This window comes from Syntrophales bacterium (assembly GCA_026417625.1).
Classification (GTDB): Bacteria; Desulfobacterota; Syntrophia; order Syntrophales; family UBA8958; genus JAOACW01.
Map to the genome: position 1 here is coordinate 57,672 of JAOACW010000001.1, position 115,343 is coordinate 173,014.

The 115,343-nt window shown below is 44.4% G+C and carries 117 protein-coding genes, 3 tRNA genes and 1 other RNA gene (2 of these 121 cut by a window edge); 53 read left to right on the forward strand and 68 right to left on the reverse strand.

What is annotated here, in order from left to right:
* Positions 1-334, forward strand: the 3' portion of a protein-coding gene (locus N2317_00315; GenBank protein ID MCX7815941.1) for a hypothetical protein. It extends 206 nt beyond the left edge of the window; only the last 334 of its 540 coding nucleotides appear in the window; the start codon falls outside the window, past its left edge; its stop codon occupies positions 332-334.
* Positions 335-628: 294 nt separating this feature from the next.
* Here the strand turns inward: N2317_00315 and N2317_00320 are convergent, their stop codons facing one another.
* The 3 genes from N2317_00320 to N2317_00330 form a co-directional block, all read right to left on the reverse strand.
* Positions 629-1,642: an MBL fold metallo-hydrolase gene (locus N2317_00320; GenBank protein MCX7815942.1), complete on the reverse strand. Its 1,014-nt coding sequence runs from the start codon at positions 1,640-1,642 to the stop codon at positions 629-631.
* A complete protein-coding gene (locus N2317_00325; GenBank protein MCX7815943.1) occupies positions 1,609-2,457 on the reverse strand; it encodes a hypothetical protein in 849 nt (282 codons plus the stop codon). The genes N2317_00320 and N2317_00325 overlap by 34 nt, the downstream gene beginning before the upstream one ends.
* 69 nt (positions 2,458-2,526) lie before the next feature.
* Positions 2,527-2,790 carry a hypothetical protein gene (locus tag N2317_00330; GenBank protein ID MCX7815944.1) on the reverse strand — a complete coding sequence of 88 codons (264 nt, stop codon included), beginning with the start codon at positions 2,788-2,790 and terminating at the stop codon, positions 2,527-2,529.
* An 86-nt stretch (positions 2,791-2,876) separates the two neighbouring features.
* Between N2317_00330 and N2317_00335 the strand changes: the two genes are divergently transcribed.
* Positions 2,877-3,563, forward strand: coding sequence for a dienelactone hydrolase family protein (locus N2317_00335; GenBank protein ID MCX7815945.1), 687 nt, complete (start codon positions 2,877-2,879; stop codon positions 3,561-3,563).
* Here the strand turns inward: N2317_00335 and glnA are convergent.
* From glnA to N2317_00360, 5 genes are all read right to left on the reverse strand, one after another.
* Positions 3,558-4,889, reverse strand: coding sequence for a type I glutamate--ammonia ligase (glnA, locus tag N2317_00340; protein MCX7815946.1), 1,332 nt, complete (start codon positions 4,887-4,889; stop codon positions 3,558-3,560). The two genes, N2317_00335 and glnA, sit on opposite strands and share 6 nt — an antisense overlap.
* Before the next feature lie 36 nt (positions 4,890-4,925).
* Positions 4,926-6,248 (reverse strand): hypothetical protein, encoded by a 1,323-nt coding sequence (locus tag N2317_00345; GenBank protein ID MCX7815947.1) that lies wholly within the window; start codon positions 6,246-6,248, stop codon positions 4,926-4,928.
* Between the two features lie 694 nt (positions 6,249-6,942).
* The gene (locus N2317_00350; protein MCX7815948.1) at positions 6,943-8,532 is read right to left on the reverse strand and encodes a glutamate synthase-related protein; all 1,590 of its coding nucleotides are present in this window, start codon (positions 8,530-8,532) and stop codon (positions 6,943-6,945) included.
* 73 nt (positions 8,533-8,605) lie between these two features.
* Positions 8,606-9,580 (reverse strand): NrpR regulatory domain-containing protein, encoded by a 975-nt coding sequence (locus N2317_00355; GenBank protein MCX7815949.1) that lies wholly within the window; start codon positions 9,578-9,580, stop codon positions 8,606-8,608.
* 117 nt (positions 9,581-9,697) lie between these two features.
* On the reverse strand, positions 9,698-10,264 hold the full coding sequence (locus N2317_00360; GenBank protein MCX7815950.1) for a molybdenum cofactor guanylyltransferase: 567 nt from the start codon (positions 10,262-10,264) through the stop codon (positions 9,698-9,700).
* 91 nt (positions 10,265-10,355) lie between these two features.
* On the opposite strand from N2317_00360, the gene N2317_00365 reads away from it, so the two are divergent.
* Genes N2317_00365 through N2317_00375 form a run of 3 tightly spaced genes read left to right on the forward strand, consistent with a single transcriptional unit; the run spans position 10,356 to position 12,561 of the window.
* On the forward strand, positions 10,356-11,651 hold the full coding sequence (locus N2317_00365; protein MCX7815951.1) for a phenylacetate--CoA ligase: 1,296 nt from the start codon (positions 10,356-10,358) through the stop codon (positions 11,649-11,651).
* A gap of 23 nt (positions 11,652-11,674) precedes the next feature.
* Positions 11,675-12,127 carry an ACT domain-containing protein gene (locus N2317_00370; protein MCX7815952.1) on the forward strand — a complete coding sequence of 151 codons (453 nt, stop codon included), beginning with the start codon at positions 11,675-11,677 and terminating at the stop codon, positions 12,125-12,127.
* A gap of 17 nt (positions 12,128-12,144) precedes the next feature.
* Positions 12,145-12,561, forward strand: coding sequence for a hypothetical protein (locus N2317_00375; GenBank protein ID MCX7815953.1), 417 nt, complete (start codon positions 12,145-12,147; stop codon positions 12,559-12,561).
* 3 nt (positions 12,562-12,564) lie between these two features.
* On the opposite strand, the gene N2317_00380 is transcribed toward N2317_00375, so the two are convergent.
* Positions 12,565-13,080 (reverse strand): cob(I)yrinic acid a,c-diamide adenosyltransferase, encoded by a 516-nt coding sequence (locus N2317_00380; protein ID MCX7815954.1) that lies wholly within the window; start codon positions 13,078-13,080, stop codon positions 12,565-12,567.
* Between the two features lie 69 nt (positions 13,081-13,149).
* Complete coding sequence (locus N2317_00385) at positions 13,150-14,040, reverse strand: PfkB family carbohydrate kinase (GenBank protein MCX7815955.1); 891 nt, start codon at positions 14,038-14,040, stop codon at positions 13,150-13,152.
* A gap of 80 nt (positions 14,041-14,120) precedes the next feature.
* Here N2317_00385 and sixA point away from each other — a divergent pair, with 80 nt between their 5' ends.
* On the forward strand, positions 14,121-14,582 hold the full coding sequence (sixA, locus tag N2317_00390; protein ID MCX7815956.1) for a phosphohistidine phosphatase SixA: 462 nt from the start codon (positions 14,121-14,123) through the stop codon (positions 14,580-14,582).
* A gap of 17 nt (positions 14,583-14,599) precedes the next feature.
* Positions 14,600-14,782, forward strand: coding sequence for a transcriptional regulator (locus N2317_00395; GenBank protein ID MCX7815957.1), 183 nt, complete (start codon positions 14,600-14,602; stop codon positions 14,780-14,782).
* An 11-nt stretch (positions 14,783-14,793) separates the two neighbouring features.
* Here N2317_00395 and N2317_00400 read toward each other — a convergent pair whose 3' ends face one another.
* From N2317_00400 to N2317_00430, 7 genes are all read right to left on the reverse strand, one after another.
* A complete protein-coding gene (locus N2317_00400) occupies positions 14,794-15,180 on the reverse strand; it encodes a DUF1284 domain-containing protein (protein ID MCX7815958.1) in 387 nt (128 codons plus the stop codon).
* A gap of 29 nt (positions 15,181-15,209) precedes the next feature.
* Positions 15,210-17,471, reverse strand: a complete 2,262-nt coding sequence (locus N2317_00405; protein ID MCX7815959.1) for a caspase family protein — start codon at positions 17,469-17,471, stop codon at positions 15,210-15,212.
* 216 nt (positions 17,472-17,687) lie between these two features.
* Positions 17,688-18,698, reverse strand: coding sequence for a radical SAM protein (locus N2317_00410; protein MCX7815960.1), 1,011 nt, complete (start codon positions 18,696-18,698; stop codon positions 17,688-17,690).
* Positions 18,699-18,707: 9 nt separating this feature from the next.
* Positions 18,708-19,511 carry a PTS sugar transporter subunit IIA gene (locus N2317_00415; GenBank protein MCX7815961.1) on the reverse strand — a complete coding sequence of 268 codons (804 nt, stop codon included), beginning with the start codon at positions 19,509-19,511 and terminating at the stop codon, positions 18,708-18,710.
* Between the two features lie 3 nt (positions 19,512-19,514).
* Positions 19,515-22,169 (reverse strand): magnesium-translocating P-type ATPase, encoded by a 2,655-nt coding sequence (gene mgtA / locus N2317_00420; protein MCX7815962.1) that lies wholly within the window; start codon positions 22,167-22,169, stop codon positions 19,515-19,517.
* 421 nt (positions 22,170-22,590) lie between these two features.
* A complete protein-coding gene (locus tag N2317_00425; protein MCX7815963.1) occupies positions 22,591-23,937 on the reverse strand; it encodes a nicotinate phosphoribosyltransferase in 1,347 nt (448 codons plus the stop codon).
* A gap of 1 nt (position 23,938) precedes the next feature.
* Positions 23,939-24,556 (reverse strand): nicotinamidase, encoded by a 618-nt coding sequence (locus N2317_00430; protein MCX7815964.1) that lies wholly within the window; start codon positions 24,554-24,556, stop codon positions 23,939-23,941.
* Positions 24,557-24,714: 158 nt separating this feature from the next.
* Here N2317_00430 and N2317_00435 point away from each other — a divergent pair, with 158 nt between their 5' ends.
* The gene (locus N2317_00435) at positions 24,715-25,818 is read left to right on the forward strand and encodes a DUF362 domain-containing protein (GenBank protein ID MCX7815965.1); all 1,104 of its coding nucleotides are present in this window, start codon (positions 24,715-24,717) and stop codon (positions 25,816-25,818) included.
* A gap of 260 nt (positions 25,819-26,078) precedes the next feature.
* Positions 26,079-26,672: a DUF4398 domain-containing protein gene (locus N2317_00440; protein ID MCX7815966.1), complete on the forward strand. Its 594-nt coding sequence runs from the start codon at positions 26,079-26,081 to the stop codon at positions 26,670-26,672.
* Positions 26,673-26,718: 46 nt separating this feature from the next.
* Here N2317_00440 and N2317_00445 read toward each other — a convergent pair whose 3' ends face one another.
* Together N2317_00445 and N2317_00450 are read right to left on the reverse strand one after the other, a co-directional pair.
* Positions 26,719-27,657 (reverse strand): tetratricopeptide repeat protein, encoded by a 939-nt coding sequence (locus N2317_00445; GenBank protein MCX7815967.1) that lies wholly within the window; start codon positions 27,655-27,657, stop codon positions 26,719-26,721.
* Between the two features lie 39 nt (positions 27,658-27,696).
* On the reverse strand, positions 27,697-28,011 hold the full coding sequence (locus N2317_00450; GenBank protein MCX7815968.1) for an IscA/HesB family protein: 315 nt from the start codon (positions 28,009-28,011) through the stop codon (positions 27,697-27,699).
* A 106-nt stretch (positions 28,012-28,117) separates the two neighbouring features.
* Here N2317_00450 and N2317_00455 point away from each other — a divergent pair, with 106 nt between their 5' ends.
* The 3 genes from N2317_00455 to N2317_00465 all read left to right on the forward strand — a co-directional run bounded on the left by N2317_00455 (position 28,118) and on the right by N2317_00465 (position 33,785).
* A complete protein-coding gene (locus N2317_00455; protein MCX7815969.1) occupies positions 28,118-30,481 on the forward strand; it encodes a DEAD/DEAH box helicase in 2,364 nt (787 codons plus the stop codon).
* Positions 30,482-30,567: 86 nt separating this feature from the next.
* Positions 30,568-31,815, forward strand: coding sequence for a ribonuclease H-like domain-containing protein (locus N2317_00460; GenBank protein ID MCX7815970.1), 1,248 nt, complete (start codon positions 30,568-30,570; stop codon positions 31,813-31,815).
* Positions 31,812-33,785, forward strand: coding sequence for an ABC-F family ATP-binding cassette domain-containing protein (locus N2317_00465; GenBank protein ID MCX7815971.1), 1,974 nt, complete (start codon positions 31,812-31,814; stop codon positions 33,783-33,785). Before N2317_00460 ends, N2317_00465 begins: the two co-directional genes overlap by 4 nt.
* Before the next feature lie 36 nt (positions 33,786-33,821).
* Here N2317_00465 and N2317_00470 read toward each other — a convergent pair whose 3' ends face one another.
* Positions 33,822-34,340, reverse strand: a complete 519-nt coding sequence (locus tag N2317_00470) for a ferritin family protein (protein MCX7815972.1) — start codon at positions 34,338-34,340, stop codon at positions 33,822-33,824.
* 150 nt (positions 34,341-34,490) lie between these two features.
* Here N2317_00470 and mnmG point away from each other — a divergent pair, with 150 nt between their 5' ends.
* From mnmG to N2317_00485, 3 genes are all read left to right on the forward strand, one after another.
* Positions 34,491-36,437, forward strand: a complete 1,947-nt coding sequence (gene mnmG / locus N2317_00475; protein MCX7815973.1) for a tRNA uridine-5-carboxymethylaminomethyl(34) synthesis enzyme MnmG — start codon at positions 34,491-34,493, stop codon at positions 36,435-36,437.
* Entirely contained in the window at positions 36,394-37,188 is a 795-nt protein-coding gene (locus N2317_00480; protein ID MCX7815974.1) for a class I SAM-dependent methyltransferase, read from the forward strand. The genes mnmG and N2317_00480 overlap by 44 nt, the downstream gene beginning before the upstream one ends.
* A gap of 130 nt (positions 37,189-37,318) precedes the next feature.
* Positions 37,319-38,713, forward strand: a complete 1,395-nt coding sequence (locus tag N2317_00485) for an MFS transporter (GenBank protein ID MCX7815975.1) — start codon at positions 37,319-37,321, stop codon at positions 38,711-38,713.
* Positions 38,714-38,722: 9 nt separating this feature from the next.
* Here the strand turns inward: N2317_00485 and N2317_00490 are convergent, their stop codons facing one another.
* A complete protein-coding gene (locus tag N2317_00490) occupies positions 38,723-39,034 on the reverse strand; it encodes a hypothetical protein (GenBank protein ID MCX7815976.1) in 312 nt (103 codons plus the stop codon).
* A 147-nt stretch (positions 39,035-39,181) separates the two neighbouring features.
* Here N2317_00490 and N2317_00495 point away from each other — a divergent pair, with 147 nt between their 5' ends.
* The 3 genes from N2317_00495 to N2317_00505 are packed head-to-tail and all read left to right on the forward strand — an operon-like array spanning position 39,182 to position 42,846.
* Entirely contained in the window at positions 39,182-40,015 is an 834-nt protein-coding gene (locus tag N2317_00495) for a DUF268 domain-containing protein (GenBank protein MCX7815977.1), read from the forward strand.
* Positions 40,012-42,045 carry a diguanylate cyclase gene (locus N2317_00500; protein MCX7815978.1) on the forward strand — a complete coding sequence of 678 codons (2,034 nt, stop codon included), beginning with the start codon at positions 40,012-40,014 and terminating at the stop codon, positions 42,043-42,045. Before N2317_00495 ends, N2317_00500 begins: the two co-directional genes overlap by 4 nt.
* Positions 42,046-42,087: 42 nt before the next feature.
* Positions 42,088-42,846: a PHP domain-containing protein gene (locus N2317_00505; GenBank protein ID MCX7815979.1), complete on the forward strand. Its 759-nt coding sequence runs from the start codon at positions 42,088-42,090 to the stop codon at positions 42,844-42,846.
* Positions 42,847-42,923: 77 nt separating this feature from the next.
* Here N2317_00505 and N2317_00510 read toward each other — a convergent pair whose 3' ends face one another.
* The 3 genes from N2317_00510 to N2317_00520 all read right to left on the reverse strand — a co-directional run bounded on the left by N2317_00510 (position 42,924) and on the right by N2317_00520 (position 49,051).
* On the reverse strand, positions 42,924-45,596 hold the full coding sequence (locus N2317_00510; protein MCX7815980.1) for an AAA family ATPase: 2,673 nt from the start codon (positions 45,594-45,596) through the stop codon (positions 42,924-42,926).
* A 3-nt stretch (positions 45,597-45,599) separates the two neighbouring features.
* Entirely contained in the window at positions 45,600-46,676 is a 1,077-nt protein-coding gene (locus tag N2317_00515; GenBank protein MCX7815981.1) for a metallophosphoesterase family protein, read from the reverse strand.
* A gap of 260 nt (positions 46,677-46,936) precedes the next feature.
* Positions 46,937-49,051, reverse strand: a complete 2,115-nt coding sequence (locus N2317_00520; GenBank protein ID MCX7815982.1) for a fused MFS/spermidine synthase — start codon at positions 49,049-49,051, stop codon at positions 46,937-46,939.
* 270 nt (positions 49,052-49,321) lie between these two features.
* Between N2317_00520 and N2317_00525 the strand changes: the two genes are divergently transcribed.
* Positions 49,322-50,140 carry an adenine nucleotide alpha hydrolase family protein gene (locus tag N2317_00525; protein MCX7815983.1) on the forward strand — a complete coding sequence of 273 codons (819 nt, stop codon included), beginning with the start codon at positions 49,322-49,324 and terminating at the stop codon, positions 50,138-50,140.
* Between the two features lie 256 nt (positions 50,141-50,396).
* On the opposite strand, the gene N2317_00530 is transcribed toward N2317_00525, so the two are convergent.
* Together N2317_00530 and N2317_00535 are read right to left on the reverse strand one after the other, a co-directional pair.
* Positions 50,397-51,131, reverse strand: coding sequence for a sulfite exporter TauE/SafE family protein (locus tag N2317_00530; protein MCX7815984.1), 735 nt, complete (start codon positions 51,129-51,131; stop codon positions 50,397-50,399).
* Between the two features lie 162 nt (positions 51,132-51,293).
* The gene (locus tag N2317_00535; GenBank protein MCX7815985.1) at positions 51,294-52,355 is read right to left on the reverse strand and encodes a permease; all 1,062 of its coding nucleotides are present in this window, start codon (positions 52,353-52,355) and stop codon (positions 51,294-51,296) included.
* A 740-nt stretch (positions 52,356-53,095) separates the two neighbouring features.
* On the opposite strand from N2317_00535, the gene N2317_00540 reads away from it, so the two are divergent.
* Genes N2317_00540 through N2317_00550 form a run of 3 tightly spaced genes read left to right on the forward strand, consistent with a single transcriptional unit; the run spans position 53,096 to position 55,097 of the window.
* Positions 53,096-53,407: a response regulator gene (locus N2317_00540; protein ID MCX7815986.1), complete on the forward strand. Its 312-nt coding sequence runs from the start codon at positions 53,096-53,098 to the stop codon at positions 53,405-53,407.
* A 22-nt stretch (positions 53,408-53,429) separates the two neighbouring features.
* Positions 53,430-54,179 carry an Hpt domain-containing protein gene (locus tag N2317_00545; protein MCX7815987.1) on the forward strand — a complete coding sequence of 250 codons (750 nt, stop codon included), beginning with the start codon at positions 53,430-53,432 and terminating at the stop codon, positions 54,177-54,179.
* Positions 54,180-54,182: 3 nt separating this feature from the next.
* Positions 54,183-55,097, forward strand: a complete 915-nt coding sequence (locus N2317_00550; GenBank protein ID MCX7815988.1) for a PleD family two-component system response regulator — start codon at positions 54,183-54,185, stop codon at positions 55,095-55,097.
* Positions 55,098-55,304: 207 nt separating this feature from the next.
* On the opposite strand, the gene N2317_00555 is transcribed toward N2317_00550, so the two are convergent.
* The 18 genes from N2317_00555 to tadA form a co-directional block, all read right to left on the reverse strand.
* A tRNA-Asn gene (locus N2317_00555) sits at positions 55,305-55,380 on the reverse strand.
* A 60-nt stretch (positions 55,381-55,440) separates the two neighbouring features.
* A complete protein-coding gene (locus N2317_00560) occupies positions 55,441-56,157 on the reverse strand; it encodes a 2Fe-2S iron-sulfur cluster-binding protein (GenBank protein MCX7815989.1) in 717 nt (238 codons plus the stop codon).
* Positions 56,158-56,168: 11 nt separating this feature from the next.
* Positions 56,169-58,079 carry a 4Fe-4S binding protein gene (locus N2317_00565; GenBank protein ID MCX7815990.1) on the reverse strand — a complete coding sequence of 637 codons (1,911 nt, stop codon included), beginning with the start codon at positions 58,077-58,079 and terminating at the stop codon, positions 56,169-56,171.
* Positions 58,079-58,570: an NADH-quinone oxidoreductase subunit NuoE gene (gene nuoE, locus N2317_00570; protein ID MCX7815991.1), complete on the reverse strand. Its 492-nt coding sequence runs from the start codon at positions 58,568-58,570 to the stop codon at positions 58,079-58,081. The genes N2317_00565 and nuoE overlap by 1 nt, the downstream gene beginning before the upstream one ends.
* 14 nt (positions 58,571-58,584) lie before the next feature.
* Positions 58,585-59,532 carry a pyruvate synthase subunit PorB gene (gene porB, locus N2317_00575; protein MCX7815992.1) on the reverse strand — a complete coding sequence of 316 codons (948 nt, stop codon included), beginning with the start codon at positions 59,530-59,532 and terminating at the stop codon, positions 58,585-58,587.
* Entirely contained in the window at positions 59,529-60,689 is a 1,161-nt protein-coding gene (gene porA, locus N2317_00580; protein ID MCX7815993.1) for a pyruvate ferredoxin oxidoreductase, read from the reverse strand. The genes porB and porA overlap by 4 nt, the downstream gene beginning before the upstream one ends.
* Position 60,690: 1 nt before the next feature.
* On the reverse strand, positions 60,691-60,984 hold the full coding sequence (locus tag N2317_00585) for a 4Fe-4S binding protein (protein MCX7815994.1): 294 nt from the start codon (positions 60,982-60,984) through the stop codon (positions 60,691-60,693).
* A 9-nt stretch (positions 60,985-60,993) separates the two neighbouring features.
* On the reverse strand, positions 60,994-61,542 hold the full coding sequence (locus tag N2317_00590; protein ID MCX7815995.1) for a 2-oxoacid:acceptor oxidoreductase family protein: 549 nt from the start codon (positions 61,540-61,542) through the stop codon (positions 60,994-60,996).
* Positions 61,543-61,609: 67 nt separating this feature from the next.
* Entirely contained in the window at positions 61,610-62,257 is a 648-nt protein-coding gene (locus N2317_00595) for a GDSL-type esterase/lipase family protein (protein ID MCX7815996.1), read from the reverse strand.
* Positions 62,254-62,814: a FumA C-terminus/TtdB family hydratase beta subunit gene (locus tag N2317_00600; GenBank protein MCX7815997.1), complete on the reverse strand. Its 561-nt coding sequence runs from the start codon at positions 62,812-62,814 to the stop codon at positions 62,254-62,256. The genes N2317_00595 and N2317_00600 overlap by 4 nt, the downstream gene beginning before the upstream one ends.
* Entirely contained in the window at positions 62,811-63,665 is an 855-nt protein-coding gene (locus N2317_00605; protein ID MCX7815998.1) for a fumarate hydratase, read from the reverse strand. The genes N2317_00600 and N2317_00605 overlap by 4 nt, the downstream gene beginning before the upstream one ends.
* Positions 63,662-64,279 carry a recombination mediator RecR gene (recR, locus tag N2317_00610; GenBank protein ID MCX7815999.1) on the reverse strand — a complete coding sequence of 206 codons (618 nt, stop codon included), beginning with the start codon at positions 64,277-64,279 and terminating at the stop codon, positions 63,662-63,664. The genes N2317_00605 and recR overlap by 4 nt, the downstream gene beginning before the upstream one ends.
* Positions 64,280-64,298: 19 nt before the next feature.
* Positions 64,299-64,613, reverse strand: coding sequence for a YbaB/EbfC family nucleoid-associated protein (locus N2317_00615; GenBank protein ID MCX7816000.1), 315 nt, complete (start codon positions 64,611-64,613; stop codon positions 64,299-64,301).
* Complete coding sequence (dnaX, locus tag N2317_00620; protein ID MCX7816001.1) at positions 64,614-66,284, reverse strand: DNA polymerase III subunit gamma/tau; 1,671 nt, start codon at positions 66,282-66,284, stop codon at positions 64,614-64,616.
* Positions 66,285-66,307: 23 nt separating this feature from the next.
* Positions 66,308-66,406: signal recognition particle sRNA small type (gene ffs / locus N2317_00625), an RNA gene on the reverse strand.
* A 16-nt stretch (positions 66,407-66,422) separates the two neighbouring features.
* Positions 66,423-66,515: transfer RNA gene (locus N2317_00630), tRNA-Ser, on the reverse strand.
* 15 nt (positions 66,516-66,530) lie between these two features.
* Positions 66,531-66,624, reverse strand: a tRNA-Ser gene (locus N2317_00635).
* Between the two features lie 12 nt (positions 66,625-66,636).
* The gene (tadA, locus tag N2317_00640; GenBank protein ID MCX7816002.1) at positions 66,637-67,086 is read right to left on the reverse strand and encodes a tRNA adenosine(34) deaminase TadA; all 450 of its coding nucleotides are present in this window, start codon (positions 67,084-67,086) and stop codon (positions 66,637-66,639) included.
* Positions 67,087-67,197: 111 nt separating this feature from the next.
* On the opposite strand from tadA, the gene N2317_00645 reads away from it, so the two are divergent.
* Genes N2317_00645 through N2317_00660 form a run of 4 tightly spaced genes read left to right on the forward strand, consistent with a single transcriptional unit; the run spans position 67,198 to position 69,958 of the window.
* The gene (locus tag N2317_00645) at positions 67,198-67,986 is read left to right on the forward strand and encodes an NAD-dependent deacylase (protein ID MCX7816003.1); all 789 of its coding nucleotides are present in this window, start codon (positions 67,198-67,200) and stop codon (positions 67,984-67,986) included.
* Entirely contained in the window at positions 67,977-68,762 is a 786-nt protein-coding gene (locus N2317_00650) for an NRDE family protein (GenBank protein MCX7816004.1), read from the forward strand. Before N2317_00645 ends, N2317_00650 begins: the two co-directional genes overlap by 10 nt.
* Complete coding sequence (locus N2317_00655; GenBank protein MCX7816005.1) at positions 68,740-69,168, forward strand: NUDIX hydrolase; 429 nt, start codon at positions 68,740-68,742, stop codon at positions 69,166-69,168. Before N2317_00650 ends, N2317_00655 begins: the two co-directional genes overlap by 23 nt.
* Before the next feature lie 43 nt (positions 69,169-69,211).
* Complete coding sequence (locus tag N2317_00660; GenBank protein MCX7816006.1) at positions 69,212-69,958, forward strand: histone deacetylase family protein; 747 nt, start codon at positions 69,212-69,214, stop codon at positions 69,956-69,958.
* A gap of 45 nt (positions 69,959-70,003) precedes the next feature.
* On the opposite strand, the gene N2317_00665 is transcribed toward N2317_00660, so the two are convergent.
* A complete protein-coding gene (locus tag N2317_00665) occupies positions 70,004-71,938 on the reverse strand; it encodes an FAD-dependent oxidoreductase (protein ID MCX7816007.1) in 1,935 nt (644 codons plus the stop codon).
* Positions 71,939-72,304: 366 nt separating this feature from the next.
* Here N2317_00665 and ilvB point away from each other — a divergent pair, with 366 nt between their 5' ends.
* The 8 genes from ilvB to N2317_00705 all read left to right on the forward strand — a co-directional run bounded on the left by ilvB (position 72,305) and on the right by N2317_00705 (position 79,353).
* Entirely contained in the window at positions 72,305-74,002 is a 1,698-nt protein-coding gene (gene ilvB / locus N2317_00670; protein ID MCX7816008.1) for a biosynthetic-type acetolactate synthase large subunit, read from the forward strand.
* A 33-nt stretch (positions 74,003-74,035) separates the two neighbouring features.
* Entirely contained in the window at positions 74,036-74,521 is a 486-nt protein-coding gene (gene ilvN / locus N2317_00675) for an acetolactate synthase small subunit (GenBank protein ID MCX7816009.1), read from the forward strand.
* Positions 74,522-74,542: 21 nt separating this feature from the next.
* Complete coding sequence (ilvC, locus tag N2317_00680; GenBank protein ID MCX7816010.1) at positions 74,543-75,592, forward strand: ketol-acid reductoisomerase; 1,050 nt, start codon at positions 74,543-74,545, stop codon at positions 75,590-75,592.
* A gap of 15 nt (positions 75,593-75,607) precedes the next feature.
* Positions 75,608-77,269, forward strand: coding sequence for a dihydroxy-acid dehydratase (gene ilvD, locus N2317_00685; GenBank protein ID MCX7816011.1), 1,662 nt, complete (start codon positions 75,608-75,610; stop codon positions 77,267-77,269).
* A 12-nt stretch (positions 77,270-77,281) separates the two neighbouring features.
* On the forward strand, positions 77,282-77,662 hold the full coding sequence (locus N2317_00690) for a hypothetical protein (protein MCX7816012.1): 381 nt from the start codon (positions 77,282-77,284) through the stop codon (positions 77,660-77,662).
* A 92-nt stretch (positions 77,663-77,754) separates the two neighbouring features.
* Positions 77,755-78,237: an aminoacyl-tRNA deacylase gene (locus N2317_00695; GenBank protein ID MCX7816013.1), complete on the forward strand. Its 483-nt coding sequence runs from the start codon at positions 77,755-77,757 to the stop codon at positions 78,235-78,237.
* A gap of 8 nt (positions 78,238-78,245) precedes the next feature.
* Entirely contained in the window at positions 78,246-78,806 is a 561-nt protein-coding gene (locus tag N2317_00700) for a thioredoxin domain-containing protein (GenBank protein ID MCX7816014.1), read from the forward strand.
* A 10-nt stretch (positions 78,807-78,816) separates the two neighbouring features.
* Positions 78,817-79,353 (forward strand): NUDIX hydrolase, encoded by a 537-nt coding sequence (locus N2317_00705; GenBank protein ID MCX7816015.1) that lies wholly within the window; start codon positions 78,817-78,819, stop codon positions 79,351-79,353.
* Here N2317_00705 and N2317_00710 read toward each other — a convergent pair.
* The 12 genes from N2317_00710 to mutM form a co-directional block, all read right to left on the reverse strand.
* Positions 79,350-79,817 carry a hypothetical protein gene (locus N2317_00710; GenBank protein ID MCX7816016.1) on the reverse strand — a complete coding sequence of 156 codons (468 nt, stop codon included), beginning with the start codon at positions 79,815-79,817 and terminating at the stop codon, positions 79,350-79,352. The two genes, N2317_00705 and N2317_00710, sit on opposite strands and share 4 nt — an antisense overlap.
* Entirely contained in the window at positions 79,814-81,115 is a 1,302-nt protein-coding gene (locus tag N2317_00715; protein MCX7816017.1) for a diguanylate cyclase, read from the reverse strand. Before N2317_00715 ends, N2317_00710 begins: the two co-directional genes overlap by 4 nt.
* Positions 81,116-81,655: 540 nt before the next feature.
* Positions 81,656-83,047: a class II fructose-bisphosphate aldolase gene (locus tag N2317_00720; protein ID MCX7816018.1), complete on the reverse strand. Its 1,392-nt coding sequence runs from the start codon at positions 83,045-83,047 to the stop codon at positions 81,656-81,658.
* 9 nt (positions 83,048-83,056) lie between these two features.
* Complete coding sequence (locus tag N2317_00725) at positions 83,057-83,998, reverse strand: fructose-1,6-bisphosphatase (protein ID MCX7816019.1); 942 nt, start codon at positions 83,996-83,998, stop codon at positions 83,057-83,059.
* An 82-nt stretch (positions 83,999-84,080) separates the two neighbouring features.
* Positions 84,081-84,905: an energy-coupling factor transporter transmembrane protein EcfT gene (locus N2317_00730; GenBank protein ID MCX7816020.1), complete on the reverse strand. Its 825-nt coding sequence runs from the start codon at positions 84,903-84,905 to the stop codon at positions 84,081-84,083.
* A 14-nt stretch (positions 84,906-84,919) separates the two neighbouring features.
* On the reverse strand, positions 84,920-85,747 hold the full coding sequence (locus N2317_00735) for an ATP-binding cassette domain-containing protein (protein ID MCX7816021.1): 828 nt from the start codon (positions 85,745-85,747) through the stop codon (positions 84,920-84,922).
* Positions 85,744-86,265 carry a biotin transporter BioY gene (locus tag N2317_00740; GenBank protein ID MCX7816022.1) on the reverse strand — a complete coding sequence of 174 codons (522 nt, stop codon included), beginning with the start codon at positions 86,263-86,265 and terminating at the stop codon, positions 85,744-85,746. Before N2317_00740 ends, N2317_00735 begins: the two co-directional genes overlap by 4 nt.
* Positions 86,266-86,288: 23 nt before the next feature.
* The gene (locus tag N2317_00745; protein MCX7816023.1) at positions 86,289-87,275 is read right to left on the reverse strand and encodes a biotin--[acetyl-CoA-carboxylase] ligase; all 987 of its coding nucleotides are present in this window, start codon (positions 87,273-87,275) and stop codon (positions 86,289-86,291) included.
* A gap of 94 nt (positions 87,276-87,369) precedes the next feature.
* Positions 87,370-88,539 (reverse strand): LL-diaminopimelate aminotransferase, encoded by a 1,170-nt coding sequence (locus tag N2317_00750; protein MCX7816024.1) that lies wholly within the window; start codon positions 88,537-88,539, stop codon positions 87,370-87,372.
* A gap of 57 nt (positions 88,540-88,596) precedes the next feature.
* Positions 88,597-89,439 carry a diaminopimelate epimerase gene (gene dapF / locus N2317_00755; protein MCX7816025.1) on the reverse strand — a complete coding sequence of 281 codons (843 nt, stop codon included), beginning with the start codon at positions 89,437-89,439 and terminating at the stop codon, positions 88,597-88,599.
* A 15-nt stretch (positions 89,440-89,454) separates the two neighbouring features.
* A complete protein-coding gene (locus N2317_00760; protein MCX7816026.1) occupies positions 89,455-90,054 on the reverse strand; it encodes a hypothetical protein in 600 nt (199 codons plus the stop codon).
* Positions 90,051-90,830: a DNA-formamidopyrimidine glycosylase gene (mutM, locus tag N2317_00765; GenBank protein ID MCX7816027.1), complete on the reverse strand. Its 780-nt coding sequence runs from the start codon at positions 90,828-90,830 to the stop codon at positions 90,051-90,053. The genes N2317_00760 and mutM overlap by 4 nt, the downstream gene beginning before the upstream one ends.
* A gap of 127 nt (positions 90,831-90,957) precedes the next feature.
* Between mutM and N2317_00770 the strand changes: the two genes are divergently transcribed.
* Positions 90,958-93,156, forward strand: a complete 2,199-nt coding sequence (locus N2317_00770) for an acetate--CoA ligase family protein (protein MCX7816028.1) — start codon at positions 90,958-90,960, stop codon at positions 93,154-93,156.
* Between the two features lie 4 nt (positions 93,157-93,160).
* On the opposite strand, the gene N2317_00775 is transcribed toward N2317_00770, so the two are convergent.
* The gene (locus N2317_00775; protein ID MCX7816029.1) at positions 93,161-93,844 is read right to left on the reverse strand and encodes a lysophospholipid acyltransferase family protein; all 684 of its coding nucleotides are present in this window, start codon (positions 93,842-93,844) and stop codon (positions 93,161-93,163) included.
* Between the two features lie 62 nt (positions 93,845-93,906).
* Positions 93,907-94,263, reverse strand: a complete 357-nt coding sequence (locus N2317_00780; protein ID MCX7816030.1) for a molybdenum cofactor biosynthesis protein MoaE — start codon at positions 94,261-94,263, stop codon at positions 93,907-93,909.
* A 73-nt stretch (positions 94,264-94,336) separates the two neighbouring features.
* Here N2317_00780 and N2317_00785 point away from each other — a divergent pair, with 73 nt between their 5' ends.
* The gene (locus N2317_00785; GenBank protein MCX7816031.1) at positions 94,337-94,822 is read left to right on the forward strand and encodes a DUF721 domain-containing protein; all 486 of its coding nucleotides are present in this window, start codon (positions 94,337-94,339) and stop codon (positions 94,820-94,822) included.
* Here the strand turns inward: N2317_00785 and N2317_00790 are convergent.
* Positions 94,797-95,570: a methyltransferase gene (locus N2317_00790; protein MCX7816032.1), complete on the reverse strand. Its 774-nt coding sequence runs from the start codon at positions 95,568-95,570 to the stop codon at positions 94,797-94,799. The genes N2317_00785 and N2317_00790 overlap by 26 nt on opposite strands.
* Positions 95,571-95,594: 24 nt before the next feature.
* Positions 95,595-96,830, reverse strand: coding sequence for a DUF1015 family protein (locus N2317_00795; protein ID MCX7816033.1), 1,236 nt, complete (start codon positions 96,828-96,830; stop codon positions 95,595-95,597).
* A 120-nt stretch (positions 96,831-96,950) separates the two neighbouring features.
* Between N2317_00795 and N2317_00800 the strand changes: the two genes are divergently transcribed.
* The 4 genes from N2317_00800 to N2317_00815 all read left to right on the forward strand — a co-directional run bounded on the left by N2317_00800 (position 96,951) and on the right by N2317_00815 (position 100,094).
* Positions 96,951-97,424, forward strand: a complete 474-nt coding sequence (locus N2317_00800; protein ID MCX7816034.1) for a lysophospholipase — start codon at positions 96,951-96,953, stop codon at positions 97,422-97,424.
* A gap of 89 nt (positions 97,425-97,513) precedes the next feature.
* Positions 97,514-98,446: a hypothetical protein gene (locus N2317_00805; GenBank protein MCX7816035.1), complete on the forward strand. Its 933-nt coding sequence runs from the start codon at positions 97,514-97,516 to the stop codon at positions 98,444-98,446.
* A 5-nt stretch (positions 98,447-98,451) separates the two neighbouring features.
* The gene (phaC, locus tag N2317_00810; GenBank protein ID MCX7816036.1) at positions 98,452-99,636 is read left to right on the forward strand and encodes a class III poly(R)-hydroxyalkanoic acid synthase subunit PhaC; all 1,185 of its coding nucleotides are present in this window, start codon (positions 98,452-98,454) and stop codon (positions 99,634-99,636) included.
* Between the two features lie 26 nt (positions 99,637-99,662).
* Positions 99,663-100,094 (forward strand): MaoC family dehydratase, encoded by a 432-nt coding sequence (locus tag N2317_00815; protein ID MCX7816037.1) that lies wholly within the window; start codon positions 99,663-99,665, stop codon positions 100,092-100,094.
* On the opposite strand, the gene N2317_00820 is transcribed toward N2317_00815, so the two are convergent.
* From N2317_00820 to N2317_00830, 3 genes are all read right to left on the reverse strand, one after another.
* On the reverse strand, positions 100,091-100,597 hold the full coding sequence (locus N2317_00820) for a hypothetical protein (GenBank protein ID MCX7816038.1): 507 nt from the start codon (positions 100,595-100,597) through the stop codon (positions 100,091-100,093). The genes N2317_00815 and N2317_00820 overlap by 4 nt on opposite strands.
* Before the next feature lie 92 nt (positions 100,598-100,689).
* On the reverse strand, positions 100,690-100,965 hold the full coding sequence (locus N2317_00825; protein MCX7816039.1) for a hypothetical protein: 276 nt from the start codon (positions 100,963-100,965) through the stop codon (positions 100,690-100,692).
* 35 nt (positions 100,966-101,000) lie between these two features.
* Positions 101,001-101,291 carry a hypothetical protein gene (locus tag N2317_00830; GenBank protein ID MCX7816040.1) on the reverse strand — a complete coding sequence of 97 codons (291 nt, stop codon included), beginning with the start codon at positions 101,289-101,291 and terminating at the stop codon, positions 101,001-101,003.
* A 207-nt stretch (positions 101,292-101,498) separates the two neighbouring features.
* Between N2317_00830 and N2317_00835 the strand changes: the two genes are divergently transcribed.
* Together N2317_00835 and N2317_00840 are read left to right on the forward strand one after the other, a co-directional pair.
* The gene (locus N2317_00835) at positions 101,499-101,942 is read left to right on the forward strand and encodes a hypothetical protein (protein MCX7816041.1); all 444 of its coding nucleotides are present in this window, start codon (positions 101,499-101,501) and stop codon (positions 101,940-101,942) included.
* Positions 101,943-102,041: 99 nt separating this feature from the next.
* Complete coding sequence (locus N2317_00840) at positions 102,042-102,461, forward strand: 4Fe-4S binding protein (GenBank protein ID MCX7816042.1); 420 nt, start codon at positions 102,042-102,044, stop codon at positions 102,459-102,461.
* Positions 102,462-102,483: 22 nt separating this feature from the next.
* Here N2317_00840 and N2317_00845 read toward each other — a convergent pair whose 3' ends face one another.
* Complete coding sequence (locus N2317_00845; protein MCX7816043.1) at positions 102,484-102,807, reverse strand: hypothetical protein; 324 nt, start codon at positions 102,805-102,807, stop codon at positions 102,484-102,486.
* A gap of 102 nt (positions 102,808-102,909) precedes the next feature.
* On the opposite strand from N2317_00845, the gene mtaB reads away from it, so the two are divergent.
* The 11 genes from mtaB (at position 102,910) to N2317_00900 (ending at position 113,412) form a co-directional block, all read left to right on the forward strand.
* On the forward strand, positions 102,910-104,271 hold the full coding sequence (gene mtaB, locus N2317_00850; GenBank protein ID MCX7816044.1) for a tRNA (N(6)-L-threonylcarbamoyladenosine(37)-C(2))-methylthiotransferase MtaB: 1,362 nt from the start codon (positions 102,910-102,912) through the stop codon (positions 104,269-104,271).
* Entirely contained in the window at positions 104,264-104,977 is a 714-nt protein-coding gene (rnc, locus tag N2317_00855; protein MCX7816045.1) for a ribonuclease III, read from the forward strand. The genes mtaB and rnc overlap by 8 nt, the downstream gene beginning before the upstream one ends.
* Position 104,978: 1 nt before the next feature.
* Complete coding sequence (locus N2317_00860; protein ID MCX7816046.1) at positions 104,979-106,007, forward strand: radical SAM protein; 1,029 nt, start codon at positions 104,979-104,981, stop codon at positions 106,005-106,007.
* Positions 106,000-106,887 carry a GTPase Era gene (gene era, locus N2317_00865; GenBank protein MCX7816047.1) on the forward strand — a complete coding sequence of 296 codons (888 nt, stop codon included), beginning with the start codon at positions 106,000-106,002 and terminating at the stop codon, positions 106,885-106,887. Before N2317_00860 ends, era begins: the two co-directional genes overlap by 8 nt.
* 31 nt (positions 106,888-106,918) lie before the next feature.
* A complete protein-coding gene (gene der / locus N2317_00870; protein MCX7816048.1) occupies positions 106,919-108,253 on the forward strand; it encodes a ribosome biogenesis GTPase Der in 1,335 nt (444 codons plus the stop codon).
* A 103-nt stretch (positions 108,254-108,356) separates the two neighbouring features.
* Positions 108,357-109,490 carry a branched-chain amino acid ABC transporter substrate-binding protein gene (locus N2317_00875; GenBank protein ID MCX7816049.1) on the forward strand — a complete coding sequence of 378 codons (1,134 nt, stop codon included), beginning with the start codon at positions 108,357-108,359 and terminating at the stop codon, positions 109,488-109,490.
* A gap of 28 nt (positions 109,491-109,518) precedes the next feature.
* A complete protein-coding gene (locus tag N2317_00880; protein MCX7816050.1) occupies positions 109,519-110,421 on the forward strand; it encodes a branched-chain amino acid ABC transporter permease LivH in 903 nt (300 codons plus the stop codon).
* 6 nt (positions 110,422-110,427) lie between these two features.
* Positions 110,428-111,636: a branched-chain amino acid ABC transporter permease gene (locus tag N2317_00885; protein ID MCX7816051.1), complete on the forward strand. Its 1,209-nt coding sequence runs from the start codon at positions 110,428-110,430 to the stop codon at positions 111,634-111,636.
* 20 nt (positions 111,637-111,656) lie between these two features.
* On the forward strand, positions 111,657-112,439 hold the full coding sequence (locus N2317_00890) for an ABC transporter ATP-binding protein (protein ID MCX7816052.1): 783 nt from the start codon (positions 111,657-111,659) through the stop codon (positions 112,437-112,439).
* Between the two features lie 3 nt (positions 112,440-112,442).
* Complete coding sequence (locus tag N2317_00895; GenBank protein MCX7816053.1) at positions 112,443-113,147, forward strand: ABC transporter ATP-binding protein; 705 nt, start codon at positions 112,443-112,445, stop codon at positions 113,145-113,147.
* A 19-nt stretch (positions 113,148-113,166) separates the two neighbouring features.
* Positions 113,167-113,412 (forward strand): hypothetical protein, encoded by a 246-nt coding sequence (locus N2317_00900; GenBank protein MCX7816054.1) that lies wholly within the window; start codon positions 113,167-113,169, stop codon positions 113,410-113,412.
* On the opposite strand, the gene N2317_00905 is transcribed toward N2317_00900, so the two are convergent.
* The 3 genes in view from N2317_00905 to N2317_00915 are tightly spaced (at most 9 nt apart) and all read right to left on the reverse strand, a layout consistent with a single transcriptional unit that may run on beyond the window.
* Positions 113,399-114,028, reverse strand: coding sequence for a histidine phosphatase family protein (locus N2317_00905; GenBank protein ID MCX7816055.1), 630 nt, complete (start codon positions 114,026-114,028; stop codon positions 113,399-113,401). The two genes, N2317_00900 and N2317_00905, sit on opposite strands and share 14 nt — an antisense overlap.
* Before the next feature lie 9 nt (positions 114,029-114,037).
* Positions 114,038-114,709 (reverse strand): nitroreductase, encoded by a 672-nt coding sequence (locus tag N2317_00910; GenBank protein MCX7816056.1) that lies wholly within the window; start codon positions 114,707-114,709, stop codon positions 114,038-114,040.
* On the reverse strand, positions 114,706-115,343 hold the 3' portion of the coding sequence (locus N2317_00915) for a hypothetical protein (GenBank protein MCX7816057.1). The gene runs 1,075 nt beyond the window's last position; the window shows 638 of its 1,713 coding nt (coding positions 1,076-1,713); its start codon lies beyond the right edge, outside the window; it ends in the stop codon at positions 114,706-114,708. Before N2317_00915 ends, N2317_00910 begins: the two co-directional genes overlap by 4 nt.

The window sequence follows — 115,343 nt, forward strand, 5'->3', positions numbered from 1 at the left end:
CAATCCAAAGCTCGTGGATCAGCTCAAAAAAATTGTTGATCATTACGAGAATGCACGAAAGATATGGTTCATAAAGACACTAAAAACAGAGGATTTTGGCACAGCTTTCGGCCACCTCCTCTCACTCCAGAATGGTCCAGAAGGAACGTTGGGACGGCAACTCCTCAATCTTTACCCAGAGGCGAATCGCTCCGTTGAGAAAGGCGGTGCTCTAACCATGGGGGCCTTTGGCAGTAAGGGATCAAACGAGATCCTCGTGGATAACCTCATAAACATCATCTGGAAAAGAGCCTCAGAGGATCTGCAACATGTTGTAGAAATGGTTGTTCATTAACGATGAGTTATGTGTAACATAGTGAAACTGAGATCTCTCCTCAGCGAGATAGAAAACTTAAAACACGAAAACTATTTAAGCCCCACTTTTAAAGAATGGCACCACAGATGTGAGAATTGCATCCTCGAACTTTTTGGACCAAACTCCACACATTTGGAACATTTCCGAGCAATCCTGTTTACTCCCCTATTTTTGAGCTGTTGCAGTGGAGACAGCCAGTTTGACGAGGCGTTTCATAATGGACTGGAAGAGGCCCGCAGACTTATCCTTCTCTGCCTGAAGGATAGTGAGACTTCATGCCTCGGATGAGAAACTTCTTGTGGCCTCCTCGATTAGCAAATGCTCAGACCCCTTGTACTTTGGTGAAAAATGAAAGGGAACTATCCTTTTTGCACCGGCAAGTCGAGCGATCTCGCCCGCCTGATGAGCCGTTAAATGATACGTGGCCTGAGCTCTGTGAACATCTTCCTGAAGAAAAGTGGTTTCAATAAAAAGTACATCTGCATCTTTTGCGAGATGCACTATCCTTTCCACGTTCTCTTTCGAAAAGAGTACATCAGTTACATAAGCTACTCTTCTTCCAGGGGTAATCTTTACAGCCTTTGATCTTAACTCTCCCAGTGGTACAAAAATTTCCTTTACCTCATCTTTCTCCTTCCACCACGCCCTGATTAAAAGATCATCAGGCGAGTCCCTGAAAATGTGTTCCTTTAACGTGTTAAGCCACGGTCCCACGGAAAAACCCATATCTTGAATGACGTTTTTCTTTATGTTTACGTGTTTCTTCTCCTCAAAACAAAAGGCAAGAGAGGGTATCTTATGGTCAAGAAAAGCACAATGTACGCTGAACAGATCCTCATCTATGAGTATTCCCGACGTGTATCTCTTTGACTCCCCTTCACGCCGAAACTTAGTCTTACATTCAAAATGGCCCTCCTCCACTAAACCATCAGGATGGACCTCTACCACTTTCAGAACAAAGTTATTCTCATACTCCTCAACAAGGTTCCAGGAATACGCACCCAACCGGTTCTCTACCTGTTTCAAAAAACCAGATGGACCAAACAAGATTATATTTCGGTCTCTTCCTAAACAAATGCGCACAAGATGATCAAATCCAATGAAATGGTCCATGTGAGTATGTGATACGAAAACAGCGTCAATTTTCAAAACCTTCCGAGCAGGTAGATTGTGGATGTCACCAAGATCAAAAAGAAACGCCCTCCTCTGGTGTTTAAACTCCAGATACATAGCTGGGTCACCAAACGGATCATTTACGAGGAAAGCGTTGAACAATCCTCCCCCCATAGTAAATCTGCTATAGAATGAGACACTTCCGCAATTTTGGACTTGAACTTAAACAAATCCTCCTCGCTCCTTACAACTTCAACATTGAAGAAAAACTCAAAAACAGGAGCAGTAAAAACCTCACTGATGCACTTCAACACTGTTTCATAGTATTTTCCATTATATTCGGCAATACTTGTTTGCACGGGCTCATGAGATCTAAAATCGTCAATAACCAAAATCCGTTCCAGTTCCCAACATGGTAAAAGAGCTCTGCATGTTCTCCAGTACCTGACATCCATTTTCTGAAATCCTATATCGGCGGAATTTGCAACCACAAACCTACACCCTAAGTCCTCCTGCCACTTACCCAAAGGGACACATCTTATATTTGCCCTCTGAAAATGTTGCACGATCAATTCAGTAGCCTCAGCGTAATGATCGGTGGCCACAATTGTAAAGATCGATTCATCTTCATTCAACTTTCGAAGCAACGGATACCACTCTTCTTCGATGGTTAAGCTCTCCATATAACCTCTAACAAAACGTTCCACAGCGCTACGGACCCTTTCTTCACTTACATCTACCGGTTCTTCAGCACAAAGAGAAAGCACCTGTGCAACCATACTTGTCTCGTAACCGATACCGGATGTCACTGCCTCATGCCATGTTGGAACAACGATTTTATCCCAGAAGATAACATCATTACTCACACCAAATTCCGTTAAGCCTGCGCGTTTGAGTTCTTCATTCAACCGCGCTGAATGAGAAAAAAGCACTGCCTTAACACTCAGCGTGCCCGAAAAGTCAAAAATAACAAGGGTACGAATATTCATTAAAAAAAATTATGATAAAAACCCTATTCCTATCAAGGCGTTTTTTCAGGCAAAATATTTTGACAGAAATCAATCGACCTGGTTTATACTGGCAGCTATGGAAAACAAATCGGACACTCTAATCATATGCATCATTTCTTTCATCTTACTAAACATAGCAGATCTCATTACGACCATTAGAGCAACGAAACACGGAGCCCGCGAAGCCAATCCCGTGGTTCGATACCTCTTAAAACACCGCCTTTTTACATTAACAAAACTCACCGTAACGATCATCATCACTTTCGTTCTATTCAGTCTTCCAGAAAATTGTGCCTTGATCATAGCCTTCATTTGCTGCTCGCTTTACCTGTTTGCTTTGATAAATAATGTGCATGTCCTAAGGATTTTGAAAACAAAAAAGGGAGAGATGTACAGCGATGAAAAGCAAAATCTTTAAATTATCCATTGGAAAAGGCGGATATGTCTCTGCCCATCTTCTGGCACCAAACAATATAGAAGCCCGTAATGGTTTAGTTCTTGCGCACGGGTTGGGAAACAACCTTAACCACCCTCTTCTGGAATCGTTCGCAACGGGACTTACAAAAAAAGGCATGATAACCTTGCGTTTTAACTTTCCTTACAGGGAGAGGGGCAAGGATCTACCAGATCCCCAAGAAACTCTTGTAGAAACGTTGTGCCTCGCTTTTGAGTGGTTGAAAGATGAAACACGTTTAGAAACTGAGAATATCTTTCTGGCAGGAAAGTCACTGGGTGGAAGGATCGCCTCACTTGCCGTGGCGGAGAAACTCATAGTTCCTGCGGGAATTATTTTCCTGGGATACCCACTACACCCACCAATAGTAAAATTCCCCCTTCGAAGCTCTCACCTTCACACTATAGAAACTCCTATGCTCTTCTTCGCCGGAACCCGGGATTCTCTCTGCGACCTGAAACTACTGGAAAGTGAGCTAAAGAAAATTAAAGCCCCCTGGAAGCTAGAAATAATCGAAGGTGGAGACCATTCATTCATTCCTCCTGCAGAAGACAAACGTACCGAGCTAGAAATATACCAGGAAATAATCTCCAGAGCATGGAGTTGGATCGAATCACTTAAAAAATTATAGCATGGGAAGATAACGCTCTATCTCGAACTGACTCACATGTGTGCGGAACCGATCCCACTCAACCCGCTTATTCTCTATAAATTTCTCGAAGATGTGGTTACCCAAGGTTTCCCGTACAAGTGCGCTCTTTTCACAGAGGGTTATCGCCTGATTTAAACTGCCGGGCAAAGACACAATGCCTGCTCTTTCTCTCGCCTTCTCATTCATTTCATAAAGGTCTTCTTCGATAGGGGGTGGTAACTCGTAGTTGTCCTCAATACCTTTCATACCCGCAGCCAACATGACGGCAAATGCCAAGTAGGGGTTGCACGCGGGATCAGGTGAGCGAAACTCGATACGTGTAGCCTTTTCCTTCCCAGGTTTGTACATGGGTACCCGGATCATAGCTGATCTATTACGTCTTGCCCAGGAAACATAAACAGGAGCTTCATAGCCCGGCACAAGACGCTTGTATGAATTCACCCACTGATTGCAGATGGCAGTAATCTCCGGTGCATGGACGAGGAGTCCGGCTATGTATTTCTTCGCAATGCTTGAAAGATGGTATTCATCTCTTTCATCGAAAAAAGCATTCCGGTTACCCTGGAAAAGGGACTGATGGGTATGCATACCACTGCCATTGTAACCGTAAAGCGGTTTGGGCATAAATGTAGCATAAACACCATTCTGACGTGCTACCTCTTTCACCGTAACCCTGTAGGTCATCACTTTGTCTGCCATAGCCAGTGCCTCGTCGTATCGGAGATCAATCTCGTGCTGGCTCGGCGCTACCTCGTGATGAGAGTATTCCACGGCAATACCCATTTCCTGAAGAGCAAAAATGGTCTGTCTCCTAAGGTCCGTAGCCCGGTCCAAAGGTATCCCATCAAAGTATCCCGCTGTATCAAGAGGTTGAGGTGTTTTCTCGTCTGTAAAGTAAAAGTACTCAAGCTCCGGACCAACGTAAAACGTAAACCCTTTTTCCGAGACCTTTTTCAGTATCCTTTTCAAACAATACCGAGGGTCTCCCTCATAAGGAGTGCCGTCGGGATTCAAAATATCACAGAACATGCGTGCAACTGGTCTATCAGCGGGTCTCCAAGGTAAAAATTGAAAGGTAGTGGGATCTGGTTTGGCTATCATATCACTTTCCTCGATCCGGCAGAAACCTTCGATAGAAGATCCATCAAATCCCATGCCCTCCTCTAAACCCACCTCAAGTTCCGAGGGTGTTATACTGAAGACCTTAAGCATCCCCAGTATATCTGTAAACCAGAATTGAATAAAACTCACATTTCTCTCTTTCACAATCCGTAAAACATCATCTTTTGTTCTACAAAGTACCATGTCTACAACCTTTCTTCTTTTTAAGATACTCCCAATTTACATTGACCTTGCACCGTTTGCAAGTGCATATGAAGCTGAAACGGCAGACCCTATCGCAGATCCATTCTTAACAACGAAAAAACTAACATTAGACGCATATTCTCCTAGAATCTCTCTTAATGCCCTCTTCACCATCCGTCGGTACAACTGGTTCTGAGTAAAAAGAGCACCATCAACAGCCACTTTGTGCGAACACTTAAAACAAGGATCCATCCATTTCACCACCGCAACTATCGCAGCGCTGATCAATCTTGCGGAACGTTCCAGCAAAAAACGGGCTATCCTCCTAACAAGATTGAGCTCCTCCTTCTTCAAATCTTCCCATCCTAGTAAAACAAGAATATCCCTATCTTCTCTGAGTAAGAGATGCAAAAATTCCGACCTTATTAAATGGGATAGTTCTAAACTCTCTTTGCGAACGGACAGCACACCATTTTCTTTGAGATACTTCAAAACTAAACGCATAACTTCTCCCAAATACTTTCCCGATGTCATTTTTTCAAACTGCTGCTCACCAGAATTGGGGGACATCTTATCCAATACCTCATCAAACATATTTCTATACAGACGATTAAAACTACCCCATTCCATATTTATGACCACTTCGGACCTCCCTCCTGTTGATGAGTAAATCCGCGACCAATTCTCGAAATAAGAGGCGTTAGTACCTGTACCAAGAATTACTCCCATATCACAGTAGGGATCCCTATACGCCCCTGCAACAAGGGTAGCCACCGTATCATTCATCAATGAGGCCACTCGGATAAAACCCATACCCCTGCGCTGGAGTGCTTCATTTAAAAGCACCGAAACATCTTTACCTAAAACATTCCTAACATTAAATCCCTTTGTCCACCTGATGAGTCTTCCGGAACTAAGGGATGTATGTTCCAAAGGAAAGGAAAAGGTAAAAGCCATAGGATAAAACCCCCCTTGACAAGAAACTCCCCTCAAGAAAGACTCCACGCATACGGCGAGATAGTTGAAAAATTCTTCACAATCCCCATTCATTACATGGGAAGGAACAGCATAAGATTTCATGCCCGTGACCCTGGAATGCCTTCCTCCTTGCAAACTTACCTTCAGCACTTTAATTAATGTCCCTCCAATGTCCAACACAAGATAATCGCCAACTTCAGAGCCTGTAGGACGTCTGGCGTAGGTAGGTAACATTGAGAGTGAGCTTCCACAGCCTTTCAAACCCAGTTCCATTTCTTGATGAAAAGACAAAATCATCTCATCTATCTGCTCCAACGATAGAGAGAAAAGTTCTCTCATCTCAGAAACATACGGCCCCAGACGACCTTTAACTCCATCCATAAACGGCCTTTTTATTTTCTATTTCAGCAACCGAAGTTTTTTACCAAACTATCATATTGTTCACTACCTGGCATCTTAAATCCTTTCGCTATGTTTCCGTGAAATTACCCCAATCGTTGCCAAAAGTGATAAAGCCTATGTCACACTCTTAAGGAAGTAAAACAACTCCAGAAACAGACCCTTGAACCCCAGTTTCCCTTTGTAAACCATAGGGGTAAGGATCCTAAAGGATACTTTTGAATCTGCCCGTAAAAACTCTTTCATCCATACCCCTTATCAGACAAGGAATCTACGTCGGAAGGTAAAAAAGTAGCACTATAGTAACCCTTATCAAACGACCGCACAATCAGAGAGACCACCGATAGTAGACCCACCCATTGGCTCCATATGGACTACTTCGATTATGAAACATTATCTCGGTGAAAGCAATAAACCACTGGGGATGTATTTACCGTATCCAGAAGATTAGTCATCTCCTTCTACCAAAACGTTTGGAAAAACCTACATTAAAGTTACCTAGTCCTGATCCGAGGGGAGCGCAAAACCCCAAAGTAGCAGACCGATAGAGTTAATCTCCTTCATGACATAAAAATGTGTTCATCCACCGGCAGTAACATACTCAGCTGTATCCCTCCCGTAAGAGCAAAAGCCACCGGACAAACCGGTGGCTTTTGCTCATCTGCAAAATTACAAGTTATGAGAGAAGTATCTCCTCCGCCTGTTCCCGATAGGCATCCATTACATAGGGAATACCTGAAATCTTTGCCGCCTCCTCTGTAAGAGCCATGAGATCCTTGCGGCTTATGCAGGAAAGGCGAAAATTCCTCGTTCCTGCCATCAACTGCTGAAGCCCCGTTTTAAATTTTTGCGCAAACGTGTAGATCCCAATGGCACCCGTGGGTATATTTTCTATCTCCTTTCCAAACTTTGCCCTCAGTTCCTCGTAACTTACGAATATCTCTTCAAGCTTCGTTCCATAGCGCGAAACTGTCTTGGGAAGATCGTTATTCTTTATCCATTCCCCGATGTTCTTACCCACCATACCTGGTATCATAAGAGCCCTGCCCATACACACAGCTTTCACGTAAGGTTCACCCAACGCTATCGCCTTGAAAACACCGTCTTCCGTGGCAAAACCACCGGCAAAGGCGATATCTGGCACACGGATGTTCTTCGCCCGTAGTTTCTCACAGAACTGATAAGCAAGAGAATGCAGGTAAAAGGACGGTATACCCCATTCACACATCATTGGCCACGGGCTCATACCAGTTCCACCCGGCGCTCCATCTATAGTGAGTAAATCTATTTGGGCATCAGCTGAATACCTTATAGCCATAGCTAGTTCCACAGCCGAATAGGCCCCTGTCTTCAGGGTGATCCGCCTGAATCCCAGTTTCCTCAGTCTCTCCACTTCCGCCATAAAACTCTCACGCGTTACGAATCCCAATCGGGAGTGTCTCTCAAACTCTTTAATGGCCCCAGATCTAAACGCCGCTTGGTTTTCCTCAATAGTAGGATCAGGTAGTACTATGTAACCCCTCTTTTTGAGTTCTAATGCCCTTTCCAACGATCCCACTTTAATTTCACCGCCTATATTCTTTGCACCCTGACCCCATTTGAGCTCTATGGTCGTCAGTTTGTGCTTTTCCAACACATATTCAGCAACTCCCAAACGTGTGTCCTCCACATTCAACTGAACGAGAATCTCCCCATAACCCTCGTGATACCGTTTATAGGTTTCAATGCGTCGGTCCATTTCGGGTGATTTCTTGATCTTTCCGTTCTTATCAACTTCAAGGGCAGGATCAACTCCACAAACATTCTCACCACACACAATGGTAATCCCCGAGATTGCGGCCCCTACCGCAAAATGTTCCCAGTTTCTGCGGGCAATCTCGGTAGAACCCAAAGCACCTGTGAAGATGGGAATCCTCATCTTTACCTTTTCAGTCCAACCGTACTCAGTTTCTGTATCCGCCGCGGGGAAAATAGCCGTATCAGGTCCCGGTTCTACCCCCTCAGGAAGTCCTTTGGCCCCCACAGCGTAACCCTGAATGCTCAAATGGGAATAGTCTACTGGATAATTCTTGTCTGCCCCGGAGGTCATTTCACCGAAACCAGTAGGATAAAGCACCTCTCGCCCTCTGAAGCTGGAAAGCCAAATCTCACAACCCCCACGGCAACCATCTACACATCGGGTGCACAATCCGGACATAGGAACCACGTTTCGAGACCTGTTAAAGGTTCCTGTAGCATCATTTGCGTTTGGTTGTCTTAGGTTCATCTCAACCTCCTCAAGTTTTAATATGATAACTCAATCATGATACTTCATTGTGGACTCTCTGTTTCTTTTTGCCCTAACACTTAAACTTCATAAACACATCCTCAAAGCTCAACATCTCGCTATAATCCAGAACAGTTGACATGGCATAATTTTCCACTGGTACTCCCCGTTCATAAGCTGCAGCCGGTGGATTCAACCCTCCTATGAGAATGAGACCTAGCTTACTCACATCAACTGGTACTTGACACACAGGTTCACCGATTCTACCGATCGCCAGGACCCCTCTGATCCCCCAGCGGGCAAGACGAGAAATAATATTCTGCGTCAGATGGTAACATGGACCGGGGATCTCACGAAAATTGGCGAGAATCATTCCATCACCTCTGAGAGCAGCCCCGTTTACATCAGTCATCTTTCCTCTGATGAACACTTCCGACGGGTCAAGTGAAGACCCTGCATAGCTAATCAGTTCTACAAACCGCAATGGTCGTCCATCTCTAACCTGCAAGATGCCACCAAACTTGGAATCCATAGGTATACCATTCTTGAGGAGCACCCCGTTCACCACCAAACTGCACACTGTCGCTACTGCCACCTGGCCTTTCGGAATCTTAATCCCACCGATCATACAACCAGCTTCAGCAACCTTTACGCGATCACTAACAACAAATCCCGATGAAAAAACAGGCCTCATAATTTCCAGAGCCATTCCAAAAAAATCTTCGGGGAAAAGGGATACGTTCACAGGCAAATACCCCTTTCCCGAATCAGGATCGAACGTGGTTTGGAAAGAGAGTATCTCAATCCTCGAAATAACCATCCCAACCTTGTCCTGAACACGGGCCTTCCCCAACTCATCAATACCCTTTTCCGTTATAACCCGACCATCACGCTTCCCCATTAACCGCGTCAAACCCCGCTCATCCAAGAGACGTAAATGGTACCGCACAGTTCTCTCACTCAAACAAATCCCCTTCTCCTGAAGCTTTCGCGCAATAAAGCGAGAACCCACGGGCTCCTTAGACTCATGGATTACCCTGAGAATCATGAGGGTTTTCCTCTCCACATCATCCGGATAATTCACATAAAGGGACATACTTAAGCGGCAATCGGCAATTTTTTGCCGACCGAATAGAATAGGAGTTACTATTTTGTCAATAAAAAATTACAAAAAAGTTAATTCATTTTTGGTATTTATGTTCTTCAGAAGGAGACGTGGGTCACCAAAAGCCCTTATCTCATCCTCTGTGACAATCTTGTTCCTCAATCCTTTGTATAACACCGATACCTTAAGTTCATCCTTCTTGATCTGATTATAGATTTTTTTCATACAACGCTTAGAATACAATGCATGGAGGGGGTGGAGACCATCTGCCGTTGACGGAACAACAACATCGAATCCCTGTCTGTTTTCGCTCATAAATCTTATGAAATCTGCACTTAAAAAAGGCATATCGCAGGCAACCACAAAAACGTATTCATAATTTGCAAAAAGAAGTGCAGTGTAAATTCCCATAAGTGGACCTTTATCGGGAAGAACGTCTGTAACTATGATGCAATCTAAATCCAAATAAAGAAGGGGATCGTTTGTAACGAGGATAACTTCAGGAAAGATCTCTTTCAAAACCCTAACGGTTCGATCAATGATCCTCTCCCCACAGACTTCGATAAAAGCCTTATTAAACCCCATGCGGGTGCTCAAACCACCAGCTAACACTACCCCTGAAATCATTACAAATGCCCTAATACAAATTAAACTTGCCAAATTCAAGTGACCGCGTTAGAAATTTTTAATAACTATCAAAGAATGTGGAGGCCAATACATGTACTGGGAAAAGGAAATAGAAACCCTCGAGCGAAGACTGCTGGAAACGCTGCAATTTGAGAAATTAATAAATACCCTTCAGAGGGCATCAAAATCGCAATACTACAGCAAACTATTCCGCGAAATAGGTTTCTCGCCGGAGAATATAAAATCGCTTGACGATATAACGAAAATTCCTCCCACAACAAAGGATGATCTCAGAGAGCACTGGCCATACGGTTTTATTGCGGTTCCAAAAGAGGAATTGGTGCGTATGCATTCATCGTCGGGAACAACGGGTAGAGCTACTATCGTATTCCATACACAGAACGACCTCAATGTCTGGACGAATCTCTTAGCCCGATGCATGTTCATGACGGGTATGAGAAAATCAGACGTCTTCCAGAACATGATGAGTTATGGATTGTTCACAGGTGGTTTGGGTTTCCACTATGGAGCGGAAAAAATAGGGGCCCTCGTTATTCCCGCCGGGGCAGGGAACAGCAAAAGGCAAATCCAGCTTATGATGGATTTCGAAACAACAGTCATACACATTACACCGAGTTATGCCCTTCATCTCTCAAGTGTCTTTGAGGAAATGCATCTCAACCCTAGAGACACCAAACTCCGCATGGCATACATCGGAGCTGAACCCCACTCTGAAAAAATGAGACAGAAGATCGAAGAAATATACGGTATTAAAGCGTTCAACTCGTACGGTCTCTCAGAAATGAACGGCCCGGGGGTAGCCTTCGAATGTCCGTATCAGAATGGTCTCCACATATGGGAGGACAGTTTTCTTGTGGAAGTCCTAGATCCAAAAACCCTCGAACCAGTACCAGACTGTGAGGAAGGAGAACTCGTTCTTACCACACTTGATCGTGAAGGTATGCCTCTCTTACGCTACCGAACCCGGGATATAACTAAAATTTTACCTGGTGACTGCCCCTGTGGCAGAACACACAGAAGAATTGACCGCATTAAAGGCAGGACAGACGACATGTTGATTGTGAAAGGTGTCAACATCTTCCCCCTGCAAATTGAGAGAAAACTAATGGCCATTCCTGGTGTTGGAAAGAACTTCCTCATCATTCTTGACCGTGAGGATTATACCGATATCATGACAGTTAAGGTCGAGGTTGAACAGCAGTACTTTGACGGTGACATCAAACACCTCGAACAACTAAGGCGAAGAATTATCGATGAATTACGCAGCGAGATTCTCATCACCCCTAGGGTAGATCTTGTGGAGCCCAATACGCTGCCACAAACAGAGGGTAAGGCCAAACGGGTAATTGACAATAGAAAAGACTGAACAAATGAAAGGGGGTATTTTCCATGATTGCCAGCCAACTTTCCGTCTTTGCAGAAAACAGGCCTGGAAAACTTGCCGCCGTCACATCGATCTTAGCAAAGGAGAAAATAAACATCCGGGCAACCACGATATCCACGTCAGACACATTCGGTGTCATCAACCTTATTGTAGACGACCCGGAGAGAGCCAAAGAGGCACTCACGAAAGCAGGCATGATGGTTCGTCTGCGACCTGTTCTCGCTGTACTTATTGAAGATCGACCAGGGGGGCTGGACAAACTAACGCAACTTCTGGCAAAAGAAAACATAAACATCAATAACGCGTACGGATTCGTCCTGGAAAACAGGGTAAGTGCCGTATTCGTCGTGGACGTGGATCAACTGGAGAAAGCGGAAAAGCTCGTAGAAAAGCATGGCTTTAAAACCCTAGATAGCGAAGAACTAGCAGCAGTGGAACCCTTCCACTACAAATACTGAACGGATAAGGCAAAGAAATGGACACGTCCTCTGAGAATAATCACAATGATAATTATGTTCTGCAACTTCAAAAGGAAATCGAAACGGAACTAAAAGAGGGGAGACTCCCCTGCGTCAGTGCAGAAAAACTATCAAGAAGGAAAAACTTGCGCCTTCAGGAGATCGGCTACGTATGTAACACTCTAGGCATCCGTATCGGATGGTGCCAGCTCGGGCTCTTTGGTCATGGATCTAAAGGTAAAATCCTGATAAAAACCATCCAGCCATCTCCAGAAATGGAAAAAATGATAAGACGTTATCTGGCGAACGGCAGCATACCGTGCTGTTCTGTATGGAAGATTGCCGCAAAACTTAGGTTGCCGCGGCTCTACGTGGCAGCCATGTGTGAAGCCTTAAATGTAAAAATCAGCCCCTGTCAGCTCGGTGCTTTTTAAAAACTACTCGTTTCTTTCTGCCCAGCGGGCAAGTACGAAAAGCATATCGGCAAGACGATTGAGATACTCATGAATATGAGGGTTATTCACCAGTCCCTCGTTCTTTAAACGGGCAGCGTTCCTCTCCGCCCTTCTTATAATCGTCCGTCCCACATCAATTTGAGCAGAAAGGACCGTCTCCCCCGGGTATATAAACTCCCTCTTCAGAATGACATCCTTTTGTAGCTCATCTATGATATCTTCTATCCTCTTGACATCGTCAGCACCTATTCTGCGATTTAACTTCACCACATCCTCAGGTACACACGATAACTCAGCACCCATAACGAGGAGGTCTTTCTGGACACTAAGAATGATCTCCTTCACCTTATCGCTCTGTGATATAGCCCGAGCTACACCAAGAGCAGAACTCGCCTCATCCAGCACTCCGTAAGTTTCTGGTCGGGGATCAAACTTCGGTACACGCTGACCTCCTAATAAACTCGTTTCTCCCTGATCACCCTTCTTGGAAAATTTCATTGGCCCCGCCTCCATTAGTAACTGAGCTTTTAGTACAGAAGAATACCTACTACGTCAATGATAATTAACCTAAGTACCGTATCTCATCTTCAACTCCGCCAACGGAGGGATACCCTTTCTCCCACCAAGTTTGGTGCTCACCATAGCCGCTGCCCAAGCACCGAGATCAAGACATTGCCCAGGAGGCCAACCTTTTAAAAGTCCCCAGGCCACACCGGCATGAAAAACATCACCACATCCCGTGGTGTCCACCGTCTGCACCTTGTAAGCAGTTCCTTCTATCCACTGACCATCCACAAGGGCAATGTAACCCTCAGCACCCAGTGTTACTCCCACAAAAGGACAACCCAAGTTGGCGAGATATTCGCAAGTTTTTCTTGGTGACTCGGCAAGGGACCGGGAGAACACCTCAGAAACTATAAAACAATCACTCAACGTTGCCATCTCCAGCATACCCTCCCTTAGTGTCCCCGCATCAACAAAAACGGTAACTCCCCACTTTTTGGCTTGTCTACAGGCAAAAAGTGAGGCCTCAACAAACAACCCATCAGTGTAGAGCATCCTGCTTCTTTTGAGCTTTTCGAGATCCAGTTCTTCGGGTTTAATAGATTCCCCTGTGGGACGCTGCCAAAAAATGGTTCGACGACCATTTGAAGGCTCAGCGACGATGAAGGCAAACTGGGAATAGCAACCCTTCCTCACAACTACCCTGCTAACATCCACGCCTTCCTCCGCTAGATCTCTCAGGATCAGCGAGCCAAAATCGTCATCTCCCACAACACCGGTGAAAGAACATGGAATTCCCCACCTGGTTAAAGCCACCATAGCCGTCGCCACCGGACCACCACCCTCGATGTGGAGATTGGTAAACTCACACTTCACATCCGGTGGTGGATACGAAGAAATCAGTCCTATATAATCCAGAGAACATTGTCCCAAACCAAAGACACAACCGCTCATAAGTGTTTTCCTTTATACGAAACCCTTGACGGAATGGCAAGTAGAAGGTAGTAAATTTAAAGTTTCACAGAGAGGTGAAAATGATGCCCCTTTATCTCGTCCAACACGGTCTCTCCTATCCAGAGGGAATAGATCCCAACCGCTCATTGACGGAGGAGGGTAAAAAAGCTGTGGAAAGAGTTGCAAAAATTGCAGCTAAATTCGAAATCCCAGTTTTACGTATCATTCACAGTGGCAAAACCAGAGCGGCACAAACGGCAGAAATCATGGCAAAATACCTAAAACCGCCTTTTGGCATTTTAGCTGAGGCTGGTCTCAATCCAAACGATGATGTGCTACAAAAGGTTCCTGATCTTCACCCAGACAAGAATGAAATGATTGTGGGTCATTTACCATTCTTGGAGAGATTGGTATCATACCTGATAACAGGAACGATTGAAAAGAGAATCGTAAAATTTCAGAATGGCGGTATTGTCTGCCTGGATCGTGAGGGAAATGCGCCCTGGTTTATAAAGTGGATCTTGGTGGCGGAACCCAAGTAAATATGGAGGTTATACAAATGGAAGACAGAAAAATTAAGGTGCTCGAAGCCATGAAAATAGCAGGAAAGCCTGTGCGACCCGGTGATGTGGCGAAAACCACAGGCCTGGACAGCAAAGAAGTCTCAGCAATAATTGCAGAACTTAAGAAGGAAGGAAAGGTAGTTTCCCCCAAGCGTTGTTTCTACGAACCAAAAAACTGACGTTCTGGATGTTATTCCTCCTCTTCAGGAAAGCAGATAGCTTCCCATATACATCCTTCGCAATTATTCTTCCGCCAAGTATCCCTAATGCGAGGGGTCATCTTAACCAAGATATCTCTCTTGGTAACTGTATCGCCCACATGCAAATCCAAAAGACTGAGCGCTAAACGGTCCTCTTCTCTTATCTTATCCTCACCAAAATAAGCACACCCACCATCGGCAAGATGAGGACACTCCTTACAGACGTCGTCTGCCCCATTTACCAGGACAGCTTTTTCACCACCCCAGCGCCCAACTATCTTACGTAAATTTTCCACAAACCCCTTGCTGTATCCTTCACCCTTAAAGAACTGCAAACAGAAGAGGTGATGTCCCCTAAGTCTTAAAACTTGCTCCATACTCCTATATCCTCAACAAAAGAGATTCCCTATGGTGACAACATCTTGAACTGCTTGTGCACAAATAGAAAATCACCCCCCTCATGACCAACATAAGGCAGATCAGAATATTCAGGAGTCTGGGGGGCATTGGTCGCTACCAGTTTTCGCAGCTCTTCGAAAAGACGAGTTCCCTCCATAATGCCTCTATTCTTGTTGAGTACATCAATGAAAAGTCTGGCAAAAACAGAATGACCCTCTCCGCCCTCATCCAGCACGGGTTCCACACCACCTGAGGTAAGAACAACCCGCGTTCTCTTCTCTGCCAGACGGCGGAGATAATCAGAACCCTTCACTGTCACGGTTACTCCCCTTGTGAGGGTACCACTGTAACAGCTATCGGCAACAACGATTACGTGCTTGGCCGCCATTGCTTTAAGGGCATCGGAAATGTCATTCGTAGATATCCAGTTGGCCACACTATCGGCATCGGCATCGGCAGGCAACCAGTATCCCCTACCCGTATCCCGATCCAGGTAACCATGTCCGGCATAGTAGATCAGAAGATTGTCCCTCTGGGTAAGACTCTTCCGCAGTTTGCTGAAGGCATCCATAATCTGCTTTCGAGTAGCATTGATTAGCAGAACTACCCCGTACCCATACTCTTTGTCTAACAGAGCACCTACAGCTTCCGCATCACGGCGAGCTGTTCGTAGTTTTCTTAAGTGTTTGTATTCGTCGATTCCAATTACGAGTGCATAATAATTACCAAAATCAATATTCGCACCCTCCTTAATGCGTAACAGTTCATCATGTCTCTGTTTGGCTATTTCTGCATACCGCCCTTTAGGGTATTTCTGTAGATACTGGACAAAATCCTCCAACTTTCTAGAATCTTTCACTGTTTCCCAGAACTCAATCTCATCCCTCTCCGCTTTTAAAGCCTCCAGCTGTTTCTCCAGCATTTTCGCCAGATCTGTATATCTTCCCTTTGGATACCGCCTCAGGTACTCCCGGAAATCCTCCGGCCGCGAGCTTTCTCGTATGCTGTTCCAGAAAACCATCTCCTCGGTATCAGTTTTCACTATCAGGAGTACATCAATGCGGGACTTTGCGAGATCTGCAAATAATCCATCGGGGTACATTTGAAGATAATTCTTGTAATCTTCTATGTTCCTACTATTCTCAATCTTCTTCCACAAACGCAATTCCAAATTGTCGTGTCTATCCCTAACTGCGAGAAGATTATCGATCCGTCTCTTTGCCTGATCAGCGTATATACCCAGTGGATACCTGTGCAGATATTTACGCACCTCTTCGGGATCCTTACTATCCCTAACTTTTTCCCATAATGCCTCTTCCACCTCCAGTTCACCCAAAACCGAGGTGGCCGCACGTAGGCGCTTGGCCGAAGCTACAGCCATATCCACAAAGAGACCTTTGGGAAATCTTTCTATATAGGAGTCAAAATCAGCAGCGTTTTTACTATCCTTGATCCTGCCCCAATACGCCACATCCTGTTCTATGATCTCCCTTTCCTCTAAGGCCTGGATCCTGGCCTTAGCAGCCCCCTGGAACATTCCCTTTGGATAAAGTTCCAGGTACCTTTTATAACTCGATATACTGTTCTCCCTTGACACATTTTCCCATAGGCGCTTTTCTTCCTCTGTTGTCTCCTCTTTCTTCTCTACCACTCCTTCTGAACCAGGCACGGCCAAAACAAATACATCCGCCGGTAAACTCTCCAAAGGAGGCAAAACAGCGAGACCTCCATCCTTTGAAACAAGGGCATTCTTCTTTTTAAACTCCATACGAAAGAGGTTCGAACCTCCACCGATGTTTAGGAGACCTGCACCGGCTACACTGTAACTACCAGAGATTACGCTTTTATCAAAATCAAGGCTGTTAATCGTGAATTTCATGTAGTACGCCCCTGGAAAGAACAACCAAGAACAAACGGGACTACTTTCCATAATCACGTTTGTAGGTGAGATAACAGAAACAGTTACAGGGGCACTGGCACAAAGTAGTGGCCCAAGCCATCTACCTTTTCCGTCCATCATGAACTTTATCTGAGCTGTCTTTTTATCAAAGGTTGCCTGAAAGATGTATGGTTCACTGTACGAAGCAATACCAGGGAAAGGTCCCCCTTGAACGTACCATCGAATACCCTTTTTCTCACATGTTTCACCATCATCCCCCAGGGTACAGATATCCGCCTGGGTGTTCTCATTGGCCTTAATCATGGCAAGGAGTCCCCCCATTATCCTATCTCTGGTATACTTCTCAGCGGATTCACACTTGCCGTTCAAACATACCAAAACCTCTTTTGCCTGCTTAACGTCAGCGTCCGATGCGGCGTAACAGCTCGTGCAGAAAGCCAAAACTAAAAAAATTAAGCAGGGACTCACCCGCACCTTTTTAATCCACATACTTAAACCTAACCGATTTTTTTTTGAATTTACCGCTCGAAAGGGAAAAATTCAACCATTTTGCAAGGCGAGAAAAGTTGAATAATGTGGGAAAACTCACTCGAGTAACCGGTAAAACTCCCGGGGTTGTAGCTCTGAAAATTCTCCCACACTTGATAGAAACCTTCTTATATCCACGCAAAGATGGCACTTTGAGACGTATCCCTCCTCCGGTTCATAGCCATATTCTCTGGCATAATTGAACAATCCCCTAAAATCATCAACAATGAGAAACCTAAGCACAGGTTTGTCCAGTAAATGTACACCTTCCCTTAAAAGCTCATCGAGTTTCCGGCAATCACCAAGAGAAATACCTCCGCAGTAACCAGGAAGAAAATTCCCGTAGTTGTCAAAGTGATTATGCCAACTCCTCAAAAAAGGGGTAATACAGGGTTCATTAAAGAAACTACTGGCGGGGTAAACAGGATACATATTGCGCAGCTGATAGGGAGACCTACCCATCAAGAACATCTCCACTCTTTGCAGAGAATTTCTCGTCATACCCCATGATTCAAAGGAAACCCTACCTCTGATGCCTGAACGCTTAAATACACTGTACCACTCCCACTGATAAACCATCACGTTTCCCGGAAAGATTTCCTGGGCGATTCCAATCCCTCGCTCAGTGCGTTCAAAAGGTATAAATTCTAGATAAAAGGGATTAACGGAGATGAGAACCCCTTTTAGGCCTTTTGCCTTCAGCTCAGCAAATCTCTCTCTCGTTATGTCATCGTTTGTACACCAGAAACAGTTCGTTTCCACGAATGTCGAAGGGATTCCTAACTCGGAGGCAAACTGCACGGCATTTAACAATAATTCAAAGTTTATAAAGGGCTCTCCACCTGTGAAATGGAGACCATAATTGAGACTGACTTTTTCACTCCCCTGTGGGGCCGGTTTAATCTTACCAACAAGCTGCTCAAGTATGCATCTCAGGTCATACTCGGAGATCCAATCCTTCCATTCGGGTGCACAGGCATACATACAATACCTACAACGAGCTGTGCACTGATACGAAAGTATCACACCCCCCGAAATAGGCGAAGGTATCTTTACCCTCTCTATCATAGAGAAAACTCATTTAGTTCTCTCGGATTCTGGCTCTGCCAGCTTTACTGCCAAACAGTCGTACACCACCCGTCCACCCTGATAGGTAACAGCAGTCCTGCGTAGCAATCTCCAACCTCCGTTTTGATACATACCTTCATTCTCCAATTTACCCACAATCCCCGGTAATCCATCTAGCCACTCCAGAAGCGCCGGATTATTGGTCAAAACCACAGGTTTCATGCCAGGAACTGCAATAAGAGTAACAGGTTCCACAACTAGGTTCGTAAGATCACGGAAAATAAGGGCTTCTCTTGAAGGTTTCGCCTGAAGCCTTATCATGCGTGCCCTAGCATCAGGTTTCGCCGTTTCCTTCGTGGCATCAATCAGGTCAAGCAGATAATTTCTGATATCGTCTAAATCCTTTACATCTTTTATCCTATCCAACCCCGGATATGACTCCAGAACCTTGGCCAAAAGGGATATTTCTCTAAGATAATGGTTCCTCTGGTTTTCAGGAACGAGGTACATTACCACAAGAGTAACTAGTTTACCATCGGGTGCACCATAATCGATGCCTTGGGGGCTCCAACCGATAACACATTTCAGATCCTCGTCAAAGGGTACCCTAGCATGTGGACATGCCCATCCTTTACCCAGCGCTGTGCATGCCACCTGTTCTCTCTTCAGCACATTGCCCACGATATCCGTCCCCGCAGGTACCTCAGGAAACGCTTCTATAATATGGGCAAGAAATTGGAGTGCGTGGGTTTTATCGTTTTCAGGCAATTCAAAAAGCCTTCCTTCCTGAAGGGCGTCAAGCAAGGTATCCATAGTTTATTCACCTCCATAACGATTGAAAAACCATCTTTTGACTAAATGGGTTAGTGTGGCATAGCTTAGCAAAAAGATAAATATGAAGACCCAATAACTTAAAGGCAACGGCACAAGACCGAGCACATCCGCAAGGGGGGAATAGGGCAACCAGATGCCTATGCCCATCACGGAGATAGTGGTTATCATCATGTACATTGACGGTCTGCTGTCGAAAAAAGGTACACCTCTCGTTCTTATGATATGAACGATAAGGGTCTGGGTAAGGAGAGATTCCACAAACCAGCCTGTCTGAAAAAGTTTCATAACAGCTTCTTTCTGTGTAACAGCAAGCGCAGAATCGATAAAAGCTCTGCACCCAAAACCAAACCACATGAGGGCAAAGGTCGCATAATCGAAAATCGAACTTATAGGACCAATAAACATGATGAACCTCTTAAGGTTCTCCACGTTCCACTTTAGAGGACGGGCAATTTGTTCGTCATCGACGTTGTCCGTGGGGATCCCAGTTTGCGAAAAATCGTAAAGCAGGTTATTTGTTAAGATCTGAACCGGTTGCATAGGCAAAAAGGGCAAAAGGTAACTTGCACCTAGAACACTGAACATATTTCCAAAATTGGAACTGGCCCCCATTCGGATATACTTGATTATATTCGCAAAGACCCTTCTTCCCTCTATTATACCCTCTTCGAGGACAATAAGATTTTTCTCCAAAAGAACGATATCCGCCGACTCTTTGGCTACATCAACAGCTGAATCCACCGATATACCCACATCTGCCGCTCTCATAGCAGGAGCATCGTTTATACCATCACCCATGAATCCCACAGTGTGCCCGTTTCGACGCAATTCCTTTACAATCTGTTCCTTCTGAAAGGGGGTAAGCTTAACAAAAACATTTGCCTCTTCTACCACCCTGGAAAACTCCTCAGGTGTCAACTCCTCAAGTTCAGGACCGGAAACCATCTTTTCCACCACGAGTCCCACATCTTTACAGACCTTCCGAGTAACGAGGGCGTTATCTCCCGTGAGTACCTTGATTCTCACCCCAGCACGGGCTAGCTGCGAAATAGCCTCAGCTGCTGAAATCTTAGGGGGATCGTAGAAGGCTATGTATCCAAGTAAGATGAGTTTACTCTCATCTTCCACAGTAAATACAGTTTTCTCCTTCGGGAATTCCCTGTAAGCTATGCCCAAAACGCGGAACCCATCACGGTTGAGCTCTTCCACATCTTCAAAAAGGTCCCCCTTTATCATATCGATAAGAGGATAAATCTCTTCATCAATCTGGTAATGTGTACAACAGGAATAAATCTCCTCAACTGCTCCTTTGCATATGAGCACATGGTCTCCCTCGTATTCCACAACTACTGACATACGCCTCCTCTGAAAATCAAACGGCAACTCGTCTACAAGACGGCATTGGCTCGTATCCAGATTCACGTACTCCAGTATGGTACGATCAATCAGATTTCTCAAACCCGTCTGAAAGTAACTGTTCAGGTACGCGTAATTAAGAACCTCCTCGCTTGTATTGCCCAGAATATCTACATGGCGCTCGAGAACCACCCGGTCCTGAGTTAGGGTTCCGGTCTTATCTGTACATAGAACATCTATCGCCCCGAAATTCTGTATAGCCGCCAATTTCTTCACTATTACCTTTCTTTTGGCCATCGTCAGGGCCCCTTTGGCCAGATTCACAGTAATAATCATGGGTAGCATCTCCGGGGTCAGACCAACAGCTATAGAAAGACCAAAGAGGAGGGCTTCCAACCAGTTCCCTTTTGTTAAACCGACAACAAAGAAAACAACACACACCATCACCATCATCAATCGCATCATCAACCACACGAAGGACCGGATACCCAAATCGAAACTCGTTTCTTCCCTTTTCTTTGCCAATTCCTCGGAAATAGCACCGAAAAGAGTTCGCGATCCCGTATTGAGAACCAAACCTTTTGCCGTACCGCTGGTTACAGAGGTACCCATGAAGCATAGGTTCGGCAGTTCCAAAACAGAACGTATCTCAGCAGTAGGTGTCAGCGCACTTTTCTCCACAGGCATGGACTCCCCCGTTAGTGCCGATTCACTCACAAAGAAGTCCTTGGCAGTGATAAGACGGAGATCCGCTGGTATAATGGAACCCACCTGAAGTAGTACAACGTCCCCTGGAACCACTTCAGAAACCCTGATCTCCATTTCCCGCCCTTCTCTCAAAACGTAAGTCCGTGTTTGAACACGCTTACCAAGAGCTTCAACAGCCTTGTTGGAACGACGGTCCAGTACATAAGAAACTCCTACGCTCATAAGGACCATAGCCGTTACAATCAACGTTGCTTTAAATTCCGCCAAAAGAGAAGAAACTGAAGCGATAACAAGAAGCTGTATAACAAGGGGACTTTTCATTCTTTCAAGAATGTCCGCCCAGAATCCAAGACGTTTGGTGTGGGAGAGTTCGTTTGGCCCAAATTCCTCAAGACGAGACCGTACCTCATCGGAACTCAATCCCATCTGAGATGAACCCATAACAGCGAAAACCCTCTCCAGCGGTAACGTACAGAGTTCGATAAGCCTCTTCTCCTGCTCCTTCAACGATCTCTGACGCACGAGTTGAGCCCTTGCATTTTCAAAAAGTCTGGAGGAAAAACCTCTACCCATCAATCACCACCCCAGCGAAAGATTTCCCGCAGAGGGTAAAAAACACCTCTGAGATAAAAAAATGGATTGATTTCAGATTAACCCTTCCGGACAAAAAGTCCTGCCAGGAAGGAAAAACATCTTTGATTTTCATGATCCACCTCACCTGGCCGCTGGTGGGATTTTCTTGGCGGCCTGAGGTGAATCGGAGAAGTTTAATTACTCATATCCCGGCTTCACTTCAAAAGCCGCACTCCACAACCGTAGCGGTCCAGGTTCTCTTTTTTTCAATCATTTCAACGTGGCCACTACGACTGCCATCGTTATCGTTCATAGAGTATCCTCCAAAATAAAGGCAGAATTATAACCGCGCATCCACCAGAGATTGGCCCCCTATGGCCTATTTAATCAAAAAAGTCAAACCTTTTCTTTAACTCGTGGTTCAGGACATTCTCGAAAAAAGAATCTCCGCCTCCCTCTGCAACTGTAAAAGTGCAGGAGAAAATTCCACAGGATATGGCGGCTCTGTTTTCAATTCTTTCAGATGAGAAGGTAATCTATCCAATTGCTCCCTAACATACCCCGCCACTACCTTAAGATCACACTCTGGGATTAAACGATTGCCCTTCTCCATCACCTTTATGATGAGTTGCTGACCTTCACAATAATCACCCTCAACAGTCACAATATCTCGTTTCATAATTTCACCATCGGACTGACGGAAAACCACCTTTCTTCCAGGAATGGTAATCTTCCCCTCAGACTTTTTGAATCGCGGTTTACCTGCATACTCCATAAGCTTATAGGCACAGTCCATGTATGGTACATCCTCAGAGGTATCAAGCTTAGTACCCACACCGAAACCATTCACTGGGGCACCATAACCTAAAAGATCCTTAATGATGTATTCATCTATGTTTCCACTTATAAATATTCCTATGTTTCTGAACCCACTCTCGTCCAAAATACGACGCACTTTTTGGGACGTTTGTAGCAAATCACCACTGTCAATTCGAACAGCCCGGACCTGAATTCCCTCTTCGGCTAGTACTTTCGCCACTCTGACAGCTATTTTTGCTCCATTTTCCGTATCGTAAGTATCAATAAGCAGTGTGACATTTCCAGGATTGGCCCTTGCGAAATTCAGAAACGCCTCCTCTTCGCTGTCGTGTGCCTCTATAAAGGAATGAGCCATTGTCCCCGCACTGGGTATACCATACACAAACTCTGCCAATACATTCGATGTGGAAGCAAATCCGCCAATGAAGTTAGCCCTCGCTGCAAGAATTCCTGCCTCTGCCCCATGTGCCCTGCGGAGACCAAAATCAACAAGGACTGCCCTTCCCGATGCTGCAAGTGTACACCTTGCCGCTTTGCTGGCGATCAAGGTTTCATAATGGATTATGTTTATCAAACGCGTCTCTACGAGCTGCGCCTCTGGTAGCGGAGCCACTACCCTAACCACAGGTTCACCGGCAAAAAAGATCGTGCCTTCTGGCATCGCATACACATCCCCACGAAAGCGAAAATCGGCAAGGTACGAGAGCAGCCTCTGAGAAAATTTGCCCGTTCGCTCTAGAAACAAAATTTCTTCCTCAGAAAAACGCATATCCTCCAGAAAGCGTAAGAACGTGTCCAAACCCGCAGATACAAGGAAACCCCTGTTGCTAGGTAATCGCCGAACAAAGAATTCAAAAACCGCTTCTTCGTCCATACCAGCCTGGAGGTATCCTTCAAGCATCGTCAACTGATAAAGATCTGTCAACAAAGGACTTCTGTGGGGGTTCATCTCAATCCTCAATGTCCGTTGAATTAATAATGTGGGCGCCCTTTCCCCTCATCTCTGCCAGTGCCCTATCACCATCACCTGGTTTAACATCTACTGCACGTACACAATCAGCCAGAACGTATACTTCGTAGCCACCCTGGAGGATATCAAGAACAGTACTCAGAACACAATAATCTGTTGCCAGACCTCCAACAAAAACCCTCTTTATGCCTGAAGATCTCAAGTGTTCTTCGAGTGAACAACCAAGCTCATCCTTTCCGGAGAAAGCAGAGTACTCCTCTTTGTTTTTATCCATACCTTTAGAGATGATTATAGCCTCCACAGGTATCTTCAGATCAGGAGGGAACTCCGCATCCTCTGTATCCTGTACACCGTGCCGTGGCCATGGTCCTCCCTGAGATTGAAAAGAACAATGATTCGACGGGTGCCAGTCCCGGGAAAAGAAGATGGGAAGGCTTTTTCTCGCAAACCGATCAGTTATTTGATTAAGAGGCTCAATAATTCTGTCACCATTAGGAACGGCAAGAGAACCTCCCGGCAAAAAACAGTTCTGAACATCAACAACCACAAGCGCATCTCCTTCCTGCAAGAAAAGACCTTGCCTTCCAGAAGTAACCATCTTAGCTTTCCTCCTTTAATTTTATTTCCTTAATGCCGGGTAAAAATTGAAAAAGAAGTGTTTTCTTATACCATATTTCTCTCTCATTTCAAAACAGCAAAGATCCTGAAAACGACTTTTCTTTTGCCATGAGCAAACTTTTATGGTTTAAGAAACGCATGAAAGTTCTCGTGAGAAAGGCGAACTACGATTACAATTCCCTCCGGGAAGAGGTGTTTCAAATCCTTGATTGTCTACGTACGAAATCATGGAAGAATAAGAAAGTACTAATAAAACCTAATCTTCTTCTACCATCGTCACCCGATCAGGCAATCTGCACCCATCCCATGGTTGTTCGTGCTGTCTGTGAATACGTCATTGATTGTGGAGCCGTTCCAAATGTAGGGGACAGCCCAGCCATGGGTTCCTTTCAGGATATTTTGAAGAATTTAAAACTGGATGAAACTCTGAAAAACATATCCGTTTCCTGTTTTCCTTTTACCGCGAGTACCTTGGTGAACTGCGGTCCCCCATTTGGCCATATCGAACTTGCAAGGGATGCTATTGAAGCCGACGTGGTGGTAAACCTTCCGAAACTGAAAACACACTCCCAGATGATTCTTACCCTTGCGGTTAAAAATCTCTTTGGATGCGTGGTGGGTTACAGAAAAGTGGAATGGCATCTCAAAGCAGGTGTCGATAGAGACCTTTTTGCCCTATTGCTCCTCAGTATCGCCCAGAAGATCGCCCCGGAAATCAATCTCCTTGACGGGATTGATGCCCTTGAGGGAGAAGGACCTGGAAAAAGAGGCCAACCCCGCCACTTAGGAGTGATTATAGGTTCCGACAATGCCATAGCGGTTGACGTTGCCGTTTCCCGCATGCTCTGTATACCGGTGCACCATGTACCAGTCCTACGGGTTGCGGAAAAATTGGGTCTCCTCAAAGAAGATCTACATGTGGAGGGAAATCTGCCCACCATAAGAGATTTTAAATTACCATCCGTAGAACCAACCTTAAAGGGACCAGTTTTTTTAAAAAACGCCTTAAGAAACCTGCTTCTTGACCGTCCCCAACCGGATCAAAAAAAATGCAATTTCTGTGGGGAATGTTCACGCATTTGCCCAGCTCAGGCAATAGCAATGACAGAAGAACAGGTAACTATAATCTATGATAAATGCATCCGGTGCTACTGTTGCATTGAGGTATGCCCCATGGCAGCAATGGCAAAAATAGAAAGCTTGCCGTCACGTATAACAAAGAGGTTTATCAACTCCTGCTAGAATAGATCCGCGAAGATCAATCCCTGCCTTCGTACCAGAGGTCGATGACCTTCCACTATTTCACAGTGATATCCCCCAAAAGCCCTCTGTTTCTCATTATAATTGCTGCAACACTCAACTTTTTTAAAATCAATTTCCACTATACTTTTTAAAATATTTTCCTTCAACACCACTTAACCTTGCGCTCAAAAGACTTGACATACAATAAAAGGAGAATTAAACAACTTGCAAACCTTAAATATGTACAGAAGGAGGGGAAAATGAGACAGTTCAAATCGCTTTTTTACGCAACTTTGTTTTTTACGTTTATAGCCCTAATTCTCGGAGGATGTGCAAAACCTCCTGAAGAAGAGAAAGCAGCCGCTAAAGGCGCAATGGATGCCGCACTCGCGGTGGGTGCTCAGAATTACGCGCCTGCTGATTTCTCCACAGCCAAATCGGCCTGGGAACAGGCGGAAAAATTTATGAGCGACAAAAAATACGAAGATGCCAAAAAGGCCTATCTGAGTGCAAAGCAGGCTTTTGATCAGGCCAAAGTTGCAGCACAGACGGCGAAGAAAGCCATGACTGAAGAGGTTACAAAAGCCGTTGCTGAACTGGAAGATAGCTGGAAGGCACTCGTAGATAAAGCCAAAAAAGTGGAAAATAAAATGAAGACTGATCTCGATTCATGGAAAGCGGATTCTAAAACCTTTGAAGATGGTTTAAAAACAGCCAAAGATACCATTGCTACCGATCCTCTAAAGACAAAGAAAAAGATAGATGAACTAAAGAGTATAATAGAAAAGTGGGATGCCAAGGTTAAAGAACTGGCTGCCATTCCCGAAAAACCAGCAAAAGGCAAAAAGAAGTAGAAAAATCAGACCTCATAAAAATACAGCGGGAATCCTGAAGTCAGGATCACCGCTGTATTTTTTCCAATTTAGCAAGAGCCTCAAGGGCTTGTTTCTCATCGCCCATAGCTAGTGAAGCTTCCGCCAGACGTATAAGATGTATAGGAGTCATAGGTTCTGCCTCCGCAGCCAGGTTGAATGCTCTACAGGCCTCTTCAAAATGGGACGTCTTAAAAAGGGTATTCCCCAAACGGTGATAATAGGAACCAGTAAATTCCCTTCTAAGATCAGCTGCTTGTGCGTACGCCCCAAATGCACCCTCCACATCCCCCATCTCAACGAGAATATCCCCCATGGTTAAGTAATAGGATGGCTGAGTGGCATCAAAGGCTATACATAACTTTAAGGCGGAGAGAGCCCCCTCTGGCATGCTCACCTCAAGGTAGGCCCGAGCCATGTGTTCGTAATATATCCCAGCTCCATCAGGATCAATAGTTGCAGCCCGTTCGAAAGCCTCTTCAGCACCTTTCAGGTCATTTATAACGATCAGAGCTTCTCCCAGACGGCAATATGCCATTGTATCCTGGGGATCCATTATTATCATGCGCTGGAAAACCTCAACGGCTTTATGGGGCAATTGCGCCCTCATATAGGCATCACCTAAGTCCCCTAGAAGAGAAACGTCTTCCGGATAAGCCACGGCTGCCCGCTCGCATAGTTTAACCAGACGGTCAGTCATCCCTTCCTGTTTGTATATCCGAACTAGTTCATCAAAGGCAAAGCCAGTAAAAACGTTTCGGGAAACTTCACGCTCGAAGATGTCTTCAAAGCACGCAATGGCTTCTTCAATTTGTCCGTTATCAAGGTACGCCCAAGCGAGTTTCAAACGGTAGGAATCATCCTTTGGAAAAAGTTCCACCATAGCCTGGTAGACTCTTACCGCTTCTTCAGGGTTTTTCCCCTCCAACCCTTCTTCTCCAGGATGATCTTCGTTGTTTTGCAGCATCACAATCCTCCCGAACCTTTAAACTTACAGGCTCAGACTTCAACATGAACTGCAATCACCACCACATCCTCCAAAAAATTTAAGGCTGGATGTCAATGTGAATCCTGAACCCATCGGCCCGCTCACAAAATCCACCACAATTGGCTTTGCCTCTTCCAGAAGTTCCTTCTCAATGATGAATGTCAAATCACCATCAATAATTAACTCGTCTCCCTCCTGAGGCTCATCTAGAGCCATCCCTAATATAGGACCGCTACATCCCATGGTTAGGAAAATCCGGATAGAATGGGGTTTTTCACGATCCTTAAGAAACTCTTTAATCATTTCACTTGCCTTTTGCGATACTTGTAACATAGCAACTTCTCCTTTTGCTTAGGGTTGAAAACCCTATATTTGAAATGGTACGTTAACCACCAAGAAAAGGTTTGTCAAACTATTTTAAAAAATATATTTTTTGCCTATGGTAAAATTGACCCTTAAAGAGTGGATCCAGAGGGCTGAAAACAACCCCCGTTTCATGGAGAACGTACGGGCTTTCAGAAGAATACCTCCTTTGCCTGCCGAGTATGTTGATTACCCAACCTGGGTCGACAAGCGTCTTTTGGAGGTTTTAGAAAAAGGAGGGATAAAAAATCTCTATTCCCATCAGAGAGATGCAATAGACCTCATCCGACAGGGAAGAAATGTGGTTATTGTTACACCTACAGCGAGCGGGAAAACCCTTTGCTACAACCTTCCCGTTCTGCAGCGTATACTGGAAGAAAAGGAAACAAGGGCAATCTACATATTTCCCACCAAAGCGCTCGCCCAGGATCAACTGCATGAAATAAACGAAATTACGGGAAAACTACGTATTCCCATTGCCGCCTTCACGTACGACGGCGACACACCCAACGATGCCAGGCAGGCCATCCGTAAGCATGGACACATTATCATAACGAACCCCGATATGTTGCACACTGGAATACTGCCACACCACACAAAATGGCAAAAATTGTTCACCAATCTTCGCTACGTAGTCATAGACGAACTTCATATCTATAGGGGAGTTTTTGGCTCCCACATGGCAAACGTCATTCGGCGACTATCCCGCATATGTCGATTCTACGGTCAAGATCCTGTATTCATATGCTGCTCCGCCACGGTGGCCAATCCAAAGGAGCACGCCGAATCCTTACTGGAAAGACCAGTATCGCTGATCGCCAAAAGTGGTGCCCCCAGGGCAGCTAAAACCTTCATTCTTCTGAATCCACCTGTCATTAACCGAGAATTGGGTATCAGGCAATCACCAATGGTGCCAGCCCGGGAAATAGCCGCCGATCTCGTTGAGAATGCCATACAGACAATAATATTTGTGACTAGCAGACTCAATGTGGAAGTATTGACAAAATACCTAAGGGATCGTTTTCCGGGCAGTGTAACAGAAGATCACTATCCAGTAGCGGGATACCGAGGAGGTTATTTGCCAGATCTGCGCAGGCGAATAGAAGCAGGGCTTAGAAGGGGTGATATAAAAGGCGTGGTATCCACGAACGCACTGGAACTGGGAATCGATATAGGAGATCTAGATGCCGCTATACTTTTTGGTTACCCTGGATCCATCGCCAGCACGTGGCAGCAGGCAGGAAGAGCAGGAAGGAGGAAAGAGGAGAGTGTAGCCATTCTCATAGCCCGTAGCACCCCAATGGACCAATTCCTCGTAGAGAATCCTGAATACTTCTTCTCCCGTTCACCGGAGTTCTGTAGAATCAACCCCGACAATCTCCTGATCCTTGTCCAGCACATAAAAAGCGCTGCATTTGAACTACCCTTTGAAGAAGGGGAAGAATTCGGGGGGGATAAACTCAATGACATTCTCGAATACCTCACTGAAAAAGGAATTTTACACCATGTGGGATCCCGCTGGCACTGGTCGGCAGAAAGTTACCCTGCCGACGAAGTGAGTCTAAGAAGCGTCAATCCCGAAAACGTAGTGGTGGTAGATACCACGGAAAGAGGAAAGAACAGAGTCATTGCAGAAGTGGACTGGGACAGTGCTTTTACCTCCGTCTATGAAGGAGCCATATACATGGTAGAGTCCCAACAATACCTAGTGGATAAGTTGGATTTGCAAAGAAAGATTGCCTACGTACACGCTGTAGAAGTTGATTACTATACCGACGCTATGACATACACACACGTACGTGTCATAGACATTTTTAAATCACGACAATCGAATGACGTCCTAATCGAACACGGAGAACTACAGGTAACTACAAAAGTTGCTGGTTACAAGAAAATAAAGTTCTACACGGGAGAAAATATAGGTTACGGTGAGGTGGATCTACCGGAAAAGGAAATGCACACCACGGGATACTGGTTTACCATCCCCTTTAAAGAACTCACCAAACTACCTTTTACTCGGTCTGAAATAATCGACGGTTTGTCAGGAATCCTCTACTGTCTCCATCACCTGGCTGCAATGATACTGATGTCTGACGTAAGGGATATTGGCGAAGCCCTTGGGGACAAAAGTGGCCAGTGGTTTGTCCACCACACCGTAGGGGAAAAAAGAACCTTTACAGCTTCCCCGTTTACAAATGTTCCCACAATCACTGGCACTTTTAACCCCACAATCTTCCTATACGACGCGTATCCGGGGGGCATTGGATTTTCCGAAATCCTCTACGAGCAACATGAGAAACTCATAATGTCAGCCGAACAACTAATTAGGGGCTGTTCCTGTAAAAAAGGGTGCCCCTCCTGCGTGGGACCTGTTCCTGAGATAGGGTCCCGAGCTAAAGGCGCAGCCTTGGTCATCCTCCAGAACCTTAACGCAAAATGAGTGAACGGGCAAGAGATCGGCTAAAATCCTTGCTGGAAAGGTTCGAGAGGCGGAGGGATGTCACCCTACCCTTGGGAAAAAACAACTTGAATAAAAGAGTAGACACTCTCTTCATGCACCATTTTTCATATGAAAAAAATACTAAGACGCATACAGAAAAAAACATTGGTTTGGAGGAAGCAGTACACGGAAGAATCTTAGAGAACGAATCAGGAACTTACTTCGCCGTCGAAGAAACCATACAGGAATCTGCCTGGCATGGTTGCAGATGTTTCCGTGATCTCTGCGTCATAGATATGGACAAAGTGGCAACCCTAGCCCTTGACTCCGAGCTGGCCCGTTTCGATATATCAGATGGTCTATTCCTCGACCTCGAAACAACAGGTTTGGCAGGAGGAACAGGTACAGTTCCTTTCATGATCGGTTTAGGATACTTTGAGGGATCAAAATTCAAACTCCAACAGCTCTTCGCCCGGGACTACAACGAAGAAAGGGCCGTACTCACTGCTCTTCAAAAACTTGCCCATGGGAAAAACTTCCTTGTGACATTCAATGGCAAGGCATTTGACATCAACCTTTTATCAACACGATTTATAATGAACCGCTTACCAAACACTTTCGACTCATACAGGCACTGCGACCTATTACCCATCTGTCGAAAACTCTTCAGCCACCGCCTTGCTGACAGAAGTCTCCTAGCCGTTGAAGAAACCATCCTGGGATATGAGAGGGAGAACGATGTGCCAGGATATGAAATTCCCAAACGATATTTCCTATGGCTGAATAGCAAAAACGGGCTTTACTTAAAGGACGTATTTCTCCACAATAAGCAGGATATTCTTTCCATGGTGGCGCTCATAGGAGCACTGACAGAGCTTATATCGCCGGGGATAAATATAAACCACCATCCAGGGGATTTACTTCAGGTGGGAAGGATGCTTCTCCATCAAGGTAAGGAAGAAGAAGCCTTTTTCTTTTTCAAAAAGGCAACAGAAGGAAAACACAGCGGTATTGCGAGGGACGCTAGAAAAGAGCTATCACTCCTCTACAAAAGAAAGGGCAACTGGACCGAAGCCACTGCAATATGGGAGGACATGCTTCGCAGAAACCCTGCAGATTCATTTGCGGCCATAGAGTTGGCCAAATGGTACGAACATCACGTGGGCCGTCCCGACAAGGCACTCGTATATACAGAAATGGCACTTGATGTTACAGACCAAAGTAAGGTCCAGGAAGAACTTGAGCATAGGAAAAAACGCCTTCTCAAGAAAATATCAAACAGAGAAACATTCAACAAAAAGTCCTCTTTCAGAAGCGATTATTATCAGGAATGATCTGCCTTAGGGATATAACACTTTCTTTTTACGGAAAAAAGATTTTCGATCATCTGTCCTGGAATATTCCCGACGGAAGCAGAATAGGCTTAATCGGCGATAACGGCGCAGGTAAAAGCACTTTACTGAAGATCATTTTAGGTCTGGTTCAACCTGACTCGGGAGCTGTGGAGATAGTCAAGAAAAGGGAGAAAAGCATCGGTTACCTCCCGCAGGATCTGGCTGAATTGGAACCCGTCCCGCTCCTTGAATGGTTGAAAAAAAGGTGTGGTATAACGGCAGCGGAAAAAAAGATCCAAGATTACGAAAAACAGATCGCTGGCTGTGTCTGTAGCCTTTCGCCCGTTTCCAACCACATCGGAGATAATACGGAAAACATACGTGAAAGTCTAAGACTCTTGATGAAATCTTACGATGAATCCCTGATCACCTTCCAAAAAATGGGGGGTTACTCATTTGAGGCACGGGCAAAAAAAGTCCTCCACGGACTCGGTTTCAATGAAGAAGATTTTAATCGACAATGCACCGAGTTCTCCGGTGGCTGGAAAATGAGAATTCTCCTTGCCGAAATTCTTCTCGCCTCTCCTGACATCATGCTTCTCGACGAACCGATAAACCATCTCGATACCGAAAGCTTAGAATGGATCGAAGATTACCTGAGTACCTACAGAGGAACTCTTATTATCGTAGCTCACGACCGCGTCTTCCTCGATAAAACAGTAAAGTACATTGCAGAACTCTCGAATGGGAAATTAGAAATCTACAAAGGCAACTACTCAATGTACATACAAGAAAGGAAGAAACGATTACTAGCCAGGGAACAGGCACTAGCCCTTCAGGAGGCGGAACTGGAAAAGGTAAAGGCTTTCGTAGAGAAATTCCGTTACAACGCAAGCAGGGCCCGACAGGTTCAGAGTCGCCTGCGTATGCTGGAAAAAATGGAAACTTTAGAGGTTCCAGGAGAAACGAACCTGATTAAATTACGCTTCCCAGAAGCAGAGAAGAGCGGAAAGATTGTACTTCAGGTACGCAACTTAGGAAAATGGTACCAAGATAAAAAGGTTTTCAGTGAAGTAACCCTGACTATAACGAGGGGACAAAAAGTGGCCCTTGTAGGGGCAAACGGTTCAGGGAAATCAACATTTTTACGCATAATTGCCGGTGCAGAAAGAAGCACAGAAGGAACAGTAACTTACGGTACAAACGTCCATTTGACATACTTCGCCCAGGAAAGCGCAGATAATTTGAATTACTCGAATACGGTGTGGGATGAAGTTTCCTCTGTACCATCCCATTTAAACAACCAGCAAAAGCGAGATCTCCTAGGAACTTTCCTTTTTTCAGGAGATGACATCTACAAAAAAATCGAGGTGCTCTCAGGGGGAGAAAAATCCCGCCTGGCACTGCTCAAGGTGCTTCTCCAACCATCAAACTTGCTCATACTTGACGAACCTACAAACCATCTGGACATAAAAACCAAAGAGATCTTCCAAGAAGCATTACTCCAATACAAAGGTACTGTAATCATCGTCTCACACGACCGCTACTTTCTGGATAGTCTCGTTGACACAGTAATAGAATTTCGAAATGGTAGCTGCACAGTATACCCCGGCAACTACTCATACTACATTGAAAAAAGGCACAAGGACAGAGAGGAAACGGAAAAGGGGAAGGAAGTAAACCGACAGAAACGGGATGATGATAAAGCAGCACGGGAACGGGAACGTAGACTTGAAGAAAAACGCATAAAAAGGGAAAAGGAAAGAAAAATTGCTTCCATCGAAGAGCGTATATCTCAACTCGAAAATAGAAAAGTAGAGTTAGAACTTGCTATGGCAAATCCTGAAAACTTAAGGTCAGCGGAACGTATGAAAAACTTGAAGAGGGAATACCTATCTGTAAACGAGAGTCTAGAAAAGCTATACTCAGAATGGGAAACCCAATTAAAAGAATGGGAGGAATCGAAATAATTTGGCCCCGTTTGAAAAACCTCCAATCAACTATTATCAGGCACCATCCAATCCTGTTCGTTCCACCTTTCTATACCACGATGAGGGATCTTCGAAAAACTCCAGCAGTTCTTTAAGAACAACGAAGTGTTCATGTTCCATATCCGAGAGAAGATTAAAAAAAGCTTTCTCACGAGGATCTTCAACCTCGTCGCGAAGACGGGCATAGTAGACAGCTCCGTTTGCTTCGAATTCTATGGCTATCTCTAGAGCTCTCCTGTCATCGGTATCAGCGACGTTAGCATCCTTCAAATTATCTATAACGCCACGGAGATGCTGACCTACCTTCTCACCTCTTACGCTCAAGGGGACAGTTTCCGGCCACTGCGCATTGTTTTTCCAAACTTCGTAAAGTTCACCTATCCTCTGACAATGTTCCTTCTCGTCCGCCGCAATAAGCTCAAACATCTTTTTCCCAAGAGGATTTGTAGTTCGTGCCGCTTGCTTCATGTAAAACTCATATTCCTGATGCTCGTTTTTTAGGGCAACTTCCAACGCCTTCAACCTTTCTTCCATACAACCTACTCTCCTTTCGCACGTTATTAGAGCTTTAACATGTGCCCCTCTTATTGGCAAGTCTTTTAGGAAAAAATAATACATGTCCCAACTGTTGACGGTGGCAGTATAATGTAATAAGCTTAATTACCAACTTTACGAATGCTAAAAATGAAGAGACAGTTTGACATAATCGTTATTGGGGCTGGCCACGCGGGTTGTGAAGCAGCCCTCGCAGCAGCGCGAATGGGTTGTGAAACTCTGCTTTTTAACATCAGCCTTGATACTATTGCCCTCATGTCCTGCAATCCCGCTGTGGGGGGACTGGCAAAAGGGCAACTTGTGAAGGAAATAGACGCCCTCGGTGGGGAAATGGCTAAAGTGGCCGACAAAACTGCTGTACATTTCCGCCTCCTAAATTCTTCAAAAGGACCGGCAGTGCAGTCAACAAGAGTGCAGTGCGATAAGCAACTCTACCGCCTCACCATGAAGTCTACTGTGGAAAAACAGTCCCGACTGCATATCCGTCAATCCCTTGTGGATCGCCTTATAGTCGAGGATGGCAAGGTCATAGGTGTGGAGGATCAATTAGGTGTGTTCTATGGAGCAGAGGCTGTGGTGATTACCACAGGAACATTCTTAAACGGTCTTATCCACATAGGTACAACCCGGATTCCTGCGGGACGGGCCGGAGAAATGGCTTCTATAAAGCTCGCAGAGTGCCTAAAATCTCTTGGCTTTGAAATGGGGAGAATGAAAACGGGAACCCCACCCCGTCTTAAAGCATCCACAATTGACTTCTCACGACTTGAACGTCAAGACAGCGATCCAGATCCAGAACCTTTCTCTTTTAAAACAGAAAAACTTAGGGAAGAACGTCTCCCTTCCTTTTTCAGCTATACCACAACCCTGACCCACGAATTGATAAGGAAAAACATTTCGGAATCCGCCCTATATTCGGGCAGGATAAAAGGAATCGGTGCCCGATACTGTCCCTCCCTCGAGGACAAAGTCATGCGGTTTGTTGACAAAGAACGTCATCCCGTAGTTCTGGAAATAGAGGGACTAGACACAGAGGAGGTCTACGCCAAAGGTTTGGGTAACAGCATGCCACCTGATCTTCAGGAAAAGATTGTTCACAGTGTACCAGGATTGGAAGAAGCGGAGATCATGAGGTATGCATACGCCATTGAATACGACTTTATCCAACCGACCCAACTTCTTCCTACACTGGAAACAAAGATCATACGTGGGCTATATCTGGCAGGCCAGATCAACGGCACATCAGGATACGAGGAAGCAGCTGCTCAGGGCCTATGGGCAGGCATCAATGCCGCCTGTGCTGTCCAGGGAAGACCTCCATTTTTATTAACCAGAGCCGACGCTTATATGGCTGTACTCATAGACGATCTAATAACTAAAGGTGTAGATGAACCATACAGGATGTTTACCTCCCGGGCAGAGTACCGTTTGATTCTGCGGGAGGATAACGCCACGTTAAGACTCTCAGAGAAAGGCTACGAACTAGGGTTGATCTCCAAGGAAGATATAGAAAGAATAAGGGAACACTCGAGAAAAATCGAAGAAAGTATACGCCGACTCTCCTCAAAAAAGATCTATCCAACAGCCGAAATAAACACAATACTCGAAAAGATGGGCACTGCTCCCCTCAGAACCACGGTGACAATGTTCCAGCTCCTCAAAAGAGACGGATTAACCTACGACGATCTTCAGCAGCTACCGGATTGGGAACCCATAGAGGACCGTTTTGTGAAAAAACAAATCGAAATAGAGGCCAAATACGAAGGTTATATAAAAAGGCAAAGAGAAGCTGTAGAAAAACTGAAAAGCCAGGAGCAGAAAAAGATACCACCGGAACTAAACTACGACGAAATTCCTGGACTATCCAATGAATTGAAGATGAAACTAAAAAAAGTCCGACCCCTAACCATCGCCCAGGCCGAAAGGATACCAGGCATGACAGGTGCTGCCATAAGCGCTATTCTCATTGCCATGAAAAAAAGGGAGCTTCTGGAGAAGATCAAAGAAACGTCCGTAAATCCCACCGCTGAAGATGAAAAACGTTCCCCTTATGAACCCCGTACGCACATTGCTTGAGAAACTCAAAAAAAATCTTGTTGAGAGGGATCTCGTTAGCGAAGCAGATGATTACTGGAAAATGAGCGATTTTTCAGATCGTATCAGGGATCAGTCTCACTGGTGTGGGGAAGGGCGGTGGACTGAAAAACGTTGGTTTACCTATGGTGATTTCTATGGTGGGATGATCGATACTTATTTAAAAACTCACTACGGCCCCTCCTATGCGGAACACACCAAAAACATGGTAGCACTGGACTGGGGATGTGGTGGAGGGGCGATCAGCAGAGTCCTAACCGATCGATTCGGCCTCGTATATGGCATAGAGATTTCGCCGGCAACCCTCCAGGCCTGTGAGAGAAGAATGAAAATCCTAGGCAAAAGGAACTTCGTAGGGATAGTTATTGCAGCTTATGCTCCGGAAGAAGTAATTGAAAAATGCGGAAAGGAGAGCGTGGACTTCATCCTCAGCATAGCTGTTTTTAAACACTTCCCATCGAAGGAGTACACAAAGAGGATTCTTAAAGTTTTCTCCTCCCTTTTAAAACCCAATGCCTTAGCATTAATTCAGTATCGATACGACAATGGATCACCGAAATACAAACAGAAGAACAACAACTACGCAAAAAACGTGATCACCATGACATCTTTTACACCAGAGGAGTTCCAGACGGCCACAGCAGAGGCTGGCCTCCATATAATAGCTACACAACGAGACGGAGACAACCAGGAAGAAAATCACCAATACGCCTTTATTCGGCGGGCATCATAATCAATCTTAGCACCTCCATTCAAAAAAAGTGCATCTATCGTCCCATAGGCACCTTTTAAATAATGAAAGGAACTTGCTTATCGCTACTACATTTAATATTTTAGACACGACAAGCACGAGGTTTTCTGAAATGGATGAAAATGCAGGTTCAACCTCAACGTCCCAAATTAACCAAAAGATTGTTCTAACCGTGGCCACAATGGGGGCATTCCTCACACCTTACATGGGATCCGCCCTCAATGTTGCTCTACCCATAATGGCAAGCGAATTGTCCCTAAATGCCATAACAATTGGATGGGTTTCCATGTCCTTTCAGCTTGCAGCTGCAGTAACTCTCGTTCCTCTTGGCAGGGTAGCAGATATCTACGGAAGAAAAATCATTTTCTTATGGGGTGTTGTATTTTTTACCATATTTTCATTCCTTTGCGGCATGAGCAACACAGCTGAATTACTCATCATTGGCCGTTTCTTTCAGGGAATCGGTGGGGCCATGATGTTTGGAACTGGAGCGGCTATCCTAGCTTCTGCCTTTTCTCCCCAAAAGAGAGGGGCTGTTTTAGGTCTCAACGTCACAGCGGTATACATTGGCCTGGTTACTGGACCACCTATTGGAGGGTTGCTAACGCAGTACATCGGTTGGAGAAGTATCTTTTTCGTAGCCGTCCCAGTGGGTCTCATCCTCATAGCAGCCATTTTGACAATGGTAAAAGAAGAGTGGGCCGACGCAAAAGGAGAAAAATTCGATCTAGGAGGTTCAGTCATCTACGGAACATCGCTGTTCGCCATAACGTATGGTTTTTCCACATTACCGACCGACCTAGGTGTAATTTTCTCCCTGTTAGGCCTTCTATTCCTCGTTCTTTTTGGCTTATGGGAACTTAGAGTCTCAAATCCCGTGATAGATCTGCGGATATTCGCACAAAACCGTGCTTTCACCTTTTCAAACCTTGCCGCTCTCCTTAACTACATGGCTACATTCGCCGTTGGATTTCTCCTCAGTCTTTACCTGCAGTTCATAAAGGGACTTTCGCCAAAAGAAACTGGCATGATATTGGTAATCCAGCCTTTAATGATGGCCTTACTCTCACCCTTGGCAGGGAAACTCTCCGACAGGATAGAACCACAAATCATTGCATCAATCGGCATGACCATAACAACCTGCGGACTTGTCTTTTTTACCACACTCAACAGAGAAACGGAGCCATGGTTTATATACACCGCTATGCTTATCCTTGGACTTGGATTTGCCCTTTTTGCTTCTCCAAATATGAATGCTGCTCTCAGTTCTGTGGATCGGAAAATATTCGGGGTTGCCTCAGGGACTCTGGCAACCATGAGGATAATAGGCCAAATGCTCAGCATGAGCATAACAATGCTCGTATTTGCCCTCTGCCTAGGGCCTATTCAGATTACCCCCGAGTACCATATACCCTTTATAAAGAGCTTAAAAACTACCTTCGCTATTCTAGCCTTACTCTGTTTTGTCGGAATCTTTGCCTCCCTGGCCAGAGGAAAAATCCGGTGATCGGTGAATCTACTTTTTCTTCTTAAGCTTCTTTATCTCTTCCTCAACTTCCTCTGCACCTTTTGCGTAAAATTCTTTTTCATCAGGTGCCAACTCATAGAGAAGCCTGAGAAACTCACCGGCATGGACCCTTTCCTCATTGGCAATATCTCTAAGAACCTCTTTCGCCAGTTTGTTGTCTGTTGATTCCGCAAGTTGCATGTACAGTTGAACGGCTTCGTATTCCGCCGCAATCATAAACCTAATAGCCCTGATCAGTTCCTCCTTTGTAATTTTTCTGTCACTTGTCAATCCTGAAAAAGGTGATCCAAACTCTGGCATAACGTACCTCCTTCGAAAATTATTGCCATTCCTAAAAAAATAGATTCGTTCTTTTTATGTTTTATTCCTTTCAGAAAAGCAAGTATTTTTGGCTAATTTTAAAAAGCCCGACCAATAAACCCAGCACGCGGAGCAAGGTGAAAACACTTGACAAACATTACACATAGTCACATATACTCCCACATCGCCGATAACAAACAGAAAATTGACGCCTCCAAAATGAAATTCAGGATTTTTATAAAAGGTGTCCCTCTTTTTACCCTTCTTAAAGGATTACCTTGGTTTATAAGAGACTATCTCCTCATCAAAAAACAAGCAGCAGCATCAAATATGGCATTCCCCTTTGGAAAGTTCTACCCATGTCTCGAGGAGAAGAATGCGGAAAGTGGTTCAGCCTCAGGTCATTATTTTCATCAGGATCTACTCGTAGCACAGAGGATTTTCCTCAATAACCCTTTGAAACACGTGGATGTAGGATCCCGTGTTGACGGATTTGTCGCCCATGTAGCGTCCTTCAGACCCATTGAAGTACTAGATCTGAGAGACCTCCATGCGTCGATAGAAAACGTACATTTCAAAAAGGTTGATATCACAGATAGAAACTTTTCCCTCCGAGACTACTGTGATTCCCTATCATGTCTCCACGTTTTAGAACATCTCGGGCTTGGAAGATACGGAGACAGAATAGATTACAACGGTCACCTTATAGGATGGGAAAACCTTTACAAAATGTTGACAAAAGGTGGAAAACTGTATTTCTCAGTGCCCATCGGTGAACAGAGAATCGAATTCAATGCCCACAGGGTATTCTCCCTAAAATACATAATGGGAATGATAGACGGTCTCTATAGGATTGATGTCTTTTCTTTCGTCGATGACAGTGGAGATCTTCACAAAAACGTCGCTTTGACAGATGAATTAATCCACAAAAACTTAGGGTGCCATTACGGATGTGGCATTTTTGAACTCACAAAAAAATGAATATAGATACGATAAAGAAACACGCCTTCTTGATATTGTTTGTCGCGTTATTACTCGCAATATACTTTGCAACTTACCGAAACTACCTTTTATTTCACTCCATCGCTGAGATTTTCTCCATCGTTATAGCGTGTTGTATATTCATCTTGGCGTGGAATACAAAAAATTTTATAAGCAACAACTACTTACTATTTTTAGGCATCGCTTATCTATTCGTCGGTATAATCGATTTTGTCCACACGCTCGCCTATAAAGGAATGAACATTTTTGTAGGATACGATGCCAACTTACCTACCCAACTATGGATCGCCGCACGGTACACAGAATCAATCTCTCTCCTAATTGCTCCTATTTTTGTTGATAAACGCATCAATCTGACTGTAACACTCGTTATCTTTTTTATCTTTTGCAGCTTTTTACTAGCTTCTATATTTTACTGGGACATTTTTCCCGATTGTTTCATTGAAGGAAAGGGTTTAACCACCTTCAAGATTGCAAGTGAGTACGTAATATCAATCATACTTTGCGGTGCTATAGTTACCCTCTTAAGAATCAGAGAACGCTTTGACCCTGTAATATTACGCTACCTTTTGGCTGCAATAGGTTTTACCATAGCTGCAGAACTTGCCTTCACCTTCTACGTACATGTATATGGCCTGTCCAATATGATAGGCCATTACTTTAAGATCATCTCTTTTTACTTTGTCTACAAAGCCATTTTCGAAACAGGGGTGTCAAATCCTTACTCCTTACTGTTGAAAGACCTGAAAGAACGGCAAGATCAACTGAAAGATGCCCACATTCTGGCTAGGCTGGGGCACTGGTCGTGGGACCTTAAAACTGACAAAAGGACATGGTCGGAAGAAACATTTCATATCTTTGGTATTCCTAGGGAAAAGGGTGAACCATCATGGGAAGGAATAAAAGCAATGATCCATCCCGATGATTTACCTCTCTTTCTGAGTACAATTGAAGACGCCAGAAATAGAGGTGTTTCATATGAAATGGACTTCCGTATAATAAGACCAGATAGAGAACACAGATGGATACACGCTTTAGGTCATGTGAAGAAAAATGAAGAGAATAAGGTTGTTGGTCTATTTGGCACCATTCAGGATATCACCCACCGCAAAAGACTAGAGGAATCCGTCAATACTGAGCGAAAGCGATTCCTAAATCTCATTGAGAATTTACCTTTTGCCCTCATCCTCATGGACAAAAAGGGGAATTTTCTCTACGTGAATCCTCGGTTCACAGAGATCTTCGGTTACGACCTCGGGGACGTACCCGACGAAAAACATTGGTTCGAGAAGGCATTTCCGAACCCTTCATACCGACAGGAAGTGGAGAAGGCATGGTTAGAGAATTTCAAAAAACCCGGACTGTGGCAACGAAAAGCTCTGACTTACAAAACCCGCTGCAAGAATGGAGAGCTAAAATTCATCAATTTTGAAGCTGTGGAACTCCCCTCAGAACAGGTTATGGTAACCTGCCAAGACGTAACTGAACAGAAACTCCTGGAGAAAAAACTCGAGGACATAAGCATCACCGACGAACTGACAGGTATTCTAAATCGCCGCGGATTCACCACCTTGGCACAACAGCAGCTCAAAATTGCCGAAAGAACCAAAAAGCCCATGCTGTTATTCTTCATCGATTTGGATAAAATGAAGGAAATAAACGACACTTTAGGGCATCAGAAGGGAGACGAAGCTCTGAGGGAAACCTCAGCGATTCTCAAAAAAACCTTCAGAAAATCGGACATTATAGGACGTATTGGAGGTGACGAATTCGCGGTTTTAGTCTTAAATGCAGGGGAAAAGGAAAAGTTTCTGTTTGAGACGAGACTCAGTGAAATTATAAGACTAAGGAATGCCTCTACACAAAAAGACTATCAACTTTCATTTAGTATGGGATGTGCTGTTTACGACCCAGATAATCCCCAGAACCTTGACTCCCTTATGTCAAAGGCAGATACCTTAATGTACCAGGCCAAACGTGGATCTGATCTTAAAAAATTACAAAATTGAAAAATAATAATTACTCTGCAAGAAAAAACATCTTTTTCGGCAATGGAACACATTTGGTCCAAAAGCAAAATAATTGAGTTTTCCGACATCAAAGGAGACCTTCACGTACACACAAACTGGAGTGACGGTGCTCATTACGTAGAGGAAATGGCTTATGCAGCCATTGATCTAGGGTATGAATACATTGCCATCACGGATCACTATAGAGGAAAAAGTGGAACTCGGGGGTTGGATGAAAACCGTCTCAAAAAACAAATTGAAGAAATAAAACTCTTAAACGAACGCCTTCATCCTTTCAGAATTCTTACTGGCATTGAGGTGGACATTAACTTTGATGGCTCACTGGATCTACCTGATAGTATAATTGACGAACTCAACGTTGTCATAGCGGCCATCCATTCATCCTTTGGCCAGAGTGGAGAACAGATAACGATGCGCATTCTCATTGCCTTAAGAAATCCTTATGTGAACATCTTAGGTCACCCCACTTGTGTCTGTGTAAATGCGGACTACATAAAAAAGATCATTGATGAAGCTAAAAAATACGGAAAATCCATCGAAATTAACTCTATGCCCGAAAGACGTAACGACAATGATCTCCTAATCTACCACGCAAGGGAAAGAGGAGTCATGCTTTCACTGGCTACAGACTCTCATCAGGTTGAACAGCTAAGCCTAATGTACTCCGGTGTCGGCATGGCAAGAAGGAATTTGTGTGAAAAAAAGCACCTCCTCAACTGTCTTCCCCTTGAAAATCTCCTCTCTCTCCTTAAAAAACACCGTCAATATTTCGATCATTAACCCACGTGGCCGGGTTTGTCAGGTTCGTGACATCAAAAAATCTTCACTCACGAATGAAACCCACACTTAAGAGGTCTTTAATTGAGATGAATATACTGATACCTCTCACCGAGTTGGGAACCGATGCGCTGGAAAAGGTCTCTTATGTGGTCATCCATCGTCAGGTAGAAAATCTGCCATCCGCTGCTTGCCAGTTCAACTAAACTCTCGACCACAAACGGCCTGCGCTCATAATCGGTATGCTGAAAAGCATCGTCCAGAAAGAGAAAACAACCCTCACCCCGGAGGAGCTTTTTTAAAAACGCGATACGGAGGGCAAGGAGCACCTGCTCCCTGGTACCAGTGCTAAGATCAGCCAACTTGAAATCGTAAGTTCCATCGGAAACAAATAGCACTTCTGGTTTCCCCTCATCTTCTGGAGCTAGGAAAATACGATCATACCTTTTAGTAAGTCGGTAAATCATTCCACTGACTTCAGGATCATTAAGAAACGCCTCGATCTTCTTCGCTTCTTCCCCATCGAGTTCTCTGATGGTTGAAGAAAGCAGAATTTTTGAAATCAGACAGGCCTCGACCTTCTTAAGTTGGTCTCTTATCCATCCAATCTTACGGAATAGTGAATCGAGTAAAACATTCCAAGAAGCGGAAAAATCACACCCAGTAGAAATCGCTACTTTCTGCCTAAGACCTCTCAATACATCCTCTAAGTTTGTCAAATCACTAGAAATAACCTCCAGCTTCTCTTCCACCTCTTGAACTTTGCCCAAAGAGTATTCCTCACCGGGATCCACGGCAACATACTTTTCTTCAGGTACTCCAAAACCTTTAAGCTCTCCTCGTTTGGTAGATAGTTCAGCTTCCAAATCTCTCTTCAGGTTTTCCCATTCTCGCAATTTCTTTTCCCAGAATTCCGGCTCAACTCTATCTCCAAACCTCACAAACCAGTTATTGATTTCACTCCGCAAGTCATTCAGTTGAACATTGAGTTCATCATAAAGGAGGGATAAATGTTCCTTCGTCATCTCGGCCTGGTTTATTCTATCAAGTTTCACCTTCAACCGCTCCAGCTCCTCTTGCCTAAACTCAACTCGAGGATCTTCGCACTCAAAATCCTCCTGTTTGACATCCAGGCGTGCCAACAGACCGGTAATTTCCTCACATTCCTGCTTCAACCGGACTGCACTGCTTTTGTTCTCCTCAATCACCCTTTTTAGTCTTTCCTCAACCGGGCTTTTGGAATCGATACCATCTGAGAGAGCAGAATTTATTTCCAATACAAGAGCGTTGAATTCCCGGCTCCACTCATCAATTCGCTTCTTCGAAACTTCGAATTCATAAAATTCGTTCTCAAGATATTTCTCTCTGGCTTCAAGATCAGCAAATGTACATAATTCCTGACCGTATTTCATCTGGTATCTATCCTTCAAGGCCCGTAGCTCATGCTCTTTGGCTTGATCGGTTTGAGGCCGTGAAATTTGCACCATGAGCAAAATCAATCCCATCAAGGTCAAGATCATAAGAAAAAACGAAAGACCTGGTTTATCGAACAGTTGCAGTACCATTCCCGCCAGGGCTAAAAACAACGTCGCAAATAGAACCAAGCGCAGGGAGACAAAAGACTTTCCCATATCTTCCCTTAGCTTCAAATAATGTTCCTTAGCCGCCTTCAACCACAGATATTCCTCGACTTTTTCTTCTCTTCTTCTCAGCCCTTCCTCTTCCTGACTTAAAAGATTCAGTTTTTCAACATACCTTCTATGAAGATCCTCAAGCCGTCTAGTGCTTTGTTCTATGTTTTCCAGCTTTTCAAACTTTCTGTTTCTTTCCCCGGACAAAATATAAGCCATGTAACGCCGGGCCCTATCCTGGAGGTTTAATTCCTTTTCGACTTCATCCCTGCACTTCAGCTCAATTTCAATTCTCAAAAGTTGCTCCTCCAGTTTTGCGGTTTCCCGGGTTTTCTGTCTGAAGTTCTCGATTTTATTTTTTATTTCGTCGATTTCATCTTTGGTAGGCAACTTACTGAGTCTTTCCTCCAACTTGACTATACCCTGGAACAGCACATACGCATGGTGATTGCGAGCCAGTTCCAAACTCCTCTTCCTCTCTTCAAGCTCTTTTTTTCTATCCTGGAGAGATCTCAGCTCCCCCAAATCGCACTTTTCGACAACTTCCTGGAGCAGCTCTTCAAGATGACGAAGTTCTGTTTTCAACTGGTGATAACTTTTGGCTTCACTTGCCTGCTGAACGATATCAATCCATCCTTCATCCTCCAAAAGAGTTGCCTTTTTAAACGTATTCCCAATCTCCTCATTGATCTTGTTTAAAATTCTCTGCTGGGAGAAGAGAGTCTTCAGGAATTCAACTGTGAGTCCACACTCGCTGCGGATAATTTCCACCTCCCCAGCCCTTACCACCAAAAGTTTTACCAGTTCGGGAGGCAAACCGTAACCAGTTGATTCGATGATATAATCCTCCAATTTTTTCCTAGACTTGGGGGTAAATTCCAAGGTTAATCGATCACTGAAACAACCGACCAGAGTGATTTTACCGCTCGCTTGTTGGCGAATATATCCCCAATCGTTCTTCTTCTTAACCTTAAATAGAGAGTTGATAATAAGATCAGTTAGAAAGGATTTGCCGGACTCGTTTCTCCCATATATAAGTATTAAATCCTTCGATTCGAGGTCCAACCACAATTTTTTCACAAGAGGTCCACATTCATTAACCCGGATTTTGCTTATTCTCATGATTCATCTCATCCCGAAAATAATCTCCGCAGCCTCCTTTATAACATCATCGTCTGAGGTAAGAAATCTACTGAGATCAGTTTGTTGAATTTTTTCATGTAATTTTTTGAGCAAAAGAATTCTAACCTCTGTCTCATCATCAGATACGTTAAGCTCACTAAAATCAGCACCTGAGGCATCGTAAAAATTTATTCCTCGATTGGTAATCTCATCACTTATAATTCTGGATAATTTTCCCTTATCCCTCGTAAATCCCCGTACCTGCAGTTTCAAACGCACCTTTTTAAGATCCCCATCGCTGAGATTCCAATTTTTCAACATCTTATCGATTTTTTCTTTTATCCAAGTTTCCTCATTATCCAGCGGTATTACTAGCAGTTCCTCTTTAAAATAGATCACTGAAGTTTCAACTCCTCTGCTTTCCAGCTCGTCACTATCTGTGTCATATATAAGAAACCTTCGTTTGCCAGTTTCGTTTATATCGAGACCACAGGGGGATCCTGGATAGTTTACCCTAGTTTTCCGATCAAAAGCAGGATCGGGCTGATGGATGTGTCCGAGGAACACACGCAGCGGCAAAAACTTTTCCAAGATGCGTCTTGTCAAGGGCATATAAACACCTTCTTCGTAGACATTGGGCAGACGCGCACCAGAAATCCAGTCCCCATGACCAAAGATTACAAATTTACCTTGCAGTTTATTCCTAATCATGAAACCCTGTATTGCCTCGTCGAGAGAAAAAAAGGGGCTGTAGGGAAAAAAAACGGCTTGAATCCCGCCAACCGTTTCTCGACAGGGTTCTTCAATTATCCTCACATTTTTGGATGAGAAACTCTTTTGCTTAATTCCAACGTCGTGGTTCCCAGGAAGAACGGTTATTCTCAATTCCTTATAAGTAGAGCAGAGCTCATCAAAATCGTGGCAATTGTTAAAATCCTTGTCAAACAGATCTCCCAGGATAAAGACATGCCCTATTCCCTCAACTGTGCACGTCTGAAATATATCATCAAGCGCATCATAGCGGTTCGGGGTTCTTTCTTTTGATCGAAGATGTACGTCAGCTGTTATGGCAATCTTCATCGCTTACCCCCTAAGCAAAAGATCCCATATCCTCTATCAACGTTATTGGATTGAAACTGCATTACAACATAGTCCATACCGCAAAGACTACTATCCAGAAAGAAAAAATCAAACTGAATTAGGAACACCAGAGAAGAGGGCTTTTAAATACAACAGAAACACAGGTATGCTACCGTACATTGATTGTCCATAAGCGATTTTTTTCAGACTTTAAAAACTGTAAAAAACCTCATAGTCCTCGAAGTTGACAAACATTCACTTCAGAACCGTACCCATTTATCCCGAATTGCATCGAGAATGTTCACATAATCATCCGTCCAGGGATTCACCCTGCGCAAGCCATCACCGTCACCAAGAGGTATCCACCCTTTTGCAATAAGGGGATAAATATGATCCGCTTTCCGAAAAGCTGTAAGATATACTGTACTTACTGGAATGTAGGTCTCACTCTCTTCGAGAACAGTTAACTTCATACCACCAAAAAGACCCATGTTTTCCAGTATGGCTTTCACCACCCCCCTTAGCTCGTAGTAGCGATTGGATAGATGGAGTATCAAGAAACCGTTTTCTTCTAAATGGTCAAAGTAAATCTGAAGCGCCTCCTTAGTGATAAGATGAGTGGGCAGAGCATCTCCACTGAAGGCATCAACGAAAATCAAATCGTATCTCTCTTGGTTCATCTTAAGCTTAAGTCTACCGTCACCATTTACCACTTTGAGGTCTGCAGGTGTGTTTTCGAGAAAGGTAAACCATCGGCGTGACAAACGTTCCATATCAGGATCTATCTCGTAATAAGTAATAGAATCGCCCTTTCTGGTAAGCAGCCCAAAAGTACCCGTTCCAAGACCAACAACAGCGATTCGACGCGGTGGATTTAAAAGATCAAGCACATCTTTCAGTCCACTTTTAGGATGATAGTAGAGTGTTGCTTTCATCTCCCCTTCTCGATCCAAAAACTGTAGACCATGAATCGTGGATCCGTGGATAAGTACTCGTACACCACCCGGAGCATCCCTGCTTGATGGGTAATCATAGATACGACATATTCCGTAGTAGTTACGGTGGGCCTCCCTTTTAACCCCGGCCAAACTCACCCCGGAAAAGAATATAAGAAGAGAATAAAGAGCCAGAATTGCAAATACACGACCCACGCAAACCACAGCCGACCTCAGTGTCAAGGAATGTAAAAGGAAACCCCTATATCTCATGGCAAAAAGAATAGCTATCAGCACAAGCATTATGGGATACTCGTACACCTCTCTGAAAACGAGAGGAGCTCCTAAAGTAACAGCCATTCCGCCCAGAAAACCTCCCAAGGCAACTGCAATATAGAAACGTGACAGAAGTGAAGATTCAGGGCGACTGCGATAAAGATCCCCGTGGATCATAATACAGAGTATAAAGAACACCAAAAGCAAGAGAAAGGGGACAAACAGCTTACTTACAGGTATGAAATAAAGGGCAAAACCGAGAAGCACCACTTCAGGCCACAAAAACATAAGTTTAAGAGAAATACGGTCTGTATCCCTGAAAGTGATGACAAAACTCAAAAGGTACATGGCTAGGGGCAAAACCCAAACAAGAGGAAAAGAACCTATTTCAACTGCTATGAGATTCGTTACAGTCACCAATAGAGCGGATGTCAAGAAACTAAGCACTAACCAATGAATTGCATTTCTCGCTTCGACACCAGCTGCCCCCACAGGATTTGTACCCTCAAAATCACGTTGAAAATGCTCAGAGTGTTCTCTCCCCTCCCGCATGCCCTGCGGACGAAGATAAAACCACGCAAAGAAAACAAAAATAACATACAGGATATACCCCACGCTCCAGCTCAGACTCTGTTTTTTCAATCCTAGGAAAGGTTCCATCAGAATTGGATAACTTATAAGAGCAAGGAGGGAACCCGCATTAGATGTGGCATAGAGGACGTAAGGGTTGAAGGAAAGCCTCCTTTTTGCGTGAACAACCCAAAGTTGAACCACCACAACTGTCGTGGATAAAACCAGAAAGGGCAGGGCGATATGTTTCGTTAAGGTTCCAAAAAGATCAGCTACCTCTCCAGTAGGTGATGGAGGAGCATCGATGCGAAGAGGCAGATTTATAATGGGCAGCAGTACAATCAAAAGATGCCACATACCCAAGTGTCTGACAATAAAATGAGCATACAAATAACCGAAAAGAAGCAATAATTGAAAATAAACAATGCAAACCAACCATATGTGAACCGCACCACCAAAGAAGGGTACAAGGAGACGACCTGTAAGCGGTTCCATACCAAATAGAAGAAAAGCACCAAGAAAAACTACCAAGTGTATCCCATAGATGCCCATACCGCCATGCCTTATGCCACTTCTCGTGTAAAAGTGCAACATACCATAAAACACATCATGAAAATTAACTTGCCATAATTTGCCCTAGTTTATATACGAGAATGATAACGCTCCAAAATCCTTCGACACTCTGTATTTCATGAAAAACAAATGAAAGGAAGAAATAAGTACGATCGGACTCCAAAATCTAAATGCGTAAAATGTAAAGGAGAAGCTAACGTACGCATCCCCTCTCTTAAAGCTTCGTTTTGTGATCAACATTTTCTCGAACACTTCTTAAGGCAGGTTAATCGGGCGATTGAAACCTTTAAAATGTTTACCCCAAAGGAAAAGGTCCTCGTGGCTGTATCTGGGGGAAAAGATAGCCTTGCACTATGGGACGCTCTACTACTTCTGGGATTCAATGCGGAGGGAATACACATAGATATAGGCCAAGGCGAGTTCTCTCGCGCCTCAAAAGAAGTTTGCCTACAATTTGCAGCCGATCGTCGTGCAAAACTCCATGTTTTCTCCTTTGCAGAAACCTACGGCCTTTCAATCTCTGAGGTCGCTCGACGGATACACTATGTCCCCTGTGCTATTTGCGGTATTTTGAAACGCCATCTAATGAACGCTTTAACAACAATCACCAACCATCACATTGTAGCCACTGGTCACAATCTAGATGATGAAGCAGCAACACTGCTGGGCAACATTCTAGGCTGGCAGGATGGGTACCTCGCCCGACAACATCCACACCTGCCAGAAAAGGGAGACACGTTTCCGTCAAGGGTTAAACCCCTTGCGCGATTAGAGGAATCAGAGGTAATCGCGTTCTGCAAGTTCAGAAGTATAAACTTCTACGGAGAAAAATGTCCTCTATCTAAAGGTGCCACTTCTCCCATTTACAAACAAGTCCTCCACATGCTGGAAGAAAAAATGCCTGGTACTAAACGCAGATTTTTATTTGGATTCTGGAAGAAGGAACAATCAAGGTTTGCATCGCGTACTTCAGTTAAGCTTAAAAAATGCGCAAAATGCAACCATCTCACAACCTCAGATACGTGTCTATACTGCAGACTAATGTTAAAGGCCGGATTAAACCCATTAACGCCACTCAAAATTGAAACTCTCTCTTTTTCCTCCAACTGATGCTTGCACTTCGATTTTCTATCCGTCTTGACCACCGAGGGTAATTCCCTGACTTATCCGTCTTACGATTACAATCCGTTCCATCACCACAACTTCCCTTGTAAGTGTTTCCGTCTTAGCAGGTAGCTTAACCCCTTACAAGAACGTATCTACACACCAATTTCCCTTTCTAACAAAACTTTACTTTAGTTTAAAAAACACCTATTAGAATAGTCAAATATCTGTAGCCCATATGATAAGCTTTTGCTCACACCAGTTACACGAGGGTGTATATCTTGTAGAGGGTCATAATGATAATTAGAATACCGAAGCCTTGTTTGATTCTTCCTCCTGGGATGTAGAGACTGGTCAATCTTGCACCCACATAGGAACCAATCGCACCCACAACGATTAGTGTTGCTGTCAAATGGATATCAAAGTGGGCCATTTCAATATGAGGTATTAATGCAGAAAAAGAAGGGGGCATAACGGCAAAGGCATTGATCCCAGCCGCTTGCTTGGCTGGAAATCCCACGAGGATCAACGTCGGCATGAGGAGAAAACCTGGACCGATGCCCAAAAGGCCGCTCAAGACTGAGATAGGGACTGCCAGCATCAAAGCCATCTTGAAGTTCTCTTCCCCGGGTCTCTCCTGCACAGGTCGGAAGAGACGGTAAACCAAATAAACAACAGATACCAGATAGGCAATCCACACCATTAGGACGGGTGTGTACTGAACGAGCCACGCACCTACCGGAGCACTAAGTGTGGTCACCACAGCTAAGGTGGTTGCCTTTTTCCAATCAACAAATCCGCTTTTTGCGAAGCCAAAAAAGGCGAACAGGGCAGTGACGCCGTTCAGAAGGAGTGACAGAGGCTGGACTTGGTGGACAAGATCAGGAAGAAACAGAGCTAGGAAGGGAACGGCCGAAAATGCCACTCCCAATCCCAACATCCCCGATGCGAGTGAAAGTAGAGCTAGTCCTGTGATCATGATCGTTGTGTCGTTCATCGAAAGAGTCTTACCATCCTAACGACGCGTAAACGTGAGAGAGACTCTCCTTGCGCTACAACACCTATGGGCTCAGCCTTGGTTATATATTAAACACTGGGCCTAAAACCACTGACCTTGCCAAAGCCCTCCCTCTTCCATGAGGTACAGAACTTTTATCCGCTACAATATGAAGTTACCGAAAAACCAGCCGATAAATGTTCCCAGAAAAATAATTATTGTTACATAAACAACAGATTTTTTCACCCCGAACACCCGAGCAATAGCAATCCAGTTAGGAAGACTCAAACCTGGCCCGGTGAGAAGAAGTGCAAGTGCCGGTCCCTTTCCCATACCCAGTTTCATTAAAGTATCAACGAATGGCGCTTCGGTCATCGTGGCGAAATAACTGATGGCACCGATAAGAGTAGCAAGGAAAGAAGCCCTAAAACTATTACCTCCGAGCCACGCCCTTATCCACTCTTCAGGAATCAGTTTTCCAACGACACCCACCAAAAACACCCCGGCGAGAAGAAGGGGAAGGATTATTCTCACAAACCACAAGGATTCCCTCAGCCAGGTCTTGATCTCATTTCTCGGAAGTGATTTGAACACGTATACCAGAAGTATGAACGTAGCGATACTCCATACAATGACCTTTTCGATGTACGGACCCGTTCTTGCGACGTAGTTGGGCAGGAGTAACGAAAGAACGATAAGAAAAAGTAAGACGGCGTGTCTGCCCGAAACGACACTGTTTTTAAATGTTGCTTCCACCGACATAACTTCTTTAGCAGGATTGGTTTCCCGTTTCTCGTTCTGAAAGGCGATTGTCATGAACCACCCTACAGCAAAGGCCATCATGAGCGATGACGCAACTCTGGCAGCAACAATTTCACCTCCAAGAATGTTTCCCGTATAGATCAGAGAGAGAAGATTCGCCGAAGGTGCGACCCACAGCACAATAAAAGCCACACCAACGGCCGCACCGCTATAGTATAAACCGGCGGATACAGGTATGACCGTGCAGGAACAGGCAGCAACAAAGAAGCTTGCGAGAGATGCAAGCGAAAATGACTTTAACTTATTTGCTTGCTCCCCCAGTACATTTAGAATTGCTTGCTGATTAATAAATGCTACCATAGCACCGGCAAGTAAAAATGCAGGAACAAGACATGTCAGAATGTGTGTGGCCACATAATCCTTGAGAGCAATAAATCCGGCAATAACTATCTCTGCGATCATTTGTCAAAAACCTTCTTAGTACTGCGATACTAATGCGCAAACTACTATGTCTGATTTATTCAGAATCTCGCAAACTTCCACACCGATAGAGCAAAATGCAGCAAGCGATGGGGAGTCAACGAATACACCCTCAATTATATTGCCAAAAAGGAATATAATTTTTGTCTCTTCGTTGTCAAGGAAAAATACTGGCGCTCACAGAAAATAAGACCCTGCTAAAATGATTTCCTGTCGAAGGTAACAAGTTCAGCAAAAAAGAAATTTAACCACGTGACATAGCAGAGGCAGGATTAAAAATCTGCGCTAGCATTTTTACATTTTCTCACACTTTAGGAATAAATGAACATACCTTCCGTGAATTTACCCTCCAAAGAGGTTATTAAATACTCTATGTGTCTTTTTAATTATATGGCTCTCCTTTTCTTGTTCTACATAACTCTTCAAAATGAGTTGAACATCTTTCCGTGATTGGCATAACTGAATTATCACATTCAGACAAGACACCCTTCCAAACATATAGCCATAAAGCCATTATGGTTAAAAGTTAGATGGAGATTGTCTTGCGTTGCCGCTGCTAAACAACAATCAAGACAAAACCCAAATTTTTTCAAGAATACTTTGGTTGGATACTACAAGGCTTAGAAGGCATTAAAAACTTAAATTGTCTTCACTTGGCAATCCATAAGGAGTTATGGGAGTCGAAGATTTCGCTTTTGCGATAATACGGCTGAAAACACAGTATCGACAAAACTAACCTCTTAGGCTCCCATGTCCTTCTTGCTGAGGATAACACCCTTAACCAGCAGGTTGCAATAGAACTCTTAGAGATGGTTGGCGCAAAAATTGACTTAGCCACAGATGGAGAAGAGACAGTAAAAATGGCAATAGATGCCTTGGGTGGTAAAGAGCAATACAGATATGATTGTATACTCATGGATATACAGATGCCTAAAATAGATGGTTTTGAAGCAACCCGTCTGATAAGACGCATTGACTCACTAAAGAGTGTGCCAATAATTGCTTTGACAGCCCAATGCTATAAAGGGAGATAAAGAGAAATGTTTATCAGCTGGTATGAACGACTATATTAAAAAACCTATTAACTGTGAGGAGTTTTACGAAACTCCGATAAAGTGGATAAAACCTAAAAGAACAATCTCTTTAAAAGACGAAAACTTTGCAAAAGTCAGTAGCGACGATGTCATTGAGCTGCCAACTAAAGTTGAAGGGATAGATATAGATAAGGCATTAAAAAGAATTGCAGAAAATAAGGAGATGTATTTAAGCTTACTAAAAATATTTTTAAAAGAGTACGAACAAAAATTAAATACAATAAATCAATTTCGTAATGATAATGACTTGTATTTGCAAATAACATTTTCCCACTCTTTAAAGGGCGATGCAGGTACAATAGGTGATTTTAACCTACAGAAAAAAGCTGAAAAACTTGAAAAAACAATTCAGGCAGGAGGAGATATCACCGAGACCGTCGCCGAAATGACCTTAGAACTCCAATTAGTTTTGAATTCCATAAAAAACCTCCTTAAAACAATTGATGTGGATAAACAGATCCATATCGCCCAAGCAACTGATGAAAATATAGAAGAAATTACACTCCATATAAATGAACTCCATAAAATGTTAAGCGAGGGTAATTTTGCAGCAAAAGATCTTTTTGAAAAATTAAAAGTTTCTTTGTCTTTCTATAATATTAAAGAGGAATTAACTGAACTAGAAGAGATGATATATTCTTTCGACATGGATGGAGCAATTAATACACTTTATAAGATAGCTGAGAAGTTACAAATCAAGGGGGGTTTTTAAAAAATGGGTAATCAACAGGAAAGGCCAAAAATTCTAATAGTTGACGATAATCCTTCAAGTATTATGGTGCTCGGTGAAGAATTGAAAAAAGATTACAATGTATATATTGCAACAAATGGTGAAACGGCTATAAAAAAAGCAATCTCAACCTCCCCTGACTTGATTTTGCTAGACATAGTGATGCCTGGAATGGATGGCTATGCCGTATGCAAGCAATTAAAGGAAAACGATATCACAAGAAACATACCGATTATATTTGTTACTGCAAAAGATACAGATGAGGACGAGGAAAAAGGATTAAATATAGGAGCAGTAGACTATATAACAAAACCTTTCAGCATCCCAATAGTCAAGGCAAGGGTTAAAACTCATATTGAACTGAAAAAAAAGACAGATATTCTCGAAAACCTATCTTTAAGAAACGGATTGACGGGTATATTCAATCGTAGACAATTTGAAAATGTACTATCTAATGAATGGAAAAGGGCTATAAGAAAAGGAAGCACCCTCTCATTAATTTTTATAGACATTGACCATTTCAAAGCGTTTAATGATAATTATGGACATATCGCAGGAGATGACTGTCTAAAGGCAGTGGCTGGAACTTTGACAGCAACTCTTAGAAGATCTACCGATTTCGTTGCAAGGTATGGCGGCGAAGAGTTTGCAGTAATACTACCTGAAACAGACATTGACAACGCTATTGCAGTAGCTGAGATGCTGAGGAAAGCTATTTTAGGATTAAAAATAGAACATAAATTTTCAAAGGTAGAGCCTTATCTAACAGTCAGTGTGGGAATAGGAACCACATCTCCAACACGAGATTCAGAATATAAAATCATTATAGAGGCTGCTGATAATGCACTGTACGAAGCAAAAAACTCAGGACGAAACCGTGTATGTTACCGCAAATTTTGAACAACAAGTCCTAAAAATTTTAAAAAACCAACAACATTAGCCTTTAAAGGCAAGTAAGCATGGTAAAAGACTTCACTTCGCAGAAAAAAACTCCATAAAGAAGGTCATCATCAACGGTTATTTCAAAAATCTGCCTAAGGGTCGAGTTCAATGGAAACAAAAAGAGGGATTTCCTTTTATGGAAATCCCACCTTGAATTATTACATATGGCTCCCCAGCGCGGACTCGAACCACGGACCCGCTGGTTAACAGCCAGCTGCTCTACCGACTGAGCTACTGGGGAACATTACTTTTATATAAGATACCAAGATGAACCTAATTGTCAATGCTTTTGAAAGAGAACTCAACGACAACTCGTACAAATCACCAAATTATCTAAGCTAACCCCCGTACTTCTGCTTATGTACTCCAGCTGCTCCTTAGGAGCGAAGTAACGACCGCAAATCTGACAAGAGGCCATCTCAAAGGTCTTGCCCCATATTTTTCTTGTGCCCCTCCCATCATCCTCCATTGCAATATGGCCAGTAGGACAGATATAAACGCAAGAACCGCATCCAATACAAGTAGCCGGGGCCTCCATGAATGGACCACCCACTCTCTTTCTCTGTCCCCTTCCTGAGAGACCAATGGCGCTTACACCAACGATTGACTCACACGCCTTGACACAGAGACGGCACAGAATGCACTTCCCTTTCTCTTTCGAAACTTTGAACCTCGATTCTGGTTTAACCCCCATTTCGATTGCCATTTCTCTGATAACTTCAGAATCAGGACAACGCGCCATGAGAAGTTGTAAAACGAGCTTCCGTACCGCCTTGACTCTTTCTGATTTGGTATTCACTACAAGGCCATCCTCAACCTTATATATGCAGGAAGTAACAATCCTTGATCTACCGTTTTTGGCTATTTCTACGACACACATGCGGCAACTCCCCGTCGGGGACAGCGCAGCATGATGGCAAAGGGTGGGAATCTCAATACCCCTTTCCTTCGCCACTTCAAGTATAGTTCTCCCCTCCTCAGCTTCAATCCTTCTACCATCTATCGTGAAACTTACCATGTGCATTACCCCTACTTGACAGAAATAGCTTCAAATTTACAGACCTCTTTACAGGTCCCGCACTTTATACACTTCTTATGATCTATGACGTGTACTTTTTTACGTTCCCCACTTATGCACTCCACAGGACATCTCTTTGCACATACCCCGCAACCTGTACACTTGTCTGCCAGAACCACATACTTAATAAGCGCTTTGCAAACTCCGGCCGGACACTTCTTTTTGTTTATATGGGCCTCATATTCACTGCGGAAGTATCTAATCGTACTCAACACAGGATTGGGAGCACTTCCACCCAAGGCGCAAAGGGATCCATCCTGAATCGCCTGTCCCATAGTCTCCAACAGCTCTATATCTCCCTTCTTTCCCCTTCCATGAGATATATCATGGAGAATCTCATACATCTGGTAAACACCATCCCTACATGGTACACACTTTCCACATGATTCTGAGACAAGAAAATCAAGGAAATAACGCGCTATGTCAACCATACAGGTATTCTCATCCATCACAATCATACCGCCGGAACCCATCATAGAACCTGCTTTCTTCAGCGAATCGAAATCCACTGGAAGATCCAGCATATCTTTTGGTATGCATCCACCAGAAGGTCCACCAGTCTGAACTGCTTTGAAGTCCTTGCCTCCAGGAATACCACCACCAATATCGTATATTATTTCCCGAAGAGTTATTCCCATAGGAACTTCCACAAGCCCGATGTTGTTCACTTTACCCACGAGGGAAAAAACCTTCGTTCCAGTACTGTGTTTAGCACCAATGCCTGCGTACCACTCACCACCTCTTGCAATGATAACGGGAATATTCGCCCAGGTTTCCACATTGTTGAGATTTGAGGGCCTGTTCCATATGCCCTGCTCCACTGTGTGAATGTACTTAGCCCGAGGCTCACCCGCTTTTCCTTCAATTGACGTCATCAGGGCAGTAGACTCACCACAAACGAATGCACCTGCACCCCTTACAATCTTTATATCGAAGGAGAAACCTGCTTGGAAAATATCATTACCAAGAAGACCGCATTCCCGGGCCATATCCACAGCTTTCTGAAGATTTGCTACAGCCAGTGGGTACTCATTACGTACGTATATAAACCCTTCGTGAGCACCTATGGCGTATGCACCAATGATCATACCTTCAATTATACTGTGAGGATCGCCTTCCATGAGACTCCTGTCCATATAGGCACCAGGATCGCCCTCATCACCGTTACATATAACGTATTTAATGTCTCCATGGGCACGACGGCAGCTGAGCCACTTCTGACCTGTGGGGAATCCTCCACCACCTCTGCCCCGCAGTCCAGAAGTTATGACCTCGTTTATAATCTCTTCCGGAGACATTGAAGTGAGTGCCTTATACAAGCTATAATAACCACCTCGTGCAATGTATTCATAAATATTTTCGGGATCTATCGTGCCGCAATTCCGAAGCGCAATACGAAGCTGTTTTCCATAGAAGGGAATATCTTTTATCGTGGGAATATCCTGGAACTTTTCCTCAAGTTTTGTGAAATACGGCCTTTCATCCCCCCTTAGCAGATCCTCCTCACGATCTATGCGATAGCTCGGCTTGAAACCGTCAAACTCTCCTTTTAAAACATGCTCCAGGAAAGACGGCACCTTCTCTTTCGTAATACGTCCATAAGCGAGCCGTGGCTTACCGGGCTCTAACACTTCCACCAGTGGTTCCAGGGAATCCATCCCCATGCTTCCCGTTTTGCCGAGGTATACATCTAACCCTCGTCCATCTATCTCTTCTTTTAAAGCTAGGTAAACTTCCCGTGCACCCGCAGCAATACCACTTGTGGCCAATCCTACCATAATTTTGGTTCTCTGAGGGAAAAGGGTTTCAAGTCCCATCTTTGCTGCCGCATCGAGATCCTTGAGCGTTCTTATCCTGCTCACTATTTCACCTCATGTTTCCTATATTTTTTCAATATTCGAGGAATGTCATCCTGCTTCATAAACGGATGAATATTGCCATCTATGCGTGCAACTGCTGCCAGTGAACAGCATCCTAGGCAACGTACCTCTTCCAGAGTGAACATCCCGTCCGACGTAGTTTCACCCCGGGAAATTCCAAGTTCACGCTCAAACCGATCCATAATCTTATCACCACCCTGAACATGACAGGCCGTTCCAGCACAGATCTCAATTACATGCCTTCCCCTAGGTTTAAGGCTGAACGCGTTGTAAAAAGTAGATATTTCATAAACCCTGCTCAAGGGGATATTCATTGCTTCACTTACCGCAACAAGTGCTTCCCTGGGTAAATAGTTAAACTCAGCTTGAACATCCTGAAGTATAGCGATTACTGCCGAAGGGTCAGAATCGTAACTTTTGACGATTTCCTGAACCTTGTCAGCGATAGCTTTCTTGCCTTTATCTCGTACCATCTCCCGTACTCCTTTTACCAAGGCTTTGAATATCTAACCTTGCTGAGCAGCAATTCAAACTCTTTATCCACCTTCTCCTGAATGAGCCTGTAATGTTCCGGCGTCAGATGACGGAATCGCCCCTGCAACTTGAGGTAATCCTCAACAGGTCTCCGCTTCGGTACCTCATAGGTAATCCTGTACTTTCCACTCTCCACTTCATATAGAGGGAAAATACCCGTTTCGACTGCCAGCCTTCCCAGCTTCACCGCTTCATGAGATGCCGCCCGCCAACCTGTGGGACAAACGGATAGTACATGGATATATGAAGGACCCTTTATCCTCTTTGCTTTCTGCACCTTGTGGACAAAATCCACAGGATAACTAGGACAAGCCGTAGCAACGTATGCAGCCTTATGGGCCACCATAATTTCAGGCATATTTTTCTTATCTGTGCGTTGCCCGGGGATGGCTTTACCAGCAGGGGAAGTCGTCGTTGCTGCCATGAAAGGAGTCAAACTAGAACGTTGTATCCCCGTATTCATATACGCCTCGTTATCGAGACAGACGAACATCATATCATGCCCTCTTTCCACCGCACCAGATAGAGCCTGAAAACCTATATCAGCTGTACCGCCGTCACCTGCAACCCCCACAACTTTAACATAACGATCAGAGATTTTACCCTTTCGTCTGAGTGCTTTTATCGCCGCTTCCACACCAGAGGCAACCGCCGCAGCATTTTCGAAAGCCACGTGAATGTAAGGAAGCATCCACGCCGTAGTGGGATACGCCGAAGATATGATCTCCATACAGCCCGTTGCATTGGCTATAATCGCATTCTCTCCAAGGGCTTTAAGTAACAACCGGAGAGCAAGTACCTCGCCACACCCCTGGCACGCCCTATGCCCAGCACTGAAAAACTCTCTTTTCTCAAATAGCTTAGGAACATATATTTCAAAGTTTACTGTTGTACCCTTCATTCTCTCACCCCATAGAACTCAAATACATCTCCCTCTTTCCAAGCCCTTTCAACCATCCCAATAAAATCCTCCACCCTTACGTCTCTACCACCTAGACCCATAACATAGTTAACCACTTTAGGTTTCTGTTCCTCATGGTATAGACAGGATTTGATTTCCATTCCCACAGGACCACTAACACCTCCAAATGATACGGCCCTGTCAGTTACAACCAGGGTCTTACAACCCTCAACCGCTTTTTTGAACTCTTCTACGGGAAATGGGCGCCACAGTCTTATCTTGACCAGACCAACTTTTTTCCCCTGTCTACGCAATTCATCCACAGCCAGGGATGCAGTTTCCCCCATTGACCCCATGGTGACCAAAAGTGTGTCCGCATCATCGGCCATATACAATTCAATAGGACGATAACGACGGCCGAAAAGCCTTTCCCACTCGTCCCAGATTTCTATGATCTTACTTTTAGAATTACGTAATGCCACATCCTTTGCCTTCATGGTTTCCATGTATATATCTGGCATGTTGAAACAACCCATGGAAAGGGGTCGATCGGGATGTAACGTGGCAAAGGGCACACGCTCAGGCAGAAAACGATCCACTTCCTCCTGAGATGGCATATCCATAGGTTCAATCATATGGGTTAGCTGGAACCCATCTATATTAAGCACCACAGGCAACATAATGTCAGGATGTTCAGCAATTCTGAATGACTGAATTGTCATGTCGATTACTTCCTGACCATTTTCCGCAAAAAGCTGTATCCATCCGCAATCACGCTGCGGCATAATGTCCCCATGGTCGTTCCATATATTCAAAGGTCCCGATATAGCCCTGTTAGCATTACCCATTACCACGGGCAACCTCATTGATGAAACTATAGGAAGAATCTCACTCATCAGCATTAGCCCCTGGGAACTGGTTGCAGTGTACACCCGTGCACCTGCGGCAGACGCTCCTGCACATGCACTTATAGACGAATGTTCAGATTCCACAGTTAAGAATTCAGCATCTATGCGACCATCGTGCACTATGTCTGAGAGATGTTCGGCGATATGGGACTGCGGTGTAATAGGATAAACTGCTGCCACGTCAATTCTACAAAGGGCTACAGCCTCCGCAGCAGCAATTGCCACCTCCATTCCTACCCTTCTGCCCATGTTACACCTCCTCTTCCACCATTGTTATGGCTTGCGGCCAGCATTCATGGGCGCAGATACCGCAACCCTTGCAGTAATCCAAATCCGCAGAGAAGTATCCGTCTTCACCTTCACAGATACAACCCTCGGGACAAAAGATGTAACATATACCGCACTTTATGCATTTGCTGTTATCCCATACGGGTCTTTGTGCCCTCCATGTACCCGTCTTATAATTCCTCGCGTTTCCAGGTTCAAACACGATGCAACCTACACTTACTTCCTGCCAAGTTTCTGGCCATTTCTTTTGATTCATACATTCACCTCACGGCACAACCAAAACTTCTCCATACGCCCTCCGAAGGGCATCTTTATTTCTGTCGGCGAGCTTCCCGAATCGTTCCTCAATAGGTGAGTAAAGTGACTCCAGGGACACCATATTAATGACTTTTACAACAGCACCGAGCATCGTAGTATTAGCTATGGGAACGCCAAGTTCTTCCCTAGCAATGTGTGTAGCATCTACCACTGCCATACGTCCTTCATAATTTAATTGCTTTCTTATCAGATCCGGACTTTTCGCCGTGTTTATAATAATAATTCCCTCTTCCTTTAAACCATCAAGAACGTTAACAAGACCAATGAGACCCGGATCTAGAACAACAACAGCATCTGGATTGTAGATACCCGATCGAACCTTTATGGGTGACTCTGATATTCTGTTGAACGCCATAACGGGCGCTCCCCTCCTCTCAGGACCGAATGCGGGAAACCCCTGAGCATATTTGCCTTCCGAAATTACTGCCAGGGCTAGAAGTTCCACGGATGTCACCGCACCCTGACCACCTCTTCCATGCCACCGAATCTCGATCATCCTCAGATCACCTCAAAAAAATAAGTCTTTCCGTTACAGCATTATGAAAAGGTTGTCAATACCCATTTCACTGGTGGGCGTGAACATGCCCAGTCCGCTCATTTTCATCGAGGACAAACAACTCCAACAATGCCATGGCCATTAACCGATAACCTTCAGCCGTGGGGTGAACAAGATCGTACTGCACAAGAGTTCCGAAATCCACTCCATTATCTATCGCCTTTTTCCAGTAATGATCAGTCCTGGAAATGGGCAATCCGTATTCTTTGGCAAGTTCATCAAGCTGGTTGTAATAACGCTTCACGTAATTATACTCATTCTCATCTTCGAGAAAACTGGAGGTTATTAAGACAATCTCCGCATCACAATCGGCTTGTATCTCCTCGATGATCTCCTGTATGCACATACGGAACTGCTGCGGCGAGTACCCCATAAAAGCATCGTTTAGGGCGAACTGAACAAACACACAATCGGGATTATGGTTTAGAACATCTCTTCTCAGACGATGGAGACCACCAAAAGCTGTATCTCCTGGAACACCACGCCCTATCAGAACAAGACGAGACATGGGGTACGCGTTCTCTATCATCTCCCTGAAGTAGTCAATGTAACCTTTGTGAACCATCCAACCTTGGGTGAGAGAATCACCGAGCGCAACAATTATGGTCGTCTCACCTGAAGAAAGTTTCTTTATTGTTTTTAAAGGTTTAATCACTTCATTAAGACCTCCTCATAAAAATCCCTCCCCTCAGTATCGTTGATCACCACAAGGGGAAGGTCTTCGACAATGAGCCGATGGATGGCTTCTGCTTCCAATTCTGGAAATGCAATCACCTCAGCATACTTCACACACCTCGCAGTATACGCCGCGACACCTCCCAAAGCAGCGAAATAAACCGCTTTGTGTTTTCTTAACGCAGCCACAACCTCAGAGGCCCGCTTTCCTTTCCCAATCATCCCCCGAAGACCCGCTTTTAACAGACAAGGTGTAAAAGGATCCATTCGCGCACTCGTGGTGGGTCCGATGGCTCTCATTTTATTACCAGGACTGAGAGGTGTGGGACCTCCATAAAAAATAACGGAATCAACAATAGGAATAGGTAACGTTTCGCCACGCTCAATCATTTCACAAAGTAATCGGTGTGCCACATCTCTAGCAGTAAATACTTCACCGCTCAGGTAAACCCAATCTCCCGCATGCAAGGAAACACATACTTCTTCCCGAAGTGGCGAAGTAATTTTTCTTGCGGCAAGTTTTACTGTAAATCTCATAGAACTGCCTCTGCCTGACGCACAGCGTAACACTGAATGATAACTGCCACGGGCAAAGTTGCAATATGGCAGGGCTTTATGGCAACCTTTACCCCAAGACAAGTGGTCCTACCTCCAAAACCCTGTGGACCTAAGCCTAGAGCATTTACTCTATCCAGGATATCCCGTTCTAGCTCTCTGGTTTCTTCACTACTGCCCGCTGAGATCCCCACAGGCTCAAGCAGCGCCTTTTTTGCAATAAGCAAAGCCTCCTCCGAAGTACCACCTATACCTACACCGATGATATAAGGTGGACACGCTTTTGCACCGGCAAGGCGCACGTGGTCTAGTACAAATCTCACAATACCATCTCTTCCCTCCGCGGGTATGAGCATAGAAAGCGCAGACATATTCTCGCTGCCACCACCCTTGGGAACCGCAACAAGACGGATGTGATTTCCCGGAACGATATCACAATAAATAACACCCGGGGTATTATCCCCTGTATTTATCCTTGTCAGAGGATTACAGATGGATTTCCTGAGATATCCTCCTCTGTACGCCAATCGAATCCCCTCTTCAATGGCATCTTTCAGAGATCCACCGGAGACATGAACGTCCTGACCTATTTCTGCAAAAACAACAGCAATACCTGTATCCTGACAGATGGGTACGGATGTCTCTGCAGCTAGCGCTGCATTCTCAAGCATGATGCGCAGAGCTTCCTTTGCATGTCCTTCCCGTTCCTCATCAAATGCCCTCCTAAGAGCAGCGAGCACATCTTCACGGATATTGAAATTTGCCTCCAGAAAAAGTTTACAGACCGTTTCAGTAACAGAATCTGCTTTGATCTCCCTAATGACAGAACTCATGGTATCCTATCCTTATCGGCGGGCCGTCTAAATTCTAAAGCACTCCCCAAGGTCATCTGGTCCAGGTATTTCAACTCACCACCAACGGGGACACCTGTAGCAATACGGCTCAAACGCACACCTGTGTTCCCCAGTGCCTGTATGATAAATATCGCTGTCGCATCCCCCTGAACAGTAGGATTTGTAGCCAAAATAACCTCTTCAACTGAACCCTTTCTCACTCTATCCAGGAGTTCTTGTATGTGAATATCTTCAGGTCCTATTCCCTCCAAAGGCGAAAGAACACCGTGTAACACATGGTAAACACCTCGGTATTTGCCCACCTTTTCGATCGCCACTAAAGCATCGGTATCTTCAACTACACATATAACGCTCCTATCTCTCTCGGGATCCCTGCAGATTACACAAAAATCTTCTTCAGAGAGATTATAACAATCCCGGCAAAAACGTATTTTATCTTTAACTTCAAGAATGCTTTCAGCTAAGCGACGAGCATCCTCTAAGGAGCCACGAAGGATAAAATTAACAAGCCGCGTGGCTGTTTTCTCACCTACTCCTGGAAATCGGCAGAACTCAGCGATCAATCGCTGAATAGGAGGTGCATAGCGGGACATAAAACGTCTCTTCCTTTAGTTAACCAATTAACCCCGGAATGTTGAGACCGCCTGTTATTTTCGCCATCTCCTGTGATGCCATCTCATGAGCTTTCCGTATACCCTCATTTACTGCTGCCACTACTAAATCCTGGAGCATTTCTACATCATCGGGATTTACTACATCCTTCTCAATTTTAATCGAGAGGAGTTCGCCCTTCCCATTCACACAAGCGGTGACCATGCCACCACCTGCGGATGCCTCCACGGTTTTAGCCTCCAACTCCTGCTGTAAACGAGCCATCCTCTCTTGAAGCTTTTTGGCCTGTTTCATTAAATTGGCAAAATTTGACAATTACTTACCTCCTCGTTTTGAATCGTAAACTTTTACTTCCTTTACTTCAGCGTCAGGGAAAAAATCCAGTATTTCCTGCAAAGCTCGGGAATTAAGAGCCTGACTTCTAGCTTCAGATAAAGCGTCTTTACCGTCCGACTCCCTTTGTCCATTATAAACCGTTTCATCCCCCTGAACCTCGACAACCAGCCCAGACACATCGCCGCCAAAGAAACGAACAGCCAGATCCCTCAGCTCACCACGAGCCTTTTTCAACAGATCATCTAGAAAGACATGTTTCCGGGGAAAACCAATCTTCAAAACACCATTTTCTAGACTCACGAGGGATCCCCCCTCTAACCGGGCCCCCAAGGGGGGGTTGTTTTTTATCACAAATTCCTTAAAGGAGTCCCATAGTGAACTTCTACTGTCACAGTTCCAACGAGTAGAATCTCCAGGTCGCGCCACATACGCTTCTCTTGACTCATCTTGGAAGGCAAATAATGTTTCTCCTTTCTTCGACCTTTCATCTCCACTGACAATGATTCTCCGTTCCAGCGATTCCAGGCGTTCCAAGATCTCTTCGAGCGTGGGAAGATTCATAAGACGCACCATCTTAAGCACAACAGCCTCCAGACTCAAGCGGTACTGCAGAGATCTTCGCATACTGTCACTACTTGACAGAAGAACATCCAAAAGGTACTCTAACCTCTCTCGTGGCACTTGATTCACCTGCTTTTTCAAATCATCAAAATCGTCCTCTGTAACGCTTAAAACACTGTATGCCTCGGTTCCCATCACCTTCACCAGAAGGAGACTCCGGAAATGCTGGGTTAACATTTCGTGCATCACCACCATATCCATCCCAGCACTGTAAGCCTGTTCGATGACACGTAAACACTGAGGAGCATCTCCCCTGATAATAGATTTACCCAGTTCGTATACAAAGTGCCGATCTTTTCTTCCGAGAAGTTCCTCCACCTGGTCATCTCTTATTTCTCTTCCCGTGTATGAGATTATCTGGTCGAATACACTTTGAGCATCCCTTAAACTACCTTCGCTACTTGCAGCGATCCAGGTTAAAGCTCTCTCGCTTATTTGTACTCCCTCTTTTAAAGCTATTTTTTTCAGATTCTCCACAATGTCTCTTACGGAGAGCCGGAAAAACTCAAAATGTTGACAACGGGAGAGTATTGTTGCGGGGATTTTATGCACCTCCGTAGTCGCGAAAATAAAAACAACATGGGACGGAGGTTCTTCAAGGCTTTTCAGAAGAGCATTGAACGCCTCCCGGGTCAGCATATGAACTTCGTCTATTATGTACACCTTATACCGACAGGAAGCAGGCAAAAACTTTATATTCTCTCTAAGTTCCCTGATCTCATCAATCCCCCTGTTTGATGCCCCATCTATTTCGCGCACATCCAGGGATATTCCATCGCGGATTTCCCTGCAATTCGCACATCCATCACACGGACTAGGGGTCGGTCCATGAACGCAATTCAGCGCTTTGGCCAGAATCCTAGCCACTGATGTTTTCCCCACTCCTCTGGGACCACTAAAAAGAAAAGCATGTGCAATCCGCCCATGGGTTATCGCATTCCTCAGGGTGGTCACTACATGGTGCTGACCAACAACCTCATCCAAGGTTTGGGGTCTCCACTTGCGAGCTATTACCAGGTACTCAGACATGATCACCACAAAAACGAACAAAGAATAGCCAGGTTTACCCGCAGCACACGTCGGAAATTGCTACCGCTGCTTCCTTCCGGACCTGACGGGGTTCACAACCCTCCGTTGCACGGGACCCGGCTATTCTGAAAAAATTTATGGCGGAGAGAGCGGGATTCGAACCCGCGGTACACCTTTTGGGCATACACACGATTTCCAGTCGTGCCCTTTCGGCCTCTCAGGCATCTCTCCGTTCTTTCATAAACATGGCGGAGAGAGGGGGATTCGAACCCCCGTGAGGGCTTTTGACCCCCAAATCGATTTCGAGTCGACCCCGTTACGACCACTTCGGTATCTCTCCGCTCTATAATTATTATCTCTTTTTCCGGAAAAATCCACTCAAAATTTCTCCACATGCATCGCCTAGTACCCCTTCAGTAACTTCTACCACATGGTTCAAACGCTTATCGGAAAACAGACTGTACATGGATTTCACCGCTCCTCCTTTCGGATCCGCCGCACCGTAAACCACCCGGGCAACACGCGCATGAATAATGGCACCCGCACACATAACGCAAGGTTCTAAGGTAACGTAAAGCGTAGTGCCCGGTAGTCTGTAATTGCCCAGAATTCGAGCAGCTTCCCGAAGCACAAGCACCTCCGCGTGTGCTGTAGGATCTACTAAGGAAATAGGACTATTATGAGCTTTCGCGAGTATACGGCCCTCTATTGTTAAAACTGCACCAACGGGTACTTCGCCCCTATTCATCGCTTTCATTGCCTGTTCCAAGGCTATCCTCATCATTTTTTCGTCTTCGTTCATAGATCCTATTCCAATACGAGAAATTCACCTTGTCAACCATTTTGATTGATTTTTAAAGACTTTTTCTATAAAAATGACACCAACACATTCAATAACACTTCGAGGCCCAGAATGGAAAACAACGAGAAGATCGAAAAAGTAGCAGGAATGATTTTGGAAAGCGAAAAAATAGTCGTATTCACCGGAGCTGGAGTCAGCACAGAATCCGGCATCCCCGACTTCCGTAGCCCAGGAGGTATATGGTCCCGCTTTGATCCTGAAGATTTCACTATTTACAAATTTCTGTACGATCCTGTGGCGAGGCGCAAACATTGGCAGTTCCTCAGGGAAAGCGGCTTGTTCGACGATTCTGTAAAACCAAATGCAGCCCACTACGCCATTGCGTGGCTGGAATCCATCGGTAAACTCACGTGTGTAATCACACAGAACATCGACAACCTCCACCAGAAAGCGGGGAATAATCCCCAGAAGGTATACGAGCTTCATGGTAATATGCAGTGGATAAAATGTCTCGAATGTTATGCTCGTTTTGACCTTCTAGATATACTAAAAAAATACAGTCATCATGATGAGGTTCCTTACTGCCCCAATTGTAAAGGCCTCCTCAAACCAGACGTGATCTTTTTCGGGGAAGAACTCCCCTCACAAACTCTTAGAGAGGCAAGAGAACATGCCAGTTCTTGTGACTTGTTAATAGTTATAGGTTCCTCACTTGTTGTCTATCCTGCAGCTTATATACCCCTTTACGCCAAAATGGCGGGGGCTCGCCTGGTCATCATAAATCTCTCACCAACACCCTACGATAACGAAGCGGATATAGTCATTTGCGGGCCTGCAGGAGAAACTATGACCAAAATAGTTGAGGAGGTAAAAAAAGGCCTGAGCTACTCATGTGCCTGATAATCCTTGCATACAAGGTTCATCCCACTTACCAACTCATAATGGTGGCGAACAGGGACGAGTTCTACGACAGGCCATCCGCACCAGCTGATTTTTGGGAGGAAAATCCCCTTATTTTAGCCGGTCGGGATTTAAAGGAGGGTGGTACGTGGTGCGGTATAACAAAAGAGGGTAAATTTGCCGCTCTCACAAACTACAGAGATCCTCAGGCTCTAAAAATAGGTGCCCCATCGCGAGGGCTGGTGGTACGCCGCTTCCTGGAAAGCGATGATTCGCCCGAGAAATTCTTAGAATGGCTAAAAGCCAACGGGGGAAAATTCAACGGTTTCAGCATAGTATTTGGCACACCTTTGTCTCTGTTTCACTATTCAAACAGAGGAGGTTTTGGCCCACTAACTCCTGGTATCCACGGTTTGAGCAATGCCTTAATTGACACCCCTTGGCCAAAGGTTAAACGAGGCGTCGCAGCAGTGGAGCACATCCTTGGGAATAAAAAGAGGTTAAATCCTTTGGAGCTCCTTCAGTGTTTGCACGATGAAAAAATCGCTCCCGATGAGGAATTGCCCAACACAGGCGTAGGTAGGGAGTGGGAAAGGTTACTCTCCCCCCTCTTCATTCGAAGTTCCATATACGGAACCCGATCGACAACTGTCATTCTGCTAAATGAAAGTGGAAAGGGTATATTCATTGAGCAAAACTTCAATGGGGAAAAGGAACCTTGGATGATCTCCATATTCCATCTGGAGGGACCTAATGGAAAGAAGGGAGTATCCTGATAGACCTGTTGTTGGTGTGGGAGCTGTTGTATTCAAAGATGAAAAGGTCTTACTAGTGAAAAGAGGCGTACCACCTAGGAAAGATCTGTGGGCTATCCCTGGTGGTAGTGTAAAACTGGGTGAAACACTCAAAGAGAGCGCAGTAAGAGAAGTCTGGGAGGAAACGGGTATAACTATAGAGGTAGGAGATATAATCTACGTTTTTGACCTGATCGAGAGAGACAAAAACGGAAAGATCTGTTATCATTTTGTGGTAATAGATTTCTTGGCACGGTACATTAGTGGAGAGGTCAAAAGTGGTGATGACGCCTCAGAGGCTCGCTGGATCAGCAGAGAAGAATGCCTTCATCTGCCCCTTTCAGAGAATACAGAGAAACTTTTAAGAAAACAAGGATTTATAAGTTAAAATGTGCGTTGTGGTTCATTAATTCAGAAAAGGAGGTAAAATCATGAAAGTTGTTTACTCACCAGCATTTGAGGTGTCTTATTGTTCCGATCCCGCAGCAGCGCCGGGCAGAATGGAGGCAATACTCAAAGAGATAAAAGATAAAGTACAATTTGTGGAACCTCAGCCCGCTTCGGAAGAAGATATTGCAGCGGTCCACACAAAACCCCATATAGATATGGTAAAACGTGAAGGTATCTACAACATAGCTGCTCTGGCAGCAGGCGGAGCTATCCTTGCAGCCAAAATAGGACTGGAAGAACCAAGTTTTGCCCTCATTCGTCCACCGGGACACCATGCCTCTGCAAACAGTGCCTGGGGTTTCTGCTATTTCAACAATATGGCTATTGCACTGGAAAAATTGCGTTCTGATGGACTGATCAATATTGCCAGGGTCCTCGACATTGATCTGCACTTCGGTGACGGGACGGTAAATATCCTCAATCCCAAGGGATACGTGACAATTTATAATCCATCGTCATCAATTCGAGGTGAATACTTAAAAAGTGTGGAATCCTTCTTGTTCGGCGCATGTGCCGATATTATAGGAGTATCCGCAGGTTTCGACAATCACGTGGAAGATTGGGGTGGATTATTAACCACCTCCGATTACAGAGAGATAGGCCAGATGGTAAGAGAAGCAGCAAGACGCAACCAGGGTGGGTGTTTTGCCATCCTAGAAGGAGGATACAATCACCGCGTTTTAGGCAAAAACGTTCTCGCTTTTCTAGAGGGTTTGGGCAACCTATAGCCCATTTCCAGAAGAGCTTAAAGTGTACTATTCATCTGTTCAGTCTTAGATCGACCTCCCTATCTCGAAACCCTCGAGTATGGCATCTTTGATCATGCGTGCCTGGACACAATCTCCCACAAAGTAAACTTCTGGGGTTTTACCTAAAAAAATTCTTGTTTTTTCTTGATCAGCTTTGAAACCCACAGCTATGATCACATAGTCACCTTCCACAGTTTCCACCTTGCCGTTATACTCAACCTGAACACCCTCCTTCGTTATCCCTACAACCTTAACACCTGTTTTCATTCTTATCCCTTCACTTTTTAAACGGGCAAGGAAAAACGGCCGATATGTAGGCGATACATTATCAGCCATACGGTCAAGCATCTCTAAAATTGTGACCGAAGATATCCCTTCCCCCCTGAGCAAAACGTGCTCCGCTGTTTCACAACCCACCATGCCACCCCCGATTACAATCACGTTTCCTCTTACTCTTCTTACGTCCTGCAGAACATCCTCTGCTGTGACCACATGCGGCAGATCCACACCGGGTATTTCGGGAATTGTGGTCTCGGCCCCGGTGGCCACAATGACTACATCTGGTTTTTCCTCTTCAATTAGAGCCTCATCAACTCTCGTGTTCAATCTCACATCCACTTCAGCTCTTTTCAACCGTTCTGAAAAACTGTTAATCAAATCTGTTATCTCTTCTTTATAAGGAGGAATGGCTGCCAATGACAAACGCCCTCCTAACCTCCCGTGTTCCTCGAACAGAGAAACTTTGTGGCCTCTAACTGCCGCGATAATAGCCGCCTCCATACCGGCGGGTCCACCTCCTATTACATAAACTTTTTTCTTTACGTCTGGTACCTTCAGGAGGTCAGTGCCCTCCCGTCCTGCTTCTGGGTTTACAGCACAGTAAGTTGTCGCAGGTTCTCCCCACTTCCTGTAGCAGGCCATAACCTCCGTAAGACAGTGAGAACATGCGAGACAAGGGATAATCTCTTTCCATCTGCCCTCCCGAGCCTTGTTGGGAAGAAACGGATCCGCCATGAGAGCCCTCCCCATTCCCACCAGATCCGCTTTTCCATCCGCAAGAATCTCTTCTGCAACAAAGGGACTGTTTATGCGATTTGCCGCAATAACAGGCACCGACACAGTTGCCTTAATCTGAGCAGCAAGATGTGCAAATGCCCCCCTAGGCAGCGATGGGGCAACCGTAGGGACTGTGGACTCATGCCAACCGGTGTAAACATTAATAATATCAATACCTGCTTCTTCCAGAATCTTCGCCACAATCTTCGAATCTTCAATTGTATGTCCCCCCGGCATCTGCTCTTCCACATTGAGTCGGCAACTATAAATAAAATCCTCACCTGCCTCCTTCTTCATGGCATCAATTACTTCCAGAATAATCCGCATACGATTCTCGAGACTACCACCATACCGATCATTCCGCTTGTTGCTTATGGGCGAAAGAAATCTATTCAGCAGATAACCGCCACCAACGAGGATCTCCACGGCATCAAAACCCCCTTCCCTAGCCCGGCGGGCCGCCTTTCCGCATTCTTTGACGATATACGTAATCTCGTCCTCCGTTAATTCTCTTGGCATTACCCTAAGCAACTGATTAACAACCGCCGATGGTGCAACAACTTCAGGTTTGCCCTCTTTAAAGACCACATGATATGAAATTATCAGTTGGGCTGCAGTCCTTGCTCCATGCTTATGAATCTCACCTGTCAATCTCCTAATCCCCGGCAAAAAACGATCATCGTAAAGGCCGGGTTCCACAGGGGAACCGGCTTTTACAGGCGAAAAAGGTATAATAATGAGGCCTGTTCCCCCCTTGGCACGCTCAGCAAAGAAATTTATGAATCGATCCCCCACCTCCTCATCCTTCTCCGTATATCCCGTTGTCATCGGTAACATAACTATACGGTTTCGGATCTCCAAACCCTTTATCCTAACCGGTGTGAACAATCTCTCAAATTCCACGACACCCCTCCCGAATGACTAATTTTTTAAAGATGTTTTCAATTCTTTAAAACTCAGTGAAACCCCGTGTCAAGCTTTATTAAAACTATAAATTCATTGATTCAAAAAATACTTGACAATTGGCAATTTAGGTCGTAGATGTTTTCTAATTATAGAAAAGGGAATTTACCGATGGCAATGGGAACACCGAGTTGCGGGATAGTAAACGTAGTAGTAGTACGGAGGGGCACCGCTGCTCGGTGAAAAATATCGAGTAAATACCGAGCCGCGGGCCCCAAAACCCGCGGCTTTTTTGTTTGTTAAACAAAAAGCCGCTCAGTAACAGCGGCTTTTGTGTTTTGAAAATCCAAAAGGGAGGTGTCAAAATTGCAACTTAAAGGAGCTGAGATTCTCATTAAAGTTTTAGAGGAAGAAGGTGTGAAAACGATATTCGGCTACCCTGGTGGTGTTCTTCTTGACATATACGATGAACTCTACAGGAGCAAAATTAGACACATTCTAGTGCGTCATGAGCAGGGTGCGGTGCATGCCGCCGATGGTTATGCCAGAGCTTCCGGGGAAGTGGGTGTCGTCCTGGTTACGTCGGGACCTGGAGCAGCGAATACAGTAACAGGTATTGCTACTGCCTACATGGATTCCATACCCATAGTTGTTCTAACAGGTCAGGTTCCGACCCATCTTATAGGTACGGATGCATTTCAGGAAGTGGACATCATCGGTATTACCCGACCATGCACAAAACATAACTTCCAGGTCCGCCGGGTGGAAGAATTGGCTAAGACCCTTCATGAAGCATTTCACATTGCCCGCTCTGGGCGACCAGGACCAGTACTCGTGGACCTACCCAAAGACGTTATTGCATCCACAACAGAATATTTTCCCCAGCAAAGATTAAAAGATGAAAAAGTGGAGTTTAGGCCCCCGTCTAAGAAGGCCTTTTATGTTTTGGACCTTTTAAATGAAGCCAAAAAACCCCTGATACTATCAGGTGGTGGTGTGATACTCGGTAGAGCCTCGGAGGAGTTAAGAAAACTCGCCTGGCGAACGAAAATACCTGTAACGTCTACCCTTATGGGGCTGGGAGCTTTTCCAGGAACCGATCCTCTTTGGCTTGGCATGCCCGGCATGCATGGGACCTACTATGCCAATATGGCAATCAGCCACTGTGATCTGTTAATCGCCATTGGTGTGCGTTTTGACGATCGTGTAACAGGGAAAATTGACAACTTTGCTTCACACGCAAAAATCGTACACGTAGACATTGATCCCTCATCGATAAACAAAAACGTTATGGTGGATGTTCCCATTGTGAGTGACTGCAGAAGTGCTCTCATGACGTTCAACGACCTTCTGGAAAAGCAGAATTTCAACGTCACCTATGAACAGAGAAAGGAATGGCTTGAACTCATAGAAGAGTGGAAGCGAGAATACCCCCTTACCTATGCACACAGTGAATCGGAAATTAAACCCCAGTACGTTATAGAAACACTTTACAAATTGACGAAAGGAAAGGCAATCATAACCACCGAAGTGGGTCAGAATCAAATGTGGGCAGCTCAATTTTATAAATTTGACGAACCCAACAGATTTCTCTCCTCAGGAGGGCTGGGAACGATGGGTTACGGTTTTCCAGCTGCAATTGGCGCCAAAATCGCGCGTCCTGATATGCTCGTCATAGACATAGCTGGAGATGGAAGTATCCAGATGAACATCCAGGAGATGGCTACCGCTGTTCAGGATAACATCCCTGTGAAAATAGTTCTCATAAACAACGGGTATCTTGGGATGGTACGCCAGTGGCAACAGCTTTTTTACGGAAAACGCTACTCTTACTCCGATATAGCGTGTCAACCCGATTTTCTTAAATTAGCCGAAGCGTATGGGTGGCTAGGTCTGAAAGCCACAAAACCTGAAGAAGTAGAACCCGTCCTCAGGAAGGGCTTAGAATACTCGGGTCCGGCAATAATGGATTTCCATGTGTCACGAGAAGAGTGCGTTTACCCCATGGTTAGACCAGGCGGTCCACTCCACGAAATGACCCTAGGAAGAGAAATGGTAAATTGAAGTAATAAAAAAACTACCAGGGGAGGTAAAGTTATGGAAAAAAAACCACGCACACTGGCCTTGACCGTGAATAACAAACCTGACGTGCTCGCTCGCGTTGCAGGTGTTCTGGGAGGAAGAGGCTACAACATTGAAACCCTGTGTGTGGACGCCACAATGGATCCCGCGTACTCAAAGATAATTCTAACCACGATACAGGACAAAAACACTATAACGAAGATTGAGAAACAGCTCATGAAATTGATCGATGTGCACAAGGTTGCAGATATCACTGAAATAGCACACGTTACCAGAGAAATGATGCTCGTCCGCATGAAGTTAACGGAATCTAACAAAGGAGATCTCGCTCTTATTGTCAACGCCTATCAGGGACGGGTAGTTACAATGAACGGTGATTATTGTGTGATTGAAATAACTGGGGACAAAGAACAGATCGAAAATGCTCTTGAAAGCTTAAAGCCCCTAGGAATTGATGATATGGCCAGAACTGGAATAGTTGCATTAGAAAGACAACCCTAAATTTCAAAGGAGGAGCAAACAATGGCAAAACTAATCATCGGTGATGTGGTGGAAGAGGTTATAACATCCGAAGAATTTACTCTTGACATGGCCAGGGAAGTTCTAAAAGATGAAGTGGTTGCTGTTTTGGGTTATGGGGTACAGGGTAGAGGCCAAGCTCTGAATATGCGGGACAATGGCATAAACGTTATTGTTGGTTCCGCCGGTTATAACTGGAACAAGGCAAAGGAGGAAGGTTTCGAACCTGGAAAAACCCTTTTCCCCATGATGGAAGCAGCTGCAAAGGGTACCATTATCCAATTTCTGGTTCCCGATGCTCAACAGAAGGCCATGTGGCCCGAGTTAAAACCCCACCTCACAAAGGGCAAAGCCCTCTATTTCTCCCATGGTTTTTCCATAGTATACAAGGATCAGACCGGTGTCATTCCTCCCCCCGATATCGACGTTATAATGGTTGCTCCCAAAGGCGCGGGGAGAACCGTAAGGGACAATTTTTTGGCAGGCAGTGGCATCAATTCCAGTTTTGCCATCTACCAGGATGCCACGGGAAGAGCTAGGGAGAGAACCCTAGCGATCGGGGTTGCTATTGGTTCCGGTTATCTATTCCCCACAACCTTTGAAATGGAAGTTTACAGTGATCTGACTGGTGAAAGAGGGGTTCTGATGGGTTGCTTGGCGGGCATCCTAGAAGCTCAGTACAACGAACTTCGAAAGAGAGGTCACAGCCCCAGCGAAGCATTTAATGAAACAGTAGAGGAACTAACCCAGAGCTTGATCCCCCTGGTCGCAGAAAATGGAATGGACTGGATGTATGCAAACTGCAGCACCACTGCACAGAGAGGAGCCCTGGATTGGAAGAACCGTTTTCGTGATGCCGTAGCTCCTCTATTCGAGGAACTATACGACAGAGTGAAATCGGGAAAGGAGACAGAGATAGTTCTCAGCGCATGTGCAGCACCCAATTACCGTGATATGCTTCAAAAAGAACTTGAGGAAATGAGAAGCCATGAAATGTGGCAGGCAGGAGCTGTTCTTCGAAGCTTGCGGCCTGAAAGAAGAAGAAAAAAATAAAAAGGAGAAGCTTATATGCGCAGTGATCTGATGAAAAAAGGGTTAGAAAGGGCCCCCCACAGAGCGCTTTTCAAAGCTATGGGTTACACAGATGAGGAAATCCATCGCCCTATGGTTGGTGTTATCAATTCTTTCAACGAAATCATTCCCGGGCACATACATCTACGAACGATAACTGAAGACGTAAAAGCGGGCGTAAGACTCGCCGGGGGCACTCCTGTGGAGTTTCCTGTAATTGGGATATGCGATGGTATTGCCATGGGGCATGAAGGCATGAAGTATTCCCTTGCGAGTAGGGAACTTATTGCTGACTCCATTGAATCGATGGTAATGGCCCATCCATTTGACGCCTTGGTGATGGTAACCAACTGCGACAAGATCGTACCTGGAATGCTCATGGCAGCCCTAAGAGTGAACATCCCCACGATCGTCATAAGTGGGGGACCTATGTTGGCTGGTCACTACCAGGGAAGAACAATTGACCTTATAAGTGTCTTTGAAGGAATCGGGCAAGTAAAGGCTAGAAAAATCTCTCAGAAGGAACTTTTGGAGATTGAAAACAGAGCCTGTCCAGGATGTGGTTCCTGCTCCGGTATGTACACGGCTAATTCTATGAATTGCATGACGGAGGCCCTGGGACTGGGACTACCGGGAAACGGCACCATCCCCGCAATCAGTGCCCAGAGGAGACGTTTAGCCAAAGATGCGGGTATGAGAATCATGTACCTTCTGAAAAACAACATCAAACCTCGTGACATAGCCACCCTAGAAGCCTTCAAAAATGCCATTGCAGTGGATATGGCCCTTGGGTGTTCAACAAATACGGTGCTTCACCTTACAGCCATTGCCTATGAGGCGGGCATAAACCTAGATCTCGCTCTTTTTAACGAGATAAGTGCCAAAACACCAAACCTTTGCAAACTAAGTCCCGCTGGGTCCCATCATCTTGAAGATCTCGATGCCGCTGGAGGAGTTCCAGCGGTCATGAAAAGAATCTCCTCCCTAGGGCTCATAGATGAAACCTTAATCACAGTCACAGGAAAGACAGTAGGTGAAAACATAAAAAATGCCCTCGTTCTTGATGATGACGTTATAAGGCCCCTCGAAAAACCCTACCATAGCGAAGGAGGTTTAGCTATTCTCAAAGGTAATCTGGCACCAGAAGGTGCCGTTGTGAAACAGTCGGCGGTTGACAAAAGTATGCTTGTGAGGGAAGGTCCCGCTCGTGTCTTTAATTCAGAGGAAGAAGCCATCCAAGCCATCCTCGGCGGAAAAATAAAACCTGGCGATGTGGTGGTCATTCGCTATGAGGGTCCAAAGGGTGGGCCTGGTATGAGAGAAATGCTGGCCCCCACATCTGCCATTGCTGGTATGGGACTAGACACTACCGTTGCCCTCCTAACGGACGGGAGATTCAGCGGTGGAACGAGAGGGGCCGCCATAGGACACATTTCACCGGAAGCGGCTGAAGGTGGACCCATTGCTTTAGTGAATGAGGGTGACATCATCGCCATCGATATTCCCGGCAAAAAAATCACATTGAAAGTATCAACTGAAGAATTGAGAAAACGAAAGAAGACTTTCAAGCCTAAAGAGCCGGCGATAAAAACTGGATACCTTGCCCGTTACTCAAAACTCGTTACCTCAGCGAGCACAGGGGCAATACTTAAATACTGAGGAGGCGAAAATATGTCTCATCCTAGAGATGTCTTCCTACGAGAAATTGACGAGGTTATGATTCTCATAAAAAGGATAAACCTCTGCATTGAAGAGAAGAGAGATTTTAACCTGAAAGAAGTTTCGGAATACATAATTGAAATTCAAGAATTTTTAGAAAACTTAAGCAAGCTCCCTCTCGAGGCCTTACATAAAAACGATAAAGAAGAATTCTTTCTTCACCTCAGAAAACTGAAAAACATCTTCAAAACGCTCGAAGATTTGCACATAAACGAAGATCTTAAGAGGAACAAGGAAACATTGCTCCACGAAATAGAGAAGGAAACGGAAAGTTTCTGGAATGCAACCTCCAAATGGGGGAAAATTCTTAACTTTATGTACGACTCTCCCTGATGAACAATGTAACTGAGAATAGTAAGACCCATTTGACCTCTGGAATGGAAGTGATTAATATATAATGCGCAGAGGGAAGCAGTGGGTATCTCATGAAGAAAGAAAATATCCCTATGACACCTGCTATAAGGCTGTTAAAAGAAGCAGGACAGTCATTCACGATCAAGTTCTACCGGTACCAGGAAAAGGGTGGCACAAAGGCTGCAGCGAGAGAACTTAAGGTAGATGAACACATAATAGTTAAGACCATCGTTATGGAAGACGAAAGTGGTAATCCTTTTTTGGTATTAATGCACGGTGACCGGGAAGTATCCACCAAATCCATGGCAAGAATATTAGGAGTTAAAAAGGTTTACCTCTGCGATCCCAAAGTTGCGGAGAAACACACCGGCTATAAAGTGGGTGGAACTTCTCCGTTCGGCACAAAAAAGAAGCTACCTGTTTACGTAGAAGAGACCATTATGTCACTACCCTATGTACTGATAAACGCAGGAGGACGAGGTATATTAGCAGAATTATCCCCTAAAACTATAGAGGAACTTTTAAATCCCGTAAATGTAAACGTAGCCATATAGGTTTAACTATGGAATACGATTACATTATTGTGCGTTGCCTACACTGTGGCACAAAAAACCGAATTCCCCGGGAAAGGTTGGGAGACAAACCCAGCTGTGGAAAGTGTCGTGCACCGCTTGATGAAATGATTATAAGATGTTTGCACTGCGGTACGAAAAACCGCATGCCTGAAGAACGTCCCCACGACAAGCCGCGTTGTGGTCGCTGTGGATTACCTCTAGTTTTGGGAGGCGAAATAGGCCGGCCCATTGAAGTTACAGATGCCTCCTTTTTCAGAGAAGTTCTCAAAAATTCTGGGACTGTTGTAGTTGATTGCTGGGCTCCATGGTGCGTCCCGTGCCGTTCCGTGGACCTCCTTATAGAAGACCTTGCGGTGAGGTATGCGGGGGGTGCCAAATTTGCGAAACTGAACGTAGACGAAAACCCAGTAACCACCCTCCAGTATAGCATTCGCAATATACCTACTCTACTTTTCTTTCAAGCAGGAGAACTGAGAGATAGATTGGTTGGAGCTATGTCTCCTGAAGAGATAGAGAAAAGGCTTCTCGCCATCATAAAAACCAACTGAGATAAGTGAAATGGAAAAATCAGGTTCTTCACCCGTATATTCATGTCGGATATTTCAGGTATACGAAGAGGTCGTAGAATATCCCAATGGCCGGAAAAGTCGCTTCAGTAGGATAGAACATGCACCGTGCATAGCCGTGGTGCCTATAAATGAAAAAGGTGAACTCATCCTCATTCGCCAGTGGAGACCAGCAGTTGGCGACTACCTGATAGAGATACCTGCCGGTGTCATTGATCATGGTGAATCCGTAGAAGAGTGTGTACAGAGAGAACTTGCAGAAGAAACGGGTTATCGTGCCGGAGAAATTACAAAGCTTTTCGAGGGTTATCTAGTCCCCGGTTATTGCAACGAGTATATGTACTTTTATCTCGCAAGAAACCTTGTAGAATACCCTCTACCACCCGATGAAGACGAGGATGTCGAACTGATTCCCGTTACTCAGGAAGAAGCGGAAAATATGATAAAAAATGGAAGAATTAAAGATACAAAAACCGCCCTCGGTATTAAACTTGCCCTTGATTTTTTGAACGTATCCGAAAACATCTAGTTAAATCTTCCTCTTTTCTGAAGATCGATTTCCAGTCTCTTAAGTGTTTCTAGATCATCTCTCAGTCGTCTGTTCTCCTTCTCCAACCTATCGATCTCTTTCGTCGTTTGTTCCAGAGATCGCCTCACCCTCTCCAGGTCACTCTGACAAACACCCACCCGCTCAAGAGCTTCGTTCTTACTCAGCTCCGAAGATTCCAATCCATCGATGACCTTTATGAAGAGACGCGCATAGGGCGCCCATCTGCTATCAGGATATTCAGCCAACAGAACGGAAAACATCTCCCTCGCCTTAAAATAGTCTTCCATCTCTATTTTGCCTTTAACAATTATGTTGCACGCCTCACGGAAAAGTTTTGCATCGGGACTGACCATAGAAACGACAGGTGAAACAGGATTCAAAGTTTGAGTACTGGCGCATCCCCAAAAAAACAGAACAAAAAATACGATGAAAAACCCTCTCACAGTGCAATATCCTCTGCACTAACCACTTTACTTCCCGGCAGAGTTTTACCGTAATTCTTAACCTGGGCCACCGCCCTTGCCATTTCGATGGGATTCTTGTACATCCTTCCATCATCAGTGACGATAGAAATCGTCAAGGAGATCAATGGAAAAAACAGCACATTCCCCTTTCTATCCCGCCCCCAAATACCCCCACTCTTCCGATCCTCCTCAGTGTAAAATTTAAGACTCCTCCGATCGAATTCCTGGATTATCCATAAGGCCATAGTACGTGCCCGCTCCGGTTCATCCAGAAGAACAAAATCATCTCCTCCGATATGCCCGATAAAAGTCAACTGACCTCCCATCTTTTTTTTCGCCTCCTCTAAAATAAGGGCCACCTCCCTTATAACCTCACTTCCCCAAGCATATCCATAGTTGTCACCGTAAGGTTTAAAATTGTCCAAATCAATGTGGCATAAACTGAAAGGTATACCGCCATGAAGACGCTTACTAATTTCCTCTTCTATAGCTCGATTACCGGGCAAACCCGTTAATGGGCTAGCATCAAGGAGCATAGCTTCGAGTACTTTCAGTTTTTCTACCATTGCGTCAAAGGCCTTTGAAAGACTACCTATTTCGTCATTGCGACTTAAATTGATCTTCTCGTTAAAATTTCCCTGCGCAATGAGAGACGTCATCTTTTCCAGCCGGCTCAGCGGTTTTGAAATATCAAGGGTCACCCGAACAGCCAGAAATAAACCGAGGAAAAGCCCTGAAATGGTTAGAAGCATCGTTATCCTCGATGCTTTCACGCTTTCCCTGTTTATCTCCTTTATACGGGCATCTACAGTTTGTTCCGCTTTCCTCTGAAGAGCTTTTATGCTGGACAACAAACTTTCAAAAAAATGCTTCCCCTTATCCTCTGAAAGCCTCGTTGCCTCTCCCAATCTCCCTTCATTAATCAAACTAACTTTCTGTCGAAATAATTCCTCGTATTCCGATTTTGCCAACATTACCTTCTCCAAATAATAGGAGAACCCAGGTAACTTCAGATCCGCCACTGAGTCAATCATCCTCTGCAATTCTGAACTGTACAACCAAAAAAGCGCTGCAATAGAGTCATCTTTCATTACGAGAAACTTCTTCTCCACATTTTCCATCCCCAGTGCAAGATCAGCCATCTTCCTCGAATTCTCCAAAGCTTCATAGTCTTTACTTATTACGGAACTGGCCAGTTCACTCATATCTTTAAGACGGAAAATGGCGTAGGACCCTGCAATTAGGGTAAATCCTGCCACAATAGTGAAACAAATCAACAACCGCTTCCCAATGGTCACGAATTTTAAGTACCACAATAGTTCCGACAATGCAAAAAACAAAGAAACATTCGATAAAAAGATACTCACATCCGATATTGTGCAATAGCCAAACCCGCTAAACCCTCTGGACCCCAGAAAGACCAAAAAAAAGGAAAAGGTGGTAATGTGGATTACTGGTTCAAAAACTTTTTGATCAAAGGATTGAGGCGATATATCTGGATGCCCAAAATCGAATTGCCTATATCTCTCTTTACCTAAAAAATTCCAGTGTTCCCTTGGTAAGAGGTTGGCTAAAAAAGACTATGGATCCAGGGGAGGGATATTTAGACCTACGGTCATTGTGGGCAAAGCAAAAAAAATATCACCTCAGGAATTAAAAATCCCCGAGCCTAAGTATCAACCATGACTTAAATAGAAGATCCACTCTCATTTAAAACACTTGCGCTCTAATGCCCTGTGACTAGACATGGGACCACTTCCAGACATATCAATGACCATCCATTAATACGTTTTTCTACAAATATTCCTCTTTCCAACTCATTCCACCTCAGGTGGTTGGGGCAAAGGCACATCTTTTGGAACAATGTATTGTTTCACCAATTGACTAGTTCTTGCGACGTTCAGTTTCTGGAATAAAAATGCAAATTTAGCTTCCAATTCTTCACCTAGACTCTTAAGTACCCCCTCTGGTAAATGCCAGAGTTCAAATTTGAAGGGTCCAAAACCTTTCTTCCGCGTTTTGTATATAAACTGTTCGTCCGTATCGGTTTCCTTCTTTTCAGCTATACATTCCTTGCGCAAATAATCATAAATCTTCGATTTTAACTCTTGGGGAAACACTGGACTGTCGTAAACAAGGTTCTGAAAACCGGTTGCCAAGTGAACCTCCGCTGTCCCAACCGCAGGGAACATGTCAAAAGCTTCATCTGGAAGGGTAGATGCGCCATGCTGTACAGCTCCCGCCAGTCCGTACTTTTCCCTAGCCGCTTTTGAGAGTTTTTCCAAAGTATCAAAATCCAATTTAACACGTGCTATTGTCCCGTCGGGCAGAGGAACCCCTCCATGGGTCGTTCCCGTCTGAACACTTATCTTACTTATCCCCTTAATATCGTGACCGCTTTTCAGCAATTCTTCCTTGAATCCCTCCATGAAAGCATCAAGCTCCTCTACAGTACTATTCTTACCCCCAACCTCACCTATTTCTCCTCCTATGGATATGGTCACACCACGGGGTTCTAAATCCCTGATTACCGTAGCCAATTCCGCAGCCAAAATAAAATTCAAACGCTGCTGCTCTTTTACATCTTCCTTAGACAAGTCCACTAGCGTAGACGTATCCACATCAATATTGTAAAAACCCGCCTCAATTGCCTCCCAGATCAGATCTTTTACCGCTTTAACCTCTGATTCTGGATCTTTTCTGTATCGAGACAAACTTATCTGAAAATGATCACCCTGCAGGAAAAGAGGACCTTTATAGCCCACCTTAATTGCAGCAGCCATAACAGCGACTGTGTACTCCTCGGGTCTCTGACGGGTGTAATCAATCTCTGACCGGGCTATTTCAAATATCACCGGTCCCACATCAAGCGCCATCGCCGCCCTTAGCACCGCTTGGGCCGTATCGTAAGTTATCATCCTGATATTAATTGCTGGGACGGTAAATCCCCCCACCTCTCCCCGTCCCATTGCCTCATAAAGCGGCTGGATTGAAGAAGGCACAATGCCGAGCGCAGCTCCAGCACGACGGATCAACCAGCGCGCTACCTTCATCGTCACTGGAGAAGGGCTGAATACCGCTGTATACACTAGATCATCAATAAGAGACGTCCGCAGAGAATCCTCGCTTAGGATTCTCACTTCATCTCCCTCCGGCTGAAGAATGCCCTTTATACCTTCGCGCAACTGCGACATATCATGGAATATCATATCCCCCTCCTAAGATTGCTTGAGAAAGTGCGCGGCTTTTTCAACCTCATACCGACTTCCTATGTAAATCGGACTCCTCTGGCTGAGGTCTTCCACCGGTATGTCCAGAATTGGTACCAGACCATCTGTAGCAGCTCCACCCGCCTGCTCAATTAGAAATGCCATCGGCTGCAGCTCAAAGAGAAGTCTCAACTTACCTTTAGGACTGTTTCTCAGCGCGGGATACGTAAAAATCCCCCCGTTCTTTATGAGTATCTGATTGATGTCGGGAACAAAACCACCACTGTATCTAAGTTTGTAACCTTCATCTTCCAAAAATTCCACAAACCTAAGATGGGCATCAGTCCATTCCTTCCGCAAACCACCAAGGCTGTAAATATCGCCTTTCTCCTTAAGTTGGATATTTTCCTGAGACAGAACGTATTCACCCTCCCGGTTAAGCACAAATTCATGAGTTCCCTTACCCGCAGAATAAACCATCGTTATTAGAGGTCCATATGTGATGTACAGAGCAGCCACCATAGTATCGCGTCCCTTACCTAGCATCGTATCCCTGTGAATACCAATTATGGTTCCGATGGCAAGGTTCGTGTCCACAAGTGAAGAACCATCAAGAGGATCAGCTGTGATCACATACTTTTCGTGACCCTGTCCTATGGTGATGATCTCGTTGCCCTCTTCGGAAGCGTACTCTTTAACAAAACCAGAAAACTTAAGCTGATTCCTCAAAATCTCATCGGAGCTTCTATCTAGCGCAAGCTGTTCCTCACCGTAAATATTCTTAAATCCCGCTAGCTTGCGATTCGCCTCGTGGATCTTTGCAGAAATGTACTTTCCTGTTACAGCAATCTGCCAGATCAACCTCCTAAGATCCTGCTCTACCCCCGCCATCCACATATGACGCCTAAGATCTACATAGAACCTCGTATAATCAGAAATACCCTCTCCCATGATATCACCTACTTATCTTAACTTTTTTTGTTAAATAACAATGATTTATCAGTTTGACAAGGGCATTTTTGAACATAAATCCTCACAGTAACACCCCACACAACACCACAACAAAAACCATCGACAACGCTATGAGATCCCTCACTGTAATACGAAAGTCATAAAGGCTCGTTCTTTTACCGAGCCCGTAACCCCGGGCATCCATGGTGCGTGCCAGCTCTTCGGCTCGACGAAACGCACCTATCATGAGAGGAATTGTAACACGACTGGTTCGTACCACACGCATCTTGAAATCGCCTCCAAAAAAATCCCCACCACGAGACAAATAGGCCAAGCGCAATCGATTGTATTCATCAACAAACGTCGGAACAAAACGTAAAGCCATGACCACCATGATCGCCAGTTCCTGAACAGGAACCCCAACTCTTCTCAATGGACCAAGGAGATAATTGAATCCCGTTACAAGTGCTGATAGAGGCGTCGTAACTGTTAGCAAAAACCCTCCGTAAAAGAGTAAAAGATACTGCCAAACGACAAAAGTTCCTCTCAATAAACCGTCCCATGTTATCCTAGCTGCTCCAACTGACACGATAGCTTCACCATCTGAAAAAAAGACATGTAGAGAGAAAATAATAAGGGCAAAATAGAAAAAAGGTTTCATTGCAGATCCTATCTGAGCGGGATTGAGGCGAGCTAGAAGAGTAATTGCAACAAAAACAACGGTAAGAAGAGCAAGAACATGCCAGCTACTTTGAAAGGTCACTAAACTAAGAAGAACTGAAGCTACAATCTTTACCCTCGGGTCTACTCTGTGAATGGGCGAACTCCCAGGCACAAAGATTCCAAAGCCAAAAGTTTTACTTAGCACGTGCGTTCGTAAACCGCGTGCCGAGACTGAATTTTCCAAACCAACCACCCCCGTCACCGGAAATGATCCAGTAACTTTGTTATCTCCTCCAAAACCCCCTCGGTTGTATTGATATCTGTGCGAACTGGAAAACCCAGAGACCTCATACGGCACATCAAATCAACCAAGGGTGGAGGCTCAATACGCAAATTAGGACTACTGCACAGAAAATCAAAAACATCCTCTGGTGAACCACAGCATGGGAATCCCCCATAATCCATAACCAAAATACGATCAGCCTCCATAAGCTCAGAGACATCATGACTGATATGAATGACGGTAATACCCCTTCGGTGTAAATCCGCGATGAGATTCAATATTCTCTTCTTACTTGAAGGGTCGAGATAAACAGTGGGTTCATCACACACCAAATACCGCGGTTGCATCGCCAAAACAGCTGCAAAATTTACCAACCTCTTTTCGCCACCCGATAGAGTATAAGGCATGCGAGAAGCTAAATGGGCTATCCCACACGTTGTGAGAGCCTCGTCCACCCTCCGTTTAATCTCCCGAGGAGGAAAACCGAGATTCTCCGGTCCAAAGGCGACATCCTCTTCCACCGTTAAACCGATGATCTGAGAATCAGGATTCTGAAACACCATGCCGACTAGACTACGGATCTTTTTAACAGACACCTGATCATTGGTGTACATTCCATCCACACAAACGGTTCCTCTATGGGGCAGCAATAGCCCATTTAGTAGATAAGCCAGTGTACTCTTACCACATCCATTCGGTCCAATAATACCTAGGTACTCTCCTTCAAAGATGGTGAGATTCACATCCCTAAGAATACAAACTTCTGAGCCGTAAGAAAAAGTCACATTTTTTAGCTCAATCATATGACCTTCAGCGATTTCACTTTTTTCGCGATTAAAGCGGCAAGTACGACCTTTATTAACTCACCGGGAATCATGGGTGCAAGACCAACAGCAATAGTCTTCTGAAAACTCAACTGAGCGACAACCATAAGTTGAAACAGACCAAGCCCATACACAAGAATAAGACCCGTCAAGGCAGAAAAGACAAACCATTTTACACTTGATTCTTCCCTTAAGGAAACAACATATCCAATAACATAGGCACCACAGACAAAACCGATTAAGTAACCTCCGGTGGGTCCAAAAAGCACTCCCATACCTGCTTTACCGCCAGCAAAAACTGGCAAACCCATAATACCGAGAAACAAATAAACAAGCTGACTCATAGCCCCCATAGTTTTCCCAAGGAGCAAACCCGACAAAACAACAAAAAAAGTCTGCATTGTTATGGGAACGGGAGGTAAAGGAATGGATATATATGCCCCAACAGCGGTCAAAGCTCCAAACATGGCGGCATAAGACATTCCCCTGAGTGTCACCTGACCCTCTCCTCCATCAGACCTTACACAAAGGTTAAATCTCCAGCCCAGAGCTGCTGGTATTGCCCATTGACATCTCTAACTAGGAGACAGCCATTGATGTCTAAATCTTCCACAATACCTTCACTTTGGCCCAGATGCGTCTGCAGACGAACCCGCCGACCAATTATGTCCGTTTCCATAATGTACAGATGGCGTAAACGTTCAAATCCTTTAACCATCATCTCTGTGTAAAATGCGTCGAAATGATTAATGTAGCTCACAAGGAGCGGAATTCGGTGAAACACCTTTCCTGTCTCCATCAGAACGCTCGTTGCAGAACAAGAGATATCCTCAGGGAATTCTTCACGGGTCAAATTTACATTTAAACCCGCTCCAACTATTATAAACTCCACCGTTTCACTATCGGCGGCTATCTCCGAGAGGACACCGCCAATTTTTCTACCATTTACTAATAGATCATTAGGCCACTTTATGGTGACACAAAGACCCGTTTCCTTTCTCAATGCCTCTGCAACAGCCAAAGCAGCAAGAATGGATATTCTCGGGGTCTGTGTCGGATGGATCAAAGGTCGTAACACTATGGATACATAAATACCCTTCCTCCAGGGGGAAAACCACATCCTTTTTCGCCTCCCACATCCATGGGTCTGCCCCTCCGCTACCACCACAGTGCCCTCTGGCGCTCCCTTTCGCGCAAGATCAAACGCCCTTATATTTGTAGAATCCGTTTCTTCAAACCTTACGATACGCTCCTTTCCTATGATCTTTGTCTCCAAACCACTCTTTATTTCCAAAGGTAACAAACAATCGGAGACACCATAGAGACGATATCCCTTATTCCTTCTGGCCTCAATGAAATATCCATTCTTCCTCAGAGAACTGACCACTTTCCAAACAGCACACCGGCTGACCCCAAGGTTGTTACTTAGCTCATCACCTGAGACCCATAAACCATACCTTTCCTTCAGCACCCTAAGGATTGCCACTCCACCTTTTTGCCTTTCCATAATCCACCACCGCATGGGTGCGCATACAAAATAAAAAAAGAATTGTCAACGCTATTTTTTTTACGGTTGACAATCCTTATTCGATACTATCCCGTCAATTGCTGAAAGCCTTTTCTATGCGTTCCATTGCCTCTAAAAGACGGTGATCAGGCACCGTAAGAGATATTCTTATGTAACCCTCACCGTATTGACCATAAGCTGTACCTGCGGCAACTACAATAGCCGTTTTATCAAAAAGGAGATTGGTGAATTCCAGCGATGTCATTTTGGACGGGACAGGCACCCAGAGGTAAAACGTGCCCTTAGGAGGCTCAAAAACTATACCTATTTTTCTCAGTGTTCGTAAAACGATTTCCCGGCGCTTCCTATAGATCTCCACCATTTTCCCTATAAATTCACTTTCGTCCCGAAGCGCAACAATCGCAGCATATTGAATGGGATTAAAAACCCCAGAATCGGTATTTTCCTTAACCTTACTCATAGCTGCAATAAGATCCGCATTTCCACAGGCCATACCAATGCGCCAACCACACATGTTGAAAGGTTTTGAAAGGGAATTGAGCTCAACCCCCACGTCCTTCGCGCCAGGGATCATGAGAAAACTGAGTCTTTCCTGACCGTCGAAGACAATCTCAGAATATGGATTATCATAGCACACCGCAATATCATAATCCCGTGCAAAGGCAATGAGATCCCTGAGAAATTCCCGAGTAGCACATGCACCAGTAGGATTATTGGGATAATTTAGGAAAAAAGCAGTTGCCTTTCTTGCCACATCAGACGGAATATCTTCTAGCAGGGGAAGATAATTGTTCTTTTCGAATATCGGAACATTGTAAGGTTCACCTTCCCCCATAAGAATGCTTGCCCTGTACGCAGGATATCCTGGGTCAGTCATCAGAACTGTCTCTCCCCTATTCACTCGCGCCAGGACAAAATGATGACAACCCTCTTTAGATCCTATTAAGGCCAATACCTCTGTCTCCGGATTCAACTCTACGCCGTATCTATCACTGTACCAGCGAGACACCATCTGTCGGAATAAAAACATCCCCTTTTCCTCATCTATGGGATACCTGTGATTCACAGGGTCACGTGCCTGACGGCACAACTCATCAATTACGGCATCTGGAGTAGGTTCAACTGGATCGCCAATTGCGAGACTTATGACATCCACCCCTTCTGCCTTCGCTTTAGCGATCTTCTTCCTAAGCTCCATGAAAAGGTAGGGAGGTATCCTGTTCAAACGTTCAGCAGTACGCACACATATTCTCCTTTCTATAAAAATTTCGCTGACCTATATATCAAAGTCCATCGAGCGTCAACTCCCTGAGCTATACGCCTCCTTCCACAGTGTGCCTTCACATATCACCCTAGTTTTTCCCTCGAGATAAACCCTTTGAAATATCGAAGGATGAACCCTCTCAAAATAAACCTTAAGAATCTCACCGCTGCGAACATGGACAGCCACAGGAGATTCAACAAATCCTTTACACGAAGAAATGAGGACGCTCGCCACAGCACCTGTTCCACAAGCTAATGTTTCATCCTCCACGCCCCTCTCATAAGTCCTTATCTCAATAGTCCCGCTATCAATCACATTCACAAAATTTGCATTTGTCCCCCCGGGGTGGTAATGCTCATGATAACGGATCTTCCGCCCTATTCCACATACGTCGTAATGATCAAGATCCCTCACAAAACATACCACATGGGGCACCCCGGTATTAACGCTATTAACCACCAATTCCTTACCATCGAGAGGTAAGACATAATCCGTTTTTAAATCCCTGGGATCAGTCAATCTGATCTTCACAACATCATGCTCCACAAAAGCATCTATAATCCCCGCTTTAGTCTCAAAAGACATCGCCGCTGGCGCTATTCCCTTCAAATAGGCAAATCGGGCAGCACACCGCCCACCATTACCGCACATTTCTACTTCTGAACCGTCGGAATTGAAAAACCTCCATGAGAAATGAGCATTTTTAGACCCTTCTATAAGTATCAAACCATCGGCTCCTAGTGAAATTCTCCTCGTACAAACCATCTTTACGAAGTCCTCAACTCGCGTGTCACCAAGAGCATCTTCAACTTGGCCGCTCCTATTGTCAATTATGATGAAATCATTACCACTACCACTCATCTTAAAAAACTGAAGCATTTGAACCTCCCTGTTCTAAGAATTGCTACTCTTCTCAAAAGTAAGATTACCCTTCAACAATAGTTCATCATTCCTCAGTTCCAAGTGAATCAGACAAAATTCACCTCTTGCGTTTTTATCCTGAAATTTAACATTAAACACCCTGCAAAGGGGGATGGTTGTGGGATTCAAAAAAGGAACAAGATCAAAACTCGAATCATCGAAAACGGGGGCCTTTGCCCGTTTGAAATTCATTATTAACCCGTCCTTTTGATCAGAGATTCTGAGCTCCATAATGACAGAGGCCCTACCCTCCGAGGCCGAGATGAAAATTCCACCACCCCGCAACTCGAAATCCACATCTACATGTAAAAATAACGCATTCGGTTCACCAGATGGGGTAATACGTATATTTTCCGGATTAAACAAACGCACCTCATAGGGAACCTCAAAAATTCCGAACAGCTTTAACGTTTTTTTTATTGTTATGGGAAAAGTAGCTCCAACAAATGATTCCACAGTTTCTTTGCCAACGCTGATCTCCACAAGCCCAGCTTTCGCCTCGCAAGTAAAAACATACAGAGACAAAAAAACAATAATCACACAAACACTGACCAAAACTCCACGTTTACTCACACCTGACACCTCGGACAATAAAATGTTCCTCTCCCATCTGCTATTATCTTTTCTATAACAGCACCACAACGAGAACAGGGTTTCCCTTCTTTACCATAAACGCGTAATCGATATTGATACAAACCGGGCCTGCCAAAAAGATCACACCAGTCGGCAACAGTTGTCCCACCAAAACGTACCGCTTCTCTCAAAATCTCCTCTGTACATCTAGCTAACGTAAACCATTCTTCTTTTGTAACACGACAAACGGCACGTTCGGGATGTATCTGAGCTGCAAAAAGAATCTCATTCACATATATGTTACCAAGACCAGATACTATCTTTTGATCCATCAAAAATCTCTTTATGGATGACTTTCTTCCTGAAAGCTTTCCCTCTAGAAAAAGATTGACGATCCTCTCCGGAGGATCTTCAACGGGCGTGGCAAAACCCCAGAAGGGTTCCACCGACAAAGTGGCAAATCGACGCACATCAACAAGCGTCAGATAGCCACTATCAAAGGTAATCATCATCCGTGTGTACGGTGATACGAGCTGGAGATGTTTTAGAAATCGCAACGTGCCGGTCATGCGCAGATGGATTCTGAGTAGATAACCATTGTCCAGTAAAAAGAGTAAAAACTTTCCTGAACGACTGATTTCCCTTATATAGCGCCCCCTTATCTCTGGTACTGGACCAATGAGCTCGTCAAACACATGGACGTCATGAATAAGCCGAAAAAGAACGACCTGTCGTAATTGCCTGCACAATGTCTCTATCTCTGGTAACTCTGGCATACTCCTCACTCCTCAATGCAAAGTCACTAAATCGTAGCAACAGTTAATGATATACACGATTCCCCCATTGCGATAACAGATTCATCATGATAGAGCAAACACAACTTGTTCGTAAAGGGGTGACGAGGTGAGCACATACTTTGAGACAATTGAAAAAGCAAAAAAAGAAAATAGGTTCACACTCAATGAAGAAGAATCAAAAAAAATAATAAGTGCATACGGGATACCCGTGGTGGAATCTATAATCGTTCACACCCCACAGGAAACGTTCAGTCTAGCAGAGCAACTCCCTTTCCCAGTTGTTGTGAAGGGATTGGGGGCGACTTTGACACACAAAACGGAAAGAAAACTTGTAAAACTCAACCTTCACACCCCCGAAGAGGTATTCCTAGCGGCCAAAGAAATTGCCTTCCTCGCCGGGAATGAGTTAGAAGGATTTACTATACAACCTCAAATTCAAGGAAAGAGAGAGTTCGTAGCAGGGGCATTTTACGATCGACAATTCGGTCCAGTGGTTATGTTTGGACTTGGCGGTATACTTACAGAGGCCATACAGGATGTAGCCTTCCGTATTGCACCCATTGACGAGCGTGAAGCCTTTTCAATGATAGAGGATATCAGGTCCAAAGTCCTGTTAGGCGAATTTAGAGGTGATGAACCAGTCAACAAAGAAGAAATAGCCAAGACCCTTATAGGTTTGTCCCGCCTTATTACTGAGCAGACCGACATATTAGAAGTGGACGTCAACCCCCTCATAGTATCTTCGGACGGTCGTATTAAAGCCGCAGATGCGCTCGTTGTTCTCGGGGAAAGAAAATCAAAAAAAGAAAGATCCTACAGAGTTTCCTCGAAGGATCTCTTCAAAATTTTTTACCCCCGATCGATAGCCTTCATAGGCGCATCGGAGAAGATTGGCAAATGGGGACATCGATTATTCGCCACAGTTGTAAAAGGGGGATACGCGGGGAAAATTTTCCTTGTAAATCCAAAGGGAGGGTACATTGGAGGCCATCGTGTGTACCCCTCAATTTTAGATCTTCCCGAATCCGTCGACCTGGGAGTTGTTACAGTTCCTGCATCCAGTGTCCGGGGACTTCTACCCGCATTGAAAGAAAAAAGGATAAAGTACCTTCTCATCATTTCGTCCGGTTTCAGCGAGACAAGCATCGAGGGGAAACTAGAAGAGAAGAAACTCGTTGAAGAAGCATTAAAAGCGGACATCATTTTCGTGGGGCCAAACACTATGGGTATTGCTAATCCCCACAACAAATTCTACTGTCTCGGTGTAGGTACGTGGCCTAAACCAGGATCCATCACACTGGTTGCCCAATCGGGCAATCTTGGTTTACAGCTTCTATGCTTTGCTGAAAGAGAGGGAATTGGAATCCGTGCTTTTTGTGGTTCTGGTAATGAGGCCATGATCACCGTGGAAGATTACATGAGAATCTTGGGAGAAGATGAAACTACCAACACTGTTACCCTTTACATCGAAAGCATAAAAAATGGTCAGACCTTCTTAGAAGCTGCGAAACTCTTAACAAGAAAAAAACCGGTGATCCTTCTGAAAGGTGGGAGAACAGAAGCGGGCAGCAGAGCAGCTGCTAGTCACACGGGGGCAATGGCAGCAAATCAACGTATATTCGAAGGGGCTTGCAGACAGGCAGGAATAATTCTCACAAAAAACACAACGGAACTTCTCGACCTTGCTGCAGCCTTCTCCTCACTGCCACTTCCAAAAGGTAACCATGTAGGAATAGTAACCCTTGGAGGTGGTTGGGGAGTTGTAGCCAGCGATCTCTGTGCGGAAAACGGTCTTGCCATACCCTCCCTTCCCCCTAATATTCTCGAGGATTTAGACAAACTACTACCTCCCTATTGGAGCCATACAAATCCTGTGGACTTAGTAGGCGAACCGGATCCTTACCTCCCACTGGCAGTTATGGAAATCCTAGCAGCATGGGAAGGCTGTGATGCCATCATTCACCTCGGTACCCTCGGAAGGGTATTACTCACAAAAAGCATGGTGGAAGCTGTGAAAATGGCAGATGCCACAATTGACAAACGCATCCTCGATAAACTCATCGAAAACGATCGAGAGGCAGAAATGCACCTTCACAGAGAAACGTGTCGCCTGATGGAAAAGTACGAAAAACCAATCATCGGCGTATACATCATAGTAGAAGAAGGTTCACGTATAGTAAATGAAGTTCCTGGATACACGTTTAAAAGCATAGTGCTACCCACACCGGAAAGAGCCGTATACACACTAGCAAAAATGGTGGAATACAAAAACTTTCTCTCCTTAGAGAACAGAAAAGATAGATAAGGTTCTATATAAGATTCTCCCATCCAAACATGGCATCGTCACGACGCTGATTCTCAAGCATCAATTTCTCGATCTCCAAACGAATTCTTTCGAAAGAAGACTCGTCGAGATTTTGCGGAACATAAATGGGCTCACCAAATCTGGTTACAATTTTACTGAAAGGCTTCGGTACGATAAAGGCATCCCAACTATTAAGCACCCACGCCTTGTCCACTGAAGCATAAACTGGAAAAACAGGCGCCTGCGAAAGCTGCGCTAATCGTACAAGTCCGGGCTTTATCACACCCCGGGGTCCCCGCGGACCATCAAGTACGTGGGCAACAAGACTGTGCGTAGCAAGATCGGCGATAATAGCTCGAAGCCCCTCCCTGCCACCACGAGAACTAGAGCCACGGATGGGACGAAAACGGAATGTCTTGTAAACCTCAGCGATTATATCACCATCGCGACTCTGACTTATCAACACCGATGGTTCGTACACAGAATAAGACAAAGCAGCAGGCAAAACCAAAAGGATACGCTGATGCCAAAGGGCAGCTATTCCTTTACCTCCCCCCTCCAGTTGCCTACGTAAGACATCGTCGTTAATCATAGTGTGCTTAACGGTATAAAAATAAAGCCGCAAAAGATAAACAGCGAACGGTATGAGACCAAGACGTAGGGCAACTCGAGATAACTGTTTAATCATTGCCCGTAACCCCCAACCACATATTCATAAAACAAGTGTTTCACGTGAAACAGTTTCATAACCTACAGATAATACTCAATTTTTGATGTGGCACGCTCCTTTATAGCGCCCACTAAATACTCCATAACGGGAAAAACGTTTTCCCTAAAGTCACCTGTGATAACAACCTTCATTATCTCTTCCCCCACCATGAGGAGTCCCTCTTTTACCTCCACATGTACATCAAAAATACCAGGTTTTTTTTTGCACTCATCGATCAGCTCCTCGAGTTTGTCCCAGTTTACCTCTACGTGTAGTGCCTTAACAGCACGACCATCCCGGGAGACTCCTCGAACAATGCCCGTATGGCAGAGAACCATACCCACCGTTTTCCAATCACATCTATCTATATTCGTACTCGCACAACACTTGAAACACATACGTAAGTTTCCTCCGCGACTACGTTTATTAATAACCTTGACCGGGAACGTTAACTGTGAGAGACTTTAATATGTGAGAGTCAAAAAACATTCTACACTAAAACCCATAGGTGAGATTCTCTCCACCATAATAAAAAAGAGAAAAATGCCTCTTTACGTGGAGCAGCGTGAACTCCGTGTCATTTGGGATACCGTAGTAGGTCCTTCCATTGCTGCACATACATCCCCCTCCCACGTCAAAAAAGGCGTTCTCTACGTACATGTCTCTTCTTCTGCTTGGCTTCACCAACTCCAATTCCTAAAGAACGAAATCGTAGAAAAACTTAACGAGGCTTATCCCCATGGAAAGATCCAATCTATGCATCTCTCTCTGGGGGAAATTCCCCCAGTGAAAATTAAAAAAGAAATGCCCACTCTTTCCCCTTCTCCATCTCTTCTCTTTCCTCGAGATCAAAAGCTTATAAATGAATGTACCCGTCTCATTGCCGACCCGGAACTAAAGGCTGTGTTCAAGGCAGCAATGATAGCCGAAATCAGCCGCCGCCGTTCGACAAAGTAGTCCATCCGATCATTGAGAGTACTTCGTTTGTGTATCTACCTTCTCTTTCGGTATAAATATAAAGGGGTGGGAGAAATCTAAGCTCTTCTCCACCGCCTTTAATGCCTTCTAAAAGTATGAATTCCGCATCACCTCCAGGGTAAGAGTAAACTACTCTTACCCTCTTAGGTTCCAAGTGTCGCTCTCGCATCCTGCATATAGCTTCTACCATTCTTCTCGCAGAATAGATAAGATACACCTTTCCCCCATGTACAAGAGCGTAACTTGCCGCTTTTAAAAAATCATCCACCGTTCCGTCTATCTCGTGCCTCGCACGTGCTTTCTCACTTAGATGACTTATCCTCCCTGATTTCAATCTCCGATATGGAGGGTTAAAAACAACTCTATCGAAAGAACCAGGTTGTATTAAGGTATCAATTTTACGGCAGTCCCCGCACATAAACTTAAGTGAGGAATTCACACTGTTAATCAATGCTGAACGTTTCGCCATATCGATCATACTCTCCTGCACATCTATGGCCGTTATAAATCCCTCTTCCAATCGACTGTAAAGTAAAAAAGCTATAATACCACATCCAGTTCCCAATTCGAGGATTCTGTCACCTCTCCTAACTTCGACAAAATTTGACAGAAGAAACGCATCCAACGAATAACGATATCCCTTCTTCTTTTGAATGATTTTGAAACCGGAAAGGGGAACTTTCTCTATTGTTTCATCATCTCTTTGATACTTTTTATCCTCAGTCATAGAACTTTGTCACTAGGAAAAACTTCAATCTATAAGGTGGACGAACAGTCCACTGCATGGTTTAGGTTCAAACCATGTTGATTTAGGAGGCATAACCTTTCCTGCATCGGCCACCATCTTCAACTCCTCCAGTGTCGGCGGAGAAAGGGCAAAAGCAACTCGATAACTGCCTGAATTTACAAGACGCTCCAGTTCTTCTAATCCTCTTACTCCTCCCACAAAGTCTATTCTCTTATCTGTTCTCGGGTCACCTATTCCCAGAATAGGAACCAACAACCAATCGTGAAGAATAGCTACATCAAGACGTTTCACGGGGTCACTCTCGTCAAAGAGATACTCTTTGGCGGTAATTTTTATCCATCTACCATCAAGGTACACACCAAACTCCTTTGGTTTTACTGAAATTCTCTCTTGCGGTTGATCAAAGACATAAAAACGCTCAGAAACTTTCTCTAAAAATGTCCTACGATCCAAACCGTTGAGGTCTCTGACAACCCTGTTATACTCCATTATGCGCACCTGATCATGGGGGAACAGAATAGCGAGAAACCGCTCTGCCCCATTGCCTTCACCCACGATACTGCTGGTCCTTTTTCTCCTCGCCACCCTAGCGGCAGCAGCAGCTCGGTGGTGCCCATCCGCAATATACAAACAATCGATCAAAGAAAAATAGTGCATTATAGCGTCTATGTCTTCCCGTTTATCTATGACCCAAACAGTATGCCCAATGTTACTTTCGTCTACAAAATTGTACTCCGGTTCATCCCTTGTCAATCTCTCGATTAGCTCATCGATATGGGGCTTTTTCCAGTAAAAAAGAAACACAAGGCCCGTATGAGCTCCTACTCTTTCCACATGACGAGTTCTTTCCCACTCCTTATCACTACGCGTCATTTCATGTTTCTTTATTCTTCCTTCCTCATAATCCTTCACACCCACTGTTGCCACAACACCAAATTGAACATGATTTCCCATGACCTCTCGGTAAATGTAAAAACACGGACGTGGTTCAAGAAACATAACACCACTTTCAATGAGTTGCTCTAAATTCCTTCGGGCAATTGAGAATTCATCAAATTTACCGCTCGACGCATCCTCTACGTTTATCTCCGACTTCTCCACCCGTAGAAACGAAAGAGGGTTATTCTTCGCTATAACCCGCGCCTCCTCAACAGTTACTACATCGTATGGTGGAGCAGCCACCCTATGGGCAAACCTCGAATATGGTCTCAATGCACGAAATGGAACAACCCTTATCATATACAATTCCTCAGGGTATCTTGATTCTCTTTACATAGAAACATCTGGAAAATCAACTTATCTGGACATTTTCTGTGTGTCAATGTAAACTGAGATCAAGTTTTCATTAAGGAGAAAGATATGACGAGAATCTTCGTTCATGGATTAGAAAGTTCAAGTAACGGAACAAAAGGAAAATACTTCAAACAACACTTTCCAGACATGATAGTGGAAGACTACACTGGCAGCCTTTCCCAAAGAATGGAAAAACTTAAAAGGGATCTGCAAAGCAAACAGAACATTATAATGGTTGGTTCAAGCTACGGTGGATTAATGGCAACGATCTTCGCCATCCTATATCCAGAAAAAGTCAGAAAATTGATTCTGCTCGCCCCTGCCCTCAACCTACCTGAATTTGAAATGTACAGAGAAGCAATCTCGGGAACCCCTACAATCATCTTCCATGGATCTGAAGACGAAGTAGTCCCCATCGACGAGGTCAGGGCGGTTGCAAAGAAAACATTCACCCAACTTAACTACTACATTCTTCAAGACGACCACTCCCTTCACAGAACCTTTGCAACGTTACCGTGGGATGATCTTCTCCGAGGGTGAAGTGAATATTTCGCTTAAGTGAAGCTAGAAAAAACTACAGCTTGACAATAATAAATGCTAATCATACATTAAAATAAAAACTGATTGAAATGGACAACCAAGATAAAAATTCACCAGCGATTTTTCAGGACTTAATTGAAGATCTTCTAAACTCTTATCTGGAAATTGGAAGGAATTTATCTCTAAAAGGTCTTTCAGTATGGCTTTCCGTAATAAACGCAACGCTCCTGTCAAATAAAAACCGCCTTACTGAATCAGTTTCTCTCCTGGCGAAATTTTGGTCAACGCTATTTACGTACACATACGACCCCAAATTACGTTCCTGGTTAATGGAAGAAACAGAAAAAGTTCCAGAGTACTTTCTCGAGCTCACAAAAACTAGTTTCGAAAATCTTGGTCACATCCAAGATCTTTCATTAGAAAGGATGAGCAGGCTCTTTGAGAAAACAGCTTTATCTAAAATATTTGCAGAAGAGGTAGAACTTATCAACCTTATAAGACAAATATACGATGCAGAGGTCAAATGGTTATACCACATACCCCAAGTAGGCCTTGCCAGGTACTATCAAGAACGTTTTAACCTGTTGGGAGATCAGTGGAACAAACTAAATATTTCAATTGGTCAATTCTTAATCACCCTATTTTCACCCATAGAAGATTCGTTTCGTGCGACTCTAAATGAAATGACATCCTCCATTGAACAAGGCATAATGCCAGAAAGCGCAAGAACTATCTACAACAAATGGCTAAAGTATCTGGAAGATCAATATCTTAGCCTTTTTAAGTCCCCACAGTTCATCAACGTCTTGCAGGAAATGTTAACTGAAATCGAAAACTTCTCGCTCATAAAGAACCGTGTTCTGCAGGATATGTTACAGTTCTTGCCAATCCCCACTAACAGAGAAATGGACGAGCTTTATAAGGAGGTTTACCTTCTGAAGAAAAAAATAAACCAACTGGAGCAAAACTTGAGTGCACGAACAGTTCCATCCTCGAGTGCTGGCCAAGAAGAAGAGGAGTAAATAAAATGGAAAGTAAATCCAGCACGTTGAGTAGGTTTGTAGCCAACTTAATTGAGGAATTTAAAAGATGCCAGGAGACGTGTATACGCGCTATCGAGATTTTACAGAACCCACTGGATACCACACTTGCATCTACGCCTTATGAAGTCATTTATGAAGAGGACCGCGTTCGCCTCAAACATTATAAGCCCAGCGAGATAAAGTACAAAACGCCACTACTTGTTACATACGCCCTTATCAACAGGGAAACCATGTTGGATCTTCAACCCGATCGAAGCGTGGTGCAAACGTTTCTGAAAAACGGAATCGATTTGTACATGATCGATTGGGGCTATCCCACAATGAAGGATCGCTACCTCACCATAGGCGACCATATAAACAGATATATGAATAACATTGTGGAGTTTATAAGGAAAAGATGTGGTGTACCCCAGATCAACCTTATGGGGATATGCATGGGAGGAACGTTCAGTGTGATTTATGCCGCACTTTACCCTGAAAAGGTAAAAAATTTAGTAACAACCGTAACCCCCACCAATTTCGACACAGACCAGGGATTGCTGCACGTTTGGATGAGGCACGTTGATGTTGATCGACTTGTCGATACATTTGGCAACATCCCAGGTGACCTGTTGAACATCTGTTTTCTCCTACTCAATCCAGCGCGCCTAATAATTGATAAGTACTTGAATCTATTCGATAATTTTGGAAACAAACCGTTCATCGAAAATTTCGTGCGCATGGAAAAATGGATCTTTGACAGTCCAGATGTCCCGGGGGAAACTTTTCGTCAGTTCATAAAAGATTTTTACCAGAAAAACTTGCTCATAAAGAACGAGTTAATGATAGACGGAATAAAGGTAAACCTGAAAAACATCACCATGCCCCTTCTAAATATCTACGGATTATATGACCACCTCGTTCCTCCCGAGGCTTGCAACCGCCTTACAAAGGCAGTGGCAAGCGCAGATACGGAGGACATCGCGTTACAAACCGGACACATAGGCATCTACGTAAGCTCAAAAGTGCAGGATGAATTTGCCCCTAGAATTGCACGATGGCTGAAAGAAAGGGATGATGGAGGAATTGAAAGGAAAAATAAGCATCAAGGAAAAAGAGAATCCACACCAAGAAAGAAACCAGAGAGGAAAAAACCACTTGATGAGGTTATCGAAGAAACGATAACTTGATTTATAGCTGTTGGGGAGGAAAGTTTATGACAGGAAAATCAATTGAAGAGATTTCCCTCGGCGAGGTAGCAGAATTTTCTAAAACTGTATCAGAAACAGACATTTATCTATTCGCCGGCATCACAGGAGATTTTAACCCTGCTCACATAAATGAGGACTACGCCAAAAACACCATATTCAAAGGTAGAATTGCCCACGGGATTTTATCAGCAGGTTTCATCTCCGCCGTACTAGGTACAAAACTTCCCGGTCCCGGAACGATTTACTTAAAACAGGAACTCAATTTTCTTGCCCCCGTGAAGATCGGCGATACAATTACCGCCCGAGTTGAAGTTATAGAGAAAAACACAGAGAGGAACAGAGTCCGCTTGCGTACGAGATGCACAAATCAGGAAGGGAAAATAGTCCTCGATGGTGAAGCAACGGTCATGCCTCCTAAAAAAAGCCATCAAGGCTAGCTCCTTTTGCGCGTACTTTCTTTTCTCGTTTTCCCTCCAAGAAAAGAGGAAAGCATATTTAGCATTTCTTGGAACTCTTTCTGTTGTTTTGTGAGGAGTAATTGGAACTCTGTAATAGGAAAGGTTGTGCCTTCTGTTCTCTCCTGAACAATTTTTTCCAACTTCTTTATCTCTTCCTCCCTCTGGGTGAGCTTTTCCTCTAGCTCTTGACACTTTCTGAAGAGATTTTGGTGTTCTTCAACGGGAACGTAACCAAAAACACCCATTTTTAGGCATTCCTTCCAGAGCTCGTTCATTGATCTCAACCACCAATCCATCTCCCTCATGAAGAAATTCACAATCGCTTCCTCACCGGCGATCTTCCAAAAATTACTGTACAGGTACTCCCAATCCTTCCACAGTTGCCTGTTCCATCTGCTAATATCTCCAAATTTATATCCCGCACTAATAAAATCTGGAAGCAAACGCCACCAAGAATACGATTCAGAAAAAGTAAACGCCATTTTTACCTCCCTATTATGAATCACTAACAACCCAAGGTCTTGCTGGGCTGAGTTTCTTATTCAGGAAACCAAGCCCAGCGCCACACATCTACTCACTTATCGGAAGAGGCAAAGGAGGAAAAATAATCTTCCAATCTTTTGTAGGCCTCATCCACCCGTTTTTTAAATTCATCCCTGCTGCTCTTGTACGCTTTCACCCATTCAGCTATGGCCTTTTTCCCCTCCTCAGGGATGAATCTCGCCTGTTCCATCCACGTGTTAAAGATCTTCTCCCCTTGATCCTGAGTCATTACAAGAAAATTGAAGGATCTATCAAAGACAAGCCTGTTAAACTCCAGAATCTGCTTCATAAAGTTTTTGGGGTCCATTGCAAACCTCCTTTTTTGGTCACAGAAACTGATATTTACTGGGATCCTTTGGCCTTAGATTCCTTAACGACTCCTGCAAAGAAGGCCTCTACCTTTTTGTAACTCTCGTCAACAGCAGCTTTAAACTCTGTCCTTCCCTTTTTATACGCCTCAATCCAATCGTTTATGAGTTTCCTTCCCTCCTCGGGAACCCACGGAGACTGCTCCAAAAACATGTTTACCATTTTCTCCGTTTGTTCCTGTAATAAACACATCGCATTGAAGGTGTTATCAAAGGTTGTTTTGTGAAAATCCAGCATCTGTTTTACAATCTTACCGTGTTCCATCTTAAAAACCTCCACATTTTTGGAAAAAACTTACTTTAAACTTACCCCGCTGTCAAGCGAAATGTTGCAATGCAATAAAAAAATTTTTTAAACTCTAAACACATGCATTTTCACAACTATTCAATCTAACGCAATATCCCTCAATAAAATAACTCTTGAATTTTTTCTCTCAAAATTTTATGCTGCGAAGCAAAAAGCAACGGGTATATGCAAGCAAACAAAGTAATCTATAAAAAATACGGAAATCGAAGACTTTACAACACATCTACCAAAGCGTACGTCAACCTTGACGATGTAACTTCCATGGTAAAGGTGGGGTATGAGGTCCAGGTGATCGATGCCCGTTCAGGGGATGATGTCACCGCTTATATACTCACGCAGATAGTTCTTGAAGAAGCCAAAAAGAAAAACTATCTCCTTCCACCGCCGTTCCTACATCTGATCATCCGATATGGTCAAGACCTTATAGATGGTTTTTTTGAAAAGTACTTAGATGTGGTACTAAAGAACTATATGGCATTAAGAGAAGCAACGGAAGCTAATTTCAGACAGTGGTTGGAAATGGGCTTGCAGATGTCTAAAATTACAGCATTTAGATCGTTTATGGATCTAATAACAATTCCCGAACAAGGTAAATCCGAAAATCCCTAAAGTCGCTTACGGTTCACTTTGTTTGCTGGGTGACATCCCTCAAAATAGCTTGACATAATACATTATAAAAATTTATCTTACCAATAAGAGGTAACGTTTATGGAAGAAATGGTATCCCGAAAGATCATCTTACATTACACGGCAGATATAGTTGATCAACCTATTATCTGTCAGCTGGTGAAAAAACACGACTTGGTATTCAACATTCTCAAAGCCAGGATACTACCACGAAGAGAAGGGGTTATCGTGCTTGAGTTGAGTGGCACAAAAAAGAACTTCGATGAAGGCATTAAATTCCTGAAAGAAAAAGGCCTGAGGGTAGAACCCCTCTCCAGAAGGGTAAGCCAAAATCCCGAAAGATGCGTGCATTGTGGGGCCTGTACGGGATTCTGCCCAACAGAAGCCCTCTCTCTTGATCGGACCACAATGAAAGTTGTTTTCGATGTTGAGAAATGTAACGGATGTGAGTTCTGTGTTACTGCATGTCCCGTGCGGGCAATGGAAATAAACATCCTTTGAGTGTTGATTTGTTCGTTCCCCGTTACTTCGCTATCTTTTCTAGGTTCTCTGCTACTTTTTTACCCTTTTCTATCATCACCTTACCCGTATCTACAGCTTTTTTCCCCACCTCCACAAGGTCGGACGCCTGTTTTCTCGTACTCTCCCAAACTTTCATCACATCAGCGGGTGACTTTTTTGGTGCTGTTATGTAAAAATAACCACCCACACAAACAAGTATTAGAATTAAGAAAAAAGCCAGTCTGAAAAGACTCTTTACAAGAAAGTAAATGACCAAAAGAGCCACGCCAAGAACAGCAATTACCGCGATTTGATGTGTGGTAAAGCCAAACCAAAGACTTTCCATATAGCCCCCCTGCGTACCTTTTTAAGAAAACTTTCCTATTAAGGTTTTTTTCAAGTATACAAGTTTTCATTGATTCTTGACAACACAAAAAGGGACATTTAAATGTTAGACCAAATGGGGAAACTTACAGCGAAAGATAAGCGTAAAGTTGCCCTTTTCACACTTGGCTGCAAAGCCAACCAGTGTGACACCGCAGCTATCGGCGGGATATTACTCAACTATGGGTTCACAATTGTTCGTTATTCTGAGAATGCAGATTTTTGCATTATTAACACATGCACCGTCACCGCCAGTACCGATTCCCAGTGCCGGCAATTGATAAGAAAAGTTGCCAGAAATAACCCCGCCATCTGCATCATCGTTACAGGATGCTATGCGGAGAGAGCACCCGAAGAACTGCTTAATTTACAGGAGGTTACTGCTGTCGTCACAAACAAAGCAAAAGATAAAATCCCAAAAATCCTAAGCGAGATTTCTCAGAAGGAACACTTACATAAAGAGAAGATCCATATTAAAGCCCACACTTGGGAAAACGATCTCCATTCATCGGAACACTATCATATGCCGGACCACACAAGGGTCTTTCTAAAAATTCAGGATGGCTGTGACGAACGTTGTAGTTACTGCATTGTTCCTTACACAAGGGGACCAAGTCGTAGCTTACCCGAAGACGCAGTTCTAAGAAGAATCGAAAAGTTGAGCGAAATGGGATTTAAAGAGGTAGTACTCACAGGCATTCATCTTGGTGCGTACGGCTGCGATCTAAAACTACCCTCCACACTGTCGAAAATCATCGAACGCATAGAAAAAGCTAAACTCGTCAAGCGGCTCCGCTTAAGCTCCATAGAACCCCTGGAAATAGACGAAATGCTTTTAGAGTTACTCGCCCGTTCTGAAATACTCTGTCCGCATCTACACATCCCCCTTCAAAGCGGCGATGACAGAATACTGAGAGCAATGAACAGAAAATACACAACTAGCCAATTCTTGCAGATCGTGGACAAAATAATAAAAACGAAACCAGATATTGCCATTGGCACAGATGTTATCGTAGGATTTCCAGGAGAAGATGAACGATCCTTCAATAACACACTCCAATACGTGCAAAACCTCCCTCTTGCCTACATTCATGTTTTTCCTTACTCTCCAAGACCCGGAACGCAGGCAATCAACTTATCCAATACGACCACAGAAAAAGAGAAAAAGGAAAGAGTTAAGGTTTTACAGACCATTGGTAGATCAAAAAAGGACACGTTCATGAAGAACTTGATAGGGAAAAGAGTCTCCGTTCTTCTCGAAAGGGTGGCGGATGAAAAAACAGCAACACTCAGAGGTCTTACAGAACATTATATGCCAGCACTCGTTGCCAATTGTAAACAGGGATCACAAAACACGATTGTAGATACATTTCCTGAAAAAGTAGATGGGGGATTTCTCATCGGGAGGGCAATCGATCATGAATGAGGATCGTAGGGCCATACTGGAGGAACTCCAAAAGAGGCTTGGTTACTGGTTTCAAAATCAAGAACTCCTGAATATGGCACTAACCCACCGTTCTTTCGTCTCCGAGCAAACAGAAAAAAAGTGGGAAGACAACGAAAGACTAGAATTTTTGGGAGATGCCGTTCTTAGTTTGTGCATAGCAAATCTCATTTACAATCGATTCCCCCATGAAGACGAGGGTCAACTCTCTAAAAGAAGAGCGGCCTGTGTGAATGAAAAGTGTCTCGCCCGATTGGCCAAATCCCTCCTTCCGGGAGAAGCACTCATTCTGGGAAAAGGGGAAGAAATGTCCGGTGGAAGGGAGAAAAACTCCGTACTGGCTAATACCTTCGAAGCTTTGATTGCTGCTGTTTACCTAGATGGCGGTTTAGGAGCTTCTATATCCCTTGTGGAAAGGCTTTTTGGCGACTTACTTGATCGATGTTTGGGAGATTACTGCGACTACAAATCCCTCCTTCAGGAAAAGTGCCAGAACAAATTCCACAGTCTACCCAGATACAATCTCATTCAAGTTCAGGGCCCTGACCACAACAGGACATTTACGGTGAACCTGCACATGCCCTGTGGAGTTGTCACCCAGGGCATAGGTAAAAGCAGAAAAGAAGCAGAACAGGACGCTGCAAAAAAAGCACTAAGTATCATAGAAGATGAGCAGAAAGAAGCGTAAAATGATAATAATACCCATATTCATCAACTATAGAGGTTGTCCTCATCGATGTCTGTACTGCAATGAGGAAATAACAGCCCCTAGGGATTACTCCGAAGTAACTGAGGATACGGTAAATAATATTATAACTAACTTCGCAAAAAGAAATACTAACTTGAGAACCAATGAACAGATTGTGCAAGTGGCTTTCTACGGGGGTAATTTCACCGGACTTCCTCATTCCGAGCAGAAACGGCTAATCGATCTCATTAAACCTCACATCGAAGAAGGTACTGTGGATAGCATCCGAATTTCCACCCGTCCCGATTACATAAACCCAGAAGATATCCAGCGACTATTGCAATGGCCCGTACGAACCGTGGAAATAGGAGCACAGTCTCTGGATAACGACGTACTTTCAATGACAAAAAGGGGACATACAGCTGATGATGTCATTAAAGCTATTGATCTCCTGAAAAAAGCAGGATTCGAAACGGGAATACACTTAATGGTGGGGCTTCCCGGCGATAACGAAGATAAATTCTTTCAAACTGTGAACAAGGTCACCGCACTAAAACCCCATCTGGTTCGCCTCCACCCTACCCTCGTACTGCAGGGCACTGAACTTGAAAAAATGTTTATTAAAGGAGAGTACGTACCGCTAAGCCTGGAACAGGCAATCGTCCTGTGTGGCGAAGCCATGAGGAAACTGCGTGCCGCGGGTATAAAAATCATACGTGTCGGGTTACACGTTTCACAGGAAATGCTGGTTACAGGATCCGTCCTGGCAGGTCCGGTACATCCAGCCTTCGGAACACTCGTGGAATCTTACACATATTTGAAAATGGTGGAGGAACTCCTTGAAACACTTGATGGAAAAGATATTCAGGGAAATGTGATAACATTCACCGTCCCCGAGGAGGAAATATCCTCTTTCCGAGGTTATCGCAATACAAATCTCGAATCAATTACAAAACGTTACAGACCATCCAGGATCAACATAATATCCGGACAATCCCTTAGCTTTCATCTGGAAAAAAGCCATGTTTAAATCTGGGTTTGTGAGCATCATAGGCAGACCCAATGTGGGTAAATCCACGTTGATGAATGCTATCGTAGGTGAAAAGATCTCTATCATCACACCAAAACCACAAACAACGCGCAATAGAATAAAGGGAATCAAAAACCTGGATAATGCCCAAATTGTTTTCTTAGACACACCAGGGATTCACCAAGCCTTTACCGTTCTTAACAGGGCGATGGTTGAGACGGCAAAAAAATCAATCACTGGTGTGGACATAATTGCTTTTGTAACCGAAGCGCACCGCGGTTTCACCAAAGAAGACCAGCAAATTGCAGCGCTCCTTAAAAAAACCCCACTGCCCGTTATTCACGTGATAAATAAAATCGACCTGACAGACCGCACAAAGATTAAGGAAATTAAAGCAAACATGAGCCTTTCTTTGCCAGCGGCAGCTACGATTCCAATCTCCGCCCTGCATGGAGAAGGCACAGATGTCCTACTTAAAACAATAGTTGATCTTCTCCCCGAAGGTCCTCCTTTGTTCCCCAAAGACATGGTGACTGATATAACTGAACGTTTCATAACTGCCGAGATTATAAGGGAAAAGATTATGCTATTTACCCACGAAGAAGTGCCATATTCAACCGCTGTCACTGTGGAATCCTTCAAAGAACTCCCCGAAAAAAACCTCCTCACCATCTCAGCAGTCATCACTGTGGAGAAAGATTCTCAAAAAGCCATTATGATTGGAAAAAAGGGGGAAATGCTCAAAAAAATTGGTACAGAGGCGAGAAAAGAGCTAGAAAATTTTTTTGGTACGCACGTGTTCCTTGAACTGTTCGTCCGCGTACGAAAAAAATGGACCTCCGATGAGTCCATGATAAGGGAACTAGGATACAAAGAGTGAAACCCATAAACTGACCGACAGCTCTCTGGACATGAAACCAATAAAACCTGTAATAGCCATAATAGGAAGACCAAATGTGGGTAAATCCACACTTTTCAACAGGCTCATCACACAAAGAAAAGCTATTGTCATAGATGAACCAGGCGCCACCAGGGACCGCAATTACGGAAGCTGCGAATGGCAGGGAAGATCTCTAATGCTCGTTGATACTGGTGGGTTCGAACCAACCGCTGGTGATCCAATCCTAGTCCAGATGCGCGAACAGGCGCTGTTGGCGATCGAAGAAGCGGAAGCCATTATTTTTCTACTCGACGGTAAAACCGGTCTCACACCTGCCGACAAAGACATTGCAGAAATACTCAGAAAAATTAACAAACCCGTTTTCTATGTGGTTAACAAGGTCGACAATTCTCGACAGGAATTGGCCAGCACAGAATTTTATGCGCTAGGAGTAGAAAAAATATACACCATCTCCGCCCAACACGGTCTTGGTATCCATGAAATGATGAGCGATCTCGTTATGCGTTTTCCGAAGAAAGCTTCCGAAGACGAAGAAGAACAAAACGAGAGCATAAAGGTTGCGGTTATTGGACGCCCTAATGTGGGAAAATCTTCTCTTGTTAATAAAATTCTTGGCGAAGACAGAGTGATTGTCAATCCCCTACCGGGAACAACTAGAGATCCCATCGATACACTGTTTACCTGGAAGGGAAAAAACTTCCTTTTGATAGATACGGCGGGAATTAGAAGAAAAAGCCGCATAAGCCTTACAATGGAAAAATACTGCGTCATCCAAGCCATCAAAACAATCCAGAGGTGTGACATAGCTTTACTAGTCATAGATGCCATAGAGGGAATCACAGAACAGGATGTGAAAATCGCAGGTCTCGCTCTAGAAGAAGGTAAAGCGCTAATATTCACTGTAAATAAATGGGACGCCGTATCCAAAGACGAGGAAACAGCGAGTAAATTCATAGAAAAAATAAGGGAAAAGGCAAAATTTATTTCTTTTGCTCCTGTTTTATTTGTTTCTGCACTTACGGGAAAACGGGTATACAAGATACTAGATACTGTCAAAGAGGTATATGCCCAATACACCAGAAGGGTAAGCACTGGTGTTTTTAACCGTATATGTCGGGACATCATAGCTAAAAATCCACCTCCCGTTTTGAAAGGAAAAAGAAACTCTAATTTCACGTACATGACACAAGTAGACATAAAACCCCCCACTTTTGTCTTTTTCGGCCGTGACCCTGGTGATGTACACTTTTCCTACGAACGGTACCTGGCGAATTCAATTAGGAGTAAGCTAGGTTTCAATCACGTACCAATTCGTATTATCTTCAGAAAGAAAGGAGGAAAGTGAGAAAACTTTCCTTTTAACCAATGGGTTTTAAAAGATTATCCCTTGACTGAAAGATATGTCATAAAGTAGTTTATCTCATTATGTCTAAAAATGGGAGGGAAACATGAGAGGGAAGTTGTTAAGAGGAATATTTTTGTGGTTGGTCACAACAATTTTTTTAGCCCTAAGTTTCAGCTCAACTTCAGCATCTGACACAATAAAACTAGGTGTCGCTGGAGCACACAGTGGTGACCTTGCATCCTACGGACTTCCGACCAAAAGAGCTGCTGAGCTTGTGGTAAAAGAGATAAATGCAAAAGGTGGAGTACTGGGGAAGAAGGTAGAAATTATAGCCGAAGATGACATGTGTAAACCAGAGGTTGCCGTAAATACTGCGACAAAACTCGTTTCCCAAGGAGTCCATGTGGTGCTCGGACATATCTGCAGTGGTGCCACAAAAACAGCCCTCGGTATATACAAAGAGGCTGGAATCGTCGTCTGCTCATCCTCCGCCACCAACCCCGAACTCACCCAAAGCGGTAAGTACCCCAATTTCTTCCGTACCATTGCCTCCGATGATGCACAGGCAAAACTGGGAGCTGACTTCACAGTAAACGTGCTTAAAGCAAAGAAAATAGCTATACTCCATGACAAAGGAGATTATGGAAAAGGTTTTGCAGAGTATGCAAAAAAATTCGTGGAAGAATCAAAAAAGGCGAAAGTTGTGCTTTTTGAAGGGATCACACCAGGGGCAGTGGATTACTCTGCAGTAGTGCAGAAGATAAAACAATCAGGTGCCGATGCAGTGATATACGGGGGTTATCATCCTGAAGCTTCGTCAATCGTCATGCAGATGAGAAAAAAGAACATGAAAACCTACTTCGTATCCGACGATGGTGTAAAAGATGACACGTTTATCAAGGTGGCAGGTAAGTACGCTGAAGGGGTCTACGCATCTGGTCCCAAAGACACATCAAAGAATCCAATGGCTATAAAAGCCATCCAGGAGCACAGAAAGGTTTATAACGCCGAACCCGGGGCCTTCTTTTTAGAAGGTTACGCAGCAGCCCTAGCACTTCTCAACGCTATAGAAAAGGCAAAAACCACGAAAGGTGATGCTGTAGCAAAGGCCCTTCGCACATATCCCGTGGACACACCGCTGGGAAGAATAAAGTTCGACAAAAAGGGTGACGCAATTGGGGTAGGCTTTTCCATGTACCAGGTTAAAAACGGTGTCTATGTGGAGGTAAAACATTAGGAAAAACATTAAAACTTAAACAACATACATGGATTATTTTCTCGAAATATTCTTCGGTGGCCTGACGCGGGGAAGTATATACGCACTCATAGCCCTGGGCTACACAATGGTATACGGCATTATCGAGCTCATAAACTTTGCCCATGGGGAGATATACATGATTGGTGCGTTCATTGCCCTTATTGTTTCCGCCGTTCTTACCTATTATGGTATGGGGAGCATTTCAGTCTTCCTACTCGCAATGGCCTTCGCTATAATCTTTGCGGCATGCCATGGATTCACAGTAGAGAAGATAGCCTACAAACCTCTTCGGCAGGCCCCGAGATTATCTCCCCTTATAAGCGCCATTGGTATGTCCATCTTCCTCCAAAATTACGTGATGCTGGCTCAAACTTCGGATTTCCTCCCCTTCCCCAATCTTATCCCTGATTTGCCTTTTGTAGAGGAGTACTTACCTTTCATGGGCCAGACAGACTTCGCCATCTTAGTAACAACTGTTGTTGTTATGATATGCCTTACAGTTCTCATTAAATTCACAAAGTTAGGCAAAGCTATGAGGGCAACTGCCCAGGATAAAAATATGGCTATGCTCGTGGGTATAGATGTGGACAGAATCATATCTTATACCTTCGTCCTCGGTTCAGCGCTAGCTGCGATAGGTGGTTTACTGATCGCGTCACATATAGGACGGATCAACTTTTTCATGGGATTCATTGCCGGAATAAAGGCTTTTACCGCAGCCGTACTTGGAGGGATAGGCAGCATACCTGGAGCTGTTCTTGGGGCAATGGTGCTAGGCTGGATGGAAAGTTTCGGCACTGGTTACGTGTCCAGTGACTACGAGGATGCCTTTGCTTTCGCACTACTCATATTGATTCTTATAGTGAAACCATCAGGTATACTAGGGAAAACACCTGTCCATAAGGTATAATTCACAATGATCGTAACAAAACGTCTAACCAGATCTTTGGTAATTGCCCTTTGGTTCATGTTCCTCACTTTTCCCATTATCGTGATCCGAGTGAATACCATCGAAAATACCATTGAATGGCGGTGGGCAAACCTCATACGCGTCGGTATTGGAAGCTTCGTAATTTCCCTAATATGGTGCTACCTTCTGGAAAGAAAACAAAAGGAAGAGGGAAAAAACGAAAAAGGCAATTTTGTAAACTTTCTGCGAAAGAGACTAGTTTCCTTTTTTCCGGCAGAAAAGAACAAAATTGCAATAATCGTTTTATCGATCTTTTTACTTCTTTTTCCCTTCATCCCCTATGTGAGCCTCTACCAGATTAATATCATGACCAATGCCTTTCTTTACGTATTACTCGGTCTTGGTTTAAACATCGTTGTGGGTATGGCTGGGTTATTACATCTTGGTTACGTCGCTTTCTACGCCGCTGGTGCTTACACATATGCGTTACTACACCACCATTTTGGCATAGGCTTTTGGACTGCTTTACCTCTGGGAGCTCTCACCGCAACAATCTTCGGACTCTTCCTAGGTGTGCCCGTGCTGCGATTGAGGGGTGATTATCTTGCCATTGTCACCCTCGGTTTTGGAGAAATAACCCGTCTCGTTCTAGAAAATTGGGGGGAATTTACCTTCGGACCCAGTGGAATAGCGGGCATTCCCAAACCTGGCTTCTTTGGCATTGATATGGACATCCACAGTTCCGCTGTATACATATACTATTTGACTGTTGTTATGTGCGCACTTACCATTGTTACAGTATACCGTTTACAACATTCTCGCATAGGCCGGGCTCTTGTAGCCTTAAGAGAGGACGAAATCGCTTCTGAAGCCATAGGTATCAATACTACTTTGATCAAGATCTCCGCTTTCATTCTCGGATCCATCTGGGCTGGACTTGCAGGAGTAATCTTTGCCGCCAAAACTACATTCGTCAACCCGGCCAGTTTCACGTTCCTAGAATCCGCTATGATTCTCTGCATAGTCGTTCTTGGTGGTATGGGATCCATACCAGGAGTTATCCTCGGCGCCTTTATTCTCGTCCTTGCACCGGAATACCTAAGAGCTTTCAGCGAGTACAGAATGTTGATTTTCGGTATAATCCTCATTCTCATGATGGTGTTCAGGCCACAGGGACTGATTAGTGGAATGAAACGCACCTATAGAGAATCTTAAAGATAACCAATTACGTGGACATGGCCTACATTCTAGAAACAAAAGGACTAACCATGAGATTTGGCGGACTCGTAGCTCTTTCCAACGTAGATATTCACGTTAATGAGGGAGAAATACTCGCAATAATTGGTCCCAATGGGGCGGGAAAAACTACCTTGTTCAACTGTATAACAGGTATTCACACTCCCACGGCTGGAGACATATATATCAATCCACCAGGTGCGAAACGCCAACGTATCACTGGATGGAAAACACATCGAATAACACATGTGGGGATTGCGCGAACTTTCCAGAATATAAGAATCTTCCCAGAAATGACAGTTCTAGAAAACGTTATGGTGGGTCGTCACTGTCGTACCAGCACAGGGATCCTAAAAGCGATACTCCGAGATGCAAGCACACACAGAGAAGAGAAGGAAACGATGGACAGAAGCTACGCCATACTGGAAAGATTTGGCATCGCTCAGTATGCACACACACTTGCAAAAAATCTCCCTTACGGTGCCCAGAAACGTCTTGAGATTGCCAGAGCACTGGCAACAGAACCTTATATCCTTTTACTCGATGAACCTGCAGCTGGGATGAACCCTCGGGAAACAGACGAACTGGAAGCTTTGATAAGACAGATATCCGAAGAACAGAAAATAACCATAATAATGATAGAACACGACATGCGAATAGTTATGAGTATATCCGACCGCATAGTGGTTCTTGATTATGGTCAGAAAATAGCCGAAGGGTCCGCCGATGAAATTAGAAAGAACCCCCTTGTAATAAAGGCCTACCTCGGTGAAGAGATTTAAGGTATGCTTCTATTAAAAAACATCAACACTTTTTACGGCAACATCAGAGCTCTTAAAAACATTTCTTTAAAAGTCAACGAAGGCGAAATAGTTACCCTAATTGGTGCAAACGGTGCAGGAAAATCCACAACGTTACTCTCCATATGTGGATTGGTACCCCCTAAATCCGGCGACATAGTATTTCAGGGACGATCACTGGTAGGCTTGAAACCTCACGAAATTGTTTTTCTCGGTATTTCCCTGGTTCCCGAAGGAAGAAGGATATTTCCTCGCCTTTCGGTAAAAGAAAACCTGGAAATGGGTGCTTTCCTTAGGAAAAACAAACACCTCATAAAAAAAGACATGGAACACATCTTTGAGCTCTTCCCCATACTCGCCGAGAGGAAAAATCAAACAGCAGGTACACTGAGTGGCGGAGAACAACAGATGCTAGCCATATCCCGTGCCTTAATGGCAAAACCGAAACTCTTGCTTCTGGACGAACCCTCTCTCGGACTTTCCCCTATTTACGTTAGAACTATATTTGAGATCATCGAAAGGATAAACAAAGATGGAACCACAATATTTTTGGTCGAACAGAACGCCAACATGGCATTAAAGCTGGCACACCGTGGCTACGTCATGGAAACCGGTCAGATAACCATAGAAGGTCCGGCTTCAGAACTTATGAACGACGACAGAGTAAAAAGTGCTTATCTTGGACTATAAACCACAATCAGGAGGATCTATGCCGAAAAGTGGAGAAAAGTTTGTGTGTTTAAATCATCCCGATGTCGAACTGATGATTCTAAACGAAAAAAATCCCAAAATGTTCCACGCCATTCGCCTGGCAACCTTCGCTTCCAGAAACCGCATACAGATGGAAAGTAAATCAACCCTCCTCAACATCTTAGCATGTCCCGAATGCGGGTATGCAGAGTTATATCTAACAGAAGCAGAGTTATCTCTGCTTAGAAGCCTTAAAAGCGATTAGGCCTACCTTCCAAATGGGAACGATCATTGAAAGATGTGATGGTACCTCTACCATCCTCAAATAATACAGTGGTTATGGACGCGACCTCCACAGAAACCCTGCGGAACTGAGAAAGTGGTATTTTTTCAATATAACACAGTATAGTGGCTATGGTAAAATTGTGGGAAACCACAAGGGCATTCTCCCCCCTATCAATTATCAACTCCATAACCTTCCATGCCCTTTTCTGAACCTCATCGAACGTTTCACCCCCAGGTATCCGTATCGAGCTTGGATCTGCAAGCCATTTTCTGAGAAACTCTTTCTCACACAACATTAGTTCATCATAGGAAAGACCCTCAAAACATCCTTGATCCATCTCCATCAAACGCGGGTCAATGTGGAGAGGTACACCGTGATATTGGTTAATTATACGGGCAGTAGATAAAGCCCGCTTCAATGGACTGGTATAAATGACGCTAAAACTCCTGTTACGAAGATAGAGGGCAAGAGATTCAGCTTGTTTCAGTCCCTCTACACTAAGATCGAGATCGGATACCCCCTGAACCCGCCGGTCACTATTCCAGATTGTTTCGCCATGACGGACAAGAATGACCTCCTGGGATTTCCCTTTCATAACACTCTATTAACCTTCAACCCATATCAAAATTTCGTCAAGGGAAACACGGCTTCTATTGAATTTATTTACCGGAGCCTCACTATCCCCATAACCCAACGCTATCGCAACAACAATCCTCCTATCCTCAGGAATCGGGGCAAAACGTCTAATCAACTCAGGATAACAAACAGCCGATGCCATTACACAGGAACCTATGCCCCTCTCCCAAGCAAGGAGACAAATAGTCTGTGTCACGATCCCTACGTCGAGCAAAGCGTACTCCACTGCCACACCCGCGTGTATACACACAACCATCAGATGAGGAGCACCGAAAAAAGACGCCATTTCTTCGTAGTACATGAGGCGTTTCTCCCTATCCTCCCTGGAAATATCCAGGGCCGTGAGTACAGCCCTACCCACCTCCGTATATCTCCTCCTTATGTGCTCCGGCCAAACCTCAGGCATTGATATTTCAGGAGAAATAGGAGTTCCTCGCTTCACGTACTCCCTATGCTGCTCTCGCAGATCGTTGAGGGGTTTACCACTGAGTATATAGAACTCCCACGGCTGTGTGTTACCCCACGAAGGAGACCAGCGGGCGATATCCACTATCTCCTTCAGAACTTGCTTTGGAACTTCTACATTTCCTTTGAACTTTCTTATACTTCTTCTTTTCATCACAGCTTCCGTTACTGTCATAACGTACCTCCTTTTCGTACTCCAGCTGCAAGACATACACAGAAATCCTTGAGAATACTCCGTGGCGAACCATGGGGATCCATCACGTGAAAAGATAAGACCCGTCGACCACGATTTTTCAATGCCCTGAAGTCCCCAAGGGCCTGCGCTACTTGTATCTCCGCGAATGAAACCTTAATCCCCCTCTGGTATTCGAACTCTGTTATTGGTATCTCTCCAGTCCTTTCCGCAGTGATATGAATAAAAACCCCATTGTTTGGACCCCCTTTGTGTAGCTGCCCAGTGGAGTGTAGATACTGCGGACCGTAGTTGATGGTAGAAGCTAAACAATACCTTTCACGAATAGCTTCCCGTACTTCTCCAAAAAGCCTGTCCGTCTCAGGATCCGGGGGTAGATACAGCAAAAATGAAACATAACACCTCCGCTCAGACGAAGACAAAAGTACAAGCACCCTATTAACAGCTTCATCAACGTTTTCCCTTGTGAGTAAAATCCTGATCGGATCAGATACACTGGAAGGTGCCTTTCCTTGTATCATCACTTCTTTCGCATAAGCCTTCGCCTCCTCCACATCTGGTTGATCAAATGGATTTATCTTCAACAACCAGCCCGCAACGGCAACACCCAACTCCC

What these genes read in the sequence shown, in the direction of transcription:
- N2317_00320 (MCX7815942.1), bottom strand. Translation starts at nt 1,642, where the DNA reads ATGGGGGGAGGATTGTTCAACGCTTTCCTCGTAAATGATCCGTTTGGT.
- N2317_00325 (MCX7815943.1), bottom strand. Translation starts at nt 2,457, where the DNA reads ATGAATATTCGTACCCTTGTTATTTTTGACTTTTCGGGCACGCTGAGT.
- N2317_00330 (MCX7815944.1), bottom strand. Translation starts at nt 2,790, where the DNA reads ATGAAGGCTATGATCAAGGCACAATTTTCTGGAAGACTGAATAGAACG.
- N2317_00335 (MCX7815945.1), top strand. Translation starts at nt 2,877, where the DNA reads ATGAAAAGCAAAATCTTTAAATTATCCATTGGAAAAGGCGGATATGTC.
- glnA (MCX7815946.1), bottom strand. Translation starts at nt 4,889, where the DNA reads ATGGTACTTTGTAGAACAAAAGATGATGTTTTACGGATTGTGAAAGAG.
- N2317_00345 (MCX7815947.1), bottom strand. Translation starts at nt 6,248, where the DNA reads ATGGATGGAGTTAAAGGTCGTCTGGGGCCGTATGTTTCTGAGATGAGA.
- N2317_00350 (MCX7815948.1), bottom strand. Translation starts at nt 8,532, where the DNA reads ATGAACCTAAGACAACCAAACGCAAATGATGCTACAGGAACCTTTAAC.
- N2317_00355 (MCX7815949.1), bottom strand. Translation starts at nt 9,580, where the DNA reads ATGATTCTCAGGGTAATCCATGAGTCTAAGGAGCCCGTGGGTTCTCGC.
- N2317_00360 (MCX7815950.1), bottom strand. Translation starts at nt 10,264, where the DNA reads ATGATTTCAGGGGTAGTGTTAGCTGGTGGTTTGAGCACCCGCATGGGG.
- N2317_00365 (MCX7815951.1), top strand. Translation starts at nt 10,356, where the DNA reads ATGTACTGGGAAAAGGAAATAGAAACCCTCGAGCGAAGACTGCTGGAA.
- N2317_00370 (MCX7815952.1), top strand. Translation starts at nt 11,675, where the DNA reads ATGATTGCCAGCCAACTTTCCGTCTTTGCAGAAAACAGGCCTGGAAAA.
- N2317_00375 (MCX7815953.1), top strand. Translation starts at nt 12,145, where the DNA reads ATGGACACGTCCTCTGAGAATAATCACAATGATAATTATGTTCTGCAA.
- N2317_00380 (MCX7815954.1), bottom strand. Translation starts at nt 13,080, where the DNA reads ATGAAATTTTCCAAGAAGGGTGATCAGGGAGAAACGAGTTTATTAGGA.
- N2317_00385 (MCX7815955.1), bottom strand. Translation starts at nt 14,040, where the DNA reads ATGAGCGGTTGTGTCTTTGGTTTGGGACAATGTTCTCTGGATTATATA.
- sixA (MCX7815956.1), top strand. Translation starts at nt 14,121, where the DNA reads ATGATGCCCCTTTATCTCGTCCAACACGGTCTCTCCTATCCAGAGGGA.
- N2317_00395 (MCX7815957.1), top strand. Translation starts at nt 14,600, where the DNA reads ATGGAAGACAGAAAAATTAAGGTGCTCGAAGCCATGAAAATAGCAGGA.
- N2317_00400 (MCX7815958.1), bottom strand. Translation starts at nt 15,180, where the DNA reads ATGGAGCAAGTTTTAAGACTTAGGGGACATCACCTCTTCTGTTTGCAG.
- N2317_00410 (MCX7815960.1), bottom strand. Translation starts at nt 18,698, where the DNA reads ATGATAGAGAGGGTAAAGATACCTTCGCCTATTTCGGGGGGTGTGATA.
- N2317_00415 (MCX7815961.1), bottom strand. Translation starts at nt 19,511, where the DNA reads ATGGATACCTTGCTTGACGCCCTTCAGGAAGGAAGGCTTTTTGAATTG.
- mgtA (MCX7815962.1), bottom strand. Translation starts at nt 22,169, where the DNA reads ATGGGTAGAGGTTTTTCCTCCAGACTTTTTGAAAATGCAAGGGCTCAA.
- N2317_00425 (MCX7815963.1), bottom strand. Translation starts at nt 23,937, where the DNA reads ATGAACCCCCACAGAAGTCCTTTGTTGACAGATCTTTATCAGTTGACG.
- N2317_00430 (MCX7815964.1), bottom strand. Translation starts at nt 24,556, where the DNA reads ATGGTTACTTCTGGAAGGCAAGGTCTTTTCTTGCAGGAAGGAGATGCG.
- N2317_00435 (MCX7815965.1), top strand. Translation starts at nt 24,715, where the DNA reads ATGAAAGTTCTCGTGAGAAAGGCGAACTACGATTACAATTCCCTCCGG.
- N2317_00440 (MCX7815966.1), top strand. Translation starts at nt 26,079, where the DNA reads ATGAGACAGTTCAAATCGCTTTTTTACGCAACTTTGTTTTTTACGTTT.
- N2317_00445 (MCX7815967.1), bottom strand. Translation starts at nt 27,657, where the DNA reads ATGCTGCAAAACAACGAAGATCATCCTGGAGAAGAAGGGTTGGAGGGG.
- N2317_00450 (MCX7815968.1), bottom strand. Translation starts at nt 28,011, where the DNA reads ATGTTACAAGTATCGCAAAAGGCAAGTGAAATGATTAAAGAGTTTCTT.
- N2317_00455 (MCX7815969.1), top strand. Translation starts at nt 28,118, where the DNA reads ATGGTAAAATTGACCCTTAAAGAGTGGATCCAGAGGGCTGAAAACAAC.
- N2317_00465 (MCX7815971.1), top strand. Translation starts at nt 31,812, where the DNA reads ATGATCTGCCTTAGGGATATAACACTTTCTTTTTACGGAAAAAAGATT.
- N2317_00470 (MCX7815972.1), bottom strand. Translation starts at nt 34,340, where the DNA reads ATGGAAGAAAGGTTGAAGGCGTTGGAAGTTGCCCTAAAAAACGAGCAT.
- mnmG (MCX7815973.1), top strand. Translation starts at nt 34,491, where the DNA reads ATGAAGAGACAGTTTGACATAATCGTTATTGGGGCTGGCCACGCGGGT.
- N2317_00480 (MCX7815974.1), top strand. Translation starts at nt 36,394, where the DNA reads ATGAAAAACGTTCCCCTTATGAACCCCGTACGCACATTGCTTGAGAAA.
- N2317_00485 (MCX7815975.1), top strand. Translation starts at nt 37,319, where the DNA reads ATGGATGAAAATGCAGGTTCAACCTCAACGTCCCAAATTAACCAAAAG.
- N2317_00490 (MCX7815976.1), bottom strand. Translation starts at nt 39,034, where the DNA reads ATGCCAGAGTTTGGATCACCTTTTTCAGGATTGACAAGTGACAGAAAA.
- N2317_00500 (MCX7815978.1), top strand. Translation starts at nt 40,012, where the DNA reads ATGAATATAGATACGATAAAGAAACACGCCTTCTTGATATTGTTTGTC.
- N2317_00505 (MCX7815979.1), top strand. Translation starts at nt 42,088, where the DNA reads ATGGAACACATTTGGTCCAAAAGCAAAATAATTGAGTTTTCCGACATC.
- N2317_00510 (MCX7815980.1), bottom strand. Translation starts at nt 45,596, where the DNA reads ATGAGAATAAGCAAAATCCGGGTTAATGAATGTGGACCTCTTGTGAAA.
- N2317_00515 (MCX7815981.1), bottom strand. Translation starts at nt 46,676, where the DNA reads ATGAAGATTGCCATAACAGCTGACGTACATCTTCGATCAAAAGAAAGA.
- N2317_00520 (MCX7815982.1), bottom strand. Translation starts at nt 49,051, where the DNA reads ATGTTGCACTTTTACACGAGAAGTGGCATAAGGCATGGCGGTATGGGC.
- N2317_00525 (MCX7815983.1), top strand. Translation starts at nt 49,322, where the DNA reads ATGTTTACCCCAAAGGAAAAGGTCCTCGTGGCTGTATCTGGGGGAAAA.
- N2317_00530 (MCX7815984.1), bottom strand. Translation starts at nt 51,131, where the DNA reads ATGAACGACACAACGATCATGATCACAGGACTAGCTCTACTTTCACTC.
- N2317_00535 (MCX7815985.1), bottom strand. Translation starts at nt 52,355, where the DNA reads ATGATCGCAGAGATAGTTATTGCCGGATTTATTGCTCTCAAGGATTAT.
- N2317_00545 (MCX7815987.1), top strand. Translation starts at nt 53,430, where the DNA reads ATGAACGACTATATTAAAAAACCTATTAACTGTGAGGAGTTTTACGAA.
- N2317_00550 (MCX7815988.1), top strand. Translation starts at nt 54,183, where the DNA reads ATGGGTAATCAACAGGAAAGGCCAAAAATTCTAATAGTTGACGATAAT.
- N2317_00560 (MCX7815989.1), bottom strand. Translation starts at nt 56,157, where the DNA reads ATGGTAAGTTTCACGATAGATGGTAGAAGGATTGAAGCTGAGGAGGGG.
- nuoE (MCX7815991.1), bottom strand. Translation starts at nt 58,570, where the DNA reads ATGGTACGAGATAAAGGCAAGAAAGCTATCGCTGACAAGGTTCAGGAA.
- porB (MCX7815992.1), bottom strand. Translation starts at nt 59,532, where the DNA reads ATGAAGGGTACAACAGTAAACTTTGAAATATATGTTCCTAAGCTATTT.
- porA (MCX7815993.1), bottom strand. Translation starts at nt 60,689, where the DNA reads ATGGGCAGAAGGGTAGGAATGGAGGTGGCAATTGCTGCTGCGGAGGCT.
- N2317_00585 (MCX7815994.1), bottom strand. Translation starts at nt 60,984, where the DNA reads ATGAATCAAAAGAAATGGCCAGAAACTTGGCAGGAAGTAAGTGTAGGT.
- N2317_00590 (MCX7815995.1), bottom strand. Translation starts at nt 61,542, where the DNA reads ATGATCGAGATTCGGTGGCATGGAAGAGGTGGTCAGGGTGCGGTGACA.
- N2317_00600 (MCX7815997.1), bottom strand. Translation starts at nt 62,814, where the DNA reads ATGAGATTTACAGTAAAACTTGCCGCAAGAAAAATTACTTCGCCACTT.
- N2317_00605 (MCX7815998.1), bottom strand. Translation starts at nt 63,665, where the DNA reads ATGAGTTCTGTCATTAGGGAGATCAAAGCAGATTCTGTTACTGAAACG.
- recR (MCX7815999.1), bottom strand. Translation starts at nt 64,279, where the DNA reads ATGTCCCGCTATGCACCTCCTATTCAGCGATTGATCGCTGAGTTCTGC.
- dnaX (MCX7816001.1), bottom strand. Translation starts at nt 66,284, where the DNA reads ATGTCTGAGTACCTGGTAATAGCTCGCAAGTGGAGACCCCAAACCTTG.
- tadA (MCX7816002.1), bottom strand. Translation starts at nt 67,086, where the DNA reads ATGAACGAAGACGAAAAAATGATGAGGATAGCCTTGGAACAGGCAATG.
- N2317_00645 (MCX7816003.1), top strand. Translation starts at nt 67,198, where the DNA reads ATGGAAAACAACGAGAAGATCGAAAAAGTAGCAGGAATGATTTTGGAA.
- N2317_00650 (MCX7816004.1), top strand. Translation starts at nt 67,977, where the DNA reads ATGTGCCTGATAATCCTTGCATACAAGGTTCATCCCACTTACCAACTC.
- N2317_00655 (MCX7816005.1), top strand. Translation starts at nt 68,740, where the DNA reads ATGGAAAGAAGGGAGTATCCTGATAGACCTGTTGTTGGTGTGGGAGCT.
- N2317_00660 (MCX7816006.1), top strand. Translation starts at nt 69,212, where the DNA reads ATGAAAGTTGTTTACTCACCAGCATTTGAGGTGTCTTATTGTTCCGAT.
- ilvN (MCX7816009.1), top strand. Translation starts at nt 74,036, where the DNA reads ATGGAAAAAAAACCACGCACACTGGCCTTGACCGTGAATAACAAACCT.
- ilvC (MCX7816010.1), top strand. Translation starts at nt 74,543, where the DNA reads ATGGCAAAACTAATCATCGGTGATGTGGTGGAAGAGGTTATAACATCC.
- ilvD (MCX7816011.1), top strand. Translation starts at nt 75,608, where the DNA reads ATGCGCAGTGATCTGATGAAAAAAGGGTTAGAAAGGGCCCCCCACAGA.
- N2317_00690 (MCX7816012.1), top strand. Translation starts at nt 77,282, where the DNA reads ATGTCTCATCCTAGAGATGTCTTCCTACGAGAAATTGACGAGGTTATG.
- N2317_00695 (MCX7816013.1), top strand. Translation starts at nt 77,755, where the DNA reads ATGAAGAAAGAAAATATCCCTATGACACCTGCTATAAGGCTGTTAAAA.
- N2317_00700 (MCX7816014.1), top strand. Translation starts at nt 78,246, where the DNA reads ATGGAATACGATTACATTATTGTGCGTTGCCTACACTGTGGCACAAAA.
- N2317_00705 (MCX7816015.1), top strand. Translation starts at nt 78,817, where the DNA reads ATGGAAAAATCAGGTTCTTCACCCGTATATTCATGTCGGATATTTCAG.
- N2317_00720 (MCX7816018.1), bottom strand. Translation starts at nt 83,047, where the DNA reads ATGATATTCCATGATATGTCGCAGTTGCGCGAAGGTATAAAGGGCATT.
- N2317_00725 (MCX7816019.1), bottom strand. Translation starts at nt 83,998, where the DNA reads ATGGGAGAGGGTATTTCTGATTATACGAGGTTCTATGTAGATCTTAGG.
- N2317_00735 (MCX7816021.1), bottom strand. Translation starts at nt 85,747, where the DNA reads ATGATTGAGCTAAAAAATGTGACTTTTTCTTACGGCTCAGAAGTTTGT.
- N2317_00745 (MCX7816023.1), bottom strand. Translation starts at nt 87,275, where the DNA reads ATGGAAAGGCAAAAAGGTGGAGTGGCAATCCTTAGGGTGCTGAAGGAA.
- dapF (MCX7816025.1), bottom strand. Translation starts at nt 89,439, where the DNA reads ATGCTTCAGTTTTTTAAGATGAGTGGTAGTGGTAATGATTTCATCATA.
- mutM (MCX7816027.1), bottom strand. Translation starts at nt 90,830, where the DNA reads ATGCCAGAGTTACCAGAGATAGAGACATTGTGCAGGCAATTACGACAG.
- N2317_00775 (MCX7816029.1), bottom strand. Translation starts at nt 93,844, where the DNA reads ATGATTAAACAGTTATCTCGAGTTGCCCTACGTCTTGGTCTCATACCG.
- N2317_00780 (MCX7816030.1), bottom strand. Translation starts at nt 94,263, where the DNA reads ATGTGTTTCAAGTGTTGTGCGAGTACGAATATAGATAGATGTGATTGG.
- N2317_00790 (MCX7816032.1), bottom strand. Translation starts at nt 95,570, where the DNA reads ATGACTGAGGATAAAAAGTATCAAAGAGATGATGAAACAATAGAGAAA.
- N2317_00795 (MCX7816033.1), bottom strand. Translation starts at nt 96,830, where the DNA reads ATGATAAGGGTTGTTCCATTTCGTGCATTGAGACCATATTCGAGGTTT.
- N2317_00800 (MCX7816034.1), top strand. Translation starts at nt 96,951, where the DNA reads ATGACGAGAATCTTCGTTCATGGATTAGAAAGTTCAAGTAACGGAACA.
- N2317_00805 (MCX7816035.1), top strand. Translation starts at nt 97,514, where the DNA reads ATGGACAACCAAGATAAAAATTCACCAGCGATTTTTCAGGACTTAATT.
- phaC (MCX7816036.1), top strand. Translation starts at nt 98,452, where the DNA reads ATGGAAAGTAAATCCAGCACGTTGAGTAGGTTTGTAGCCAACTTAATT.
- N2317_00815 (MCX7816037.1), top strand. Translation starts at nt 99,663, where the DNA reads ATGACAGGAAAATCAATTGAAGAGATTTCCCTCGGCGAGGTAGCAGAA.
- N2317_00820 (MCX7816038.1), bottom strand. Translation starts at nt 100,597, where the DNA reads ATGGCGTTTACTTTTTCTGAATCGTATTCTTGGTGGCGTTTGCTTCCA.
- N2317_00825 (MCX7816039.1), bottom strand. Translation starts at nt 100,965, where the DNA reads ATGGACCCCAAAAACTTTATGAAGCAGATTCTGGAGTTTAACAGGCTT.
- N2317_00830 (MCX7816040.1), bottom strand. Translation starts at nt 101,291, where the DNA reads ATGGAACACGGTAAGATTGTAAAACAGATGCTGGATTTTCACAAAACA.
- N2317_00835 (MCX7816041.1), top strand. Translation starts at nt 101,499, where the DNA reads ATGCAAGCAAACAAAGTAATCTATAAAAAATACGGAAATCGAAGACTT.
- N2317_00840 (MCX7816042.1), top strand. Translation starts at nt 102,042, where the DNA reads ATGGAAGAAATGGTATCCCGAAAGATCATCTTACATTACACGGCAGAT.
- N2317_00845 (MCX7816043.1), bottom strand. Translation starts at nt 102,807, where the DNA reads ATGGAAAGTCTTTGGTTTGGCTTTACCACACATCAAATCGCGGTAATT.
- mtaB (MCX7816044.1), top strand. Translation starts at nt 102,910, where the DNA reads ATGTTAGACCAAATGGGGAAACTTACAGCGAAAGATAAGCGTAAAGTT.
- rnc (MCX7816045.1), top strand. Translation starts at nt 104,264, where the DNA reads ATGAATGAGGATCGTAGGGCCATACTGGAGGAACTCCAAAAGAGGCTT.
- N2317_00860 (MCX7816046.1), top strand. Translation starts at nt 104,979, where the DNA reads ATGATAATAATACCCATATTCATCAACTATAGAGGTTGTCCTCATCGA.
- era (MCX7816047.1), top strand. Translation starts at nt 106,000, where the DNA reads ATGTTTAAATCTGGGTTTGTGAGCATCATAGGCAGACCCAATGTGGGT.
- der (MCX7816048.1), top strand. Translation starts at nt 106,919, where the DNA reads ATGAAACCAATAAAACCTGTAATAGCCATAATAGGAAGACCAAATGTG.
- N2317_00875 (MCX7816049.1), top strand. Translation starts at nt 108,357, where the DNA reads ATGAGAGGGAAGTTGTTAAGAGGAATATTTTTGTGGTTGGTCACAACA.
- N2317_00880 (MCX7816050.1), top strand. Translation starts at nt 109,519, where the DNA reads ATGGATTATTTTCTCGAAATATTCTTCGGTGGCCTGACGCGGGGAAGT.
- N2317_00885 (MCX7816051.1), top strand. Translation starts at nt 110,428, where the DNA reads ATGATCGTAACAAAACGTCTAACCAGATCTTTGGTAATTGCCCTTTGG.
- N2317_00890 (MCX7816052.1), top strand. Translation starts at nt 111,657, where the DNA reads ATGGCCTACATTCTAGAAACAAAAGGACTAACCATGAGATTTGGCGGA.
- N2317_00895 (MCX7816053.1), top strand. Translation starts at nt 112,443, where the DNA reads ATGCTTCTATTAAAAAACATCAACACTTTTTACGGCAACATCAGAGCT.
- N2317_00900 (MCX7816054.1), top strand. Translation starts at nt 113,167, where the DNA reads ATGCCGAAAAGTGGAGAAAAGTTTGTGTGTTTAAATCATCCCGATGTC.
- N2317_00905 (MCX7816055.1), bottom strand. Translation starts at nt 114,028, where the DNA reads ATGAAAGGGAAATCCCAGGAGGTCATTCTTGTCCGTCATGGCGAAACA.
- N2317_00910 (MCX7816056.1), bottom strand. Translation starts at nt 114,709, where the DNA reads ATGACAGTAACGGAAGCTGTGATGAAAAGAAGAAGTATAAGAAAGTTC.